General features: G+C 62.8%; 94 protein-coding genes and 1 tRNA gene. 56 read left to right on the forward strand and 39 right to left on the reverse strand.

Annotated features, from left to right (window positions below; translation table 11 throughout):
- Positions 1-210: 210 nt before the first annotated feature.
- Complete coding sequence (locus Mgrana_RS03085) at positions 211-1,422, forward strand: molybdopterin molybdotransferase MoeA (RefSeq protein WP_119356142.1); 1,212 nt, start codon at positions 211-213, stop codon at positions 1,420-1,422.
- A gap of 29 nt (positions 1,423-1,451) precedes the next feature.
- On the opposite strand, the gene Mgrana_RS03090 is transcribed toward Mgrana_RS03085, so the two are convergent.
- Positions 1,452-3,164: a stalk domain-containing protein gene (locus Mgrana_RS03090; RefSeq protein WP_147021186.1), complete on the reverse strand. Its 1,713-nt coding sequence runs from the start codon at positions 3,162-3,164 to the stop codon at positions 1,452-1,454.
- Between the two features lie 231 nt (positions 3,165-3,395).
- On the opposite strand from Mgrana_RS03090, the gene Mgrana_RS03095 reads away from it, so the two are divergent.
- Complete coding sequence (locus Mgrana_RS03095) at positions 3,396-5,051, forward strand: DEAD/DEAH box helicase (RefSeq protein WP_119356144.1); 1,656 nt, start codon at positions 3,396-3,398, stop codon at positions 5,049-5,051.
- A 1-nt stretch (position 5,052) separates the two neighbouring features.
- Here Mgrana_RS03095 and Mgrana_RS03100 read toward each other — a convergent pair whose 3' ends face one another.
- Positions 5,053-5,706: a GntR family transcriptional regulator gene (locus Mgrana_RS03100; RefSeq protein ID WP_119356145.1), complete on the reverse strand. Its 654-nt coding sequence runs from the start codon at positions 5,704-5,706 to the stop codon at positions 5,053-5,055.
- A 174-nt stretch (positions 5,707-5,880) separates the two neighbouring features.
- On the opposite strand from Mgrana_RS03100, the gene Mgrana_RS03105 reads away from it, so the two are divergent.
- The gene (locus Mgrana_RS03105) at positions 5,881-6,600 is read left to right on the forward strand and encodes a pseudouridine synthase (RefSeq protein ID WP_119356146.1); all 720 of its coding nucleotides are present in this window, start codon (positions 5,881-5,883) and stop codon (positions 6,598-6,600) included.
- A gap of 220 nt (positions 6,601-6,820) precedes the next feature.
- The gene (locus Mgrana_RS03110) at positions 6,821-7,441 is read left to right on the forward strand and encodes a nitroreductase family protein (protein WP_119356147.1); all 621 of its coding nucleotides are present in this window, start codon (positions 6,821-6,823) and stop codon (positions 7,439-7,441) included.
- A 115-nt stretch (positions 7,442-7,556) separates the two neighbouring features.
- Here the strand turns inward: Mgrana_RS03110 and Mgrana_RS03115 are convergent, their stop codons facing one another.
- The 3 genes from Mgrana_RS03115 to acuI all read right to left on the reverse strand — a co-directional run bounded on the left by Mgrana_RS03115 (position 7,557) and on the right by acuI (position 9,635).
- Positions 7,557-7,862 carry an HU family DNA-binding protein gene (locus Mgrana_RS03115; RefSeq protein WP_119356148.1) on the reverse strand — a complete coding sequence of 102 codons (306 nt, stop codon included), beginning with the start codon at positions 7,860-7,862 and terminating at the stop codon, positions 7,557-7,559.
- Positions 7,863-7,938: 76 nt separating this feature from the next.
- Positions 7,939-8,604: a lysophospholipid acyltransferase family protein gene (locus Mgrana_RS03120; protein WP_119356149.1), complete on the reverse strand. Its 666-nt coding sequence runs from the start codon at positions 8,602-8,604 to the stop codon at positions 7,939-7,941.
- A gap of 47 nt (positions 8,605-8,651) precedes the next feature.
- Positions 8,652-9,635, reverse strand: a complete 984-nt coding sequence (acuI, locus tag Mgrana_RS03125; protein WP_119356150.1) for an acrylyl-CoA reductase (NADPH) — start codon at positions 9,633-9,635, stop codon at positions 8,652-8,654.
- A gap of 47 nt (positions 9,636-9,682) precedes the next feature.
- On the opposite strand from acuI, the gene Mgrana_RS03130 reads away from it, so the two are divergent.
- Positions 9,683-10,525 (forward strand): sulfurtransferase, encoded by an 843-nt coding sequence (locus tag Mgrana_RS03130; RefSeq protein WP_119356151.1) that lies wholly within the window; start codon positions 9,683-9,685, stop codon positions 10,523-10,525.
- Here Mgrana_RS03130 and Mgrana_RS03135 read toward each other — a convergent pair.
- Genes Mgrana_RS03135 through Mgrana_RS03145 form a run of 3 tightly spaced genes read right to left on the reverse strand, consistent with a single transcriptional unit; the run spans position 10,522 to position 12,871 of the window.
- The gene (locus tag Mgrana_RS03135) at positions 10,522-11,259 is read right to left on the reverse strand and encodes a GGDEF domain-containing protein (protein WP_119356152.1); all 738 of its coding nucleotides are present in this window, start codon (positions 11,257-11,259) and stop codon (positions 10,522-10,524) included. The genes Mgrana_RS03130 and Mgrana_RS03135 overlap by 4 nt on opposite strands.
- A gap of 10 nt (positions 11,260-11,269) precedes the next feature.
- Positions 11,270-11,995: an endonuclease V gene (locus Mgrana_RS03140; protein WP_119356153.1), complete on the reverse strand. Its 726-nt coding sequence runs from the start codon at positions 11,993-11,995 to the stop codon at positions 11,270-11,272.
- Positions 11,996-12,871, reverse strand: a complete 876-nt coding sequence (locus Mgrana_RS03145) for an SIS domain-containing protein (RefSeq protein WP_119356154.1) — start codon at positions 12,869-12,871, stop codon at positions 11,996-11,998. It abuts the gene before it with no gap.
- A 97-nt stretch (positions 12,872-12,968) separates the two neighbouring features.
- On the opposite strand from Mgrana_RS03145, the gene Mgrana_RS03150 reads away from it, so the two are divergent.
- The 3 genes from Mgrana_RS03150 to Mgrana_RS03160 all read left to right on the forward strand — a co-directional run bounded on the left by Mgrana_RS03150 (position 12,969) and on the right by Mgrana_RS03160 (position 16,467).
- Complete coding sequence (locus tag Mgrana_RS03150; RefSeq protein WP_119356155.1) at positions 12,969-13,856, forward strand: histone deacetylase family protein; 888 nt, start codon at positions 12,969-12,971, stop codon at positions 13,854-13,856.
- 85 nt (positions 13,857-13,941) lie between these two features.
- On the forward strand, positions 13,942-15,390 hold the full coding sequence (locus tag Mgrana_RS03155; protein ID WP_119356156.1) for a molybdopterin-dependent oxidoreductase: 1,449 nt from the start codon (positions 13,942-13,944) through the stop codon (positions 15,388-15,390).
- A gap of 45 nt (positions 15,391-15,435) precedes the next feature.
- On the forward strand, positions 15,436-16,467 hold the full coding sequence (locus Mgrana_RS03160; RefSeq protein ID WP_119356157.1) for a M42 family metallopeptidase: 1,032 nt from the start codon (positions 15,436-15,438) through the stop codon (positions 16,465-16,467).
- A 47-nt stretch (positions 16,468-16,514) separates the two neighbouring features.
- Here Mgrana_RS03160 and Mgrana_RS03165 read toward each other — a convergent pair whose 3' ends face one another.
- Positions 16,515-16,958 carry a c-type cytochrome gene (locus Mgrana_RS03165; protein WP_119356158.1) on the reverse strand — a complete coding sequence of 148 codons (444 nt, stop codon included), beginning with the start codon at positions 16,956-16,958 and terminating at the stop codon, positions 16,515-16,517.
- 246 nt (positions 16,959-17,204) lie between these two features.
- Here Mgrana_RS03165 and Mgrana_RS03170 point away from each other — a divergent pair, with 246 nt between their 5' ends.
- The 7 genes from Mgrana_RS03170 to Mgrana_RS03200 all read left to right on the forward strand — a co-directional run bounded on the left by Mgrana_RS03170 (position 17,205) and on the right by Mgrana_RS03200 (position 25,128).
- Positions 17,205-17,729 carry a hypothetical protein gene (locus Mgrana_RS03170; RefSeq protein ID WP_119356159.1) on the forward strand — a complete coding sequence of 175 codons (525 nt, stop codon included), beginning with the start codon at positions 17,205-17,207 and terminating at the stop codon, positions 17,727-17,729.
- Positions 17,730-17,794: 65 nt separating this feature from the next.
- Positions 17,795-18,415 (forward strand): YceH family protein, encoded by a 621-nt coding sequence (locus Mgrana_RS03175; RefSeq protein WP_119356160.1) that lies wholly within the window; start codon positions 17,795-17,797, stop codon positions 18,413-18,415.
- A 54-nt stretch (positions 18,416-18,469) separates the two neighbouring features.
- Positions 18,470-19,648, forward strand: coding sequence for an LCP family protein (locus Mgrana_RS03180; protein WP_240631229.1), 1,179 nt, complete (start codon positions 18,470-18,472; stop codon positions 19,646-19,648).
- Between the two features lie 38 nt (positions 19,649-19,686).
- Entirely contained in the window at positions 19,687-20,751 is a 1,065-nt protein-coding gene (locus tag Mgrana_RS03185; protein ID WP_186813121.1) for a DUF815 domain-containing protein, read from the forward strand.
- A 152-nt stretch (positions 20,752-20,903) separates the two neighbouring features.
- A complete protein-coding gene (locus Mgrana_RS03190; RefSeq protein WP_119356162.1) occupies positions 20,904-22,289 on the forward strand; it encodes an FAD-dependent oxidoreductase in 1,386 nt (461 codons plus the stop codon).
- 126 nt (positions 22,290-22,415) lie between these two features.
- A complete protein-coding gene (locus tag Mgrana_RS03195) occupies positions 22,416-23,864 on the forward strand; it encodes a PQQ-dependent sugar dehydrogenase (protein ID WP_119356163.1) in 1,449 nt (482 codons plus the stop codon).
- A gap of 142 nt (positions 23,865-24,006) precedes the next feature.
- Positions 24,007-25,128, forward strand: a complete 1,122-nt coding sequence (locus Mgrana_RS03200; protein ID WP_119356164.1) for a PQQ-dependent sugar dehydrogenase — start codon at positions 24,007-24,009, stop codon at positions 25,126-25,128.
- A 101-nt stretch (positions 25,129-25,229) separates the two neighbouring features.
- On the opposite strand, the gene Mgrana_RS03205 is transcribed toward Mgrana_RS03200, so the two are convergent.
- Together Mgrana_RS03205 and Mgrana_RS03210 are read right to left on the reverse strand one after the other, a co-directional pair.
- Positions 25,230-28,013, reverse strand: coding sequence for a PD40 domain-containing protein (locus tag Mgrana_RS03205; protein ID WP_119356165.1), 2,784 nt, complete (start codon positions 28,011-28,013; stop codon positions 25,230-25,232).
- A gap of 101 nt (positions 28,014-28,114) precedes the next feature.
- Positions 28,115-29,698: an ABC transporter substrate-binding protein gene (locus tag Mgrana_RS03210; protein ID WP_119356166.1), complete on the reverse strand. Its 1,584-nt coding sequence runs from the start codon at positions 29,696-29,698 to the stop codon at positions 28,115-28,117.
- A gap of 280 nt (positions 29,699-29,978) precedes the next feature.
- Here Mgrana_RS03210 and Mgrana_RS03215 point away from each other — a divergent pair, with 280 nt between their 5' ends.
- The 6 genes from Mgrana_RS03215 (at position 29,979) to rplT (ending at position 36,221) form a co-directional block, all read left to right on the forward strand.
- Positions 29,979-30,950: a COX15/CtaA family protein gene (locus tag Mgrana_RS03215; protein WP_119356167.1), complete on the forward strand. Its 972-nt coding sequence runs from the start codon at positions 29,979-29,981 to the stop codon at positions 30,948-30,950.
- A gap of 69 nt (positions 30,951-31,019) precedes the next feature.
- On the forward strand, positions 31,020-31,904 hold the full coding sequence (locus Mgrana_RS03220) for a heme o synthase (protein WP_119356168.1): 885 nt from the start codon (positions 31,020-31,022) through the stop codon (positions 31,902-31,904).
- Between the two features lie 91 nt (positions 31,905-31,995).
- Positions 31,996-33,057 (forward strand): cytochrome c oxidase subunit II, encoded by a 1,062-nt coding sequence (gene coxB / locus Mgrana_RS03225; protein WP_119356169.1) that lies wholly within the window; start codon positions 31,996-31,998, stop codon positions 33,055-33,057.
- A gap of 53 nt (positions 33,058-33,110) precedes the next feature.
- A complete protein-coding gene (locus Mgrana_RS03230) occupies positions 33,111-35,504 on the forward strand; it encodes a cbb3-type cytochrome c oxidase subunit I (protein ID WP_119356170.1) in 2,394 nt (797 codons plus the stop codon).
- A gap of 154 nt (positions 35,505-35,658) precedes the next feature.
- Positions 35,659-35,859, forward strand: coding sequence for a 50S ribosomal protein L35 (gene rpmI, locus Mgrana_RS03235; protein WP_119356171.1), 201 nt, complete (start codon positions 35,659-35,661; stop codon positions 35,857-35,859).
- Between the two features lie 14 nt (positions 35,860-35,873).
- Complete coding sequence (gene rplT, locus Mgrana_RS03240) at positions 35,874-36,221, forward strand: 50S ribosomal protein L20 (RefSeq protein ID WP_119356172.1); 348 nt, start codon at positions 35,874-35,876, stop codon at positions 36,219-36,221.
- 40 nt (positions 36,222-36,261) lie between these two features.
- Here the strand turns inward: rplT and Mgrana_RS03245 are convergent, their stop codons facing one another.
- The gene (locus Mgrana_RS03245) at positions 36,262-36,699 is read right to left on the reverse strand and encodes an acyl-CoA thioesterase (RefSeq protein WP_119356173.1); all 438 of its coding nucleotides are present in this window, start codon (positions 36,697-36,699) and stop codon (positions 36,262-36,264) included.
- Between the two features lie 112 nt (positions 36,700-36,811).
- On the opposite strand from Mgrana_RS03245, the gene Mgrana_RS03250 reads away from it, so the two are divergent.
- The 10 genes from Mgrana_RS03250 (at position 36,812) to Mgrana_RS03295 (ending at position 47,296) form a co-directional block, all read left to right on the forward strand.
- A complete protein-coding gene (locus tag Mgrana_RS03250; protein ID WP_119356174.1) occupies positions 36,812-38,098 on the forward strand; it encodes a sensor histidine kinase in 1,287 nt (428 codons plus the stop codon).
- A gap of 28 nt (positions 38,099-38,126) precedes the next feature.
- Complete coding sequence (locus Mgrana_RS03255) at positions 38,127-38,762, forward strand: response regulator (protein ID WP_119356175.1); 636 nt, start codon at positions 38,127-38,129, stop codon at positions 38,760-38,762.
- A gap of 142 nt (positions 38,763-38,904) precedes the next feature.
- Positions 38,905-39,660, forward strand: coding sequence for a hypothetical protein (locus Mgrana_RS03260; protein WP_119356176.1), 756 nt, complete (start codon positions 38,905-38,907; stop codon positions 39,658-39,660).
- 84 nt (positions 39,661-39,744) lie between these two features.
- Positions 39,745-41,091, forward strand: coding sequence for a type I glutamate--ammonia ligase (glnA, locus tag Mgrana_RS03265; protein ID WP_119356177.1), 1,347 nt, complete (start codon positions 39,745-39,747; stop codon positions 41,089-41,091).
- A gap of 286 nt (positions 41,092-41,377) precedes the next feature.
- On the forward strand, positions 41,378-42,532 hold the full coding sequence (locus Mgrana_RS03270) for a branched-chain amino acid ABC transporter substrate-binding protein (protein WP_119356178.1): 1,155 nt from the start codon (positions 41,378-41,380) through the stop codon (positions 42,530-42,532).
- Positions 42,533-42,848: 316 nt separating this feature from the next.
- Positions 42,849-43,751, forward strand: a complete 903-nt coding sequence (locus Mgrana_RS03275; protein ID WP_371862079.1) for a branched-chain amino acid ABC transporter permease — start codon at positions 42,849-42,851, stop codon at positions 43,749-43,751.
- Positions 43,748-45,193 (forward strand): branched-chain amino acid ABC transporter permease, encoded by a 1,446-nt coding sequence (locus tag Mgrana_RS03280; RefSeq protein ID WP_119356180.1) that lies wholly within the window; start codon positions 43,748-43,750, stop codon positions 45,191-45,193. The genes Mgrana_RS03275 and Mgrana_RS03280 overlap by 4 nt, the downstream gene beginning before the upstream one ends.
- Positions 45,190-46,002 carry an ABC transporter ATP-binding protein gene (locus Mgrana_RS03285; protein WP_119356181.1) on the forward strand — a complete coding sequence of 271 codons (813 nt, stop codon included), beginning with the start codon at positions 45,190-45,192 and terminating at the stop codon, positions 46,000-46,002. The genes Mgrana_RS03280 and Mgrana_RS03285 overlap by 4 nt, the downstream gene beginning before the upstream one ends.
- Positions 45,999-46,712 (forward strand): ABC transporter ATP-binding protein, encoded by a 714-nt coding sequence (locus tag Mgrana_RS03290; protein WP_119356182.1) that lies wholly within the window; start codon positions 45,999-46,001, stop codon positions 46,710-46,712. The genes Mgrana_RS03285 and Mgrana_RS03290 overlap by 4 nt, the downstream gene beginning before the upstream one ends.
- 44 nt (positions 46,713-46,756) lie before the next feature.
- Entirely contained in the window at positions 46,757-47,296 is a 540-nt protein-coding gene (locus Mgrana_RS03295; RefSeq protein ID WP_119356183.1) for a GNAT family N-acetyltransferase, read from the forward strand.
- A gap of 1 nt (position 47,297) precedes the next feature.
- Here the strand turns inward: Mgrana_RS03295 and Mgrana_RS03300 are convergent, their stop codons facing one another.
- Positions 47,298-47,711 (reverse strand): YkvA family protein, encoded by a 414-nt coding sequence (locus tag Mgrana_RS03300; RefSeq protein ID WP_240631230.1) that lies wholly within the window; start codon positions 47,709-47,711, stop codon positions 47,298-47,300.
- A gap of 88 nt (positions 47,712-47,799) precedes the next feature.
- Between Mgrana_RS03300 and Mgrana_RS03305 the strand changes: the two genes are divergently transcribed.
- Both Mgrana_RS03305 and Mgrana_RS03310 read left to right on the forward strand, forming a co-directional pair.
- Positions 47,800-49,674 (forward strand): phosphoenolpyruvate carboxykinase (GTP), encoded by a 1,875-nt coding sequence (locus Mgrana_RS03305; protein WP_119356184.1) that lies wholly within the window; start codon positions 47,800-47,802, stop codon positions 49,672-49,674.
- 12 nt (positions 49,675-49,686) lie between these two features.
- Complete coding sequence (locus tag Mgrana_RS03310) at positions 49,687-50,127, forward strand: acyl-CoA thioesterase (RefSeq protein ID WP_119356185.1); 441 nt, start codon at positions 49,687-49,689, stop codon at positions 50,125-50,127.
- Here Mgrana_RS03310 and Mgrana_RS03315 read toward each other — a convergent pair.
- From Mgrana_RS03315 to mgsA, 3 genes are all read right to left on the reverse strand, one after another.
- A complete protein-coding gene (locus tag Mgrana_RS03315) occupies positions 50,105-51,442 on the reverse strand; it encodes a glucose-6-phosphate isomerase (protein WP_119356186.1) in 1,338 nt (445 codons plus the stop codon). The genes Mgrana_RS03310 and Mgrana_RS03315 overlap by 23 nt on opposite strands.
- A gap of 95 nt (positions 51,443-51,537) precedes the next feature.
- Positions 51,538-51,762 carry a hypothetical protein gene (locus Mgrana_RS03320; protein WP_119356187.1) on the reverse strand — a complete coding sequence of 75 codons (225 nt, stop codon included), beginning with the start codon at positions 51,760-51,762 and terminating at the stop codon, positions 51,538-51,540.
- Between the two features lie 40 nt (positions 51,763-51,802).
- Positions 51,803-52,216: a methylglyoxal synthase gene (gene mgsA, locus Mgrana_RS03325; RefSeq protein WP_119356188.1), complete on the reverse strand. Its 414-nt coding sequence runs from the start codon at positions 52,214-52,216 to the stop codon at positions 51,803-51,805.
- Positions 52,217-52,306: 90 nt separating this feature from the next.
- Between mgsA and ndk the strand changes: the two genes are divergently transcribed.
- On the forward strand, positions 52,307-52,732 hold the full coding sequence (ndk, locus tag Mgrana_RS03330; protein ID WP_119356189.1) for a nucleoside-diphosphate kinase: 426 nt from the start codon (positions 52,307-52,309) through the stop codon (positions 52,730-52,732).
- A gap of 36 nt (positions 52,733-52,768) precedes the next feature.
- On the opposite strand, the gene Mgrana_RS03335 is transcribed toward ndk, so the two are convergent.
- Positions 52,769-53,707: a diacylglycerol/lipid kinase family protein gene (locus Mgrana_RS03335; protein ID WP_119356190.1), complete on the reverse strand. Its 939-nt coding sequence runs from the start codon at positions 53,705-53,707 to the stop codon at positions 52,769-52,771.
- A gap of 83 nt (positions 53,708-53,790) precedes the next feature.
- On the opposite strand from Mgrana_RS03335, the gene Mgrana_RS03340 reads away from it, so the two are divergent.
- Positions 53,791-54,651: a GNAT family N-acetyltransferase gene (locus Mgrana_RS03340; protein WP_119356191.1), complete on the forward strand. Its 861-nt coding sequence runs from the start codon at positions 53,791-53,793 to the stop codon at positions 54,649-54,651.
- Positions 54,652-54,655: 4 nt separating this feature from the next.
- Here Mgrana_RS03340 and Mgrana_RS03345 read toward each other — a convergent pair whose 3' ends face one another.
- Positions 54,656-55,333 carry an outer membrane lipoprotein carrier protein LolA gene (locus Mgrana_RS03345; RefSeq protein ID WP_186813122.1) on the reverse strand — a complete coding sequence of 226 codons (678 nt, stop codon included), beginning with the start codon at positions 55,331-55,333 and terminating at the stop codon, positions 54,656-54,658.
- 2 nt (positions 55,334-55,335) lie between these two features.
- Positions 55,336-56,250, reverse strand: coding sequence for a hypothetical protein (locus Mgrana_RS03350; RefSeq protein ID WP_119356192.1), 915 nt, complete (start codon positions 56,248-56,250; stop codon positions 55,336-55,338).
- Positions 56,251-56,379: 129 nt separating this feature from the next.
- Between Mgrana_RS03350 and Mgrana_RS03355 the strand changes: the two genes are divergently transcribed.
- From Mgrana_RS03355 to Mgrana_RS03365, 3 genes are all read left to right on the forward strand, one after another.
- Positions 56,380-57,384, forward strand: coding sequence for an ABC transporter permease (locus Mgrana_RS03355; RefSeq protein ID WP_119356233.1), 1,005 nt, complete (start codon positions 56,380-56,382; stop codon positions 57,382-57,384).
- A gap of 53 nt (positions 57,385-57,437) precedes the next feature.
- Positions 57,438-58,325 carry an ABC transporter permease gene (locus Mgrana_RS03360; RefSeq protein WP_119356193.1) on the forward strand — a complete coding sequence of 296 codons (888 nt, stop codon included), beginning with the start codon at positions 57,438-57,440 and terminating at the stop codon, positions 58,323-58,325.
- Positions 58,326-58,434: 109 nt separating this feature from the next.
- Positions 58,435-59,433 carry a protease complex subunit PrcB family protein gene (locus tag Mgrana_RS03365; RefSeq protein ID WP_119356194.1) on the forward strand — a complete coding sequence of 333 codons (999 nt, stop codon included), beginning with the start codon at positions 58,435-58,437 and terminating at the stop codon, positions 59,431-59,433.
- Here Mgrana_RS03365 and Mgrana_RS03370 read toward each other — a convergent pair.
- From Mgrana_RS03370 to Mgrana_RS03385, 4 genes are read right to left on the reverse strand one after another with little or no spacing between them, the layout of a single operon-like run.
- The gene (locus tag Mgrana_RS03370; protein ID WP_119356234.1) at positions 59,419-60,651 is read right to left on the reverse strand and encodes a bifunctional folylpolyglutamate synthase/dihydrofolate synthase; all 1,233 of its coding nucleotides are present in this window, start codon (positions 60,649-60,651) and stop codon (positions 59,419-59,421) included. The genes Mgrana_RS03365 and Mgrana_RS03370 overlap by 15 nt on opposite strands.
- Before the next feature lie 56 nt (positions 60,652-60,707).
- The gene (locus Mgrana_RS03375) at positions 60,708-61,334 is read right to left on the reverse strand and encodes a GNAT family N-acetyltransferase (RefSeq protein WP_119356195.1); all 627 of its coding nucleotides are present in this window, start codon (positions 61,332-61,334) and stop codon (positions 60,708-60,710) included.
- Positions 61,331-61,780, reverse strand: a complete 450-nt coding sequence (locus Mgrana_RS03380) for a GNAT family N-acetyltransferase (RefSeq protein WP_119356196.1) — start codon at positions 61,778-61,780, stop codon at positions 61,331-61,333. The genes Mgrana_RS03375 and Mgrana_RS03380 overlap by 4 nt, the downstream gene beginning before the upstream one ends.
- Entirely contained in the window at positions 61,780-62,388 is a 609-nt protein-coding gene (locus Mgrana_RS03385; protein WP_119356197.1) for an FMN-binding negative transcriptional regulator, read from the reverse strand. Before Mgrana_RS03385 ends, Mgrana_RS03380 begins: the two co-directional genes overlap by 1 nt.
- 97 nt (positions 62,389-62,485) lie before the next feature.
- On the opposite strand from Mgrana_RS03385, the gene Mgrana_RS03390 reads away from it, so the two are divergent.
- The 5 genes from Mgrana_RS03390 (at position 62,486) to Mgrana_RS03410 (ending at position 65,206) form a co-directional block, all read left to right on the forward strand.
- Positions 62,486-62,821 carry an Asp23/Gls24 family envelope stress response protein gene (locus tag Mgrana_RS03390; protein ID WP_119356198.1) on the forward strand — a complete coding sequence of 112 codons (336 nt, stop codon included), beginning with the start codon at positions 62,486-62,488 and terminating at the stop codon, positions 62,819-62,821.
- A complete protein-coding gene (nusB, locus tag Mgrana_RS03395; RefSeq protein ID WP_119356199.1) occupies positions 62,811-63,284 on the forward strand; it encodes a transcription antitermination factor NusB in 474 nt (157 codons plus the stop codon). The genes Mgrana_RS03390 and nusB overlap by 11 nt, the downstream gene beginning before the upstream one ends.
- Positions 63,285-63,292: 8 nt before the next feature.
- Positions 63,293-64,141 carry a bifunctional methylenetetrahydrofolate dehydrogenase/methenyltetrahydrofolate cyclohydrolase FolD gene (folD, locus tag Mgrana_RS03400; RefSeq protein ID WP_119356200.1) on the forward strand — a complete coding sequence of 283 codons (849 nt, stop codon included), beginning with the start codon at positions 63,293-63,295 and terminating at the stop codon, positions 64,139-64,141.
- Between the two features lie 74 nt (positions 64,142-64,215).
- Positions 64,216-64,665 (forward strand): divergent PAP2 family protein, encoded by a 450-nt coding sequence (locus Mgrana_RS03405; RefSeq protein ID WP_119356201.1) that lies wholly within the window; start codon positions 64,216-64,218, stop codon positions 64,663-64,665.
- Positions 64,666-64,693: 28 nt separating this feature from the next.
- Positions 64,694-65,206 carry a CAP domain-containing protein gene (locus Mgrana_RS03410; protein ID WP_240631231.1) on the forward strand — a complete coding sequence of 171 codons (513 nt, stop codon included), beginning with the start codon at positions 64,694-64,696 and terminating at the stop codon, positions 65,204-65,206.
- 132 nt (positions 65,207-65,338) lie between these two features.
- Here Mgrana_RS03410 and Mgrana_RS03415 read toward each other — a convergent pair whose 3' ends face one another.
- Together Mgrana_RS03415 and Mgrana_RS03420 are read right to left on the reverse strand one after the other, a co-directional pair.
- Positions 65,339-65,779 (reverse strand): hypothetical protein, encoded by a 441-nt coding sequence (locus Mgrana_RS03415; protein WP_119356203.1) that lies wholly within the window; start codon positions 65,777-65,779, stop codon positions 65,339-65,341.
- A 116-nt stretch (positions 65,780-65,895) separates the two neighbouring features.
- Complete coding sequence (locus tag Mgrana_RS03420; RefSeq protein WP_119356204.1) at positions 65,896-66,426, reverse strand: inorganic diphosphatase; 531 nt, start codon at positions 66,424-66,426, stop codon at positions 65,896-65,898.
- Positions 66,427-66,568: 142 nt separating this feature from the next.
- Here Mgrana_RS03420 and Mgrana_RS03425 point away from each other — a divergent pair, with 142 nt between their 5' ends.
- The gene (locus Mgrana_RS03425) at positions 66,569-68,743 is read left to right on the forward strand and encodes a bifunctional diguanylate cyclase/phosphodiesterase (RefSeq protein ID WP_119356205.1); all 2,175 of its coding nucleotides are present in this window, start codon (positions 66,569-66,571) and stop codon (positions 68,741-68,743) included.
- Between the two features lie 127 nt (positions 68,744-68,870).
- Here Mgrana_RS03425 and Mgrana_RS03430 read toward each other — a convergent pair whose 3' ends face one another.
- The 3 genes from Mgrana_RS03430 to Mgrana_RS03440 form a co-directional block, all read right to left on the reverse strand.
- Entirely contained in the window at positions 68,871-70,115 is a 1,245-nt protein-coding gene (locus tag Mgrana_RS03430; RefSeq protein WP_119356206.1) for a S1C family serine protease, read from the reverse strand.
- A 146-nt stretch (positions 70,116-70,261) separates the two neighbouring features.
- Positions 70,262-71,122: a formyltetrahydrofolate deformylase gene (gene purU, locus Mgrana_RS03435; RefSeq protein WP_119356207.1), complete on the reverse strand. Its 861-nt coding sequence runs from the start codon at positions 71,120-71,122 to the stop codon at positions 70,262-70,264.
- Positions 71,123-71,124: 2 nt separating this feature from the next.
- Complete coding sequence (locus Mgrana_RS03440; RefSeq protein WP_119356208.1) at positions 71,125-72,009, reverse strand: delta(1)-pyrroline-2-carboxylate reductase family protein; 885 nt, start codon at positions 72,007-72,009, stop codon at positions 71,125-71,127.
- 22 nt (positions 72,010-72,031) lie between these two features.
- Between Mgrana_RS03440 and Mgrana_RS03445 the strand changes: the two genes are divergently transcribed.
- From Mgrana_RS03445 to clpS, 4 genes are all read left to right on the forward strand, one after another.
- A complete protein-coding gene (locus tag Mgrana_RS03445) occupies positions 72,032-72,544 on the forward strand; it encodes a MogA/MoaB family molybdenum cofactor biosynthesis protein (RefSeq protein WP_119356209.1) in 513 nt (170 codons plus the stop codon).
- A gap of 69 nt (positions 72,545-72,613) precedes the next feature.
- A complete protein-coding gene (gene mutS / locus Mgrana_RS03450) occupies positions 72,614-75,136 on the forward strand; it encodes a DNA mismatch repair protein MutS (RefSeq protein ID WP_119356210.1) in 2,523 nt (840 codons plus the stop codon).
- 78 nt (positions 75,137-75,214) lie between these two features.
- Positions 75,215-76,846: a DNA mismatch repair endonuclease MutL gene (gene mutL, locus Mgrana_RS03455; RefSeq protein WP_119356211.1), complete on the forward strand. Its 1,632-nt coding sequence runs from the start codon at positions 75,215-75,217 to the stop codon at positions 76,844-76,846.
- Positions 76,847-76,873: 27 nt separating this feature from the next.
- Entirely contained in the window at positions 76,874-77,176 is a 303-nt protein-coding gene (clpS, locus tag Mgrana_RS03460) for an ATP-dependent Clp protease adapter ClpS (RefSeq protein WP_119356212.1), read from the forward strand.
- A 280-nt stretch (positions 77,177-77,456) separates the two neighbouring features.
- Here clpS and Mgrana_RS03465 read toward each other — a convergent pair.
- Positions 77,457-77,532, reverse strand: a tRNA-Arg gene (locus Mgrana_RS03465).
- A 49-nt stretch (positions 77,533-77,581) separates the two neighbouring features.
- Here Mgrana_RS03465 and Mgrana_RS03470 point away from each other — a divergent pair.
- The 7 genes from Mgrana_RS03470 to Mgrana_RS03500 all read left to right on the forward strand — a co-directional run bounded on the left by Mgrana_RS03470 (position 77,582) and on the right by Mgrana_RS03500 (position 86,649).
- Positions 77,582-79,468, forward strand: coding sequence for a peptidyl-prolyl cis-trans isomerase (locus Mgrana_RS03470; protein WP_119356213.1), 1,887 nt, complete (start codon positions 77,582-77,584; stop codon positions 79,466-79,468).
- Between the two features lie 139 nt (positions 79,469-79,607).
- Positions 79,608-80,759 carry an MFS transporter gene (locus tag Mgrana_RS03475; protein ID WP_119356214.1) on the forward strand — a complete coding sequence of 384 codons (1,152 nt, stop codon included), beginning with the start codon at positions 79,608-79,610 and terminating at the stop codon, positions 80,757-80,759.
- Positions 80,760-80,799: 40 nt separating this feature from the next.
- Complete coding sequence (locus Mgrana_RS03480) at positions 80,800-81,876, forward strand: peptidase C39 family protein (RefSeq protein ID WP_119356215.1); 1,077 nt, start codon at positions 80,800-80,802, stop codon at positions 81,874-81,876.
- Positions 81,877-81,934: 58 nt separating this feature from the next.
- On the forward strand, positions 81,935-82,909 hold the full coding sequence (moaA, locus tag Mgrana_RS03485) for a GTP 3',8-cyclase MoaA (RefSeq protein WP_119356216.1): 975 nt from the start codon (positions 81,935-81,937) through the stop codon (positions 82,907-82,909).
- Between the two features lie 45 nt (positions 82,910-82,954).
- Entirely contained in the window at positions 82,955-84,553 is a 1,599-nt protein-coding gene (locus Mgrana_RS03490; RefSeq protein ID WP_119356217.1) for a DUF4091 domain-containing protein, read from the forward strand.
- A 61-nt stretch (positions 84,554-84,614) separates the two neighbouring features.
- Positions 84,615-86,111: an aminotransferase class I/II-fold pyridoxal phosphate-dependent enzyme gene (locus Mgrana_RS03495; RefSeq protein ID WP_119356218.1), complete on the forward strand. Its 1,497-nt coding sequence runs from the start codon at positions 84,615-84,617 to the stop codon at positions 86,109-86,111.
- Positions 86,112-86,202: 91 nt separating this feature from the next.
- Complete coding sequence (locus Mgrana_RS03500) at positions 86,203-86,649, forward strand: CHRD domain-containing protein (RefSeq protein WP_119356219.1); 447 nt, start codon at positions 86,203-86,205, stop codon at positions 86,647-86,649.
- A gap of 51 nt (positions 86,650-86,700) precedes the next feature.
- Here the strand turns inward: Mgrana_RS03500 and Mgrana_RS03505 are convergent, their stop codons facing one another.
- Positions 86,701-88,362: a CTP synthase gene (locus Mgrana_RS03505; RefSeq protein WP_119356220.1), complete on the reverse strand. Its 1,662-nt coding sequence runs from the start codon at positions 88,360-88,362 to the stop codon at positions 86,701-86,703.
- Between the two features lie 229 nt (positions 88,363-88,591).
- On the opposite strand from Mgrana_RS03505, the gene Mgrana_RS03510 reads away from it, so the two are divergent.
- On the forward strand, positions 88,592-89,566 hold the full coding sequence (locus Mgrana_RS03510; protein ID WP_119356221.1) for an MBL fold metallo-hydrolase: 975 nt from the start codon (positions 88,592-88,594) through the stop codon (positions 89,564-89,566).
- Between the two features lie 25 nt (positions 89,567-89,591).
- Here the strand turns inward: Mgrana_RS03510 and Mgrana_RS03515 are convergent, their stop codons facing one another.
- Genes Mgrana_RS03515 through Mgrana_RS03555 form a run of 9 tightly spaced genes read right to left on the reverse strand, consistent with a single transcriptional unit; the run spans position 89,592 to position 99,578 of the window.
- A complete protein-coding gene (locus Mgrana_RS03515; protein WP_119356222.1) occupies positions 89,592-91,181 on the reverse strand; it encodes a gamma-glutamyltransferase family protein in 1,590 nt (529 codons plus the stop codon).
- On the reverse strand, positions 91,178-92,110 hold the full coding sequence (locus Mgrana_RS03520; protein WP_119356223.1) for an acetamidase/formamidase family protein: 933 nt from the start codon (positions 92,108-92,110) through the stop codon (positions 91,178-91,180). Before Mgrana_RS03520 ends, Mgrana_RS03515 begins: the two co-directional genes overlap by 4 nt.
- A 28-nt stretch (positions 92,111-92,138) precedes the next feature.
- Positions 92,139-93,734 carry an ABC transporter substrate-binding protein gene (locus Mgrana_RS03525; protein WP_119356224.1) on the reverse strand — a complete coding sequence of 532 codons (1,596 nt, stop codon included), beginning with the start codon at positions 93,732-93,734 and terminating at the stop codon, positions 92,139-92,141.
- Between the two features lie 30 nt (positions 93,735-93,764).
- Positions 93,765-94,685, reverse strand: coding sequence for an ABC transporter permease (locus Mgrana_RS03530; protein WP_119356225.1), 921 nt, complete (start codon positions 94,683-94,685; stop codon positions 93,765-93,767).
- Between the two features lie 3 nt (positions 94,686-94,688).
- Positions 94,689-95,534, reverse strand: coding sequence for an ABC transporter permease (locus tag Mgrana_RS03535; RefSeq protein ID WP_119356226.1), 846 nt, complete (start codon positions 95,532-95,534; stop codon positions 94,689-94,691).
- 4 nt (positions 95,535-95,538) lie between these two features.
- Positions 95,539-96,405, reverse strand: coding sequence for an ABC transporter permease (locus Mgrana_RS03540; protein WP_119356227.1), 867 nt, complete (start codon positions 96,403-96,405; stop codon positions 95,539-95,541).
- Positions 96,398-97,342: an ABC transporter permease gene (locus tag Mgrana_RS03545; protein WP_119356228.1), complete on the reverse strand. Its 945-nt coding sequence runs from the start codon at positions 97,340-97,342 to the stop codon at positions 96,398-96,400. The genes Mgrana_RS03540 and Mgrana_RS03545 overlap by 8 nt, the downstream gene beginning before the upstream one ends.
- Positions 97,343-97,398: 56 nt before the next feature.
- Complete coding sequence (locus tag Mgrana_RS03550; RefSeq protein ID WP_119356229.1) at positions 97,399-98,889, reverse strand: ABC transporter substrate-binding protein; 1,491 nt, start codon at positions 98,887-98,889, stop codon at positions 97,399-97,401.
- Positions 98,886-99,578 (reverse strand): FadR/GntR family transcriptional regulator, encoded by a 693-nt coding sequence (locus tag Mgrana_RS03555; RefSeq protein ID WP_240631232.1) that lies wholly within the window; start codon positions 99,576-99,578, stop codon positions 98,886-98,888. Before Mgrana_RS03555 ends, Mgrana_RS03550 begins: the two co-directional genes overlap by 4 nt.
- Positions 99,579-99,919 lie beyond the last annotated feature (341 nt).

A 99,919-nucleotide genomic window follows, 5' to 3' on the forward strand; every position in this document is an offset into this window, starting at 1 on the left:
GGCCCATTCTATCTCTACGTCCCTTGGCCCTATTCAAACCAAAAAACGTAGATCAAAATCTCTCCCTCTACTCCCTACTTGTCATGTTCCTCGCGCTTTCCCTCTCGGGAGCGCAACGAGAAGGATATAAAATCATCTTCAGACTGTCAAGAGCCTTGGCATATATTAGGGTCGTCAGCCCCTCCCAAAGGGAAGTACGATGGATGCACTATGAGGCAGAACATCGGCGTTGAAGATGCATTAAAGACCCTGCTCGAGCACGCCTCTCCCCTCGAGGCCCTCGAGCAAGTCCCGCTGCCCTCCGCCTTTGGGCGCGTTCTGGGCGCTGATCTGCTCTCTAAAGTCAACCATCCCGATGACGACGATTCCTCCCTAGATGGCTACGCCTGCCGGGAGGCGGACGCGCGTTCAGCCGCCGTGGGCAGTCCAGTCAAGCTGCGGGTGGTGGGCTCTTCCCCGGCAGGGAAACCGTTTCAGGGAACGTTGGGAGCGGGGGAAGCCGTGCAGATCTTTACAGGAGCCCCCATTCCTAAAGGTGCGGACTCCATCGTCCGGGTGGAGGACACCCTACGCGAAGGGGAATACGTCTGGCTAATGCGTCCCGCTGGAAACAGCGAGATTCGACACAAAGGCGATGACCTGCGGGCTGGCCAAACCTATCTGCGTCGGGGGGAGGTGCTTACCGCAGGGCGGGTGGGTTTGGCCGCCGCAATGGGTTATCCGGAAGTTCCCGTACTGGTGCGGCCTCGAGTCGGGATCTTGGCTACCGGCGACGAGGTGGTAGAGCCCGGCCAGACCCTACCCTATGGCGGGGTGTACAACTCCAACAGCTATGCCTTGGCCGGGTTGGTACAGGACGCTGGGGGCGAGCCGGTGCTGCTGGGTAAGGTCTCCGACAGCATAGACGGGCTGCGGGGCCAGCTGCTGCGGGCGGGCCAACTCGAGCTGCTGCTCACCGCAGGCGGGGTCTCTATGGGGGAACACGACATCGTGCGGCAAATGCTCGAGCGTGAGGGGGAGATCCTGTTCTGGAAGGTTAAAATCCAACCTGGAGGCCCCTTCCTCTTTGCCCGCTGGGGAGGTATGCCCTTGATGGGACTCCCAGGGAACCCGGTCTCCGCTATGGTGATTTTTTTGCTGTTTGGAAGGCCCTTCCTCTTCAAACTGCTCTCCCGCACCGACCCGCCCCTGAGCACCCGTAAGGCCATCGCCGATACCCCATTTGCCGCCAACCCCACCAAGCAAGCCTACCGCCGGGGAATTCTTAGCTGGAAAAATGGGCACTACCACGTCTCGAGCACCGGAAATCAGTCCAGCGGCGTGCTGCGCTCGATGGTCGAGGGCAACGCCCTGGTGGTGCTCCCCGCCGGGGTTTCGGCCTCCGCTGGTGATGCGGTAGAGGTCGTCCTCCTGCCCAATTAGACCCGCTTTGGGGCGCTCCCCCACGAGGCTCAGCGTTTGGCCACATTCTCTGGACTGAGCCGGTAAAACAGCAAATTGACTGGCAAAAAGGAGCCAGAAGCCGGGATAAACTCCAAATTCACCTGGTCGCTCTCAGAGGCCCGAAACAGCAGCATCGGGCTATCCGGGCGGTACAGCACCCCACTCTCAGGAACTGGGGTCAGGGTTCCGTTCACGCGGATGGCCCCCGAGTACAGCCCCCCCCTCGGCACGAAAGCCCCCGCTACACCGAGCGCATTCTCCAGCGCAATGGTGTAGGTTACCCCATAGTTGCCCTTGAGCACGCTGGGAGCACCGGTCAGCGCATCCACCCCGGTGATAAAGGGATCGGCGTTCCCGTCCCCTAACACCAACCGCCCTACCGGGCCCTCCAAGCGCACCCTTAGGTTGCGCACTGCTCCAGGGAAGGTGCCCCGAACATGGATGCCGTCTGGCTCTAGGTTGGGCAGGTTGGTCAGCAGGGCGCTCAGGCCCTGGGGATTCACACTGGTGCTGGGCGAGAACAACCCCTCCTCGAGCATCGCCAGCGTCCAATTGACCCGTCCGGTGGTCATCAGGTCGGCCATCAGGTTGAGCCCCTGACCGCTGAGCAGCGGGCTCGAGACATAGAGCATCGCAGTCTGGCCGGGCTGGAGGGTGAGCTGCCCCTGGCCGGCGGCATTCCAAAAATCCATCAAGCTAACCTGCCCCAACACCGCCACCACCCGGGTGGCTGAGGTCGCCCCCAACCGGCTCACCGCCACATTGACCGGCACCCCCTCCAGATTGGTGGCCAGGAGCACCAACCGAGCCGGGATTGGCATGACGTTGACGTGGTAAGCCAGTACCCTGGCCGGGCCGCTCACCACATCGGCATAGAGCACCCCCGACTGGCTGACATTCTCGGGGGAGTCCGAAAACAGCAGAGGGGTGGGGGTATCGGTGCGCTCCGGGGTCAGAACGGGGTAGCTCGAGTTGATCGGGTCGAGAAAAGAACGGCCCAGCGGGGCATACTTGAGGGCGTAATCCCGTGGGGTGTTCATCACCTCGGGCAGGACGTTGATCTGCAGGCTATAGGGTTCGCTGGACTTGCCCAGGCGGTTGGTCACCACCAGGGTGATGAGCTTGGGACCAGGGGTGAAGTAGGCCTCTTCGCGTCCGGTAAAGCTCAGGGCGATGGGCTGGCCATCCGGGTCGTAGGAGTACTCGATGATCTGCACCGGCTCCCCGATGCGGTATTCCTTTTTGTCGGTGCTGAAGCGGGCTACCGGACGGGTGGTGTCCTTAGCGTTCACCCCAGGGATATAGGTCAGGATGAGGAGGCGCTGCAGCGGGTCATAAACGGCATTGAGCCCCAGAGCGGTCTCGAGGGTACGGGCGAAGACAAAAAGGGTGTCGTTTTGGATCACCCCGATCTCTGAGAAATCCACCTGAGCCCCATTGAGCCGGGCCAGCTTGAGGTTTGGGTACAGCTCGAGCGTCCCTAGGCGCAACCCGCCGTTGGAGGCCTCGAGGGGCAGCCCCAGCACCCGCGCGGTCTCTCGCAAGGGCAGCAAAGATCGGCCATTTTGCGCCCGTGGGGCGGGATTAAGGCTCACCGGGGCCCCATTGAGATAGCTCACCCCCCCTTCCAAGTCCACGATCAGCTGCTGGGTAGCCAGGGGTTGAGCAAAGCTCAAAAACATCGCGATAAACAGGAAAATTGCGATCGGGCGAGGCTCCATCTCGAGGCTCAGGATAGCAAAACCCGCTCCAAATGCCAGGCCCATCGGTCTCACCCTTGACCTTTACTCCGTTTGCCCTCATACTGCTAAGGTTGTGCGGCGGCTCTTGCCCTAAAGGCCAGGCAGCCCAAATCCCACAGCACTGGTTCCCAACCCTACATCCCCATCGGACAGGTCAGGACGCAACGTTCTTTCTGGGATGAGCGGTTGAACCCAGAAAGGACTGTAAAAATGGAATTTACCGCATTTTCACTGCGGCCCGAGGTGCGTCAGGCCCTCGAGGCCAAAGGCTTTACCACCGCCACGCCCATCCAGGCCGCCGCGATCCCCATCGCCCTCGAGGGGCGCGATGTGTTGGGTCAGGCCCGGACCGGCACCGGCAAGACCCTGGCCTTCGGGCTGCCCATCGCCAATCGCCTAGAGCCCAGCCGGGAGCGGGGCCGGGCCCCCCGGGCCTTTATCCTAACCCCCACCCGCGAGCTGGCCCTACAGGTGGCCAAGGAACTCGGGTGGCTGGCCCCTCACCTGAGCGTCACCCCAATCTATGGCGGTACCGGGTATGGTCGCCAGGCCGAGGCCCTCAAGCGGGGCACCGACATCGTGGTGGCCACGCCGGGGCGGGCCATTGACTATCTCGAGCAGGGCATTCTGCGCCTCGAGTCCATCGAGATCGCGGTGCTCGACGAGGCCGACGAGATGCTCTCGATGGGCTTCGAGGAGGACGTGGAGCAGCTCCTGGAGGCCACCCCTCCCACCCGCCAAACCCTTCTCTTCTCGGCCACGGTACCGGCCTGGGCCAAGCGGCTCTCCGAGCGCTTTCAGCGCAACCACACCCATGTCAATGTGGTCAAGGACGAGGCCATCTCCTATGAGGAACTGGCCCTGCAAGCCCCGCTACAGAGCCGCCTCTCTACCCTTTCCGATCTGCTCTACGCGTATGGCCCTGAGCGCACCATCGTTTTCACCAACACCAAAGCCGAGGCCAACGAGCTGGCCCTGGGCCTCGAGGCCAGGGGCCACAGCGCGGCCCCCATCCACGGCGACTTGGGACAGCTCGACCGCGAGCGGGTGATGGATGGGTTCCGCCGGGGCACGACCAGTGTGCTGGTCGCCACCGATGTGGCGGCCCGGGGAATTGACATCCCTGAGGTGGATCTGGTGGTGCATTACCGCCTTCCCGATCAGAACGAAGCCTATCTACACCGCTCGGGCCGTACGGGGCGGGCCGGACGCTCGGGGCGGGTGGTCTTGCTGTATGGCCCCCGGGAGCGGCGCGATTTAGAAGTCCTCGAGCGCGAAATTCGGCGCTCATTCCGCCGAATCAACCCACCGACCCCTGAGGAGGTGATGGAGGCCCGCTGGAACGGCCTGACCCGTCGTCTGGCCAACCAGCCCACCGCGGATCGCAACCTCTGGCGCGAGTACGCCTCACGGCTGCTGGCCGAGGACGGGGTGGAGGCCATTGCCGGGATGCTGGCCCTGATCCTGGGCGGAGCCCCCACCCCCAAAAGCCTGATCACCGGGGAAGAGGGCTGGGTCACCCTAAAGCTCTCCGGCAGCCGTTTGAGCGTCAACCGGGCGGTGGCCCTGCTCAAAGGGGTAGGGGCGGGCGATCTGGGCCGGATTCGCCTCGAGGGGGACACCGCGGCCTATGTGGACGTACGCCCCCAAGAGCTCGAGCGCCTCTTGGAGGCCCATATTGAGGGCATGCGGCTCTCCCGGGCCAACGACGTTCCCGCCGAGGCCCAAACCCCAGGGAATCCCCGCTCGAACCGGGGCCAACGCCCGCGCGCGCCTCGAGGGGGAGAGCAGCCAGAGCGGGGGGATTGGCATAAGCGGGAATCCTCCCCTGAGACCGGCACACGCCGGCGGGTCGTGTACCGCTAGATCAGGGTTTGGCCAGCAGTACCCGCCCCAGCGACGAGCCTTCCAGGCCCTGTAGCAGCCGCTCCCTCGAGCGCCCTAGGTGCTCTTCAATCAGGCGGGCGGCTTCATCTCCCCGGCCCTGCTGTACCAGTTCCACCAAGCGGGCGTGGTCGCTCTGGGCCTGTTGCACCCCATGCTCGCGGGTGATCTCCAGAAAGCGAGCCCGGTAGATGCGCCCCAGCACATCGGCCAGGGCCGCAACCAAAAAACGGTTCCCCGAGAGTCGGGCCAGGGCCAGATGAAAATCGGTGGCTTTCTCGAGCTCGAGCTCGGGCTCGAGGCGCCGCTCTAGGGCGGAAAGGATCTCGTTCAGCTCGCGGGTGTCGGGCCTGCGGGCAGCCGCCATCTGCACCGCCTGGGTTTCCAGCATGCGGCGAAAGGCAAAGGCTTCCTCCAGCTCAGTCAGGTTCACCGGAGCCACGCTGTAGACCCGTCCGGTGCGGTGAATCAGCCCTTCACGGGCGAGCCGCTGCATGGCCGCCCGAATGGGAGTGCGCGAAACCTGCAAGCGTTCCTCGAGCTTGCGCTCCACCAGGGCCTCTCCGGGGCGCAGCTCGAGCGAGAGGATCAGACGCCGCAAGCGGCGGTAGGCTTCATCGGTCTGTGGAGCCAGCATCGCCGGTCATGGTATACCAGTGCCCCCCTCGATACAAGGGATGAACCCGCAGCCCTGCATGGCCTTGACGCATACCGCATAGTGCGGTATATTGTTTTTATCAGCCCGGGAAGTTCCGGGGTTTTTTATTTAACCCTCGCCGTACACCAAGCCTATACAGAAAGCTGGGGAGGCATGAAAGAGCGTCTGGACAAAGTACTGGCCCACCTGGGGGTGGGCAGCCGCAAGGAGGTGGCTCGCTGGGCTCGAGCCGGGCTCATCACCCTCAACGGCGCAGTGGTGCGGGACGCCGCACATAAGTTTGACCCCAGCCAAACCCGCATCGAGCTCGAGGGCAGGCCTCTGCTCTACCAATCCTTCTTTCACGTCCTGCTCCACAAACCCGCGGGCTATGTGACCTCCACCAAAGACCGCGATGGCCAGCCCGTCACCGCCTTGCTACAGCCTCCCCGCAACGACTGGATGCCGGTGGGCCGGCTGGATAAAGACACCGAGGGGCTTTTGCTGCTCACCACCTACGGCGAACTGACCCATCGCCTCACCCACCCCCGCTGGAAGGTCAGCAAGCGCTACTATGTGGAGCTCGAGCAACCCGCCACCCCCGAGGATGTCGCGGTGTTTACCGAGGGTCTCGAGCTCGAGGGCGAGTTCCTGCGCCCGGCGGAACTCCATCTCCTTCCCAATCCCCAGCAGGTAGAGCTGACCCTGCACGAGGGCCGGTTTCATCAGGTCAAGCGGATGTTTGCTGCTCGCGGCAATCGGGTTACCTACCTGCGGCGGGTCGCCTTCGGGCCGCTCGAGCTACCCCCAGATCTCCCGCCCGGAGCCTCGAGGCCGCTAAGCCTCGAGGAGCTAGAGCAGCTTTATGCGGCAGTGGACTTAGCGGTGCCCTAGTCTATCCATTAGGCAAAGGGCACTGTGAGCACCGACAGGGGGGTGGGCACGGGTCATCGGCTCGGATTAAGACCAGTCCGCCGCTATAGAGCGATCCCCACAAATACCTGGGTGAATGGCCCCCCCCAATCTCAATAATGGTAACTATTCAAGTTATTGTACTATAAAATGTATACTGAGCTACAGCGGAGCAGCTTTGAAGGCCTAGACTGGCTCGAGTATGAATGCTCTTGCCGAACGCATCCTAAACGTCAAAGAAGCCGCTGAGAGCCGTCGCAGCATTCGCCAGTACAAATCCGATCCAATCCCCCGTGAGAAGCTCGAGGAAATCCTTTCGTTGGCCCTTAAAGCCCCCAGCGCCAACAACCTCCAGCCCTGGCGCATCGTGGTGGTGCAGGATCCCGAACTCAAGGAGCGGCTGCGCGAAGCCGCTCACAATCAATCTCAGGTGAGCGCTGCCCCAGCCGTGCTAGTTCTCTACAGCGACATGAAAGACACCCTAGATCATGTTGAGGAGGTCTTCCACCCCAACTTCACCCCTGAGGAGGTCGCGGCTCGAGCCGAGCGCGCCCGTATCTTGTGGGCTTCGCGCAGCAGCCAAGAGCGCGAGGCTTGGGGGGCTGGGCAAGTCTATATTTTGCTGGGATACCTCATGCTGCTGCTCAAGGCCTATGGGTATGACTCCAATCCGATCGGTGGGTTCAATCCGACCAAGGTCAAGGAGCTGCTCGGGCTGCCTGAACACGTTGCCATAGCGGCCCTGCTACCTACAGGCGTTGCCGCCGAGGAAGGATACAGCCATCACCGACATCTCCTCAACCGCGTTGTGCAGTGGCGCTGAGCTCAAGGTTCAAACCCATCCTCATAAAAACTGACAACGGAGGGGCTATGGCCTCCTCCGTTGGAAGGGAATGAACCCTACAACAACGTGGGCCTTGCGGCCCACGGCAGATGTCTTACTTCTTGACGGTTTCCTTCAGGGCCTTGCCCGGCTTGAAGGCGGGGTATTTGGAAGCGGGGATCTTGATCTTGGTGGTGGTGCCGGGCTTCACACCGGTGCGGGCCTTGCGGCTGCGCACCTCGAAGGTGCCGAAGCCGGTGAGCTGCACCTTGCTGCCCCCCTTGAGGGCCTCCTCGACCTTGGTCAGGAAGGCATCTACGGCAGCCTTGGCATCCTTTTTCTTCAGCCCCGCGCTCGAGGCAACGCTGTCAATCAAGTCGGCTTTGGTCTTGGTTTTTTTCGCGCCAGCTTTACCAGCCATTCATTACCTCCTTTATTTTCCCTTCAGCACGGAGTCTAGCACAGCCAAGACCGTAAATGCAAGCCCCTGACCGGGCTTAGCCGCCATTATGCTCTGAACCGAATCCCTTATCTGTGGGCTTTGCGGTGTATTCAGGGGGCAGAAGTGCGATAACTGCGGCTTCAATCCGGGCGGTGAGCTCGTTAAGGGCTTGATGATCGGCTTTTCCCGAAGGCACTGGAATGGGGTCTCCAAATACGACCGTAACCGAACGGAAAAACCTTGGGGAGTGCCCGACCGGCCAGGCTTCCCGGGTGCCAATGGTTGCCACCGGAACGACCGTGGCCCCGGTGCGCAGCGCAATCGCCGCGGCCCCTGTTTTGAAGGGCTCGAGCACCCCGGTCCGGCTACGGCGCCCTTCGGGAAAGATGCCAAAGGCCATACCGTTTTGCAAAGCGCGAATTGCGGCCTTAATTGCCCCCAGGTCGCTGGTTCCACGCTCGACCGGGATGGCGTGCACTCGAGGCAGCAGCCACGACAGCACAGGGTATTTGAACACGTCGGCCCGAGCGATAAAGCTCACCGGGCGAGGACAAGCGGCCCCTACCGCCACCGGGTCTATGAACGAAAGGTGGTTGGAGGCCAACATCACCGGCCCTTGAAGGGGCACCTTCTCCGCCCCCACCACCTTGAAACCGAACAAACCCTTGAGCAGCAGGAAGGCCAGTTTTTTGCAGACGCCATATACCGATACTGCGTTCATCGCCTACAGTTTACGCCGAACGCCCCACGGGGATATGAAGCATCGCCCTAGGCCTGCAAATCCACCACCACCCGTCCGCGCACCTGTCCCTGCAGAATCTGCTGTGCGAGCTGAGGCACGGCCTCGAGCGGCACGGTCTGGGTCATGGAGTCCAGCAGGTTCAGGGGCAGGTCACGGGCCAGCCGCTGCCAGGCCAGGGCCCGGCGGGGCTGAGGGCAAAAGTTGGAGTCAATGCCCAGCAAATTGACCCCGCGCAGAATGAAGGGGAAAACCGTGGTCTCAAACCTGGCCCCCCCCGCGTTTCCGCAAGCCGCCACGCTCCCGCCCCGGGCCATGCGAGGCAGCACCCCGGCTAGGATGGCCCCGCCTACGGTATCCACCGCTCCCCCAAACCGCTCGGACTCGAGCGGCTTAGCTGGGGCCGAAAGCACAGCCCGCTCGAGGATTTCCCCAGCCCCCAGCGAGCGCAAATACTCCGCTTCCTGGGCCCGACCGGTCGAGGCCACCACCCGGTAACCCAGTCGGGCCAGCAGGGCTACTGCCAGGCTTCCGACCCCTCCAGCTGCACCGGTCACCAAGGTCTCGTGTTCCCTCGAGAGCCCGTGCTCTTCCAGGGCCATCACCGATAGCATCGCGGTAAACCCAGCGGTACCGATGGCCATGGCCTGCCATAGGGAAATTCCCTGGGGAAGCGGAACCAACCACTCCGCGCGGACCCGGTTGCGCTGGCTCAGGCCGCCCCAGTGGATTTCGCCGGTGCCCCAGCCCGTGAGCAGCACCGGATCACCGGGGCTGTACTGAGGCGAGGCTGATTCCCGCACGGTTCCCGCCAGGTCAATCCCCGGAGCCAGCGGGAAGCTGCGGATCACCTTACCCGCCCCGGTGATGGCCAGGCCGTCCTTGTAGTTGAGGCTGCTATAGGCCACATCAATCAGCACCTCCCCCTGGGGCAGTTCCTCCTCCTCCACTTGGCGAATCCCTGCTTGGTACGGATCCCCTGACTCCACCACCAGCGCCTTGAAGCTTGCCATACCCAAATCCTATATCCCCCGGCGGCAGTTTGCGCTAGGCTGCTCTCATGAGCCCTTCAACCCCCTTGGTCAGCGTCAGATGGCTGGAGGAGCACCTCCGCGACCCCGAGCTGCGCTTGGTAGATTGCCGCTTCTCGCTGAGCGATCCTCTGGCTGGACGCGCGGCCTACCTGAGCGGGCATCTTCCGGGGGCCGTCTACCTTGATCTCGAGGCCGATCTCTCCGGCCCGGTACGCCCCGATCGCAAAGGGGGCCGCCATCCGCTGCCCGAGCCCGCCGCGCTCGCCCAGACCCTAGCCCAGGCCGGCATCGGGGACGAGACCTTCGTGGTGGCCTATGACGAGCCTCCGGCAGGGGGAATGTTCGCCCCGCGGCTGTGGTGGCTGTTGCGCTGGCTAGGGCACGACAAGGTGGCGGTTCTAGATGGGGGAATTACCGCCTGGAACGAAGCCGGCGGGGCCCTCGAGACCCCTGTCCCCACCCCCCCTAAAGCCCGGTTCACCCCCAGACCGCGCCCGGAGTGGGTGGTGGACGCTGAGGCGGTGGCCCATCGCCCTGCGGGAACCGTTTTGCTCGACTCTCGAGCCCCCGCTCGCTACCGGGGGGAGATCGAGCCGATAGACCCCGTCGCAGGCCATATCCCTGGGGCCCTCAACCGCGACTGGCTCGAGGCCTATCAGCCTTCAGGCCGCTTCAAAAGCCCCGCCGAGCAGCAGGCGCGCTTCGCCGGGTTGGAGGGGGAGGTCATCGCCTACTGCGGCTCGGGGGTTTCGGCCAGCGTCAACGTGTTGGCCCTGGAGCTGGCGGGCCGCCCGGCCAAGCTCTACGCCGGGTCTTGGAGCGACTGGGTTTCCGGCTCGAGGCCGGTCGCTACCGGGGATCAGCCCTAGCCCGCGGTCGAGCGCATCTCGATGCGGTTTTTGCCCTGCGCCTTGGCCCGGTAGAGGGCGTCATCGGCCTGGGAGAGCAGGTCATCGAGATCCCGCATGCTGGGCTGACACACCGCCACCCCGAAGCTCATGGTGATCCGGAATTCCTCGAGCCCCAGGGAGGTTTGGAGCATCCCCTCCTGAAGCCGCTGAGCCACCCTCAGGGCTTCCTCACGGCCCGTTCCCGGCAGCAACGCGATGAACTCCTCTCCTCCCCAGCGGGCCAGCAGGTCACCTTTGCGCAAGCTGCTCCGAGCGGCCTTGACCACCTGCTGAAGCACCCGATCCCCGGCCAGATGACCGTAGGTGTCGTTGACCCTTTTGAAATCGTCGGCGTCAAACAGCACCAGGGCAAACGGCTCGCCCTGGGCCCGAGCCTGGGCAAAAGCCTGGGTGGCCTGGGCTAAAAAGTAGCGGCGGTTATAGGCTCCGGTGAGCTCATCGGTGATGGAAAGCCGGTGCAGCTCCTCTCGAGTCTGCTCCAAACGCTGCAGCAAACGAAGCTGAATTCCTCCGAACAACAGCGATACGCTTCCGGCAACAACCATGGCGATGAGCACCCCAGTCCGGCCCACCTGGCCATCGATCAGCAGGTTAATCCCAGCGGTAATCAGCACCGAAAGCAACACCGAAGCCAGCACCAGCCCCACCAGAGTGGAGCCATACCCATAGCGCTTCAGGAGGCCAAGCAGCATTTCCTGCTTACTATACGGCCTCGTTCAGCCTGCGCCTAAGCTGGCCGGCCTCGAGATGGGCTTGGCGCAAAGGCTCTGGGAGTCGGGTTCTCCCGACCAGGCTGCGGATGAGCTCGAGGCTCTCGAGCATCCCCACCCGGTGCCCCGGCGAGATGTAAAGCGGCCGAACCCCAGCCCGGCTGCGGTAAACCCAACCAATCTGCGCTCCCTTGGCCATCAACCGCACGGCGCGGCCCGCCTCCTCCGCCAGCTCGCCTTCAGGATGGCCATACAGCAGGCGCTTGGCCACCCCAATCGAAGGGAGGTCGAGGTGAACCCCCAGGTGCGAGGCGATGCCTAACCCGCGGGGATGGGCCACCCCTTGCCCATCCACCAGCAGCAGTTGGGGCGGGCTCGAGAGCCGCGCCAGGGCCTCGAGGTAGGCCGGAATCTCGCGAAAGCTGAGAAACCCCGGTACATAGGGAAACAGTCCGGTAGCATCTACCGCCGCAGTAGCCACCTCCACTACCTTAGCGGCTTCGCGGTCCCAAAGCACCGCAGCCGCCACCGAAGCCCCCTGCTGACGAGAAAACCGGGTTGGATGCGAGGCGTCCAGCGCCGCCAGAAAGCGCAGGCCAGCGGGATTACCCTGCAGCACCACCTTATCCCGCAACTGGCGCTGAATTTGGGCGGCCTCGCCTGTACCTCTGGGGAGGATGAATTGGGGAATTTCTCCTGGGGGCAAGGGGCCTCTCATTCAGGTGGCCTGCCGCAGATGCTCCAGCGCCTCCCAGTCCCCCGGTTCTACCCCATACAACAAGGCCAGGTAATAGGCCGTCCAGGCCAAACGGTACCAGTAGGCCAGGGCCTTGGCCAAGGTGCCCTCGGCCTCCGGCTCAGGGAGTTCGATCAGGGTGTCCACTCGGCTTTCCAGGATTTCCTGGGCCACCCGCTTGCGCTCGTCATCGCCCAGCAGCACCGCTGCAATGGGATCGCCCTGCTCGTGCCGGGCCTCGAGCGCGGTCAGGAAAAACTCCAACGCCGAGGGCGGGGGGGTGAAGGAAAGGCTTTTACCGATGCGGGCCAGAACCTGCTGCAAGGCCTCGGCCAGTCCTGGGTAGCGCCTTGGCACCACAAACATGGGGGTGCGCTCGAGGAGCGAATAGGCCAGGAACTTGGCGGGGTTCTTGTCGAGCCCCACCTCCGGGCGAAGCCGATCCCGCTCGGCCAGGAGGGCCCCGTCTATTCGGGCCAGTTGGTCGGACTGTCCGGTAGCCAGCAACAAGAAGCGCAGGTAGCGGTAGCTCGAGAGCGGGCTGGGCAGCAGCTCGACTTCAACGTGCTCCCGCCACCCCAGGCGTACGATCTCGGCGCCGCTGGCCGCGGCATACAACCCACCCTCGCCGAGGTCATAGCCTCCCTCGAGCACAAACTGAGTACCGCTGTGGGTGAACTCCGCGGCCCAGTCTTGGGCTAGCCGCGCAGCCCACCAGCCCTCCCCCAGCCCAACCACGCCGTACGGCCCAGCATACGGCCCTTGAGGGGTCGGACCACTGCCCACCAGATCGCGCAGCTCAAAGGCCACCCCCATCCGATCCACCAGATAGGTTTCCTGAGCGTCTAGGTCGCGCATCTACCCCCCATTACGCCCTCCAGTCTACGCCCAGAAGGGCCGGGGTTCTTGATCTGACCCACACATCGGGAAGGCTTTGTGTGGCAGGGTAAGGGCAATGCGGCGGTTTCAGGCCTACTCCACAGCCCATTGTGAGCTACAGCTCCCCGATTACCACCCCTTTCCCAAATACAAGTACCGCGCGGTCGCTGAGGCCCTCCAGGGGGAGCTCGAGGTGCGCGCGGCCCCGGCCATCGCTTGGGAGGCCCTAACCCTGGCCCATACCCCTGAATACCTGCACAAGCTCCAGAACGAGGGCCTGAACCGCCAGGAGGCCCACAAGGTAGGGCTGCCCTGGACCCAAAGCCTGCTGACCCGGGCCCTTCATGCCGCGGGTGGGACGCTGGCCGCCACCCATGAGGCGCTGCACAATGGGCTGGGCATGAACCTGGCGGGGGGAACCCACCATGCTTACCCCGACCGGGCCGAAGGGTACTGCATCTTCAACGATGTGGCGGTTGCCATCGCCAACCTGCGGGCTGAGGGCTGGAGGGGCCGGGTTCTGATCGTGGATCTGGATGCGCACCAGGGCAATGGAACCGCGGTGTTCTTCCGGGCCGACCCTTTGGTGTTCACCCTTTCCCTGCATGCCGAGCGCAACTATCCCCTCAAAAAAGAGCAGAGCGACCTGGACGTGGGACTGGAGGACCAAACCGGGGATGCCGAGTATCTGCGTGCCCTCGAGGCCGCCCTGGATACAGCCTTTGCCTTTCGGCCCGAGCTGGTGTTTTACAACGCCGGGGTGGATGTTCTGGCTGGGGATCGCTTCGGGCGGCTGGCCCTGAGCCTGGAGGGGTTGGCTGCTCGAGACCAGCAGGTCTTTGCGCGGGTGCAGACCGCCCAGGTTCCGCTGGTCCTGGTGATGGGCGGGGGGTATAACCGCGACCCCAACCTAACCGTGAGCGGCCACGCCCAAACCTACCGGCTGGCCCTACAGATGGGGTGACCGGGGACCCCCTTGGCTGAAGAAAGGATTACCCTAAACCTATCTGAATCCCCGATGGGATGCGTACAGTAAACCAGAGGTGCTCATGCGATGGGGCGATTGGATTTGGGGCGCAGCGGCAGGGGGCATCCTGGGCGCGGTGGGGCTGGCCCTGCGAGGCCTGGGGGTGGGGTGGCCCCTGGAGGGGCTTTTCGCCCAGATAACCTACTGGCTCGGGGTTCCCGCAACGTTCAACCTGATCCACAAGCTCTTCGGGTTTGGCGATCTGGCTAAAAACCTGGCCTTCATCGGAACGGCGTTGCTGTGGTTGTTCATCCATCCCTTTCTAATGGCTGGGCTGAGGCGCTGGTTCTGGGCTGGGCTCACCATGGCCTTCCTCTTCTATGGAGCTTTTGGTGGCTGGCTTCTGGGCTTGAGCTCGGAGGGCTGGTGGGCTGCCGCGATCTATGGGCTGCTGCTGGGGACTTTGGCCTGGGCGGTGCGGTCCAAGGCCAGGAGGCCCGCCCCACCCACCAATTCTGCCCGCCGCGAGAGCCTCAAAACCCTGGCAGTGCTCAGCCTGGGTTGGGGGGTATGGCTGAGCCTTCGGGCTCAGGCACAACAGGCCGTCAGGATCATCTGGAGCAAGATCGCCGGGCTCTCCCCAGAGCAGACCGCGCAGAAAGATCTCTACTACGTCTCCAAGAACGTCGAGTTTCTTGACCCTAGGCTTCAAGGCCCGGCCTACCGCCTCGAGATCGGCGGTCTGGTGGACAAATCCCTAAGCCTGAACCTGGAGGAGATCAAGGCCCTTCCGGCGGTGGAGCGGGTCAGCGTGCTGACCTGCATCTCCAACGAGGTGGGCGGCCCACTGATCGGCAACCCCAAGTGGCGCGGGGTTCCCCTCCAAACTTTGCTCGAGCGGGCCGGGGTCAAGAGCGAGGCCAGGTTCCTGGTTTGGGAAGCGGCGGATCGCTACATCGAGAGCATACCCATCGCCGAGGTCCCCCCAGAGGCCCTGCTGGCCTATGCCATCGAGAATCCGGCCACCGGAAAGCTCGAGGATCTGGAGTCCAAACACGGCTACCCCACCCGGCTGCTGCTGCCCGGACGCTACGGGATGAAGCAGCCCAAATGGCTCACCAAAATCACCCTCTCGGCCAACGAGGTTCCGGGGTACTGGGCCCAGCGGGGCTGGAGCCGGGACGCCATCATCCGCACCATGAGCCGCATTGACACCCCCACCGACCGTGCCCAGCTCAAAGCCGGGGAGGAAACCTGGATCGCCGGGGTCGCCTACGCGGGCGGACGGGCCTTAGAACACGTGGAGGTCTCCACCGATGGCGGCAAAACCTGGCAGAGGGCCACACTCAAGCCCCCTCAGTCCAAGTATGCCTGGCAGCTCTGGGCCCTTCGCTGGAAGCCTGCCGCGGGCAACTACAACCTATGGGTACGGGCGGTGGAGGTGGGCGGGAAGCTGCAAGACCCCACGCCGCGAGACCCCCTCCCGGATGGGGCCACGGGGTATCACCGAATCAGCGTGCGGGTGGTGTAAGGGACAAAACGGCTCCCCTTCGGGGGTTCAGGGTATGCTGGCTGCATGAAGCTCAACCTTGATCTACTCAAGAGGCTTTCCGAGGCACCCGGCATTCCCGGTTGGGAAGACCGGGTACGCGAACTGGTGCAGGCCCAGCTCGAGGGCCTGGTAGACGAGGTGCGCACCGACGCCATGGGCAACCTAATCGCCCATAAGCAGGGGGCGGGCCTGCGGGTGATGGTGGCGGCTCACCTCGACGAGATTGGATTCTACGTGCGCTATGTGGACGAGCGGGGCTTTTTGCGCGTGCACAGCGCGGGAGGATTCGATACCCGCAACCTCTTCGCCCGACAGGTCACCGTGCATGCGGCCTCGGGGGATCTGCCTGGGCTGATGAACCCCTCGGGTAAACCAATCCACATCTCCACCCCCGAGGAACGCAAGAAGGTCCCCGAGATGGCCGAGTTCTTCGTAGATCTGGGGCTGCCCGCCGAGAAGGTGCGCCAGCAGGTGCGGGTGGGCGACCCGGTCACCCTGAAGCAGGAAGCCGTGCGCTTGGGAGATTTCTTCACCGGCAAAGCCATGGATGACCGGGCTGCGGTATTCGTGCTGCTCGAGGCCCTGCGCCGCCTCAAAGGCAAAAAAATTCGCCATGACCTCTATGCGGTGTTCACCACCCAAGAGGAAGTGGGGCTGCGGGGGGCCCTGACCGGAGCCTACGGGGTAGAGCCGGAGATCGGGATCGCCCTTGACACCACCCTGGCCGTGGACATCCCTGAAGTGCCACCCCACCTTGCGGTGACAGAGGCTGGGAAAGGTGTGGGGATCAAGGTGATGGATGCTTCCTCCATCAGCCAGCGCTGGCTGGTACAGGAATTTGTGGCTCTGGCGGAAGAAAAGGGGATTCCCCATCAGATGGAAGTGCTACCCCTGGGAGGCACCGATGCGGGGGCCATCCAACAGGCCAGGGCCGGGGTTCCCAGCCTTACCCTCTCGATCCCCTCCCGCTACGTCCACACCGTCACCGAAGCGGTACACCTGCGCGACCTCGAGGCCACAGTAGCGCTCCTAAGCGCCTACCTCTCCGGTCGCTAAGCCCAATCAAAAAGGCCCCTCGAGGGGCCTTCGGCTAGACCACTGGCTCACTTCAGGTTCAAGGTCTTGCGTAGTTCGTAGACCTGAGCTGCGGTTAGCTTTTTGTCCCGCAGGGCCTTGACTTCCTCGGCGGTAAAGGGTTTGAAACCAGCCGGTAGCAGCTTGTCGTTGCCCCACTGGGTGGCGATGTGGTTGAGCACCTCTGCGATCTGATCGTCCTTGAGCTGACCAAATGCCGGCATCACCCCGTTGTACTTCTGGCCCTTGTAGGTAATTTCCCCCTGAACGCCATACAGCAGGAGCTGGATGATGTAGTCACGCCCCCCCTTGGCCTCCAGGATCTGGGGTACATGACCCACCAGAGGCGGGAAAACCCCCGGCACGCCCATGCCGTTGCTCTGATGGCAGCCCGCACACTGATTGTAGACGGCTGAGGTCTGGGCAAGCGCCAAGCCTAGGGTCAAAACACCCAACACGATCAGCTTCTTCATGATTCCTCCCTCAAAACTGGACCCAGCCCCATTAATATACCGCATACCACCCTGGAGTAAGGTTAGGGCCCTTTGTCCCAGGAAGATAGCGGCATGGCCGCGAGGTTTTCAGGTGTTGAAAAACTCCGTCCCACCCAGGGCAAAGCCCCCTCATGTTCTTGCGCTGAGCTTCATCCAGATCTAAGCGCCCAGGGTAGCTTGAAATTGTGCCCCTGTGGGCACAATCAACCGGTTTAGGAGGTCTATATGTCCAATACCCGTTTGATGTTGGTCATCCCGGCGCTGATCACAGGGCTGGCTTTAGCCCAAACCACCGGCCCAGCTTCCCCCACCCCTTCCACCCCCAACACGCTCAATCTACGCAGTTCCCTGCGCCTACAGGACAACCTTTACCTCGAGGCGGCCCGCTTCTTGGGGGTCACCCCGCAGGAGCTGGTGCTGCTGGGGCAGGGAAGCAAATCCCTGGCTGATGTCGCTAAGGAGCTCGGTGCTGACGGCAGTAAGCTCGAGGCCACCCTGGTGGAAGCCCGCAACCGCGCGATTGATCAAGCCGTACAACGGCGCCGCCTGAGCAGCGAGGAAGCGGCCCGCTATAAAGCTGCCAGCCCTGAGGTGGTACGGGCCCTAATGAATCGTCCGGTAGGGATAGACCCCCTGCTAGAAGCCTTCAGCGTCCCCTCGCTGTGGACCAGCAACCCGCTGCCGCCCCAGTGGCGCTCCTGGCAACCCTTCGGTTGGGAGCGGCAGGACCGGGGCTGGTGGAATTGGTAACAGGGCCAGAAGGGGTGGCCTAGGCCACCCCTTGGGCTTTCCCAAGCCTTGCTACAATCAAGCCCGTGGAACTTCTAAACGAGATCGAAGTCCGGGTACTGGGGACCCTCATCGAGAAGCAGTACGCAACCCCAGAGTATTACCCCATGACCGAGAACGCCCTACGGCTGGGGGCCAACCAAAAGAACAACCGCAATCCCGTAACCGCCCTCACCGAAGCGGAGGTGCGCGAAGCCCTGGATTCCCTTCAGCGCAAGCGGTTGGCGGGGATGTTCCGCGAGCACGGCGCAAGGGTGCCCAAATACCGCCAGTTTCTGGATCGAGAGTTCAAGCTCGAGCCGCCCGCCACTGTGCTTCTGGCCCTGCTGATGCTGCGCGGGCCCCAAACCCTGGGCGAGCTACGGGCTCGAGCCGAGTCCATGAACCAAAAGTTTGCCAGCACCAATCAGGTAGAAACCCTCTTGCAAGCCCTGATGGAGATGGGTCCTCACCCGCTGGTGACCCGCCTCGAGCGCCAGAGCGGGGAGCGCGAAGCCCGCTACGCCCACCTGCTCGCGGGGACCCCCACCCTGGTGGTGCGGCCTGAGGAGAAAAGTGAGCTCGAGACCCGGCTGGAAGCCCTCGAGGCCGAGCTTCACCAGCTGAGGAGCACCGTAGATGAGCTCAAACGCGCGCTAGGCCTCTAGGGTATGGCCAGGGTATCCCCTCGTCCTAGGGTCCGTTCCCGACGTGGCCCCCGGGTGTCCTTGTTGGTGCTGGGGTTGGCTTTGCTGGGCCTGGCCGGGGTTCTGGCCCTCGCCCCCGAGGCCGAAGGGCCGCTACAGGCCATGGGAACCGGCCAACCCCTCCAAGCCCCGGTCCAAGCGCCCGAGCTGAGTTTGGTGGTTGCAGCTCGAGACACCGAGTACTGCGGCTATCACCTGGCCTGTGGTCCGGGAAACCGCACCGATACCATTTTTTATCTGCGGCTGCGCGGCGCGGAAGCCACTTTGGTGGCCATCCCTCGAGACCTGCGCTACACCACAGAAGGCTACAGCGGCAAGATCAACACCATGTACGAGCGCAGAGGAGCGGAGGGGCTGCGTCAGGCTGTGGAGGAGGTGCTGGGGATGCCGGTACAGCACCACTTGATCCTCACCTTCAACGCCGTAATGCGTTTGGTCAACGCGGTAGATGGGGTGGAGGTCACTCTGCCCTACCCCATGAAATACACCGACCGAGCCGCGGGCTTGTACATCGACTTCCCGGCGGGGCGAATTCACCTGGATGGTAAGGACGCGGTGAAATACATGCGCTTTCGCCGCTGGGAGGGCTCGGATCTGGGCCGCTTGGACCGCATCAAGGATGTCCTCGGTCAGGTGGCGCAAAAAGCCCAGAGTCCACGCTACTGGAGCCGGCTGCCAGGGGTGGCCAGCGCCACCTGGAAGGAGTTGGAAACCTCCCTTTCGCTCCCCATGGTGCTGGGGTTGCTGCCGGAATTGCGCGGCCTGAACCTCAGGAGCGCCACCCTTCCCACCCTCGAGCAGGGCAACGATCTGATCGTAGATGAGGCCGCTCGAGCCTCCCTCGTTTCCGGCCTGCTGGGGTATGCCGCCGACCACGAGGTGATGGCCCGGCTGACCCAGGCCAAGGCCCAGGGCCTCAAGGTGCTCCTGCTGGATGGAAGCAGCAACGGCCAGGGGAAACGTTATCGGCAGGGTTTGGCTCAGCTCGGGCTCCCCCTGCCCGACCTGCAGGTGGGAGAGGTGCGCGGGGCCAGTGCGGTGTATGTGCGCAGTGGGGTCTCGGTGGTGGGGCGGGAGTCCCCGGCCTTTGCCCTGGCCCGGGATTATGCCGACCTGTTCCAGCTCCCCCTGCAAAGCCGTATTCGCCTCGAGCCAGCGGGCTATGACGTGATTGTGGCGCTGGGTTCGGGCTAGTGTTCCCCTACAGCCTCGACCCGATACAATACCCCCTGATGCTCTTCCCCGCGGCCCATAACTCCCCCCTACACGAACTATTCCAGGCGGACCTGCCCACCGGAGAACCCTGGGGCTGGGTACTGGCCCAACGCATTCTGAACAGCGCGGCCCTGGCCCGCCGCCTGCTGCATGACCCCTTAGCCCCCGGCCTGGCCACATGGATCGAGGCTGAATTGCGGGCCCTGCAAGGCGAGCTCGAGGCCCTCAAAAACGCCCATCCCTACGGAGATTTCGGCGCTCGAGCCCCCCGCCCTGCGGAGGCCGCCGCGCTGGAGGTCTTGAAGCGGGGCAGCGCCCCCGAGCTCCAACGCCTCTACCAGCACTTCGGTTACGGCATCTACGCCTCCCACAGCGCATTTCGCTACGACGGCAGCATGGCCCCGGTAGCCCACCCCGACCCCTCCCGCTTCGAGGAGCTGGTGGGCTACACCCGGCAGCTCACCGCCCTGCGGACCAATGTACAGCGCTTTTTGGAGGGAAAACCCACCGTTCCCATGCTCCTATACGGTGCTCGGGGAAGCGGCAAATCCACCTCGGTCAAAGCCCTACATACCCACTACAAAGCCCAGGGCCTGCGGCTGGTGGAGGTGTCGAGCGAGGGGCTCGAGCGCTTGCCGGAGCTGCTCGAGCTGCTGGGGCCGCTGCCCTATCGCTTCGTGCTCTACCTCGACGATCTGGCCTTCAACGAAGGGGATGCCCGCTCCCACAAGCTCAAGGTGTTGTTGGAGGGCGCAATCTACGAGCGCCCGGCCAACCTCCTGGTCATCGCCACCTCCAACCGGCGCAACCTGCTCACCCAGAGCTGGAGCGACCGCCCCGAGCCCGGCTCCACCGACCCCACCGCCTGGGACACCCTGCAAGACAAGCTGGCCCTGGCCGACCGCTTCGGCCTGGTGTTGACGTTCCCACCCTTTGACCAAGGGCACTACCTAGAAGCCGTTCGGCACCTGCTGGGGCGCGAGCTAGAGGACGAGTTGCGCCGGGCGGCGCTGCAGTTTGCTCTGGACGGAAGGGGCTTTTCAGGCCGCACAGCCCGGCATTTCGTCAATCAAGTCGTGTGACCGGATGCAAAGCCCGGGCTCGAGCCCAGCCCCAGACGGCGACGGTTATGGTATACCAATTATCCTGGTTCTGAGCTATGATCTTCACCGTGCCTTAGCACGCAGCTAACCCGGCTGCAACTTCCCTGAGCAAAACTGTGGTTGGAGGGAACATGGCGAACGCCTTCAGTCAAACCCGGCCCCTGCGGGTTGCGGTCATCGGTTCCGGTCCTTCGGGAATCTACACCGCCGAAGCCCTGATCAAACAGACCTCGATTCCTGCCCAAGTAGACGTTTTTGACCGCCTGCCCACCCCTTATGGGCTGGTCCGTTATGGGGTAGCCCCAGATCACCAAACCATCAAGTCGGTGACCAAGGTCATGCAAAAGGTGTTGCAAGACCCCCGGGTGCGCTTTTTCGGCAATGTGTGTTTTGGCCAAGACCTCACCCATGCCGATCTTCGCCGTCTGTACGACGCGGTGGTCTACACTGTGGGGGCTTCCGCCGATCGCAACCTGGGCATCCCCGGAGAGGATCTGCCCGGCAGCCTCTCGGCCACAGAGTTTGTGGCCTGGTACAACGGCCACCCCGATCACGCCACCCGAAGCCTGGCCCTGGACATCCAGGGGGTGGCGGTGGTGGGGATGGGGAACGTGGCGGTGGACGTCACCCGCATCCTCAGCAAATCGGCGGAGGAGCTGGGTCGGACCGATATCGCCGACCATGCCCTGAAGGTGTTGGCCCAAAGCCAGGTGAAAGACGTGTACATGCTGGGCCGCCGCGGCCCAGCCCAGGCCAAGTTCACCACCAAGGAACTGCGCGAGTTGGGCGAGCTCAGTGAGGCCGACATCGTGGTGCGGGCGGAAGAGCTCGAGCTCGATGCGCGAAGCGCCGCCTCCATTGCCAACGACCCCCCCATGCTGAAAAACCTCGAGGTGCTGCGGGAGTTCGCAGCCAGGCCGCTTGGGGGCAAGCCCCGCCGGATCCACCTGCGCTTCTTGGTCTCGCCGGTGGAGATCCTGGGTCAGGACCGCGTGCAGGGGATTCGCCTCGAGCGCAACCGCCTGGACGAGAATCTCAACGCGGTAGGCACCGGAGTGTTTGAGCGCTTAGACGTGGGGATGGTGCTGCGCTCGGTGGGGTATCGAGGGGTAGCACTGCCGGATGTCCCCTTCGATTCCAGGCGGGGGGTCATCCCCAACCTAGGGGGGCGGGTGACGCGGGAAGGAAACGTTGTCCAGGGCGAGTACACCGCCGGGTGGATCAAGCGCGGCCCCAGTGGGGTGGTGGGCACCAACAAGGCCGATGCCGCTGAGACGGTAAAGCTGCTGCTCGAGGATGCCCCCAGCCTGCCCCTGGCCGAAGATCCGGCGCCCCAAGCCCTTTTACAGCTTTTGGAAACCCGGGGGGTTGAATTCATCAGCTTTGAGGGGTGGACCATACTGGACCACCACGAGGCCTCCCTGGGCCAGGCGGGGGGACGTCCCAGGGTCAAGGTGACCAACGTTCAGGAGATGCTGCAGCTGATCCGGGAAAAGCAGATGACCCCCTCTAGCTAAAGGCAAAAACACCTGTCAACCCCGCCTTGAACCGCTTCTCAGCCCCCCTTAAGAAACCTCGCATAAGGTCTGCTCAGCAGGTTTTCGGGGCCAGCTTAGCCCTTGCGGTGTGGTTTGGGAGGCAGCATGAAGCGATTGGGATTGGGTGTGTTAGCGGCGCTAATTTTGGCGGCCTGCCAGAATCAGGGGGTTTCACCGGGGGTAGATGCCCCTCCAGCGGCTCCCACTAACCTTAGGGTAAGCCAAGTTACCAGCAGTTCCGTCACCCTGAGCTGGGATGCTGTGAGTACGGCCTCTAACTACGTGGTCGAGCGCAAAAGCGGGGGGAGCGGCTATGCTCCACTGGCCAACCCAACCCAGCCCACCTACACCGACACCAGCCTGAGCGCCGATACCAGCTATACCTACCGGGTAAGCGCCAGCAACGGCAAAGGCCAAAGCGCGGGGGTAGAGCAGACGGTTCGCACCACCTCCGCCACCCCAGTTCAATTCAAAATAGAGACAGTAAAAACCGTTCAGGACACCGTTTGGGCCATGCGATTCGCACCCGATGGGCGGCTTCTGTTCACCCAGCGGGACGATCCTGTGGTCAAGGTGCACGCCCTCAACCTCAACAGCGGCAGCGTTACCGACTACAACGGTGCCTCTGCAGTGCTGAACGCTACGGGGGAGAACGGAGTGCTGGGCTTGGATCTTGACCCAAACTTTGCCACCAACAACAAGGTCTACCTCTGCTACACCTATGGCAGCGTGGGCAATGAGCACAACCGGGTCTCGAGCTTCACCCTCTCCGGGAGCAGCTTGAGCGGTGAAAAGGCGCTGCTCGAGATGCGCGGCGGGGCCCATCACAACGGCTGCCGGGTAGCCTTTGGCCCGGATGGCAAGCTCTATGTTTCCATGGGCGATAGCGCCCCTGCAGGTGATAGCCCCAGCGGGACCGACGCGCAAGACCTGAGCATCCTGGCGGGCAAGATCTTCCGGATCAATCCCGACGGCTCAATCCCCAGCGATAACCCCTTCTATAGCACCCAGAGCGGCGCCTCGAGGGCCATCTGGAGCTTCGGTCACCGCAACCCTCAGGGCCTGGCTTTTCAGCCAGGTACCGGCGCCTTGTGGTCTACCGAGCACGGCCCCATCACCCGCGATGAGCTGAACATCATCAAGCCCGGCAAAAACTACGGCTGGCCGCTGTGCTCGGGGGTGCAGGCCTATGGGGTTTCGCTCTACAGCGCTCCAGACACGGTAACCTACCCCTGCACCGGCCCCAACCTGACCGCTGCCAACTACCAGCCCGCGGTCGCGGAGTTTGCCGGGGGGGACGCCCCCACCATCGCCCCCAGCAACCTGATCTTCTACACCGGTAACGCCTTCCCTGCCTGGAAAAACGACCTGTTTTTTGTGACCCTCAAAACCGGCCGGCTCTACCACCTCAGGCTCAGCGGGGAGAAGGTGGCCAGCCAAGAAATCCTCATCAACAACACCAAGGGCCGGCTGCGCGACGTGGTGCAAGGACCCGATGGGCAGATCTACATCTCTACCGATGAGGGGCTGATCTTCCGTCTCTCGCCGCAGTGAGGCGGGTTGCGCCTCCGCCGAAACGGCTTGACCTCTTTTTCAGAAAGTTCTCAGAGCGGTTCCCTCGAGGGGCTAGACCCGCCAGGATAAGACTGCAGCCCGGGCTCATGGGCCCCCTATCTGAAGTCGCTACACTGACGGTATGAAACCCCTGCAAGCACTCCTGTTGGGATGGGTGGTGGGAATCGGGCTGGCCTCAGCCCAAACCATAGGGCTTCAGACCGTGGCCCAGAACCTCAACAACCCCCTCTTCATGACCTATGCCCCCGATGGTTCGAGCCGCCTGTTCATCGTGGAGCAGGGCGGTAAAATTCGCATCCTCCAGAATGGGAAGATTCTGGCCACCCCCTTTCTTGACCTCTCCAAGGGGATCTCTTGCTGTGGGGAACGCGGGCTGCTGGGGTTGGCCTTTCACCCGGAGTACAAGTCCAATGGCTTCTTCTTCGTGAACTATACCAATCCCCAAGGGAATACCGTGGTGGCACGGTACAGGGTCTCCTCAGACCCCGACCGGGCCGATCCCGCTTCAGGCCAGATTCTCCTCACGGTAGAGCAGCCCTACGCCAACCACAACGGCGGGATGCTGGCCTTTGGTCCAGACGGCTATCTCTACATCGGCCTGGGGGATGGCGGTTCAGGCGGGGATCCCCAAAACAACGCCCAGAACCTGGGCAGCCTGCTGGGGAAAATCCTCCGCATTGACGTCAACCGGCGCGAGGCCGGAAAGGCTTACGGCATCCCAGCCGATAATCCGTTCGTAAACCGTCCGGGAGCCCGCCCAGAGATCTGGTCCTATGGCTGGCGCAACCCTTGGCGCTTCAGCTTTGACCGCACCACCGGCGACCTCTGGGTAGGGGACGTGGGGCAAAACCGCTGGGAGGAGATCAGCTTTCAGCCTGCCGGGCAGGGCGGGGGCAACTATGGCTGGCGGATCATGGAAGGGACCCACTGCTACAACCCCAGCAGCGGCTGCAACAAGGAGGGGCTGATCCTGCCGGTGCTCGAGTACGGCCACGACGTGGGCAACTCGGTTACGGGGGGCTATCGCTACCGGGGCAAAGCCATCCCAGCCCTACAGGGGGCTTACTTATATGCCGATTTCGGCTCTGGGCGCATCTGGGCAGCCACTGAGAGCGGCGGCAAATGGGTGAGCCGGGAGCTGCTCCAGACCAGAATGAACCCCAGTTCCTTCGCCGAAGACCCGGATGGAGAACTCTACGTGATTGACCTGGGAGGGCTGATCTATAAGCTGGTTGCAAAATAGAGCGCTCTTCACAAAAATTGAGCCATCCAAGATTAAGAATTCTTTATCCTGAACAGAACTGTGGCCGCCTGTAAAGAGCGCGATAAACCGCAGCCGCACCATCAGGGCAGGCCCCAGGGGGGATACACCGGAGGCCCGCTGGGCTCGAGCCCCTTCGGGGTGGGGGCAATGCCCACCAACGGCAGGTTCAGCAGCGCGTAGAAGCGCGGTCCTGGCTGGCCCAGCCCCTGGGCCACACCCAGGCTGAAGTACGCGCCCTGCAGGGCATAAAACAGCGTGGTGTCTAAGCGCAACTCGGCCCCCAGGCTATAGCGCAGGTTGCTCAAGCTGAGCGGCGAGCCGGCCGTTCCCGCATCGGCAAACAGCGAAAGGCTGAGGTCGTCGAAGAACAGCGGCCATTCCCCCAAGCCGCGCTCGAGGCTCCAGGGGGGCAGGCGGTACTGCAACGAAAAGGCCACCGCCTGAGACCCTACCAGCTCGCCGGGGGGGTAGCCCCGCAAGCTGAGCGCAGGGAAGGCCGTGGGGCTGAGGGGGAGTACCCCTAGGTCAAAGGCATCCACCGCCAAGGGGGAGGTGGTTAATCCGCCGGCTGCCCGAAGGGTGAAAACATGGCTGCTCTCGATGGGCAGGCGGAAGGCGTACCCCAGGCTGCCCTGTAGCCGGGCTCGCCACTGCCCATCCAGAGGCCGCACAAACGCTGTCCCCACCATGCTGATCTGCGACTGCGCCCGGAATAGATCGGCAGCACTGCTGTTCAACGAGTAGAGCCCCAGGGAAAAAGCATGGGTAACGGTAGGGTGCTGGGGATCCAGGGTGGGCTCCCAAAGGGCGCTGCGGGTGTATTGAGCCTCCAGGCCACCCCCTGGGGCGTAGAACCCTACCCCCAAGGCCTGGACGCTCTGGGGCCCAATCCCCCAAAGCCGCAAGCTCAGGGGTTGGCCCAGGCCACCGTAACGATACCCGAGGTCATAGAGCAAGCCTCCCGCGCTGTCATAACCCGCGGTCACCGTGTAGGCATGGATTCCGATGGGATCGGTACCAAACAAGCTCACCCCCGCATAGCTAGAAAGCCCCAAGGCATCGCTGCTCAGGCCAAAGACCGGTGTCCAGTAGGGAGGCTCGAGGTAGCGCAGCGGGTCGTAAGGCGCTCCTTGGGCAGGTGGAAAGGGGGTGAAGGTCGGAAGCCCCTGGCGCGGCAGCTTCACCGGTCGCCAACTCGAGGGCGCATAGGGGATCTGGTAGAGATTGTATCCGGTGCTGTCGTAGCCGCTAAAAATAAGGTGTTGCCGGTCTTGGGAAACGGTGGGCATGAAGGCCCCCCCCAGGAGGTTGGTGACCTGGAATACCGCGCCATCCTCGAGCCGGTAGGCGTAAAGGTTGTAGACCCGGTCGGGGTCAGAACTGTAAATCACATACCGCCCATCCGGACTGAAGGTGGGGTCGGAGTCCACATTTTGATCCTGGGTCAGGGGGGTCAGCTCGCCGGTGTCGGGAACGTAGCGATAGAGGTCCTGAAAACCTCCCCGGCGCAACAGGGCCAGCACCAGGCTCTTGCCATCCGGGGCCACCGCAAATGACTGGATGAGCCCGTCCTGGTTGGGGAAATCCCGCAGGGGCTGAATTCGCTTCAAGTCCAGGAAGTACCGGGCCAGGATGCTCGAGCCATCCGGGGTATTTTGCGCAATGTAGAGGCTCTTGCCGTCCGGGGCATACCGAGCATAGTAGACCCGCTGGCCTTTGGTCAGGGGCTGCACGTTTCCGCTGCTCAGCTCGAGGCGATACATATCGGAAATGACCCGGTAAGAATCCGGCTGCTGAGCGGAGATAAACACCAAGCTGCGCCCATCCGGAGCCCACTGGGCCATGTCAATGCCCCCGTTAAGGATTTCGCGCTCCTCATCGCCCAGGCGCAGCCGCAACCCAGCGCGCAAGGGACTGTAGTGGCTGTAGATGAGCCCTGCGGCTGCATCGCTGGGAAACTGCGCGTAGAAGCCAAGGTTCGTCAGACGGGTGACCGGCGTGACCCCGGCAGCCCGGATCCGGGCGATCTCATCCTCAAACTGGTGGGGCAACCAGCCTACAAACTCGGCATAGATCTGCTCGAGGCTCAGACCAAAAGCCTTTTGGAAGGGTTCGTTGAAGTCCTTCAGCGGCGAGAGGCCCGCGTTCACCTCGGTAAAACGACGGACCGCGTCCGAGCCAAAGCGCACCTCCAGGTACCGCACCAACCAAGCCCCGTAGTTGTACACCAAAAAACCCACCGTGGGCCAGGTCTTTTTGGAATAGTACTGGCGCACTTCATCCAGGGTAGGAAGCTTCCCCTCCAACACCATCTGACGAATCACCATCCGGGTCTGGGAGTCGTTGAGGCGGGATTCGCCTAAAAACTTGTACTTCATATACACGGCCAAGCCCTCTACCAGCGGGATGGGCTTGAGCGCATTGGGAGAGGGAATTCGGCCAAAGATTCGGGTGCGATCTCGCCAGTCGCCCCGCTTTTGGTTGAGGTCTACCGCATGGACGATCTCATGGAAGATCACGGTTTGCCACCACGAGGGCAGCCGCACGTTAAAGCTGTCAGAAAGGCGAATCTGAGAGGTATAAATCCCCACCGTGTTGGTGATGGGGTCGGCAAAGCCGTTGGTGTAATCGCCCTGGTCGGAGAGCACCAGGTTAATCGTTCCTGGGGCTTCACCAAACTCCGCCACCAGCGTGGCGTAGGCGTCCTCGGCATAGAGGGCCGCTTCCGAGGCCACCCGCTCGAGCCCCTCTGGGTAGTGAAGGTTGAAGTGGGGGGTGGAGATCGTGTACCAGGCCTGCCGGGGATCAAACTGTGCAAACGCAAGGCTCAGAAGCAGCAACCCAAAGGCCAAAAGACGAGGCATTGGAGCCAGTATAGAGCGCTCTGCCTGCGAAGAGAGCGATAAAAATTCTCCGGGAAGAGAAAAACCCCCTCTCCAGGAGAGGGGGTTGGGCTCGAGGCGCCCTACTTCTTGACGATTTCTTCGAAGGACTCGCTGCCCAGCGGGCTGGGTACCCAGCCGCTGAGGTTGGTGCGCTGAGCCACCAGGGGACGGCTGTGCACGATGGGGATGCGCAGGGCCAGGTTGAAGGTCATCTCATCGGCCTGCTGATAGAGCTTGACGCGCTCGGCCTGATTGGTGCTGGTGTCCGCTTTGGTCAGCACCTCGGAAAGGTCCTTGATGTCCAGCGGTTTCCCGTTGGCATCGAAGAGGTCTTGGATCGGCGCGGCGAAGTGCGGGTCATAGAAGTTGGAGGGATCGCCATAGTCGCCGGTCCAGCCCAGCATGTAGGCCTGGAAGCCCGGAGCCTTCTTGCGGTCGTTGAGGTAGGTGGCCCAGTCTTTGGTCTGGAACTTCACCCGGATTCCGATCGCGGACAGATCTGCACCCATGGCCTCGGCAATTTCCTTGGGGGTGGGGAAGTACGGGCGCGAGACCGGCATGTACCACAGCTCGAGGTCAAAGCCGTTGGGGTAACCGGCCTCGGCCAGCATCTGCTTGGCCTTCTGCGGGCTGTATTCGTAGTCGGTCACCTTGGGCGACCAGTAGGTCTTCATAGCGGCCGGGGTGAAGTGTCCGTTGGTCACCCCCAGCTCGCCCCAGAAGGCCTTAACGATGGCCGGTTTATTGATGGCCATGGCAATGGCCAGGCGAACCCGCGGATCAGAGAGGGGCTTATAGATCGGGTTGAGGGCCAGGTAGCCCACGTTGAAGCTGGGGCGGAACAACGGTTTTACCGCACCCTGGAGATCCTCGAGGTTGGCCGGAGGAATATCGGTGGTGAAGTCAATCGAGCCCGCTTTCAGCTCAGCCAGCCGCGCAGCCGGGTCTTTGATGAAGCGGAAGACCACCCCATCCGATTTGGGCAAGCCCTTCTTCCAGTAGTTGGTGCTCTTCTCCAGGGTCAGCCGGTCGCCGGGCTGCCAGCTGACGAACTTGAAGGGACCGGTGCCCACCGCGCCCCCAGCCGGAGTGCCGTACTTGGCCCCTTGGGCCTTGATGGCGGCTGGGGAGGCGATGCCAAAATATCCAGAGCCGATGGCCGCCACAAATGCGGGGAAGGGCGAGTTCAGGACAAAGCGAATGGTGTACTTGTCCACCACCTGGATGTCCTTGAGCAGGCTGTTCGGATCTCCCTTAGGCCCCCCGAACAGATCGCTCCAGATTTCATAGTTGGAGCCGGCGTTAATCCGGGTGGGGTCCTTGGGGTCCCACCAACGGTTGACGTTGAAACGCACCGCCTCAGCGTCGAAATCGGTGCCATCCTGGAACTTAACCCCCTGGCGCAGGCGGAAAGTCCAGGTCTTGCCATCGGGTGAGGCAAACCAGCTAGTGGCCAAGCCCGCCATGGGATCGGTGGTGCCGGGTTTGAAATCCACCAGGGTGTCGTAGATCTGCCGCTGGGCATAGATAGATATGCCGTCGGTGATGTTGCCCGGCTCGAGGGTCACCGGTTCACCGTTAGAGCCAAACACCAGGGGTTTTTGGGCCAGCCCCAGGCTACCCAAAAGCCCTAGAGCCAAAAGCCCGACCAATGTACGCTTCATGCTTACTCCTTTCGCTACAAGCTATGGTAAAACTACGCCCAAGAGTATACAGGCTGACGCGGCTCTGGCAAACCCACCAAACGTTGGAGGAGCTTAGCGGCGCCTGCATATGAATTTTGCCCCCTCGCAGCCCCCACCGGCACCGAACCCCTAACCGCCCAGAGCGGTATTCTTCCTGTTTTGGGAAAAGCCTGCTGGCGATCTTGGGACAAATGTCCTAAAGAGCCTACAGGGCAAAGGTGGCACAATAGAGCCAACACCCCCCAGGGGGATTTTTCTCATGAATACACCTCGATCCTCTGTTTCGGCTGCTCATGCTTTTGCACGGTTCGCCTGGGTGGTATTGGCGGTTACCCTGGCCGTCATCGTCTGGGGGGATGTGGTCCAGGCCACCGGCTCAGGCGACGGGTGCGGAGCCCACTGGCCTACCTGCCAGGGGGCCCTCATTCCCAAGGGTTCAGGGCTGGCCCAGTTCATTGAATTCTTCCACCGGGTTACCAGTGGGGTTTCGCTGCTGTTGGTGTTGGGGCTGCTGCTGTGGTCCAGAAGAGTGTTTCCCAAAGGCCATCTAGCCCGCCTGGGAGCGGTGCTGGCGGTGATCTTCATCTTCACGGAAAGCCTGTTGGGTGCGGGGCTGGTGCTGTTTCGCCTGGTCGCCCAGGACACCAGCGTGGCCCGGGCGGTGATGGCCCCCCTGCACTTCGTTAATACCCTGTTGCTGGTGGCCTCGGTCGCGCTTACGGCCTGGTGGTCAGTGCGGCCCCAAAAACCCAGCTTGCAGGGCCAAGGGGCGGTGGGCTGGGCTTTGGGGGTGGGGGTGGCAGGGATCGTGGCGGTATGCATCTCAGGGGCCATCACCTCTCTGGGGGACACCCTCTTTCCCGTCCACAACACCACCGAAGCGGTGGCTCGAGCCCTCACGCCGGGAGAGCACTTTCTGGTGCGCCTGCGCATCTACCATCCTTTCATCGCTTCGGCGGTCAGCTTATACACCGTGCTGGCCGCCGGGTTCATCGCCGCCCAACGGCCCAGCCCAGATACCCGGCGCCTGGCCCGGCTGGTAGGGGTGGTGTTCGTGGTGCAGTTGCTGATTGGAATGATCAATATTCGCCTGGCTGTGCCCTTGTGGACCCAACTCACCCACCTGCTCTTCTCCGACCTGGCCTGGATCACCTGGTTGCTGCTGGGGGCCTCGGCGCTGGTGGCCCCTCGCCTGGGGCTCCGCGCCGCCCCAGCCCACAAAGCGGGCTAGACCCTCTTCACGTGATATGCTTTTTCACTGGCCTATGATGCACTCCCCCTCGCCCGGAGGCAAAACCCCATGACCTCGAGCCTGACCTCTACCGAAGCAGCCACCTGGCGCGATTACTTTTGGATGACCAAACCGAGGGTCATCAGCCTCCTGCTCTTCACCACCCTCACCACCCTGTTCATCGCAGCCAAAGGCTGGCCGGGTTTAGGGCTGTTCACGGTGACCTTTATCGGCGGGTACATGGCCGCAGCCTCAGCCAATGTCTTCAACATGGTGATTGACCGCGACATTGACGCCCGCATGCGGCGCACCGCCAAGCGCCCCACTGTCACCGCTAAGGTCAGCACCCTAGACGCGCTGCTGTTTGCTGGGGCCTTGATGGTCGGCTCTTTTCTCCTGCTGTGGTTAGGGGCCAACCTCACAGCGGCCCTTTTGGCCATGGCCGGTCTGGGTTGGTATGTGCTGGTCTACACGCTTTTCATGAAGCGCCGCTACTGGAGCAACATCGTCATCGGTGGGGCCGCAGGGGCCTTCCCCCCCTTGGTGGGCTGGGCCGCTGTAACCGGCGACCTGAGCCTCTTCGCCTGGTACTTATTCCTGATCATTTTCTTCTGGACCCCGGTGCACTTTTGGGCCCTGGCCATCATGATCAAGGATGACTACGCCGCCGTAGGCGTGCCAATGCTGCCGGTAGTGCGGGGGGATCAAGAAACCGCCCTACAAATCGGCTCATATGCCATTCTGACCACCGTGATCTCCCTGATCCCAGTGCTGATGGGTGAATTGCGGTTGTTCTACCTGGTCTGTGCGGTGCTGCTGGGGGGGCTTTTGCTGCTGCGAAGCTGGCAGCTCTACCGCACCCAAGAGCGCCGGGTAACCGTCTCGCTCTACAAATACTCCATGCTGTACCTAGCCCTTTTGTTCGTCGCCATGGCCGTAGACCGGGCCACCTAGGGATAAAGGAGTTCTCCAAAATGTAGCACCTCAGGATAGCCAGACCCAAGCAAAGCCGTCATAATACCGAAATCAGTGGAGGATCGAGCGAATGTTGCAACGTATAGGAGTCATCACCGCGCTTGTACTGGGCCTCGCCCTGGCCGCCAGCCCTGGGCAAGTTGGAAACCATGTCCTGGATATCCTCAATCCCAGCACCTCCTACAATCGCGAGGTGGGTTATCTGCTGCGCTGGGTGCTGGCCTTCGCTGCGGTGGTGTTTGTGGTGGTGACTGGGCTTATGACCTACGTAACCCTCAAGTTCCGCCGCACCGGACGGGAGACCGGCGAGCCGGTTCAGTTTCACGGCAACGACCGCATCGAGGTGCTCTCGATCATCATCCCCACCCTGATTGTGTTTATCATCTTCGGGCTCACCGCCCAGAGCATGTTCAAGCTAGACCGCATTCCCCCAGGGGCCATGACCGTAGAGGTCAAGGGTTGGCGCTATTGGTGGGATTACCACTATCCCGAGCAAGGCATACGCAACTCGAGCGAGCTCATCGTTCCGGTAGGTAAGCCTCTGGTGCTCGAGGTGACCGGAGGCGATGTCATCCACTCCTACCGCATCACCAGCTTGGTGGGAACCCAAGACGCCATCCCCGGATTCACCACCCGCATCATCGTGACCCCTGAAAAGGTCGGCGATTATTACGGTCAGTGCGTGGAGCTGTGTGGGGCCAGCCATGCCAACATGCGCTTCCGGGTCAAGGTGGTGCCGCAGGAGACCTTCGACCGATTCGTCCAGGAGGCCAAAGCCTACCAGGCCCCCCCACCCAGCGACCCCACTTTGGCCAAGGGGGAAAGCCTCTTCAAAGCCAATTGCGCGGGGTGTCACGCCCTCAAGGGGGTTAGCCCGGTCAACCCGGCCACCCTGCAAAACCCCGATCTCACCTTCTTCGGCAACCGCACCACATTGGGTTCAGGAATGTGGCCCAACACCCCGCAGTACCTAGAAGCCTGGATCAAGGACGCCCCCGGCCTTAAGCCCGGGATTCGCATGCCGGCCTTCCCCCAGCTCTCGAGCGCGGATGTCAAAGCGATCGCCGATTACCTGCTGAGCCATAAACTCGAGGGCTTAGATTTCAACTTCCCCGAGAGCCAACGCTATTAGTGAAGCCGCACGCGCGGCCCGGCGATGCCGGTACTTAAGGAGGTTCTGAACATATGGCCGTAACCGCACCCAACCAACCCACCCGCCCGGGTTTCGGAGCCTTTCTCTGGGATTTGTTCACCACCAGCGACCACAAAAAGGTGGGCATGATCTATCTGGTCACCTCCTTCGTGGTCTTCGGGGTGGCTGGCCTGATGGCCGTGCTGATCCGTTGGCAGCTCCACGCCCCCGAACAGACCTTTCTGGTCGGTGACACCTATAACCGCATCCTTACCCTGCACGGCGCCAGCATGCTGTTTTACTTCATCATCCCCGCGGGGCTTTCTGGGTTCGGCAACTTCATCCTGCCGCTAATGCTGGGGGAGCGCGACGTAGCCCTACCCCGAATCAATGCCTTTGCCGCCTGGCTCTTTGTGTTCTCCATGCTGATCATTTACGCCTCGCTGTTCTTTGGCGGGGCCCCAGATGTGGGCTGGACCTTCTATTACCCCTTTTCCAAGGTACAAGGCCCCGGCACGGACTTCTTCATGGTGGGGGTATTGCTGGTTGGGCTTTCTTCGCTGCTGGGCTCAGCCAACTTCGCTGCTACCGTCTATAACCTTCGCACCAAGGGAATGGGCCTATGGAAGATGCCCATCTTCGTCTGGAGCATCTTTGCCACCTCAATGCTCTCCCTCTTCGCCCTGGCCGGAATCACCGCGGCCAGCCTCACGGTTTTCCTCAGCCGCAAGCTCGACCTGACCCTCTTCAACTCAGGGATTGGCGGCGACCCGGTACTCTACCAACAGTTCTTCTGGTTCTATTCTCACCCAGCGGTGTACATCATGTTGCTGCCCTATCTGGGGATCGCCGCTGAAATCGCCTCGACCTTTGCCCGCAAGCCGGTGTTCGGTTATCGCTTCATGGTTTTCGCCCTGGTGGGGATTGCGGTGGTAGGGTTCTTGGTCTGGGCCCACCACATGTTCACCGTGGGGGAGAGCCTGCTGTTCCAACTGGTCTTCGTGTTCTTCACCGCCTTAGTCGCTGTACCCACCGGGGTTAAGATCTTCAGCTTGTTGGGCACCCTATGGGGAGGGCAGCTCGACTTCAAAACCCCCCTGCTCTTCGTGATGGGATTCATGTTTAACTTCCTGCTGGGCGGGATTACCGGGGTGATGCTGGCGGTAGTCCCATTCGACTATCAGGTGCAGGATAGTTACTTCGTAGTGGCCCACTTCCACAATGTATTGATGGCTGGGTCAGGGTTCTTGGCCTTTGCTGGGCTCTACTACTGGTGGCCCAAGATCACTGGGCGAATGTATCCCGAGCGTTGGGGGAAGATCCATTTCTGGTTGTTTTTGGTGGGCTACCTGGTGACGTTTATGCCCCAATATGTGCTGGGCTTTTTGGGGATGCCCCGGCGCTACTACACCTACCCGGATGGGCTCTACCTGTGGAATCAGCTCAACTTCGCCTCTACCGTTGGAGCCTTCATCCTGGCTCTGGGAGGGATCGCCTGGCTGATCGCGATGATCCAGAGCTTCCGTCAGAACGTCAAAGCACCGGACAACCCCTGGGGTGGACACACGCTCGAGTGGGCTACTAGCTCTCCCCCACCCTCCTATAACTTTGCCGTCAACTTCCCTACGGTGTTCAAATCCGAACGCCCGCTCTACGATTGGGAAAAAGAAGGCCTCAAACCCACCCCAATCAATCCGGCCACCATTCATCTGCCGGCACCCACGGTCTGGCCCTTTATGACCGCGGTGGGGCTTTTCATCACAGGGATTGGGCTAGCGCTCCCCTGGACCTCAGGAGGATTCATCAACGGCTGGCTGGTGGTGGGCATCCTAACCTTCATCTACAGCCTGTTCCGTTGGGCCCTACGGCCTGAGTACGATGTTCCCGTACATCACCACACCGTAACCGGCAAGTCCAATGCCTGGGTGGGGATGGCCTGGTTCATCGTCTCGGAGATTGCGCTCTTCGGCATCTTGATTGCCGGCTACCTCTACTTGCGCTTGACCGGGCACGCGGTTCCACCCGAAGAGCGGCCTGCCCTGTGGTTGGCCCTGCTCAACACCTTTTTCCTGGTCAGCAGCTCCTTCACCGTCCACTATGCCCACCACGATCTGCGCACCGGTAAGCTTTCGGCTTTCCGGTTAGGGCTCCTCATCAGCATTGTGCTGGGGGCTATCTTCTTCCTGTTCCAGATCTACGAGTTTACTACCTTCCTGCACCACGTAGACTACACACAACAGCTCTGGGCCAATGCTTTCTTGCTGATCGTAGGGCTGCACGGGGCACACGTGGTAATCGGTGGAACCGGCCTGAGTCTGGCCTATGCCCAAGGATTAGCGGGCAAGATCACGCCGCACGAACAGGGCACCTTAGAGGGCTCTTCAATGTACTGGCACTTGGTGGACGCGGTGTGGTTGTTCATCGTGTGTATTTTCTACATCTGGTAGCCATGCTCCAAAGCAAAAGGGCGGGAATTCCCGCCCTTTTGCTTGGACCCTAAGCTTTAGCCTTTGGCTCTCCCTGTGCTATACTTGCAAGGCTGTCGAGTTCACCAAGATCCCGCGCGCCGGGGCACTCCGCAGCAAAGGTGTAGGAGAGATCATGGCAAAGATGAAGACCCACAAGGGCGCCAAAGGCCGTGTCAAGATCACGGCTACAGGCAAGGTTATCGCCAAAAAGCCAGGCAAACGGCATCTCAACTGGCACAAGTCGGGCAGCACTCGCCGCAGCAAGGGCCGCAGCTTTACCTTTTTCAAAGGCGAAGAGCGTCGCGTCCACGAGCTGATGCCTTACGACGTATAAGGGAGGAGTGAGCCATGCCACGCGCCAAAACCGGTGTTGTTCGCCGCCGCAAGCACAAGAAGATTCTGAAGCGGGCCAAGGGCTTCTATGCCTTGCGCTCCAAGAGCGTTCGCAAGGCCCGCGAGACCCTGTTTAGCGGAGCCATGCGCTCCTTCAACGATCGCCGCAAGAAGAAGGGGGACATGCGGCGCATCTGGATCGTGCGCATCAATGCCGCTGCCAGACAGCACGGCTTGAGCTACAGCGTGTTTATGCACGGCCTAAAGAAGGCGGGGATTGAGCTGGATCGCAAGATTCTGGCCGACCTGGCGGTGCGCCAGCCTGAGGCCTTTGCTGAGTTGGTCAACCGGGCTAAGGCCTAGGGCCCAACTTGCTCACAGTAGGGACGCATAGCATGCGTCCCTATGTTTTTGGTGGGGCCTCGAGCCCCATTACCCCGAAAGCCTCCTGAATTGCCAGCGGAACCGCCTTGGGCCGCCCCCGTACCGCATCAATCCAAACCCAGTCGGTATCGCACTCCACCAGCAGCGCGTGATCGGCAACCCGGCGCACCTCGTTATGGCGGCTGGCCCGAAAGCCTTTGAAAGCGGTGATCTGGGTAGAAACCTCCAGCCGATCGCCCAGCACTGCGGGGCGATGGTATCTAATCACATGCTGATACACCACCGGGATGACCCCCAGGGCTTTCAAAACAGGGAAGCCCATGCCCACCCGTGCAGCATGGGCTACCACCACATCTTCGATATAGCGCAAGTACACCGTGTTGTTAACGTGCTCGAGCTCGTCAATATCCTCTGCACGAACGATGATCTGGTGTTGGTGATGGGTGCGCGGATCCATACACCCTAAGGTAACCGATGGGGGAAGAGGGTGCCTGAGGGAGTCCCAGGTCTGAGCCCACGGTTTAGTCCGGCCCTGGGTTTCTCTCACCTGGAGGCGATACAATTACCCCATGCTGGCTCGAGTCCAAGGGTTTTTCCTCGAGCGCCCTGTAGCCCGGGTGGTGGCTTTCTTCACCGCGCTTAATCTGCTCACCGTGTTGGGCTTTACCCTGCTGGTTCCGGCCCGGCCCATCACCCTCTCGGCCCATCTGCCGATCAACGACCCTACCCAGACCGCTGTGCGCGTAGGGGCCGCCCTGGGGCTATATGCCCTGGTGCTGTGGGGGGTGCGGCCTGGGGTGCGCCGGGCCTGGGAACTGCTGGTTCTGGCCCTGGTCGGGGCGCTGGTGCTGGGGACCCTCACCCATTACTATCTGCCCTTTCTGGCCCTGGGGCTGATCCCGGTGGTTGCTCGCTATTGGATGCCACTGTGGGCGGTGCTGCTATTGGTAGCAGGAATTGTCGCCCTTTCGGCCTGGTGGGCCACCCACGAACCCCTGCAAATCACCTTCGAGATCGTCCAGACCGAGAACCCAAGGGGAGGGGGCTGGAGCGTACAGGCCAGACCCACACCCTACCCCAATCTGGGCCTGGCTTTCTTCGTATTCATCGCTTTCCTGTTCGCGGGGTACTCGCTATTCGCCCTCGAGGTTCTGGTGCGTGAAGCTCGAGCCAAAGAAGAGCTCTGGAACACCCGCCGAGAGTTGCTGGAAGCCTCGCGCCAAACCGGAATTTTAGAGGAGCGGCAGCGGCTGGCCCGGGAAATCCACGACACCCTGGCCCAGAACTTCGCCAGCATCGTGGTCCAGCTCGAGGCGGCTGAGGCCGCTGCTGAAAACGAAACCTCTGCCGGACGCCACCTCGAGCAAGCCCGCAACTCTGCCCGCGAAGGGCTCTCCGAGGCTCGGCGGATGGTCTGGGCCATGCGCCCGGAGATTCTCGAGAACGCCTCCCTGCCTGAAGCCTTGAGCCGCTTGTTGCGGCGCTGGCAAGAGGAGAGTCGGGTAGAAGCCACCCTCACCGTGACCGGGGATCCCCGCCCGCTGCATCCCGAGCTCGAGGTGAGCCTGTTGCGCATCGCCCAAGAGGCCTTGGCCAATGTGCGCAAACACTCCCAGGCCAAAACCGCCTCGGTTACCCTGTCCTACTTAGATGACCTGGTGCTAATGGACATCCAGGACGACGGAGTGGGGTTGCAGCCGGCCTTGGTCGGGAGCTTTGGGCTGCGCTCCATGCGTGAACGGGTGGAGCGGCTGGGGGGGGTGTTCACCCTCGAGAGCGAGCGTGGGCTGGGCACCATTCTGGCGGTCAGCCTACCCCTGGAGCCCCCGGTGAGCCCAGCCGAGGTGGTCGCGTGAGGCAACTCCTGCCGGAAAGCCCTATACCATGAACCCCATTCGAATCCTGGTGGCAGACGATCATCCGGTAGTCCGGGCCGGACTGGCTGGGCTGCTCAACTCTCAGCCCGATTTTGAGGTGGTGGGGGAGGCGGCCAATGGCGCAGAGGCCCTCGCCCTTGTGGAAAAGCTGCGCCCACAGGTGGTCTTGATGGACTTGCGGATGCCTCAGATGGATGGGGTGACCGCAATCCGCCAAATTCGCAGCCATCACCCCAAAACCCACGTGTTGGTCCTAACCACTTACGACAGCGACAGCGAGATCGTGCGCGCGGTAGAGGCTGGGGCAACCGGCTACCTGCTCAAGGACGTGCCCCGTGAGGAGCTCTTTCGGGCGGTGCGGCTATGTGCTCGAGGGGAGGCGGTGCTCTCCCCACCCGTAGCCGCACGGCTGTTGGGCCGGATGCGTGGCCCCGCCGAGGAGAATTTATCCACGCGTGAGCTCGAGGTGCTCACCTTAGTGGCCAAAGGCTACTCCAACAAGGAGGTGGCTCGAGCCCTAAAAATCAGCGAGGCCACTGTCAAAACCCACCTGCTGCACACCTTCGGTAAGCTCGGGGTAGATGACCGCACCGCAGCGGTGACCGCGGCCCTGGAGCGGGGAATTCTACGGCTGGAAGGCTGAAACCCACCTTGGCCCTCTTCAGGAAGGGTCGGCCTGGGCCCTATCCGCTTCCCCGTGGAGCGGCTTAGATTAAGAGACATTCGGATGGATCACCGACAAACCAGCCGTGAGCCCGCTACCATTGGGCCGTTTGGAGGCCTGCATGAAGAAAGCCCTGCTGACCGCTCTACTCTCTGCCGCCCTGGGCAGCCTGGCCCTAGCGGATGGTTTCTCGCTCACGGTCAACCTGCCCATTTTGCCGCAGTTCGGAATCTTGGGCGGACAATTCATCTCACCCTACCGCAGCTATCGCGGCACCGCCCTCAACTACACCGTCAGCACCGCCAATAACGTGGTGGTGGGCGGGAGCCTGCGCCCGGGCTTCTCTGCTGGGAATTTCGCCCTGAGCAGCCGGGTGGGCGGGGTGATCGTGACCAAGCTCAACCAAACCGATACCGGCTACGTGGAAGGGGCGGTTCACCTGGGTTCGAACCAGTATTTTGTGCCTGGTCCATTTGGCCTGGATGCCGATTTGGGCGGAGAGGTCTTCATCGCCCAGCGCGCCGCCCAGAACCTGGCCCTGTACGGGGGAGCCGGGCTTACCGGAACGCTCACGCTGGTGCCCTCCCTGCAGCTTGGGGCCATCCTCAACGCCTATGCTGGGCTCAAGCTCGAGCTAACCCAGGATTTGGATGGCTACCTCGAGGGTGGCCTGGTTTATCCCTTCGGGGGCAGCTTGGGCTACGATGTGACCGCTTCCTTGTACTACACGGTGATTCCCGGCGGGCGCATTGGAGTCTACACTGGCTTCCTCAACCAAAGTGGGGTGGGCGGGGCCGGGGCGTTCAAACTGGGGCTGGCCGGGGAGTTTACCGAGAAACCCGAGACCCTGGGCACGCCCGGCAACTACCTACCTTAATTGCCCCGTTGGATCTGGGGCACCAGCGGACGGCCTCTCACCGTCCGCTTTTTGCTTGGCTTTTAAGACCGGTATGCTGGGCGTATGGGCAGAAGCAAAGCCGACTTACTCGGTGAACTCAAAGCCAGAAACGTGCAGTTTCTGCGGCTGCAATTCACCGACATTTTGGGCATCAACAAAGCCGTAGAGCTGCCGGTCGCGCAGTTCGAGAAGGCCCTGGATGGCGAGGTGGTTTTTGATGGCAACTCGATCGAAGGGTTCGGGCGCAACGAGGTCGAGGAATCGGACATGCTGCTGCGGCCCGACTATGACACCCTGCTGGTCTACCCGGAAGGCTTAGAGCCTACCCCTCAGGGCACGGTGGCCCGCCTCATCTGCGATGTGACCGACCCCAATGGGAAGCCCTTCGAAGGGGATCCGCGCCAGGTGCTCAAGCGCCAGCTCGAGCGCCTTTCCCAGCACGGGTTCGACAACTTTTACGTAGGGGCTGAACCGGAGTTCTTTCTCTTTGCCCGCAGCCCCGAGGGCAGCCCTACCACCCAGACCTTCGACCGGGCAGGGTACTTCGACCTGGCCCCCACCGACCGGGGCGAGGAAGCCCGTCGGGATATGGTGAACACCCTGGCGGCCTTGGGGTTTCAGATCGAGGCCGCCCATCATGAGGGGGCTCCTGGGCAGCACGAGATTGATTTCAAGTACGCCGAGGCCCTCAAGACGGCGGATGATCTAACCACCTTTAAGTTCGTGGTCAAGCGGGTAGCCATTCACCATGGTCTCCACGCCACCTTCATGCCCAAGCCCGTAGCTGGGATCAACGGATCGGGGATGCACCTGCACCTCTCGCTGTTCAAGGGGGGCCAGAACGCCTTTTTTGATCCCCAGGGTGAGTACGAGCTGTCCAGCACCGCGCTCTCCTTTATCGCGGGGCTCCTGGAGCACACCGATGGGATGATGGCGGTAACCAACCCGCTGGTCAACTCCTACAAGCGCCTCACCCCAGGCTACGAGGCTCCGACCAGCGTGGCTTGGTCGGTCTCGCACCGCTCGGCGATGATCCGCGTGCCCAAGCGCAGAGGGGTGGGAACCCGGGCTGAATACCGGATCCCCGACCCTTCCTCCAATCCCTACCTGGCCTTGGCGGTGATCCTGGCCGCAGGGCTGGACGGCTTGGAGAACAAGCTCACCCCACCTCCCCCCATTGAGCGCAGCGTCTATGACCTCTCGGTACGCGATCGGCGCAAGTACCGGGTAAGCGAGCTGCCGGGCACTCTGGGGGAGGCCCTCGAGGCCCTGCGCAGGAATCGAATCATCCGCGAGGCCCTGGGCAAGGATGTTTACGATAACTTTGTGGCCGCCAAGGAGCTCGAGTGGGGCTCCTACCGCACCGCGGTTCACCGTTGGGAGTTGGACCAGTACCTGGCCGAGTATTAGAAAAGCCGCGCCTTGCCCTCCATACCATTTGGCTCAGGGGGCTCCACCCATCGGTGGAGGGTCAGCCCCCCCCTGCGGCCTTTGTGCTAGCGCGTCCAGCACAGGCCTCAGCACCCCAAGGCGATTCGGGATGACCTCGAGCTGTACTCATAAACTCATCCAAACGGTGTAGGCTACACTTGGCCGGAAAGCCTAAATCACCCCCCATCGTTGACAAAAATCGGCGCAGGGTAGGTAGAATAGGCCAGCCAAAACCAGGCTAACTAGATACCTCAGGAGGAACGGCATGAAGAAACTGGCAATTCTGGCAACAGGGGTCTTGGCCCTCAGCCTGGCCTCAGCCCAGACCGTTATCAAGATCGCTTCGGTATCCCCCCTTTCTGGACCCCAGTCCGTGCTGGGTGAGAGCATCAAGCTGGGGGCTCAGCTCGCCATCGAGGAGGCCCAGCCCCGGTTTAAGGCCATGGGCTTTGACCTCCAGTTCGCCCCCCAGGATGACCAGGCTACCCCCGATGTCGGCGTGGCGGTGGCGCGGCGCATCGTCAACGACCCGGATCTCTTGGGCGTGGTCGGGCACCTCAATTCCGGCGTGGCCATCCCGGCCTCAGAGGTCTATAAAGACACCAACCTGGTGATGGTCTCCCCGGCCAACACCAACCCCCGGATCACCGATCGCGGTTACTTGAATGTGAACCGGGTCTGCGGCCGTGACGACGTGCAGGGTCCGGTAGGGGCCGAGTACGCGGTCAAGACCCTTAAAAAGACCCGGCTCTTCGTGATCCACGACAAAACCGCCTACGGGCAGGGTTTGGCCGAGGCCTTTGCCAACCGGGCCAAGGAGCTCGGAGCCACCGTGGTGAGCTTTGTGGGCACTGAGGAAGCCTCTAACTTCCAGCCCCTGATCCTCCAGATGCGGGCCCAGAAACCAGACCTGGTCTACTACGGTGGAATCTACGACAAGGGCGGTGTGCTCATCAAGCAGATGCGCGAGCGCGGTCTGGCCATGCCGGTGATGGGTGGCGACGGTCTGGATAGCTCGGAGCTGGTCAAGATCGCGGGCAAGGCGGTCATTGGCACGCTCTACACCACCACCTCTGGCCCGATTGATACCCTGCCCAAGGCGGCGGCCTTCGCCAAAAACTACAAGGCCAAGTTCGGTAAGGACTCCGAGGCCTATGGAGCCTACGCCTACGATGCCACCAATGTGATCCTGGCGGGCCTTGAGGCTGCCATCAAGGCCAACGGGGGCAAAAAGCCCACCCGTGAGGAAGTCGCCAAGGCCGTGCGTCAGGTCAAGCTCGACGGCATTACTGGGCGCATCGAGTTCGACGACAAAGGGGACCGCAAGCTCTCCGATTACTACGTGATCTACATGAAGACCGACAGCTACCCTGGGGTGGTGCAGAAGATCATCCAGTTCGCCCCGCCCAAGAAGGGCTAAAACCCTGTTCGATCAAGCCAGCGGCTCCCTCGGGGGCCGCTTGGTTTTTGGCTCGGATCCCCACCATGCCAACTCCAGGTAAATACCGGTTGTCAGGGGAAGGTCAACCCGGTATACTCTGCCCAGCTTGAAACAAGAATGGGTACGAACAGCGTCTGATGCACGGAGTGGTTCTTTTTGGTATAGTTCCTCCGTCACCTTGTGAAACTTGCCTTGCATCACATTCCAGGAGGAAAACCGCTTGTCCATCGCTGAACTGCTCTCGATCTTGCCCCAAACCCTGCTCGAGGGGCTGCTCTTGGGGTTTGTCTACGCTATGGTGGCCCTCGGCTATACCATGGTCTATGGGGTGTTGGGGCTCATCAATTTCGCCCACTCGGAGATCTTCATGATCGGGGCGGTTACCGGGATTGAGGTCTTCCGCTATCTAGGCAATGGGGGCAACCCCTACCTGATTTTGCTGCTGGCCTTCATCGTAGCCGCAGCGGTCTCGGGAACGGTGGCGGTTTTGGTCGAGCGCCTGGCCTACCGGCCCCTGCGCCGCCGGGGTTCCAAAAACGTGCTGGTTCCGCTCATCACGGCGATCGGGGTTTCCTTCTTGCTGCAAGATCTGGTGCGGGCGATCGAGGCCCTGTGGCATAACGAGTTCAACCTGCAATACCCCAGCTACGACACCTTCAACTACGATGTTCTCTCTAAGCTAGGGAGCCCCCTGGGCCTAACCCTGGCCGTCAAGGGCCTTATCGTGATCCTGGTCTCCATCTTGATGCTGGCCGGGCTCAACTACCTGGTCAACCGCACCAAGCTGGGCAAAGCCATCCGGGCCGTGGCTCAGGATATGAGCACCGCCGGGCTGATGGGCATCAACCCCGATGTGATCATCTCGCGCACCTTTCTGATCGGGGGTTCGCTGGCCGGGGTGGCAGGGGTGCTGTTCGGGTTGGTGTATACCAACGTTACCCCTTATTCCGGCTTCCAACCTGGGATCAAGGCCTTTACTGCGGCGGTCCTGGGGGGGATCGGCAACATCCCCGGAGCGGTGGCCGGTGGGCTGGTGCTGGGGGAGCTCGAGACCCTGGGTGGAACCTACCTGGGCTTTTTGACCGGAGGCAATTTCGGCAGCGAGTACGCCCAGGTGCTGGCCTTTTTGATCCTGATTCTGATTCTGCTCTTCCGGCCCCAGGGCTTGTTTGGCCAGAATGTGAGTGAAAAGGTATGAAGGAAGCCCAAGCCAATCTCGTGGTACCGGTGGTGGCTGCACTGGCCTCGCTATGGGCCCTGCTCTCCCCTGCCAACTCCCTTGCCAACGCGCTGCTGCTGGTGGCCTTGGCCTTGGTGGCCCTGCTCAAACCCCAGCAGTGGGTACGGGCCCTGACCTTAGCCGGGCTTACGGTGGTGTTCACCGTGCTCATCCGCGAGCAAAGCGATGACAAATTTGCCTTCTACGGCCTGATTGGAACCTTGCTTTCGGCAGCCCTGCTCAAGGTCCCCACCTATATCAAAGTGCTCATCGGGGTGGCCATTCTGTTTGTCTCGATCCCTTTGGCCGGGCTCGGCAACTCCCTGTTCCTCGAGCTGGGGGTGCAGGTGGCCATCTTCTCGGCCCTGGCCCTGGGGCTCAACGTGGTGGTAGGGCAGGCTGGCCTCCTGGACTTAGGCTTCGCGGCGTTCTTCGCCATCGGGGCCTACACCTGGGCCATCTTCGGCTCGGGGCAGGCCAACAACTTCATCGCCGGGAACCACTTCCCCCTCAACCCCTGGCTGTTCTTCGTGTTCTTGCCTATCGCGGTGGTGACAGCGGCCATCGTGGGGGTGTTGATTGGACTCCCGGCCCTGCGGCTGCGCGGGGATTATCTGGCCATCGTCACGCTCGGCCTGGGTGAGGTAGTGCGGGTGCTGGCCAACAACCTCGACCATCCCATCAACCTTACCAACGGCCCCCAGGGCATTACCCCGGTGGGCCGCCCGCCGGTGGACTGGCTCATCAATATCCTCAACGGTCTGGGACTGGGCCGGGTCTATGGCCGCCCCATCGATGAGAGCATCACCTACCAGATCTTCTTCTATGTGTTGGCGCTGGTGGTGGTGGCCATTGTGATTGTCGTGAACGTGCGGCTTTCCAACTCGAGGTTTGGCCGGGCTTGGGTGGCGATCCGCGAGGATGAGATCGCTGCCAAGGCCATGGGCATCCCGCTCCTGCCCACCAAGCTCCTGGCTTTTGCCACCGGCGCAGCCTTCTCTGGGGTGATGGGGGCCATCTACGGTGCCAAGCAGACCTTCGTCAACCCGGAATCCTTCACCCTCAACCAGAGCATCTTCATCCTGGCGATGGTAATTCTGGGCGGGATGGGCAATATCGGCGGGGCGGTGGTGGGGGCCACCGCGGTGACGCTGCTCAACATTGACATCCTCAAAAACCTCTCCGATCAGCTCAATACCTGGAGGCAAACCGGGTTCACCCTGCTGGGCTACAACTTCGCCAACCTCCCCACCCAGCTCGAGCCGGCCAAGTACGAGCGCTTCGTGTTTGGTTTGATCTTGATCTTGATGATGATCTTCCGACCTGAGGGGCTGATCCCCGAACAACGCCACCGAGCGGAGATGGAAGAGGCACGGCTCGAGGCCAAGGATGAAGGGAAGCTTCAGGAGGGATCGGCATGAGCCCAACCCCCCAGGTCCCCCCGCTTGCCCTAGACGTGCAAGACGTCACCAAGCGCTTCGGTGGGCTGGTGGCGGTGAACAGCGTGAGCCTGCAGGTCAAGCCCCAGGAAATTTTCTCGATCATCGGGCCCAATGGGGCTGGGAAGACCACCTTTTTCAACCTGTTGACCGGCATCTATAAGCCCGACACCGGCAAGGTGCTGTTTTTTGGCAAAGACCTGACCGGGATGTCCCCCGACAAGGTGGCGCGCCAGGGCGTCGGGCGCACCTTCCAGAACATCCGGCTGTTCAAGGCCATGACGGTGCTGGAAAACGTCCTGGTCGGGCATCACACCCTAATCTCGGCCTCCTATCTGGACTCCCTACTGCATACCGGGCGGTACTTCGCCGCTGAGAAAAAGGCCAAGGAACGGGCCATGGAGCTTCTGACCTACATGAACCTGGACCGCAAGGCCCAGACGGCCGCCTCCTCGCTCTCCTATGGGGAGCAGCGCCGTCTCGAGATTGCCCGGGCTTTGGCCCTAGAGCCCAGGCTGCTGTTTCTGGACGAGCCTGCCGCCGGAATGAACCCTCAGGAAACCGAGGATCTTAAGGTGCGGGTGCGCAAGCTGCGTCAGGATCTAGGCCTGACGGTGGTGCTGATCGAGCACGACATGAGCATGGTGATGAGCATCTCTGACCGGATCGCGGTCCTGGAGTACGGTAGCAAGATCGCCGAGGGATTGCCGGCTGAGATCCGCAACAACCCTCGAGTGGTCGAGGCCTACTTGGGCAAAGGCGCAGCAGGAACGGCTGGAGACAAGGTATGAGCTTGCTCGAGGTCAAAAACATCTACACCTTTTATGGGCAGATCCAGGCCCTCAAAGGGATCTCGCTCGAGGTCAACGAGGGGGAGATCGTCACCCTGATCGGCTCCAACGGGGCCGGTAAAAGCACCACGCTGCGCACCATCAGTGGGATGAACAAGCCCCGCCGGGGTGAGGTGCTCTACCAGGGCAAACCCATCCATAAAATGCCCGCCAACCAAATCGTGGCCCTGGGGATTAGCCACGTCCCCGAGGGGCGGCGTATCTTTCCCCGGCTGACCGTGGAGGAGAACCTCGAGATCGGGGCTTACCTGCTCAACGACAGCAAGTTGGTACAAGAGCGCAAGGAGCGGGCCTTCGGCCTCTTCCCCCGCCTGGCCGAGCGCCGAACCCAGAAGGGCGGGACCCTCTCCGGCGGTGAGCAGCAGATGCTGGCCATTGGCCGGGCCCTGATGCAAGACCCCAAACTGCTCCTGATGGATGAGCCCTCGATGGGGCTGGCTCCGGTGCTGGTGGACTTCATCTTCGAGATCATCCAAAAGCTCAACCAGGAGGGAAAAACCATTCTGTTGGTGGAGCAAAACGCACGCCTGGCCCTAGAGATTGCCCACCGCGGCTACGTGCTGCAGACCGGCAAGCTGACCATGCAGGGCCCAGCCAAAGAGCTCGCGGCCAAACCTGAGGTTCAGGAAGCCTATCTGGGTGGGCATTAGGTTATAGGGCCCCAGGTTCGGGCCGACCCGGTAGACTCAGGCCAATGCACCTAGAAGTGAGCACCTACTACCTCGAGAGCCTCTCGCCCAACGAACTCCGTCCCAAACGGATTCATCTCGAGGGCCTGCACATCGTCAAGGCCGAGATCCCCAGCGCCGAGCTGCAACACTTCCTCTACCGCAGCGTGGGTGGGGACTGGTATTGGTACGAAAAAGCCGACTGGAGCTATGCCCAGTGGCTCGAGTACGCGCAAAACCCCAACCTGCACACCTGGGTGGCCTATCTGAGGGGAACCCCGGCCGGATACTTTCAGCTCGAGGCCCAGGGTGAGGCGGTGGAAATCGTCTATTTTGGGCTGCTTCCCCAGTTCAGCGGGCGGGGGCTGGGCGGGCACCTGCTCACCGAGGCCCTCGAGCAGGCCTGGGCTCTAGGACCAAAGCGGGTTTGGGTGCACACCTGCTCGCTGGATAGCCCAGCGGCACTGGCCAACTACCAGGCCCGGGGGATGCGGCTGTACAAAACCGAAACCGTCCTCGAGGAGCTCCCCGACCACCCCCCCGGCCCCTGGCCCGGCGCCCGGTAGGCTAGCCTACCGCTACCGGTTCCTCCACAAACCATTCCTCGGCCTTACGCTGGGCCCGCTCTTTGACCTCAGGGGTGATGTAGCGGGCTACCGTGCCCACCGCCAGAAGCAACACGCTCAGGTCATCGGTAAACCCCACCCCCACGATTGCGTCGGGGATGAAGTCCAGCGGCAAGATGAAATAAGCCAGGGCCCCAAGGATGATCCGCTTAGCCGAGGGCGGGGTTTCAGGGGCCGCCAGGGTGTAGTACAGCCAAAGGGCTTTCTCGACCACCTCCAGGCCGGCGGCCCGGGCAAAGCGGGAGAGTTTGGCCCAGAACCCCCGGTGGCTGTAGCGGCGCTCGTAGGCTTTGAGCTCGAGCCCCTCCACCAGGCATAGCTCCACCCCGTGCTCTTTATCCTCAGCCCTTTCCACAAGCCCATGGTAGCACCCCTGCCCTACCCAGAGCGTCTACTCGAGGAACCCTTCTGCAAGGAGCAGCGATATGGTTGTAAAGTATCGTATGCCAGCAGTAAATCCTGGGAAAATCCAGTTCCCTCCCTACGTTCGCAGCGAGCAAGTCAAGGCTTGGGTCACCGAGATGGTCGCCCTGTGCAAACCGGATGCCCTGTGGTGGTGCGATGGCTCTGATCAGGAGTACCAAACCCTCTGTGAAGAGCTGGTGGAGAAGGGCACCTTTATCCGTCTCAACCCTGAGCTGCGCCCCAACAGCTTCCTGGCCCGCTCCGACCCTTCGGATGTGGCCCGGGTTGAAGACCGCACCTTCATCTGCTCCATCAACAAAGAGGATGCCGGCCCTACTAACAACTGGGTTAACCCCAAAGAGATGCACGCCACCCTAAACGAGCTCTTCGATGGCTGTATGCAGGGCCGCACCATGTACATCGTGCCCTTTAGCATGGGGCCGCTCGGTTCTCCGATTAGCTATATCGGCATCGAGATTACCGATTCGGCGTACGTGGTGGTCAACATGAAGATCATGACCCGCATGGGCCAGAAGGTCTTCGAGGTGCTGGGCGAAGACGGTGAGTTCGTGCCCTGCATGCACACCGTGGGGATGCCTTTAAAACCCGGCCAGCCCGACATCCCCTGGCCCTGCAACCCCACCCTCAAATACATTGTCCACTTCCCTGAGGAGCGCAGCATCTGGAGCTATGGTTCGGGGTATGGCGGCAATGCCCTCTTGGGTAAGAAGGCCCTGGCCCTCCGCATTGCCAGCGTGATTGGGCGCGACGAGGGCTGGCTGGCCGAGCACATGCTGATCCTGGGGGTCGAGGATCCCAAGGGGCAGAAAACCTATGTGGCTGCCGCCTTTCCCTCAGCCTGCGGCAAGACCAACTTCGCCATGCTGATCCCCCCAAAGCCCTTCCAAGAAGAGGGCTGGAAGGTGACCACGATCGGGGATGACATCGCTTGGATCAAACCCGGTAAGGATGGGCGGCTTTACGCCATCAACCCCGAGGCGGGCTACTTTGGGGTAGCCCCCGGCACCTCGCATAAAACCAACCCCAACGCCATGGCCTCTATGCGGGCCAACACCATCTTTACCAACGTGGCCCTCACCCCGGAAGGGGATGTGTGGTGGGAGGGGATGGATGGGCCACCACCGCCCAAGGCCACCGACTGGCAGGGCCAGGAGTGGACCCCGGACTCCGGGCGCAAGGCCGCTCACCCCAACTCCCGCTTTACCGCTCCGGCTCAGCAAAACCCCGCCATAGACCCGGAGTGGGAAAACCCCAACGGGGTGCCGATCAAAGCCTTTATCTTTGGCGGGCGGCGGGCCACGGTGGTTCCGCTGGTCTACCAAAGCTTCAACTGGACCTTTGGGGTTTACCTGGGAGCCACCATGGGTTCGGAAACCACCGCAGCCGCTTTTGGGGCTATCGGTGAGGTGCGCCGCGATCCTTTTGCCATGCTGCCCTTCATTGGCTACCACATGGCCAGCTACTTTAATCACTGGCTAGATGTGGGGCGACGGGTCGTGAACCCGCCCAGGATTTTCAGCGTGAACTGGTTCCGAAAGGACAAAGAGGGCAACTTTGCCTGGCCCGGCTACGGCGAAAACATGCGGGTATTGAAATGGATCGTGGAGCGAGCCAACGGCAAGGGCCATGCCACCGAGAGCCCGCTGGGGTATGTGCCCCACTACGAGGATCTGGACTGGCGGGGCCTCGAGTTTTCCAAGGAGCAGTTCCAGGAGCTGATGACCATTGACCGCGACCTTTGGCTGCAAGAAATTCTCAGCCACGAAGCCCTCTTCATCAAACTCTACGACCGGATGCCCAAGGAATTCTTAGCCATGCGCGAGCTGTTGATCAGCAATCTCTGGCGCTCTCCGGAGCAGTGGGACCTGGCGACCAACTCAGTGGATTCATAGCCCCCAACCCAGATGCCTAAATCCGATTTCCAGTTCTTGCACCGCCTGCGGGTGCGGTGGAGCGAAGCCGATATGCAGGGCATCGTCTTCAACGGGCACTATCTGACCTACGCGGATGTTGCCCTTACCGAGTACTGGCGGGCCATCGGCTACCCCTACCCTAGCTCGATTGAGCGCTTGGGGGTGGACTGGCTGGTGGTGAAGGCCACCCTCGAGTACCACGCCCCTGCCCGCTATGACGATGAGCTGGAGATCGGGGTGCGGGTGGGACGCGTGGGGAACAGCAGCATCCGGTTTCTGCTCGAGATGTATCGTGGGGAAACCCATCTGATCGACGGGGAGATCATCTACGTGACGGTGGATCCGTCCACCCACGCACCGGTGCGCGTACCCCAGGCCCTCCGCCAAGCCTTTGGTCTCCCCGAAGGACCTACTCTACCCCCTCCGACTTGAGCTCCTGGGCCAACCGCTCGTAGCCCTTTCGGCCCATCAGGGCGTAGGTGTACTCCTTGCCCAGCTCTACCCCCGGCTGGTCAAAGGCATTGATATTCCAAAGCTCGCCCAGGAAAGCGGTTTGCCACATCAAGTGTTGCAGCAGCCAGCCTAGGTTGTACGCATCGAGACGCTCGAGGGTGACCGTGTAGTTGGGCTGTCCGGCCTTGGCCAGGGCGTGGGCCGTGGCTTTGGCCTCAGCCGTGAGCAGCTCAAAGAAGCTCTTCCCAAAGAGGTAGTCCAGGCTCTCCAAGCCCTTCACCGCCGGGATCTCGAGGTCTTCCGTGGGGTGCTCGAGGCGCACCATCGTCACCAGCTTGTCATGGGGCCCTTCCCGGAAGAGCTGAACTTGGGCGTGCTGGTCGGTAGTTCCCACCGCCCGTACCGCAGTGGTCCCCACCCGCACCTCCCGACCCTGTTTGTCCTTCATCTTGCCCAAGGACTCGTCGTGGAGCTGGACAAACCAGTCGGGCAGGTAGCGCAGACGGGTGGAGTAGGGCATAAACACACAGATGTTCATCCCTTTCTTGGCCAACCGCTCGTTGACCAGCGCGGTCTGGGCAGAAAGGTTAGCCCCGATGGGCCCGGTCGCCAGCTCGTTGGCCTTGCGGGCCCCGGCCATCAGCCGGTCCAGGTCTACCTCAGCAAAGGCCAACGGAAGTGTCCCCACCGGACAGGTCACGCTATACCGTCCACCCACCGCCGGGGGAACTTCAAACGCGGCCAGCCCTTCAGCTTGGGCATAAGGGCGCAGAAGGCCTCGCGCGGGGTCGGTGGTGACCACCACATGCCGCTTCCAATCCTCTCCCAAGGAATCCTCGAGCCACTTTCTGAACACCAAAAAGGCCGCCATGGTCTCGGCTGTGCTCCCCGATTTGGAGATCACGTTGACCAAGCTCACCCGGGGGTCAAGGCTGCGCAATAGCTCTTGAATCGGCTCCGGCTCGACATTATCTACAATGTGCAGGCGCACTGGCCCCTGGCCCAAAGCCGCATGCACACACTGTGTCCCCAGGGCGGAGCCCCCTATGCCCAGCACCACGAATTCCCTAACCCAGGGGTTGGCCTGACGATAGCGCAGCACCTCGCGCACCGCCTCGGTGTCCTCCGGGGTGTCCATCCAGCCCAAAAACTCCTCCGGGTTGGATTTCCGGGCCACCAGGGAGTCCCGGGCCGCCTCCAGCTTTCGTGCGTTAGCCGCCAACTCCGCAGCCAGATCCATGCCCTGGGCCCCGACCCGCTCAACCGACAGATTGTGTAGCTCCAAGCGTAGCATGGGGATAGTCTAAACCGTCCGGTTTTTGCGGGTATGACCTTCATTAAAACCAAACCCCCCACCTACTGGGGCAAGGGGTTCGGTTGCCGCGGGGTTCAGGCCTGGATGCGGCTAGGCTGGGGGGCTGGGATTTCCCCAGCTCGAGCCCCCTGCTGAACGCCCATCAAGAAACCCAGCTTCATCAGATCAATCACCTCTTGCACCTGCCCGGACTTGACCAGCTCGTCCACATACTCCGCCATCCCCGGCGGGAAAGGCATCTGACGCAAGGCCTCACGGTTGGCTTGAAGCATCTGCTGAATCCACTCAAGCGGTGTCATACCTATCAATATAGCACTCAAGTTATCTAACAGTGGAGGATTATACACTTTCTGCCGATTCTGCCCCCGGCTGGCTCCGCAGGACCAGGTCTTGCAGCCAGGCCAGTACCGCCTCGGCGGCGGCCAGGTTGGTTGCTAAGGGAACGTTGTGCACATCGCAGACCCGCATCAGGGCTTGCACATCGGGCTCGTGAGGCTGAGCGGCCAGCGGGTCACGCAGAAAGATCACCGCCAACACCCCATCCTGGGCAATGCGGGCCCCAATCTGCTGATCCCCGCCCAGCGGCCCGGAAAGCAGCCGCTCCACGCTCAACCCGGCTTTTTCCATCAGCAGCTTGCCCGTGGTCCCGGTAGCGATCAAGGGGAAGCGCGAAAGGATGGCCCGGTTGGCGATTGCGAAGGCCACCATATCGGTCTTCTTGCCGTCGTGGGCGATCAAGGCCAGGGCTTTCATGCCCCTAGCATACGCGGCCCGAATCCCGTTGAGGCAGGGGGGTGGCTCGAGCCTTCAGCTTTTGCCTCCCAGCCTGTAAACTAACGCGGTATGGCAGATACCGAACGCACCTACATCATGGTCAAGCCCGACGGTGTACGCCGTGGCCTCACCGGCGAAGTGATCGGGCGAATCGAGCGCAAAGGCTTCCGCATTGTGGCGATGAAGAAGATGCTCATTCCGCAAAGCCTGGCCGAAACCCATTACGGTGAGCACAAAGGAAAACCCTTCTTTGAAGGCTTGGTCCGGTTCATCACCTCTGGGCCGGTGGTGGCCATGGTGGTGGAAGGCCCTGGGGTGATCGCCGAGATGCGCCGCCTGATGGGAGCCACCCGGCCCTGGGAAGCCGCTCCCGGGACCATTCGCGCAGACTTTGCCACCACGGTAGACGAGAACATCATCCACGGCTCAGATGGTCCCGAGAGCGCAGCCCGGGAGATCGGGCTCTTCTTCAAGCCCGAGGAAATCCTTAGCTGAGCCTGGGCCGGTTGGGGTTTCCCCTGCGAAACCCCGCTATACCCTGCCCTCCTCCACCGCCGGGGAGGGCAGGGGGTTGTGAAAGCCCTGAGGAGCCACCACCCGCAGCCCGTCTTGGATCAGGCGAACTTGATACAACGACTGGGGCTCGAGCAGCTCCCCATCCGCATGGGCCGCCACCGGGCGGTCAAAGCGCACCGTGAACTCCGCTCCGCTGAACTGCTGTACCCGCGGGTCGAGCACGTGCTTGCCCTGGAGCAGCTTGGGCAAGATACCCAACACCCCGAGGCGGCTAAACTCTCCAGCGATCACCCCCGAAAGCAGGCCATCGGTGTGAACCGCGTTCGGCGCGATGGGAATGCCGCCACCGTAGGTGCGCGAGTTCATCAGGGCCCCCAGTAAGGCTTTGCCTTGGTACAGCACCTTTCCGCCCGATTCCAAGGTCAGGGTCGGCAGGGAAAGCTCTTTGAGTACCGCCAGCATCGAGTAGAGATAGCGAGGCATCCCCCGCAGAAAGGTAGGGGCGGTCAGGGCTTTGCGGGCCACCGCCGCATCAAAGCCCAGCCCCAGGCTGGCCCCGAAGGGGTGATCGTTCACCATACCCAAGTCCACGCTTCCGGTATCCCCCTGGAGGGCCAGTTGCAGGGCGGCCTCGAGGCCGAGTCCAGAGAGCCCCACCATTCGTGCGAAGTCGTTGCCGCTGCCGATGGGAACAACCCCCAGGGCTTTGTCGGAACCGGCCAAACCCCCGATGGTTTCATGGACGGTACCATCCCCGCCCACCGCCACCACCCGGCTCCCGACCGGGGCCTGCCGGGCGATCTCGCTGGCATGCCCTGGAGCAGCGGTGATGCGGATTTCCAGGGGCCGCCCATTGGCCAGGCGCCGGGCGGCCTCGCTGATCTGCCCCACCATTCCACCGACCCGTCCGCGCCCGGCGGCAGGATTTATCACCAAGGTAATGAGGGTGCTCATTGCGCTTCGGAACAGAATACACCAGGGAATAGCCGCATTGGGGTTTTCACCTGTGGCCCCTGCCCCGGTGCTACAATCCGGCTATGACCCGGCCCTTTGCCCAGAGCCACCTTTCGCAGCTCGCTGAGCTGCTGTCTTGGATGGACCAGGAGCCCCAGCGGAAAACCCTGGCCCCAGAGGCACGAACCCCGGAAGGGTTGTGGTGGGAGGTGCTGGCTGGGGAGGGTGAGAAAGCCTGGGTCTGGCTCGAGAACGGTCGGGTCGAAGGCTTTGTGTCCTTGGTGGAGTTCTGGGACGGGGCGGCCCTGGAAGGCCCGCTGGTGCGCGGGGGGGATGGGCAGAGGTTGCTCGAGCATGCCGTCAAAAAGGCCCGGGCGGAGGGCTACCCCACCCTCTACGCCTTCCCCGAGCGCAGCAACCTCGAGGTATGCCGGCTTTTAGAGCGAGCGGGATTTTCTCCGGAGCACATCACCTATTTCTATGCCATGCCTCGCCGTGATCTCTCCTATCCGGTTCCGGAGGGGTTTCGGGTGGGGTTGAGTGAGCCCTGCGACGCCGAGGTGTACCGCGACCTCTATGCCCGCATCGAAGACGGCTGGAGCATCCGGCTGCACTGGACCGATGAGGAGCTGCGTCAGCATTTTATCGGCTCAGATGTGGAGTTGTTTCTGGCGTACTGGGGTGAGGTTCCGGTAGGCCTGGCCGAGCTCGAGCTGATGGACGGCGAAGCCGAGATCGCCTATATCGGGGTGCTCCCCGAATTCCGGGGCAAGGGGCTGGGCCGGGCTTTGTTGGGCGCAGCCGCAGCTCGCGCGTTTGCGGAGCCGCAGGTAGAGTGGCTGCGGGTGCGGGCCCACGACCACGAAAAATCGGCCCAGGAGCTCTACAGGCGCCTGGGCTTTGAGGAACAAGAAGCCATCGTGACCTACGCCCTCGAGCTGTAAGCCCTCAGCGCTTCACCACTTCGGCGTCGGCAGGGTATTTCTTGAGGGCGGCAGCGGTGAGTACCGAACGCTTGAACCCTTGAATGCTCAGATCGGCGAGGGTTTTACCGTTGGCGTCTTTGAGCACAATGGCCACGGGGCGGGGATCGGACTTAAGCACCCAAATTTCCATGCTGGCAAAACCCGCGTTGGCCCCTTTGGGGAGGCCTTGGATTCGCCAGGCCGGGCCATCGGGAGTCTGAACCTCGCCCAGCAGCTTGAGGTTGAGCGTCTCGGTGAGCTGGCTGAAATCGCTGAGACCGGTGAGGTTAACCCCCAGGCCCTCCACCTTGGCCTTGGCCCGGGGTTGGATCACCACCTGATTGGTGAGGAAGAGGTAATTCCAAACCTCTTTGTCCGAGATCAGCACAAAGTTGCCCTCGAGGCTGCTGGGCTTTTTGAAGTCAATCCGCACCAGGGCATTGGCCGGAGTGGGGCTGGGAAGCACCTGCAAGCGGAACTCGGCCTCCTGAGAAGAGCCGTCGGGAAGTTGAATCTTCCCGGAAATGCTGGCTTCCCAGGGGGATTTGGAGAGGTTGTCCTGAACTTGTTTGCTGATCTCAGCGATGCTCTGGGCAAAACCAGGGGCCCAGGCGAGAACCAAGGCCAACAGTAGACCAACCCGCAGTGAAACCGTAGGCATGCTCATTCTCCTCCAAACTCGAGCCGGTAGCGCAACCATGCCGACCAGCCCCCATCAAACGCAGCGTCGGCCTGAATGTTTCCCATCTCGATTCCCAGCTTAGCGGCCCAGGGGTAGGCCACTGTGAAGCGCAGGTTAAGCTTATTTGTATCCTCCAGCGGCAGGGAAAGCAGCGCCTCGAGGCGGTTATACCCCCCCGCCCGCAGGGTCAGGTCGAGGAGATCCCCAGCCTCGTCCAACTCTCCCCGCCAGCCCAGCAGCCCATACAGACCCTCCTGGTAACCCAGCCCCACGGTATAGGTGCTCTGGTCGCGCAGGCCCAGCGTAGCCTCTGCGGCCAGTATCCCGAAGTATTGGGCGCTGAACCCCAGGGTCTGGGTTGCCGTGAGGCGGTAACGCCCGGAAAGGAGACCGCTAAACCCAGCCGCCACAGGCTGAAGGGGGTCCGCATCGCCCACCCATAAGCTGGCCGGGGGGGTACTGGCATACCCCAGCCGGGCCTCGGCAGCCACCGGCCCCGCCCCCCCACGGGCAAAGGCCTGTGCCCCCCAACCTGCCCATCCTAGGCTGGCGCGGCCCCCATAGGCGATGCGCCCCACTGGGCCCAGGTCCAAAGCGCTCTCGGCTGAAACCCCGAAAGCATCGCGCTGTAGGCGTACCCCCCAGGTGATGTCCTGAATGGGATAGGTGAGCTCTAGGGTCGGGGTGAAGTACCCAGGGGAGAGACGGCCATAGAGGCCAAAGGTCAGCGACTGGGCCAGGCTGATGCCCCCCAGCAAATAGGCGATACCCAGGAGCAAAACCTTGCCCCCAGCTCCCAAGGGGAGCGCACGGTTGCTTTGGGGGCCGAGGGCTTGACCGGTGGTTCTCCCCCCCTTGGGGGGCTGGGCACCTGAGGCATGGGGGGCTCGAGGCATCGCCTCCCCAATCTAAACCAGCCACCCATTACCTGAAATGCCATCCCCGCGCGGGGGACAGGGATCAGGCCGGGGGTTATTGGTCAAGCCTTCACAACCGCCCCCTTGGAGGGTATGATTGACCACCGCATGTGGGCCTATGCTGCACGTCGTTTGCTGGGGCTTATCCCAGTACTGATCGGGATCTCTTTGCTGGTCTTCCTATTCCTGCACCTAATCCCCGGCGATCCCGCCCTGGTGCTTTTGGGGGAGCGGGCCAGCGTTGAGCAGGTCGCGGCCCTGCGAGAGAAGCTGGGCCTCAATCAGCCCCTCTACATCCAGTATTTTCTGTTCATCCGCGATCTGCTGCGGGGCGACTTGGGCAACAGCATCTTTAATCTGCTGCCCGTCCGCGATCAGCTGGCCGGGCGCTGGCCGGCCACCTTCGAGCTGGCCTTAACCGCCATGCTCATCGCGATTGTGATAGGCATACCGCTGGGAATCCTGGCGGCGGTGCGCAAGAACAGCCTGGCTGATAACCTTTCCACCATTTTTTCGCTGATTGGGGTTTCGATGCCGGTGTTTTGGCTGGGGCTTTTGCTGATTTACCTGTTTGCCGTGAACCTCCAGTGGCTGCCGCCGAGCGGGCGGATCGGCATAGATGCGGGAGCCAGCTTCAAAACAATCACCAATTTCTATGTCCTGGACGCGATATTGCAGCGACGCGACCTGTGGGATGTGGTGGCCCACCTGCTCCTCCCGGCGATCACCCTGGGAACCATCCCCCTGGCCATCTTGACCCGAATTACCCGAGGGGCCATGCTCGAGGTCTTGAATCAGGACTATGTGCGTACCGCCCGGGCCAAAGGGCTGACGGAGCGCGTGGTGATCTGGCGGCATGCCCTCAAGAACGCCCTGCTGCCGGTGGTGACCATCATCGGCCTGCAGTTTGGCACCCTGCTGGGGGGAGCAATCCTGACCGAGACCATCTTTAGCTGGCCGGGGATCGGTAGTTGGATCTACGAAGGCATCCTGAACCGCGATTATCCGGTGGTGCAGGGCGGGGTCATCTTCGTAGCGCTGGTGTTTGTGGTGGTCAACCTGCTGGTAGACCTCTCGTATGCCCTTCTGGACCCGAGGATTCAGTACCGATGAGGAGCCCGCGTGTTTGACCTTTTTATCTGCCCTTGCAGGGGTTCTGAGGACTTATGGCCAGTGTAGCTTCCACTTCTCTTCGGCGCTCGAGCGAGACCCCTACCCGCCTGGCCATCCGGCGGTTCATGAAGTCCAGCTCGGGCAAAATCGGCTTGGTCTTGGCGGTCTTGTTGATCCTGCTGGCCCTGTTGGCCCCGGTGCTCAAGCCCTATGACCCGGCCACCGACCGCGATTACCTCAACCGGCTCAAGCCCCCCAGCGCCAGCCACATCTTCGGCACCGATAACCTGGGGCGGGATGTGTTTACCCGGGTGATCCACGGCAGTCGGATCTCGCTGCGGGTGGGGTTAATTGCGGTGGCCATCAGCTTGGTGGTGGGCACGTTTCTCGGCCTCGTCGCCGGGTACTTCCGGGGCTGGCTCGAGATCGTCATCGGCTGGTTTACCGATATCCTGCTGGCCTTTCCCAGCACCTTGCTGGCCATCGCCATCGTAGCGGTGGTGGGGCCCAGCCTGACCAACGCCATGATTGCCGTGAGCATCACGCAAATTCCGGTATACATCCGCCTGACCCGCAGCGTGGTGCTTTCCGCTCGAGAGCTGGATTACATCCAAGCTGCCAACGCGCTGGGGGCTCAGAACCGCCGGGTGCTGTTGCGCCATCTGCTGCCCAACGCCCTGCCCCCAATCATCGTGCAGGCCACGCTCTCCATCGGAACCGCCACCCTCGAGACCGCCGCCCTGGGCTTCCTGGGGCTGGGGGCCCAGCCCCCCGCTCCCGAGTGGGGGGCCATGCTCAGCGATGCCTTCCGGGGGGGCTACGCCCTCAACTCCCCCTGGACCATGATCTTCCCTGGCCTCTTCATCATGATCACGGTGCTGGCCTTCAACCTGCTGGGCGATGGCCTACGGGATGCCCTAGACCCCCGGGCGCTGAAATAACCGGGGTCTGCTTTAGGGGGTTCTCACCCAGTTCAACCCTTTGGCTTTGGGCGTTGAGCCTGGCTTTACTCATCCCCCTGGGCCGGGGCCAACCCGATACCATAGGGGTATGAACCGCGCATGGGGTCTTCTGGTTTTCGGTCTGGTTGGATGTGTGCCCACACAGTCCCAACTGCCCTATCAAGTGGACGAGGTTCAGCTCCTGTTCCCTGACTCCACCGAACGCTGGAGCTTTTTCTACGGTACGCCGCAAACCCTCAAGCTGGGAGACACCACCCTAACCCTGGCTCCAGGCCCTGAGGAGGCCCTCCGCGTGAACACCCAAGCCTGGCGGCGCGAGGTGGGTGCGGCCCTGCCCGCTCGAGCCCGCACCACTCGAGACGCCACCGGGCTTCACCTCCAGCTCCAGGCCGGCGCAGGGGTCAAAAGCGCTTGGCTCTACGACCAGGGCTGGTCCAGCCTGAGTGGACTAGGCTCCCCCTCCCCTCAAACCACTCCGGCCCCTCCGCGCTTCGAAGGGCTTTCGCCCAGCGAGGCCGCCTTGGTCCAGCAGGAAATCCTAACCCGAGCCGCCGGGCGGCCCACCGTGCTCTACCAGGTCAGCCCGCCCCTGCCCCCGCTGGCCCTGGACCCGGCTCCGGATCGCTACACCATCACCGCTCTGGCCGTTCAGTATGGCCTAGGAGAGGAGGCTATGAACCCATCCAATGTCCAGGTGCTGGCCCAGGGGAGCAACGCGGCCTACACCAACCCACGCCCGGCTGCGTTTGTGGCGGGCGATGCGGCAGCGCTGGCCGCCTTGTGGCGCCTGGTCGGGGGAAACCAGGTACCGGCCCCGGCGGCCCCGGCGGTGAATTTTGCTCAACGCCGGGTGGTGGCCTTTTTCTGGGGGCAGAAGAGCTCCGGGGGCTATAGCGTGCGGTACCTCAGCAGCCGCCTCTCGGGGAGCACCTTGCAGGTCACCCTGCGCTTGGCCATGCCGGCCCCTGGGAGCCTGACCACCCAAGCCCTCACCAGCCCCTTTGTGGCCCTCGAGGTGCCCGCGGGCTTCAGCCGGGTGGAGTTCGTAGACGAGGCCGGGCAGCTCCTGGCCTCAGCCGGACCATGAGGGGGGATCGGAAACCCCGCTGAGCACCGCACCCACCAGATACAACGAGCCGGTTACCAGTACGGGTCCGCCGTCTTGTTGTGCCTGGGTAATTGCCTGGTGAAGGGCCTCGAGAGGCTCCTCAAAGTAGGGGGCCCAGTATTCCTGCTGCAAAACCTCGGCTTTTAGGGCCCCTTTGCCGGCACGGGCATACCGCAGGCTTCTGGCCTTAGGCTGCAATAAGGCCAGGACCGCGCGGTAGTCCTTGCGCGGAAACCCGCCGAAGACCAGGTGGTATGAGGTGAATTCCTGCGCCAAGGCTCGAGCGGCGGGGGGGTTGTGGGCCCCATCCAACACCACCCGCACCCCCTCTATTCCGAACTCGTGCATCCGCCCCGGATGCAGGGCTGTGGATAACCCTGTGGATATCGCAGCCTCGGGGTAGCCCAACAGCCGCAGAGCCCCTACCGCCAGGCGGGCATTGGCCTGCTGAAACCGGCCTTTCAGGACGGGGAGGGTGGGCAGGTCGAAGAGGGGGTTTTGCTCGGAGAGCACATAGAGCGCAGCACCCCGTTCCTCCGCGATCTCCCGCACCACCTGTAGCCCAATCCCCTCGGCGCCGGTCAGCACCGGCACTCCGGGCCGGATGGCCCCGGCTTTGTCCCGGGCTACCGCCTCCAGCGAGCCGCCCAGGGCCTCGAGGTGATCCTCCCCCACATTGGTGACGATGGTGGCCCATACCCGCTCGAGGGCGCTGGTGGCATCCAAGGCCCCGCCTACCCCCGCTTCCACCGCGGCAATCTCGACCCCGGCCTGGGCGAAGTGCCGAAAGGCCAGCGCGGTGGTAAGGTCGAAGAAGGCCGGGTGTTCGTCCCAATGCTGATTCCGTGCCCACCTGGCGAAACCGGTGACTTCCGCTTTGGAGATTTGTCCGGCGTTTGTGCGGATGCGCTCGCGAAACTCCACCAGGTGCGGGCTGGTGGTGGCCCCATAGCGCACCCCAGCAGCCCGGAAAGCCGCCTCGAGGTAGGCCACCACGCTGCCTTTGCCGTTGGTGCCGATCACCTGCACCGCCGGAAAAGCCTGCTCAGGATGCCCCAAGCGCTCGAGCAGCACCCGAATGCGCCCCAAGCCGCGCGGGGCCCCGGCCCGGGTCTGGCCAAAGAGCCATTCGAGGGCCTCGGCATAAGCCTGAGGGCTTGGCTCCAGCCCCTGCTGCTGCTCGCTATCGGTTTGCATGCTCTGTTCGGGCACGATCACGGCTCTACGTTAGCGCATTTCTGCCCCTACGGGACTTATCGTCTCAGCCTCTCGCGCAAACCTGCGCTCACTGCGGGCCATTCTTCGGCCAGAATGCTGTACATCGCGCTGTTGCGAATCCCTCCGTCCGAAGCGGGCATGTGGGCCCGCAGAATGCCCTCGAATCTGGCCCCCAAGCGCAAAATGGCCTCTCGAGAGCGAAGGTTGCGCTCGTCGGTTTTTAGGGTCAGGCGGCGCACCTGCCAAACCTCAAAGGCCTGGGTCAACATCAGCAGCTTGGCCTCCGTGTTAATCCCGCTGCGCTGGGCATCAGGAGCCAGCCAGGTCCAGCCAATCTCCACCGCGTCAGGGATTCCCGGTCGGGCCAAGGCGCTGCCCACAGGCCAGGTCCAGTATTCAAAGTTGGCGAAGCGCGTGCTGCCCACCACCTTCCCCTGGCGCTGGTCCCGCGTGACGAAGGGCAGGGCTTTGCCTCGAGCCTGCTCGTCCAGGGCAAAGCGGATATAGCCGTACATTTCCTCTTCCGTACGGGGAACGCTGGTAAAGGGATACCCCTCGGCCTGGGCCTGCTCGAGCAGCGCCGGCAGGTGCGAGAGCGTGAGCGGCTCGAGGCGTACCAACCGGCCTTCCAGCACCATCGGCTGGGTAAGCTGAGGGTTCACCGGGCCCTCCACTGCATCTCCGGGCTGGGCTGGAATCCTAGCCCTTCGTACACCGGCCGCCCGGCTTCTGAGGCGTGCAAGCTAACGATAGAGATGCCCCGCTCCTGGCAGGCCTCCAAACCGCCCTGCACCAACCTCCGAGCCAAGCCCTGGCGACGGTGCTCCGGTTCGACGTAGACATTGCAGATGTAGCCGCGTCGGGTGCTGAGATCGGGTGCGGGCAGCCAGTCGTAGAGCAACAATCCAGCCCCCCCTACAACGGTGCTCCCGGTTTGGGCCAGCCAGCCCAAGTAAGCCCCCTGTTCCATCTGGGTGCTCAGCCAGGCCAAGATCACCCTCTCCGGGATGCCGGCCCGCTCGAGCGCCCCCATCTCGGTGAACATCTGACGGCGCTGATGGGCGATGGTCGCAACATCCTGAAGCGTGGCCAGACGAATGGAGTACATCAGCCCTCCCCAAGGGTGGAGCGCATCGCTACCGCAAGCGCCCGGTCGGTGGGATTGGAGCTTTGCTCCAAGGCCGCGATGACCCTTTGCCGGTCCTCCTTGGAGCGGTTTTGCGAGAGCTTAAACTTGCCCTCGAGCCGACCAATCTCTACCTCGAAAGCCACCAGGCCCTTCAGCATCCCCTGTAGGTAGCGCTCGGGCAGTTCCTCCAGGGTCCAGGTTTGTTCGTACTGCACCACCAGGGCCCGAAGCAGGGTTTGTACGGCTTCCGGCTCGTCCACAATGCGGGGCTTGCCGTAGGCGTGAACGGTCAGATAGTTCCAGGTGGGCACGCTGGGGTGCTGGGCATACCAGGTAGGGGAAACGAAGCTGTGATGACCCTGGAAGATCACCAGCACTTCCTCGTTTTGCCCAAAGCTCGTCCATTGCGGGTTGGCTCGGGCAATGTGGCTGCTCAGGAGGTTGCGCTGCTCATCGGCCACAAAGGGCATGTGGGTGGCGAAGGGCCGCCCCTGGTGCACCGAGACCAGCGTGGCAAAACTGAACCGCCGCATCAGATCAAACAGGGCCGCGCGATCGGTAACGCTAAAGTGCTGCGGCAGGTACATTCCCTCTAGCCTAGTCCGGTCAGGTCTAAATGCCAATGGACAGTCTGTCCAGGAGCCCCTCTATGTTCCAGCCCAGGCCCCCAGGTACACTTGGGGCATGGTGGATTACGACCTGTCGGAAAACGCCTTGGTCAGTCTGGTGACGCTGGCCCTCGAGGGACAAACCGGGGTACGGTTGGCTCAGCCCAGCTCGCGCAGCGTAGGCGAGGTGCTCTCTGGGCGCCGTACCCGCCCCGTGCGCCTGGAGCGCGAGGGAGACCACCTGAGCCTAGACCTGAGCGTCTGCGTGGACTACGGCAAAGGGGTGCAGGAGGTCTGCAAAGAGGTGCAGAAGGGTGTGGCTGAGGCGCTCTCAGCCATGACTGGGCTCAAGGTCAAGGCGGTAAATATCACCGTGGTGGCCGTGGAGTACAAGGAGCCCAATGCGGCGTAAGGCCAGGGAACTCGCCTTCAAGGTGCTCTTTGAGAGCGCGGTGGGAGGGGCCCCATTTGAGAGCGCCTGGGAGCACGCCACCCAAGACCTAGAACCTGAAGAGGTCAGCGAGGATGCCCTCGATCCGCAGGGCTTATCCTTCGCCCATACCCTGGTCGAGGGGTTCCAAGCCCACCAAGCCGAGGTAGACAAAGCCCTGGAGACCACCATCGAAGGCTGGAGTTTTGGCCAGATGGCTAAAACCGACCTGGCGGTGCTGCGCCTGGCAGCCTATGAGATGCTCTTTGAGCCGACCCCCGCCCCCCCCCTGATCGAGGTCGCGGTGAAGATCGCCAAGCGCTATGGCGGTGAAGATTCCGGGCGCTTTGTCAATGGGGTTTTGGCCCGCCTGCTGCGGCGTATAGAATCCGGAGAACTACCCTCGGCACCCAAGAGCCACAAGCCGGAAGCCGAGGCCCAGTGAGGTATCCCATGCGTCTACTTGCGGGTCCCCCAGTGGCCGAGGCCCTCTATAGCGAACTGCAGGCCCGGATCGCGGCACTGCTCTACACCCCGCATCTACGGGTGGTCCGGGTGGGGGAAGACCCGGCCTCGGTCTCTTATGTGCGGCTAAAAGACCGCCAGGCCAAGAAAATCGGGCTTTCTAGCCAGGTGGATGTGTTCCCCGAGAGCGTGAGCCAGGCCGAGCTGCTGGAGCACATCGCCGCTCTGGGAGCAGACCCGGAGGTGGATGGCATTTTGGTGCAATCCCCCACCCCTCCACACATCAGCTTCAACACCGTGCTTCAGCACCTCGAGCCGGACAAGGATGTGGATGGCCTGACCCCAGTGAACACCGGACGGCTATGGATGGGGCTGCCTGCGCTCGAGCCCTGCACCCCCGCAGGGGTGATGCGCCTTCTCCAGCACTACGGAATTTCCGTGGCAGGAAAAGAGGTGGTCGTCGTGGGGCGCAGCAATCTGGTGGGCAAACCGCTCGCGGCCATGCTGCTGCGCTCGAATGCCACCGTGACCTTGGCCCACTCGCGCACCCCCGACTTAGGCTCGGTGTGCCGCCGGGCCGAGGTGCTGGTGGCCGCCGTAGGCAAACCGGGGCTGATCACCCCGGAGATGGTGCGTCCGGGGGCGGTGGTGGTGGATGTGGGCATCAACCGGGTGGGCCAGAACGAGAAAGGCCGCGACCTCCTGGTGGGGGACGTGGCCCCGGCGGTGGCCGAGGTGGCCTCGGCGCTGACCCCGGTACCGGGTGGGGTGGGGCCCATGACGGTAGCCATGTTGCTTTCCAATACCGTGCAGGCCGCGATTCGCCGGCGGGGCTAGGGAGACCTCGAGCCCACCCCTGGACGCTGCCCGGCCTGGTCTAATTCCCAAGGTAGAATGAGCCCCGAGCGCCTATGGCCGACCTGTTGTCTAACCAAGTTCTCTGGACGGCGATTCTGGCGAGCGTACTGGCCCAGCTGCTCAAGCTGTTCATCTACTACCTGGTAGAGCACCGCTGGGAGTGGGAGCGGCTGGCCGAGACCGGGGGGATGCCCTCCTCGCACTCGGCTACGGTCTCGGCGCTGGCTACCGGGGTGGGCCTGACCAGCGGGCTGCAGAGCCCCCTGTTTGCCATCTCCATCGTTCTAGCCATCATCGTCATGTATGACGCCACGGGAATCCGCCGGGCCGCCGGGCTTCACGCCGAGCGGCTCAACGAGCTGATCACAGAGTTCCGTAAGCTGGTCGAACAGGGCCCACAACCCGAGCCCTTAAAGGAGCTGCTGGGGCATACCTATTTAGAGGTAGGGGTGGGGGCCGCCCTGGGCATTGCGTTTGCCTTGATCAGCTTTGCCTTGCTCTGATGCCGGCATTCCGTAACCTTAAGGCCAGATGAGAATCGGGCGTGGTAGATTGGAGGCCAAGTATATGCCTCGAGCCTGGACCATTTTGCTGCTGGGGTTAGGGATTGGCCCATTGGGGCTGGCCCAGAGTGTGGCTTCGCTCGAGTCGCAGGTGCTGTCCCTCATCAACACCGCACGGGCTCAGGGAACCGCTTGCCGTGGAGGGGGAGGAGGGGTGGCCCTTCCCCCCTTGCGCTACGATCCCACCCTGGCCCAAGCCGCCAAGCGACACGCCCTCAACATGGGCCGGGTCGGGTTTCTCTCTCACTACTACCAGGGGATGGGCCCCCGGGTGCGGGTGGCCAGGGCCGGGTATGCGTACCTGCGAATGTCCGAGATCATCTACAAAGGAAACTCCATGAGCCCCCAGCAGGCCGTGCGCTGGTGGCTGTGGTCGCCGGTTCACTGCCGGGCCATCATGAATCCCTATTATCAGGAATTTGGAGCGGGGCTTTCGCCGGTAGGCGGCGCTTGGGCGGTAGAGCTAGCCCAGCCCCGATGAATCCTATGCCGTTCTCTTCTACCTCCCTCCTGGCCCTCCTGAACGGCTGGCTACAGGCCCTGCGGGAGAGGCTGGTGTTTGGGACCGCCCTGCTCGAGTGGTCTTGAGGCCCCCAGCACTAGCCCCACAGCCCTATTCGTCAATGATCCCGTAGTTGTACACATCGGAGGGCTTTTGCTTGTTGACGATGGCCCACCAGTGATGCTCGGAGAGCGAGGGCATCTGGAGCAGAAAAATCCAGTACTTGTGGGGGTCCTCGCCGCCCTCTGGCCGGAGGGGGTTATCTGGGGTGATCAGCGAAAGGGTGGAGTCTCCCGCGTTCATGAAGCTGCGCACCGCTTCCTGCAGCTCAGCGGGCTCAGGCTCATCGGAGAGATCGTAGCTCTGGGGATCCGCCTCGATCAGCGCCAGCGGGCTCTGGTCGTCCTCGCCGTCCTCCAGAAAGCTATTGAGCGCCGTTTCCATGGCCTCGAGGAAGGCGTTTTCATCCGGGATTTCCTCGGGTACTTCAACGGCCAGGTCGGGAACCTCGAGGGTTCTGAGCAAGCGTTCGATGTGCTGATGTAGGGCCATAAAACCGCCCACAGTTTATCAGAGAAAAGGCCCCGCAGACTCCTCCATACCCCCTTGCCCACAGCAAAAGCGGGGGTTCAACCCCTCCCCCGCCTCTTCCGAAGGTACAGTGCGGCTTACTTCTGCTTGTAGCGCTCCACACAGGCTTGGATCTCGGCGTGGGCCGCGGCTTTGCCCTCCCAACCCGTCACCTTGACCCATTTCCCCTTATGGGCTTCTAGGGTCTTGTAGTGCTCAAAAAAGTGTTGAATCTCGTTCTTGATGGCCTGTGGCACATCGGAGATGTCCTGCAGGTGGTCAAAGCGGGGGTCCTCCGCCACCACCCCGATAATCTTGGCGTCATCGCCCTTTTCATCCTGCATATCCATCATCCCCAGTACCCGCACCTCCACCATCACCCCAGGGACGAACGGGTATGTAGAGAGGATCAGCCCATCCAGCGGGTCGCCGTCTACGGCCAAGGTGGAGGGAATGAAGCCGTAATCACCGGGATAGAACTGCGGAGCGGGCAGCACCCGGTCGAGCTTGATCACCTCCAGCTCAGGGTGATACTCGTATTTGTTCCCGCTGCCACGCGGGATCTCGATGACCATATTGACCACTTCGGGAACGTTGGGGCCTGCGGGTAGGTGTTTGAGGTTTGCCATACCTCCCTATTTTGACACCCTCTCTGGCCAAAGCGGTATAGCCATACCCTCTCCCCGTAACCTCGGTGGGGTAAATGATGTTTATAAGTCAGAGGGCCTATAGCCATGGGGTGTTAGGGTATGAGGCAGGGGCATATTCATCATGCGGCGCTATCAATATTTCTGGGTTTGGATGGGCGCCTTTGTGTTTTTGCTAGCCGTGACTGCGATTGTGCGGCTGGTCCTCGAGCCCAGCTACCTAACCCTCGAGGCCCGCGAGGTACAAAACACCCTACAGCGGGGACAGGGGCTGCTGCTGCAAAACCTCAAGGCCCTCGAGTCCACCACCCAAGACTATGCCTGGTGGGACGATGCCGATCGCTTCGTGAAAGGGGAAAACCCCAACTTCATCGCCGACAACTTCACCGCGGACAGCCTGCGCAACCTCCATGTGGAAGTGATTGCCTTCTTCAGCCCCACTGGGAAGCTGCTGCATGCCAGCCAGCTATGGCCCCAGGACACCCGGCTTTCCACACCCGGTCCACTGACCCTGCAAACCCTTCAGCTCTACAAGCCTGGCAACGGCCCTCGCAGCACCGCCGGAATGCTCCAGATCGCCGGTCAAGTTTACCTGGCGGTGAGCAGCCCGGTGCTGCCGACCAGCCGCAGCGGGACCCCGGTGGGGTATCTGGTGATGACCCGCCGGATTGATGGGCCCCTGCTCGAGAGCCTGAGCCAGGTACTGGGCTCGAGGATGAGCCTCAGACCCACCGCCGAGCCTGCGCCAGCCCTCCAGATCCTCGGCCCCAATGCCTTGCTGGGCTCGCTGCCCCTCCACGACCTCAACGGACAGACCATCGCTCAGCTCGAGGTGCACCTGCCCCGCCCGGTATACGCCCAGATGCACCAGACCACCAATTCCTTTATGGTCGCGCTGGTGCTGCTGGCACTGCTCACCGCCGGGCTGTTGCACTACCTGCTGATGCGGCTCGAGGCCACCCAGATCAGCTACCTCGAGAATGCCCGTCGCTACATCCGCCAGGTGGAGCAGCTGGCCTTCTATGACCCCCTTACCGGGCTGGCCAACCGCCGCCTGCTGTACCAGCGCGGTCAGGACGAACTCGCCGCAGCCCAGGCCATCGGTAAACCGCTGAGCCTGTTGTACCTCGACTTAGACCGCTTCAAAAGCATCAACGACGCCCTTGGCCACGATGTGGGCGACGAGCTGTTGTGCAAGGTTACCGAGCGCCTAAGCCAGTGCGTTCGCCCAGGAGATACCCTGGCCCGGCTGGGGGGCGATGAGTTTGCCCTGCTGCTGCCCCAAAGCCATGAGGCCGAGGCTAAGGAAGTGGCTCAGCGCCTGATCGAGGCGCTGGGTCAGAGCTTCCGGGTGGGGGAACATCGTCTGAACGTGGGGGTGAGCGTGGGGATTGCCTCCTACCCGGAGCATGGAAATACCCTGGGCGAGTTGCTCCAGGCCGCAGATACCGCGATGTACCGGGCCAAGGCCCTGGGCAGTGGCTTCGCACTCTACCACCCCGATCACAACCCCTACAGCCCCGAGCGGCTCGAGCTGGAGAACGACCTGCATACCGCGGTCCGCAACAACCTCCTGACCCTGCACTACCAGCCGGTACTGGACCTGCGGGTGGGGCAGCTTGAAGGCTACGAGGCCCTGGTACGCTGGGTGCGCAAGGACAGCGAGGTCTCTCCCGGCCTTTTCATCCCCTTGGCCGAAGAGGGCAATCTGATCTACACCCTGGATCAGCGGGTGCTCGAGCACAGCCTGAGCCAGTTGCGGAGCTGGACGACCCAGGGGCTCAACCCCCAGCTTTCGGTCAATCTATCCACCCAGTCGCTCCACCGCGAGGGCCTGACCCAACAGGTCGAGGCCCTGATCACGGAGTTTGGGGTTGATCCGAGCCGGGTGATGCTCGAGATCACCGAAACCGCGCTGGTCGCTGATCTTTCTCGCTCTCAGGCGGTCATACGGGATTTCCAGGCCATGGGGCTGCGAATCGCCATTGATGATTTTGGCAGCGGCTATGCCTCGCTGGGCTACTTGCGCCACCTACCGGTTCATCGGCTCAAAATAGACAAGAGCCTGGTCTGGCAGATTGGCCACAGCCGGCGCGACGAAAAGCTGCTGGCGGCGATCCTCGAGCTCGGCCACAGCCTGGACCTGGAGGTGCTGGCCGAAGGGGTGGAGACCCTCGACCAGTTGGAGTGGCTGCGGACTCAGGGATTCGACTACGCCCAGGGCTTCTTGATCGGCAAGCCCCTTCCCCCCAGCATCGCCCCCACCCACTTGGGCCTGGTGTCTGTGGGGGCCGGTTGATGGGGTCCCGGCAGGCCGCGCAGTACCAAATATCACGCCCTTTACGGGCGGCCCCGGTTCTACACAGGACAAAGCTTTATGCAATCTAAAGCCGGGCCTGGAGCCCGGCCTTAGGCTTATGTTTGCCTTATTTGATGATCTGTGGCACCACCTGCAGGCTCAAGGTCTGGCCGTTGCGCCAAATCTTGAGGCTAAGGGCCTCGCCAGGTTTTTTGCTCAGGATCGCCGAGCGCAGGTCGGTGATGTCGTTGACCGGGTTGCCGTCGGCTTCGATGATCACATCGCCGTTAACCCCCAGCTCTACAGCCTGGCCGCTTTGGGTCATGAGTTGAACGGTCTTGGTAGCGGCCCGCAAACCGGCCTTGTCCGCTGGCCCCCCCTTCTCTACCTGCTGCACCATCAGACCATAATCCGGCAGCTTGTTCTGAGCCCGGATGTTGTCGGGATAGTAGTTGAGCGAGGGGTAGAGCGAGACCCCCAGGCGCGGGCGGCTCTTGGCCAACGTATCGGCGGTGAGCTTCTTACCGGCTTTGAGGTCGGGGAGATACTGTTTGGCAATGTTGATGGGGATGGCGAAACCGATCCCCGCAGACTGCCCTTCCCCACCGAATTGGGCGTTGGTGCTGTAGATGGCGGTGTTAATCCCGATCACCTGCCCTGCGCTGTTGAGCAGGGGCCCGCCGGAGTTGCCAGGGTTGATCGCGGCATCGGTCTGGATTACGCTGGGGATGAACCCGCTCTCATCGCCGATGGCCCCGGGGTTGCGCCGGATGGCCGAGACGATGCCCTCGGTGACGGTGAACTCGAGACCGAAGGGGTTACCCATCGCGATGGCTTTCTGCCCCACCTTGAGGGTATCGGAGTTGCCCAAGACCATGGGCTTGAGCCGCTCCTTGGGGGCCTGCACCTTGATCAAGGCCATATCCAACGGCTGGGCCGTACCCACCACCTTGGCTGGATAGGCTTTGGGGTCGTTATGGAAGCGTACCGTGATCTCGGTGGCCCCCTCCACCACATGGTAGTTGGTCAGAATCAAGCCGTCGCTATCAATCACAAACCCAGATCCCGTACCCTGAACCGGCTGCTGCTGTAGGAAGGGGGCAAAGAAGTCGGGGGCGTTACCGCTCATGGTCGAGCTGGGCATGCTGCGCACCGAGACATACACCACCCCATCCCCGGTACGCTGCACGATGTCCACCGTGTTGCGCTCGTTCTCGAGCAGTCTCCCTTGATCTTGGCTCTGGGCCTGGGCCGCCTGAGCTTGGATGGTGTCAGGAGCCTGGGTCTGGCTGTTGCTAATCCCCCACCAGGCCACTCCCCCCACGATGATGGTCAGGATGCCAAATCCGAGGGCAGTATTTCTCATAGACATCTCAAAAACCTCCTCCTCCAAGTCTAGTAAACCCCGGTTAAGCCATAGTGAAGACAGTTTATGAGAGGTTGGGCAAACCCAGGCCTAAAGCCCGCCGGCGTTCTCATAATCGGAGCCTCCCCGCCAGCCCAGCTCTGGATACCGGGCTAAACAAACACCACGGTCTTGTTGCCGTGAACCAAAATCCGGTCCTCCAGGTGCCAGCGCACCGCCCGGGCCAGCACCGTGCGCTCCAGGTCACGCCCCAGCCGCACCAGCTCCTCTACCCCCTGCCGGTGTGAGACTCGAGCCACATCCTGCTCGATGATCGGGCCCTGATCCAGGGCCTCGGTGACATAGTGGGCGGTGGCTCCAATCAGCTTGACCCCGCGCACATAGGCCTGCTTGTAGGGGTTGGCCCCGATGAAGGCGGGAAGAAAGGAGTGGTGGATGTTGATGATCCGGTAGGGGAACTGGGCCACGAAGGCCGGGCTGAGGATCTGCATATAGCGGGCCAGCACCACCAGGTCGGTGCCCTCCAGATAGGTCAGCATCGCGGCCTCGGCTTCCTCCTTGCGGTCTTTCTCCACCGGGACATGGTGATAGGGCAGGCCGAAGCGCTCCACCTCGGCCCGCAGATCGGGGTGGTTGGAGAGCACCTGGGTAACCCTGCCGGGAAGCTCCCCGCCCTCATGCCGCCAGAGCAGCTCGAGCAGGGCGTGGTCGTATTTGGAGACCAAAATGGCCACTTTTTTGCGGTCGGCGGCGTAGCTGATCCGCCACTCCATGGCAAAGCGCGAGGCCACCGAGGCGGCAAAAGCCTTCTCCAAAACCTCCCGGGGGACATCCAGGTGGGGGGTCTGAAACTCCAACCGCATGAAAAACAGCCCGCCCTCGGGGTCGGTGGAGTGCTGATCCAAAGCGGTGATGTTGGCCCCGTGGTTGAACAAAAAGCCGCTGACCGCAGCCACAATGCCGGGGCGGTCGGGGCAGGTGATGAGCAGGCGGGCGGTGGTGTCGGCGTTCATCCCTAAGAGCCTAGCATTCGCATCGCCAGCCGGGCCGCTGCCAGATCCCACAGCGCATGCCCCACGCTCTTAAACAGCACCGGCCCATCCTGGGGTCTGGGCCCCTCGAGCCCCCGCACCCTCCCCCAGTCCACCCCGGCCTGGATCAGGTCCCCGGCCTCGGCCCGGGCTCCCTCGAGGCTGTCCACGAAGACCCTCGAGCGCCGCACCAACCCGGCAGGAATCTCGGCCATCTCCGGCTGAAAGGCCCCCACCGCAGCGATAAAGGCATCCTCACGCACCCCCTCCGGCAGCACCGGGGTTCGGCTGGTGGTGGCGGTAACGATCAAGGAAACCTCGCCCAGAACCGCCTCGAGACTGGGGGCGGGCTCCCCCTCCAGGCCCAGGCTGCGAGCCTGAGCCACCAAGGCTTGGGCGTGCTCGAGGTTTCGAGAGGCGACATACACCTTTTTCACCCCCAGACCGCTGCGAAAAGCCTCGAGGTGGCCCCTCCCCTGCGTGCCCGCCCCCACGATCAGCATCGGCCCCTCTGGGTTGGGGGCCAGCTTCTGTGCGGCCAGCAGCGAAACCGCCGCGGTGCGCCGGGCCGTCACGGTGGCCCCGTCCAGCCCCAGCCGTCGCTCCCCGGTGCGGGTGTCCAGCACATACACCTCGGCCCGCACGCTGGGCTGCTGGCCGGGGTGCACGGTGACCTGCTTGACTATGGTGATTTCCGCGTCCGCAGCAGGCATCAAGAGCAGGGTGCCCCCACCTGGCAGCGGCATGACCAGCCGCTCAGGGGCCCACACCGTACCCGCCGCCTTATCCCGCAGGACGCGCTCGATGGCCTCGGCCAACTCGGGATAGGGCAACAGAGCCGCGGTCTGGGCCGCCGAAAGGAAATCCATCTCCAGAAGATACAATACCCCTATGTCTGAGAGTACCGATCAACATAGAAAAATTGCCCACTCCAAAGGCCCGGTGGCCCTGGCCATCGTAACCGTCTCCGACACCCGCACCCCCGAAAGCGATACCAACTTCCACTACCTCCGCCCCGAGATCGAGCGGCTGGGCCACAGCGTGGTGGGGTACCGCCTCATCAAGGATGAGCCCGAGCAGGTTGAGGCGGCCCTTGAGGAGATGGTGAACCGCGGGGCTCAGGTCATCCTCTTCAACGGCGGGACCGGGATCGCCCCGCGCGACACCACCTTCGATGTGCTGAGCCGGAAGCTCGAGAAGACCATGCCCGGTTTTGGCGAGCTGTTCCGGATGCTCTCCTACGGTGAGGTCGGCTCGGCAGCCATGCTCAGCCGGGCCACCGCGGGCACCTACCGCCGGCGGGTGGTGATCTCCACCCCAGGCTCGCCCAACGCGGTGCAGGTGGCCTGGACCAAGCTGATCGCGCCGGAGCTCGAGCACCTGGCCTGGGAGGTGGCGCGGTAGCCGTTGGCGTATCCCCAGCGGCCTCACCCAAGCCTTCTCCTTTAGGCCTGCGGCCAGTACCATACCCCCATGAACCTCAAGGGCCAGGGAGCCGGTCCCTTGCCTCCCCTGCTCCAGCAGTATGTGGAGTTGCGCGACGCTTATCCCGACTACCTCCTGTTGTTTCAGGTCGGCGATTTCTACGAGACCTTTGGTGAGGACGCCGAGCGGCTCTCCAAAGCCACCGGGATCTTCCTGACGCACAAGACCAGCAAGGACTTCACCACCCCCATGGCCGGAATCCCGGTGCGCTCGGGGGATACGTACCTCGAGCGCCTGCTCAAGCTGGGCTTCCGGGTGGCTGTGGCCGAACAGATGGAGCTGGCCACCGATACCGAGGGGCTGGTGCGCCGTGAGGTCACTCAGCTCCTGACCCCAGGCACCATCCTGCAAGAAAACCTGCTGCGCCCTGAGGCCAACTACTTGGCCGCGCTGGCCACCGGGGATGGATATGGGCTGGCCCTGCTGGACGTCAGCACTGGGGAGTTTCGCGGAACCCTGCTCTATGGCAAGAACACTGTTTACGACGAACTTTTCCGCTATCGCCCGGCGGAGGTGCTGCTGGCTCCAGAACTCTACGGCCATGAAGCTTTCCTGGCCGAGTTTGGACGGCGCTTCCCGGTGATGATCTCCGAGGGGAGCTTCGACCTCGAGGCCGCCCAATCCGCTCTGGAGGCCCAGTTCGGTAGCCTGCCGCAGGGGCTCGAGGCCCCAGCTTTGCGGCGTGCCGCAGGAGCCCTGGTGCGCTACGCGCTGCGCTCACAAGACGGTTCCCTGCCCCAGGTACGCAACTTTGTGCGCTACGACCCCAGCCTGTTCATGCAGATCGGGGAGAGCACCCTTCGCACCCTGGAAATCTACGAGCCCAGCTCGGTGGGTGAGCGCAGCGAGTCCCGAACCTTGCTGGGGGTGCTGGGTCTAACCCGCACCGCCCCTGGGCGGCGCTTGCTGCGGGCCTGGCTGCGCCATCCGCTCCTCGAGGAAGCCCCTTTGCAGGCCAGGCTGGACGCGGTGGAGGCGTTGGTCCGGGATGGAGTGCTGCGGGCTGAGGTGCGCAAAGTGCTCTACCGGATGCACGACCTCGAGCGCCTCTCGAGCCGGCTTCTGGCCCAGCGGGCCTCGGCCCGCGACCTGAGCGCTCTGGAACGCAGCCTCTCCCTGCTGCCGGAGCTTTCGGCCCTGCTCCAGGGCTTCACCCCTCTGGCAAGCCTCTGTGAGCGCCTGCCCAACCTCTCCGAAGCCGCCGACCGGGTGCGGGCGGCCCTGGTCTCGGATCCTCCCCTCAAGCTCACCGAGGGAGGACTGATCCGCGAGGGCTTTGACCCCGACCTAGACGGGTTGCGCCACCGCGCCGAAGAGGGGCGAGGTTGGATCGCGGGGCTGGAAAACACGGTGCGCGAAACCACCCAGATCCCCACGCTTAAGGTGGGGTACAATGCGGTGTTCGGCTATTACCTGGAGGTCACCCGCCCCTACTACGACTCGGTGCCCAAGGACTGGCGTGCGGTACAAACCCTCAAAGACCGGATGCGCTTCACCACCCCTGAGCTCAAAGAGCAAGAGCGCAAGATTCTACAGGCCGAGAGCGAGGCCATCAAGCGCGAGTACGCGGTGTTTCTCGAGCTGCGCGAGGCTCTAGCTCAGTACGCCGACGAGGTGCGCCAGGCCGCACAGGTCCTGGCCGAGCTTGACGTCTATGCGGCCCTGGCCGAAGCCGCCACTGAGTACGGCTACACCCGGCCCCGGTTTACCCAGGATGGCACCCTAGAAATCCGGGGTGGGCGGCACGCGGTGGTCGAGCGCAGCGTTAGCTTCATCGCCAACGACCTCAGCCTGAGCCCCTCGGCTCGGCTCCTGATCCTGACCGGGCCCAACATGTCGGGAAAGTCAACTTACCTGCGCCAGACCGCACTCATCGCCCTGCTGGCTCAGATCGGCTCGTTTGTACCGGCGGAGTCGGCCACGCTGCCGCTTTTCGACCGTATCTACACCCGCATCGGGGCCTCGGACGACATCGCCGGGGGACGCAGCACCTTCATGGTGGAGATGGAGGAGCTGGCCACAATCTTGCAGCACGCCACCGCACAAAGCCTGGTGTTGCTGGACGAGATCGGGCGCGGTACCAGCACCTACGATGGGCTTTCACTGGCTTGGGCGGCTTGCGAGCACCTGCACAACCTGACCAAAGCCTACACCCTGTTTGCCACCCACTACTTCGAGCTTACCGCGTTGGCCAATCACCTGTCTGGGGCGCGGAACTTTCACGTCGCGGCCAAAGAAGAGGCCGGGGGGCTAGTCTTTTACCATCAGGTATTGCCCGGTCCGGCCAGTCAGAGCTATGGCCTCGAGGTCGCCCGCCTGGCCGGAGTCCCGCACCCAATCCTAGTACGGGCCCAAGCCCTGCTGCAGGCGCTCGAGGCTGGGCGCAGTGACCGGACCCAGGAGGTGCTGGAGGAGCTCTTGAGCACCGACCTGACCCGCTTGAGCCCGCTCGAGGCCCTGCTGCTGTTGGGTCGGTTGCAGGAAAAACTGCAACGCGTCTTGCCCGCCTGAGGCCAGGTTGGGTGTAGATTGAAAGCTCAGCGAAGCGCAGAGGCCAAGAACCTCGCTTTAGCCCTTCGACCCCTTGCCATGAGCATCCGCAAACTCCCCCCCGAGCTGGTGCGCGAGATTGCCGCTGGAGAGGTGATCTCCGGGGTAACCGATGTGGCGCGGGAACTGCTCGAGAACGCCCTGGATGCTGGGGCCACCCGCATTCAGATCGAACTGTGGGGGGGTGGTCAGGACAGGATCGTGGTCACGGATAACGGCTCCGGCATTCCTGTAGAAGAACTGGCCCTGGCCCTAGAGCCCCACGCCACCAGCAAACTTGGCGACCTCAGCCACATCCGGACACTCGGCTTTCGCGGGGAAGGGCTGTGGGCCATCCGCCAAGCCGCCCACATCCGTCTGACCAGCCGACCCGCCCATCAGCTCGGCGGCGCGACGCTAACCGCTTTCGGGGATGAAACCCGGCTCGAGCAGCACCCCGCCCCCGCCGGAACCAAGGTCGAGGTTTCGTCCCTGTTTGCTCATCTACCTGCCCGGAGAAAAGCCCTCGAGGCCCCCAGCCAAGAGGCCCGGCAGGTGCTCTTTCTGGTCTCTCGCTATCTGCTGCACCGCCCTGAGGTGGCCCTGCGGCTGGTGGTGGACGGGGAGGAGAAGCTCAACCACGCCTCGGGAAGCCAGACCGAGGCGGCCAAGCTGATCTGGGGGCCGGTGGTGGCCAATCGCCTCCTGGCCTTGGAAAGCGGCCAGGGAGAGTTTAGGCTCCGTGGGCTGCTCTCGAGGCCCGAGCTCTCGCGGCCTCGCCGTGACCGGCTGCTGCTGGCCCTCAATGGCCGTCCGGTGGAGTGGCCGGAGCCCCTGCTGCAAGCGCTGCTGTCCGCGTATAGGGAGCTGTTGCCCAATGGGCAGTATCCCCTGGGGGTGCTGAATCTGGAGCTGCCTCTAGAGCGCGTTTTGGTCAACACCTCGCCGGACAAGTCTAGGGTTCGGCTGATCGAGCCCGAAGCCATTGCGGAGTTCCTGGGCGGTGCGGTACAGGGCCTGCTCTCGGCGCACCCGCTGGCGAGGGCTCTCCCCGAGCCCACCCCCCTGAGTGGTCCGGTTCCGGCCCGGCCATCCAGCTTTCCCAGGCTGCGTTACCTGGGAAATTTCCGCAACCTGTACCTGCTGGCCGAGGCCGAGGAGGAGCTCTATGTGGTGGATCAACACGCCGCCCATGAGCGGATCGTGTACGAAGAACTCTCGCGGCGCTATCGCCTGGAAGCGCCTCTCGAGCTGCCCCACCCCGAACTCATCAGCCTGAGCCTGAGCGAGGAAGCCTACTACGCCGAGCGGGCCGAGGAGCTGAGCGCAGCCGGGCTGGTGCTCGAGGCCTTTGGGCCTCAGCGATACCGCATCCGCAGCGTTCCGGCCTTTCTGGCGGGGCACCCCTCCCTGATCCCCGAGGTGGTCAGGGGCAGCCTGGGCAGCTCCAGCTTCGAGGCCGCATGGCGAACGGTGCTGGCCCGGCTGGCCTGTTTGCCCGCGATCCGGGCGGGGCACCCCCTCTCGAGCGGCTCAGCCCAGGCCCTGCTCGATGCCCTGCAGGGCTGTGAGCTGCCCTGGACCTGTCCCCACGGGCGCCCCACCGCACTGGTTCTGGGGGAGCTCGAGCTGGCCCGGCGCTTTGGGCGGCGGGGGGTCCGGGCGGTAGAGCGCAGCCGGGTAGGGTTATAAATCCCCCCAAACCGGGTGCTAAACTGCATGGGTGTGAGCGATACCGCTACCCGCACCCAACCCCGAACCCAGACCCGCACCCCACCGCAGTACAAGGTGCTGCTGCTCAATGACGACTACACCCCCATGGACTTTGTGGTGGAGGTGTTGATGCGGTTCTTTGGCAAGAGCGAGCTCGAGGCGGTGCGGGTCATGCTCGAGGTACACCACGCCGGGGTGGGGGTGGCGGGGGTTTACCCCTTCGAGATCGCCGAGACCAAGGTGGCCCAGGTAACGCGGGCCGCCCAGCAGGCCGAGTACCCGCTACAGTGCACCCTAGAACCGGAGTAAACCCAAATGAAGCCAGGGCTGGGCCAGACTGCTGGGTTCGACTTTCACCTTACGGTCAAATTCAGAATTATTTTATTCTCGGGTGAGAGGGGGTATCCCCCGAAGGCAGGCCCCCTCCGAGCAGCCCCACCGGTGCCCAGAAACCCCCGTCCCCGAGCGCACATTTTCCCCGCCCTGGCCCCTGGTCTGACGCGGGGATGCTCTCATAAATCCTGCCAAATACGCAAAGACCGGTATGCTACAATCCCATACCGGTGTGCGTGCAACTTTAGCTTGACGATGGCGCGCCTGACAGGACTCGAACCTGTGGCCTTTCGCTCCGGAGGCGAACGCTCTATCCACTGAGCTACAGGCGCGTGCGAATAAAGCAAAGACGAGGGTAGCACCACCATAGGAGGCAGTCAAGTGTTTGGCATCAATAGAAGAGTCGTCACCATCATCTTCGGGGTTCTGGCCCTGGTTTTTATCGTAGGGTCGGTTCTGCTCTTCACCCCCCGCGGCAGCTCTCAGAGCAAAGGCAAAGTGGAGTTCACCGTCAATGGGCGGCCAGTCTATGAGCTCGATCTCCAGCGGGCCGAGCAAAACGACCCCATTCTGAGCACCAACCCCACCGGGCTTTTGAAGAACCTGGCCATGGTCAACTTTGGCGAGCGCTTTGTGCTGACCACCGCCCTCCTGCAGGACAGCTCGAGGATCCGGGTATCCGGCGCTGAGCTCAACAAGGAGCTCGACAGCATCAAGGAGCGCTTTGGCCTAAAAGACCGCAAGGAGTACGACAAATTCCTGGCCCAGATCGGGTATACCGACAGCCAACTGCGGGATGAGCTGCGCGATCAGATTCGCCTGAACAAGCGAATCCAGGAAATCCAGGACAAAGCCCAGCCCACCGAAGCCGAGATGCGGCTCTACTTCACCCTATACAAGGACCAGTACAAGTCGGAAGACCGGGTGCAGGCCCGACAAATCGTGGTGGATGATCAGAAGTTGGCCACCGACCTCTATAACCAGGCCAAAAACGGAGCGGATTTTGCCGATCTGGCCAAGAAGAACTCCAAGCTAAATGCGGATCAGGGCGGAGCCTTGGGGGCCCAGGCCGGTAAGTCTGACCCCGGCCCGGTTACCCGCATCGTGTTCCCCAACGTCGTAGCCGACGCGGTGTTCAAGCTCAAGGATGGGGGGATCACCCCGCCCATCGAGGCCGGCGGGCGTTACTACATCGTCAAGGTGGAGAAGTTCATACCGGCGGGGGATACCACCTTTGAAGAGGTCAAAGACCGGGTCAAGGCCGATGCCCAGAAGGTGAAGGCCCAAGGGGCGCTCGAGGCCTACATCGACGAGCTGCGTAAGACCACCCAGGTTAAGTGGAGCGAGGGGTCGCCCTACAAGTTCGAGGACCCCGTGGTGGCCAAGGTCGGGGACAGCAACATCCTCCTTTCCGAGGTTACCCAGGCGGTGTTCTCCAACCCACAGGTTCCCCAGCTCTTGCAGCAGGGCTTGGGTGAGCTGGCTGTGCAGTTCTTCATGCCTCAGACCCTCGAGCAGCTGGTGACTCGAGAGGTGGTGGTGCAGGCCGCCCAGAAGCTCGGCCAACCCTTCTTCGGCAGCAAATCGGACATCGCCAATCAAGCCCAGCTCTGGCAAACCAAGGACATCGCCGTCTCCGACAGCGAGGCCAAGGCCTATTACGACAAAAACATCGCCAACTTTACAACCCCTGCTTCAGCCAACGTCCAGGCCGTTAACTTCAAGAAAGACGATAAGGCCAAGGCTGAGGCCTTCCGCGCGGCTGCCCTCAAAGGCGGGAAGCTCGATGACCTCGCCAAGGCCAATGGCGGGACCGTACAGGATTTCGGCACCGTTAATCCCGGCAGCATGCCACCCATCCCCAACCGTTTGGTCTTCCTGACCAAGGGCAGCTTCCCCAAAGGGCCTCTGGGAGAAGTGAGCGACGTGGTGAAGCTGGATGATGGCAGCTACCAGGTGCTGATTGTCAACAACCGAGTGGCCGAGGCGGTCAAGCCCTTTGACAGTGTGAAGGACCAAGCCATGGCACAGGCTTTGGCCCAAAAGCGGAGTGAGGCCGCCCGGAAGTGGGTGGACGACCTGCGCAAAAACGCCAAGGTGGAGAACGACCTTGAAAAGGTGCTCAAGGCCCTTACTCCAGCCAAGCCCGAGGCCAAGCCGAGCGGTGAGCAGAAACCCTCCGCCACGCCCGGCTCCAGTCCGACCACCCCCGCCACCCCAGGGAACAACGCTCCGGCCAGCGGCTCGAGCACCCCTGCCAAACCCTAAAGCTGCCGCTACCCTCGAGACCCCTCCCGCATGGGAGGGGTTTTTGCTGAACCCACAGCAGCCCCCCAGGTTCTTTCCTAAAACCTGGCCGCCAATCTCACCTTTGAGGAAGTGAGTATAGGGGTATGCTCAAACCGATATGCTTCCGTTGCTCCTGTCCCTGCTGCACGCCACCAACGATTTGTTCGGCGCATTTCTAGCCCCCCTGTTGCCCAAGCTGCAGCTGGCGTTCGGGGTGGGGTATGGAGCGGTTTCGCTGCTGGTCGCCCTCCAGTCGCTCACCGGCAGCTTGCTCCAGCCGGTGGCTGGCCTAATTGCCGACCGCTTCGACCGACGGCTGCTGGCTGCGCTAGGACCGGTGCTAATGGCCCTGGGAAGCGGACTGCTGGGGTTTTTCCCCAGCCTGTGGGTAGCGGGAGTCATGCTCGCGCTCAGCGGCCTGGGCTCGGCCCTCTTCCATTCGGCAGGCGCGGCTTTGGTGGGGCAGTATGCCGACCCCGCCCGGCGCGGGTTTTGGATCAGTGTGTTCTCCACCGGGGGCTTCGTAGGGATGACCTTTGCCCCAGCAGTCTCGCTGACCATCGCTAACGGCTCCTCTGGGCTCAAGGGCCTGGCCTGGATGGTTCCTCTGGCCCTGATCCCCGCGGCGTTGTTGATCGCCCTGGCCCCCAAAGCCCTACTGCGCGGCAAACCCTCGAGCTTCGCTGACTTGCGCCGGGTGTTTAAGGGCCAAGTAGCCCGGTTATGGGCGGTCACCACGCTGCGCAGCGTGGTGTTTATGAGCTTCTCCACCACCATCCCCTTCTGGTTTCATTCCAGGGGCATCTCGGACGACTGGACCAAGGTGGTGCTCACCGTCTACAGCCTGGCCGCCACCGCCGGAGCGTTTCTAGGGGGTACCCTCTCCGACCGTTTGGGGCGGCGCAACGTGGTAGTGGGCACCATGCTGGTGGCCATTCCGCTCTACGTAGTGCTCCTCATCATGCCCCCGGAAAACTGGATGTACCTCCCGGTCTTGGCCATTACCGGGGCCTTGATGAACGCTGTGGTTCCGGTGGCAGTGGCGATGGCCCAAGAGCACGAGCCTCAGCAGATGGCGACGGTGTCCGGATTGCTGATGGGTTTCACCTGGGGGTTTGCCGGACTCCTCTATGGGGTGATCGGCCCGCTGATCGAGCGCTTCGGGGTGATTGAAAGCCTGACCGCGCTTGGGCTGTTGCTGATCCCGGCTCTCACCCTTTCGCTAACCGTGCGCGAAACAGGCCAGCTGCGTCTGGCCGCCGAGGATTGAACCTGGGGCTAAAGGGCCATGCGTGATAATGTAGCGGCTGATGATGGCCAATTCATCCGTCGCGCAAGGCCCCGAAGGGGCTCCGGTGCTGTGGTTGGGCTTCGAAGCCCCGGCTTTGGCGGGGGCATCCCTCGAGGGGCTGGCCCCTTCTGCCGGTCCAGGCTTGGGGATCCGGCTCAAGCCCGGCCAAGCCAGGGGCACCCTTGAGACCGCCCCCCTTCCGGCCCCAGGTTTCGACACCGCTATCGTTTCCTGGAACGCCGAAACCCCCGCGGGGAGCTGGCTCGAGCTGTTCCTGCGGGCCCAGCTGGATTCACACTGGACGCCGTATTACCCGCTGGCGGTGTGGTCCAGCGATCCCCAAAAGCGACACTCGTTTGAGGCCTCCGGCGACCCGGAGGGCCAGATCCAAACCGATACCCTGGTGCTGCGCCACCCCGCCAGCGCCCTGCAAATCCGGGTGGTGCTGCACAGCACCGCCGCTGGGGTGAGCCCCAGCCTAACCGGCCTGGCCGCGGTGATGAGCCACTCCAGCACGCACTTCAACCCGAACCCCTCCCCCTCAAACTCCAAGGCCTGGGGCCTCGAGCTGGCGGTTCCCTTGCTCTCGCAGATGCGCTACCAGGGGGGCGGTGAGGTGTGGTGCTCGCCAACCAGCGTGAGCATGCTCCTGGGCTACTGGAGTGCGAAGCTGGGCCAAAAACTCGACGACCCGGTTCCCCTAGCGGCCCAGGCCACCTGGGACAGGGTCTATGGCGGTGCCGGCAACTGGCCCTTTAACACCGCCTATGCCGGGCTCAAGGGTCTGCGGGCGTACGTACACCGCCTCTCGGGATTGGCCGAGGCCGAGGCCTATCTGGAACGGGGAATTCCGCTGGCGCTTTCCATCGCCTGGGGGAAGGGGGAGCTGCCCGGTGCTCCCCTCGAGCAATCCAGCGGACACCTGGTGGTGCTGCGGGGGTTCACTCAGGAGGGCCACCCCATCCTCAACGATCCCGCCGCCCCCGAGGAGGCCGGGGTGCGCACCATCTACCCCAGGCAGGCCCTCGAGCGGGCCTGGATTGCCCATTCCGGTGGGGTAGTCTACGTGCTCGAGCCCCATGGGGCCGCTTTGTAAGCCAGCCCGCCGGAGGGCGCAGCCAGGTTGCTATACTGGGCAGCACGGCGACGTAACGATGAAACTATTCGACCCTTACGGACGGCTCATCAAGGATTTGCGGATCTCGGTCACCCCGCGCTGCAACCTACACTGCTTGTACTGCCATCCCTTGGATTGGGAGCAGAGCGAGCCTCCTGGGACGGTCAGCGTGGAGGAAGTGCGGCACTTCCTGAGCGCCATGCGGATGCTGGGCTTGGAGGCCGTGCGCTTCACCGGGGGGGAGCCGCTGGTGCGCAAGGAGCTGCCGCAGATGGTCGAGGCCGCCCGGGCGGTGGGGATTCCCGATATTGCCCTGACCACCAACGGGATGCTCTTCAAGCGCAAGGCCAAGGATCTGGCCGCCGCCGGGCTCCAGCGCATCAACCTTTCCATGGACGCAGTCACCCCCGAGGTCTTCAAGACCATGACCCGTGGCGGGGAGGTGAAGCGGGTCTGGGAGGCCATTGAGGCCGCTTGGGAGCTGGGGCTCAACCCGGTGAAGATCAATGCGGTGATGATCCAGGGCATGAACGAGGGCGAGGTGGTGCCGCTGGCCCGGCTCTCGCTGGATCAGCCCTTACACGTGCGCTTCCTCGAGTACATGCACCTGGACAACTCCAACCCCACCCTCTACCAGCAACGCTTCATCCCCGGGGCCCAGACCAAAGCCCGGCTCGAGCAGGAGTTTGGGCCGTTGGAGCGGCTCGAGACCGACCCCAGCGCTCCGGCGAGGGTCTACAGGATTCCCGGCAGCGTGGGCACGGTGGGGTTCATCAACCCCGTGACCGAGGCCTTCTGCTCCAACTGCTCGAGGCTGCGCCTGACCTCCGACAAAAAAATTCGGCCCTGTTTGCTCACCGACCTGGAAATAGACATCGGCCCGGCCTTTGCCGCACCCCATCCGGTTGAAGCCTTGGTAGACGCCATTCTGTTGGCAACCGGGCGCAAGCCAGCCTTTGGAAACACCCTCCCCAAGCTGCGCGAGCGGGTGATGGTGGGCATCGGAGGTTGACCGCCAGGCTCCCTCTGGAGGCAACTGGAAGGACGCACTGCATCTATGAGCTGGCTTCGGCGCTCTCGTCTCCTTCTGGTGTTGCTGCCCGCGCTAACCGGCTGCCCGGCCATGTCCCCCCTTGCCGCCATTGATCCCTCCGGCCCCCTTCGGGTGTGGGCGGTGTCCAGCCTCGAGCGGGTCATGCCCGAAACCCCCCCTCAGGAGAACAAGCCCATTGAGCTGTTTGCCGCCCGGGGCGAGTATGAATCGTTTCAGGTGGTGGTTTTCGGCCCCAAAGGCCTGCGCGGGGTCAATTTACAGGTCTCCGATCTCAGCGGACCCGGCGGAGCGGTCATCGCCAAAGACCACCTCAGCCTCTACCGCGAGCACTATCTCCCGGTCTCCACCCCTAGCCCCCATCGAGGCGGGCCTAACCGCCCGCTGGGCAAAGGTTGGTATCCCGACGCCCTAATCCCCTTCGACAGCTCCACCCGCCCTCAGTACACCCCAGATGCGGTGGTCTATGGTTCCGTGCCCATTGACGTGGCTCCAGGCAACACCCAGGCCTTCTGGATTGACCTCTATGTCCCCAGGGAAGCCCCACCAGGGCTTTACACCGGCCAGTACACCGTCAGTGCCGCCAACGGCCAGGCCCAGGGGGAGATCCGGCTTAGGGTATGGAACTTTGAGCTGCCCGTCCGGCCTACCCTGCAGAGCTTTGCCCCGCTGTGGTTTACCCATACCACCGCAGCCAAGCTCGAGCTGCTGCGAAACCGCATCCAGCCGGGGCGGGTGCAGCCCAAGCAGCTCCAGCTCCTCAGCCCCGCGGGGCTCAACTTGGTGGAGTTGGGCATTGGGGCCGGGGCCAACTACCACAACTGCCAGGCCAACCCCGCCCCCCCTCCAGAGGTCTTCCGTAAAGCCAAAGAGGCCTTGAATACCGATCTCCCGGTCTATGACTTCGCCTTCGATGAGGTGGACCACTGCGACCTGAGCCAGGCCCTGCGGGACTGGGGCCGCAGCATGCACCAGGCCGGGGTATTGCAAATTGCCACCGTAAGCCCCACCCCCGAGCTGCTCGACGACGGCAGCGGCAGGCCGGCAGTGGACGTGTTTGTCCTCAATGCTGCCATGTACGAGAAGGCCAAAGCCAATGGGATGCTGGATGCGGCCCGGGCGAAAGGGGCCAGAATCTGGTATTACTCGGCCCTGGTGCTGAGCGAAACCCCAGGGGCTCCCAACTGGCAGCTCGATGTGGCGCCGATGAATTTCCGCATCTCTTCAGGGTTCTTCGCCCAGGCCTTAGGGTTTAGCGGCATCCTGGACTGGGCCGCTGACTACGTGACCAAAGGCCAAGACCCCTGGCAGGATGTGAGCTACCTGGAAAACAAAACCGTCTACCAAGCCGACGGCTTGCTGGTTTATCCCGGGGATAAGGTGGGCCTGCCCGGTACGGTAGTGCCTTCGATGCGGCTCAAATGGCTTAGGGATGGGGTGGAAGACTACGAATACGTCGAGCTGCTGAAGAAAAACCCCAAGCTCTACGCCCAATATGGCTGGAGGGTAGAGCGGTTGGTTCCTGGGCTGGAGAGCTGGAGCCCTAACCCAGCCGAGCTCGAGGCCACCCGGCGGGCAATTGGAGAAGCCCTGAGTCAGCCTTAGCCCTCCAGGCCCTGCCTAGGTGGGGTTAACCCCCCAGGGGAAACCCCCCTAAAATAGACCTGTGAAACACGGCTTTGCCCTTACCGAAGCTCAGCTCGAGCTTCAAGACGACGTGATCGAGTGCTGCACCCCCGGCCACCGCATGGGCCGGGGCTTTGCCCTGTTGGCCCAGGATCTGTGGTTTGACCCTGGGCTGCCCAAGGGGTACCTCCAGATGCTCGACGACTTCGAGAAAATCGGGCGCTACGACCACAGCATGAGCGTGCTCGAGCTGGGCTCGCTCTTCGCGTACGATCCCGAGACCGCCCTGGGCCGCACCCAAGACTTTCTGGCTCGAGTCTATGGGGTGCCCTTCGTGTGGCCCTCGACCAACGGCACCTCAATCCTCAACATCCTGGCCCTGATGAGCGCCACTCAAGCCGGGGATAAGGTGCTCCTGCAGCGGGACAGCCACGTCTCGGTCTACTCCGCCATCGTGCACCAGGGGCTAGAACCGGTCTACCTCAAACCCAACTACGCCAAGGACCTGGGCTTGCCGCTCGGGGTCACCCCGGAAGATCTGGCCGCGGCCCTAGACCAGCACCCAGACCTACGGGCGGTGTTTCTGACCTATCCCAACTACTACGGCATCGCCACCGACCTGACCGCCTGTGCCGAGCTGCTGCGGCGGCGAGGGGTGCCGCTGATCGTGGACTCAGCCCACGGGGCCCATTACCGCTTCCACCCCGACCTTCCCCAGGCGGCGGAAGAAAGCGGAGCGGCCCTGGTCACCCAGTCCCAGCACAAGACCTGCTCCAGCCTCTCGCAGGGTTCGCTGGCCCTGTTCAATGACCGCAGCCTGGTGGAGCCTTTTTACGAGTGGGCCAACCTGGGGGGCTTCGTGAGCACCAGCTTCAGCTTCATCATCCTGCAATCGCTGGTGCTGGGGGTCATGCAGCTCGAGCGGCAAGGACGCGCCCTGCTGCAAAATGCCCTCGAGGCCACCCTTTGGGCCAGGCAGGAGATCCACCGGATCCCTGGGCTCAAAACCTTCGGTTCAGAAGCCGCCCGACCAGGGTTTAAGCAGCTCGACCCGCTGCGGATCACGGTAGATGTCTCCGGGCTGGGGTGGAGTGGTTTCGAGGTCTATGAGCGGCTCAGCTCGGAGTTCAACATCTACCCCGAGCTGGCCACCTTTCAAAACGTGCTGCTGATGTTCACCCTGGTGGATGATCTGCGGGGGGTGCGGCGGGTGGTGCAGGCCCTGCGCCAAATCGCAAGCGAGGCCCCAGGGCCCTTCCAGCAACCCCGGCTCGAGCCCCCACCCCTGCCGCCGCTGCGGGTATTGCCTCGAGCCGCCATGCAGCACCGCCCCCGGCGAAACCTGCCCCTGCGCGAAGCCATCGGTCAGGTTTCCGCGGAGACCATCTCGGCCTACCCTCCGGGCTCGGCCATCCTGGTCGGGGGCGAGGAGATCACCCCGGAGGTGGTGGAGTTCTTGCAGGCCGTGAAGCGCTCGGGCGGGACCCTCAAAGGGGCCAGCAGCCGGAACTTCGAGACCCTCCAGGTGCTGGGATAGGCTTTTCTGCTCCGGCGCTCGAGTAGGCCAGCCCACATCCAGCCCCCAGGGCCGTGCGTATGGTAGGTGGGGGAAACCCCAGGAGGAAACTATGACCAGAGCATGGCTCGCCGTCGGCCTACTGGCGCTGCTCAGCGCTTGCATGCCGATGAACAGTAGCAATTCCAGCGCCTCGAGCACCCCCCCTGCCCCCCTGATGTTCATGGCCACCCTCAGCGGGGCAAGTGAGGTGCCCCCCACCCCCTCGATGGGCAGCGGCAGCGTGATGCTGATGCTGGATGAGGCCAGCAAGAAAGCCACCATCACTGGCAGTTTCAGCGGGGTTCAGGCCACGGCCGCCCATATTCACGGTCCCGCTGCCAAGAACGCCAACGCCCCGGTGATCATCCCCCTCACCATCAACGGCAACACCCTCTCCGGCTCCGCCACCCTCACCGATGCCCAGATTGCCGATCTCAAGGCCGGGCTGTGGTACGCCAACGTACACTCCGCAGCTTTCCCCGGTGGGGAAATTCGCGGGCAACTGGAAAAGCAGTAACCCCGCAGGGTCCAGGGTGGGTTTCGGTTTCATCCCCTGCCCTGGCCCAGCTCACTCCATCAAGGTTTTCTCCGGGTCCAGCACTTGCGGCCCGGAGCCTTTTTTCTTGGCCAGCGCGGCCTCGATAAAGCCACTAAAGGGCGGGGAGACCCGCATCGGGCGGCTCGAGAGTTCCGGATGGGCTTGCAGGCCGATAAAGAAGGGGTGGTTGGGCAGCTCGATGGCCTCTACCAACCCCTCTCCCCGTCCGTGCATCCCCGGGGTGAGGGCCGAGACCGTAAGCCCCCCCTCTACCAACCGCCCGACGTACTCCGGGTTGACCTCGTAGCGGTGGCGGTGGCGCTCCAGAACCAGATCCCGGCCATACAACCGGTGCAGGATGGTCCCAGGGTGGATGCGCATGGGCCAGTTGCCCAGGCGCATGGTCCCACCCAAGCCCTCGGCCTCGAGCTGCTCCGGCATCAGGTCAATCACCGGGTGGGGGGTGTAGGGGTCAAACTCGGTGGAGTTGGCCCCCTCGAGGCCCAGCACGTTGCGGGCGTATTCGATCACCGCGATCTGGAGTCCCAGGCAGATCCCGAAGTAGGGCACCCGGTGCTCCCTTGCATACCGGGCCGCCAGGATCTTTCCCTCAACCCCGCGAATCCCGAACCCCGGCCCCACCAAGATGCCGTCCACATCCCCCAGCAGCTCAGCGGCCTTGGAAGCATCGGTAATCTCCTCAGCGTTGACCCACTTCACCTCCACCCGGGCGTCGTGGGCAATCCCGGCGTGGCGGAACCCCTCGAGAATGCTCAAATAGGCGTCCGGCATCTTGACATACTTCCCCACAAAGGCCACCCGAACCTCGTGGCTGGGGTGCTTGAGCTTCTTCACCGCACCCTGCCAGAAGCTCAAATTGGGTGGGATGGTCTCGAGCCCCAGCTTCTTCTCCACAATTCGGCCCAGGCCCTGCTCTTCCAGCACCAGCGGAACCTCGTAAAGGTGTTGAACGGTAGGGCTACTGAACACCTCGCTGGGACGAACGTTGGTGAAGAGCGCAACCTTCTTGCGCACATCCTCGGGCACCATTTTCTCCGAGCGCAGCACCAACACATCGGGCTGAATGCCCACCCCCCGCAGGGCTGAGACCGAGTGCTGGGTGGGTTTGGTTTTGAACTCCTCGCTGGTGGGCAGGTAGGGCACCAGGGTCAGGTGCAGGTACATCACGTCCCCGTCGTTTTCATCGAACTGGAACTGCCGAATGGCCTCCAAAAAGGGTAGGCTCTCGATGTCCCCTACCGTGCCCCCCACCTCCACCACCACAATCTCAGCCCCCTGCTCCTGAGCGGTGCGGCGAATGCGCTCCTTGATCTCATCGGTGATGTGCGGAATGACCTGTACGGTCTGCGAGAGGTATTCTCCCCGCCGCTCCTTTTGGATCACCGAGAGGTATACCTGTCCGGTGGTGAGGTTGTTGGCCCGGGCTAGGTCTATGTCTAAGAAGCGCTCGTAATGACCGATGTCCAGGTCGGTCTCGGCCCCGTCGCCGGTGACAAAAACCTCGCCGTGCTCATACGGGCGCATGGTTCCGGCGTCCACATTGACATAGGGATCAATTTTGAGGGCGGTAACCCTGTAACCCCTTCCGCGCAAGATAGCCCCCAGACTGCTGGTCAGAATGCCCTTCCCCAAGCTGCTGACCACCCCACCGGTAACGAAGATATATTTCATGCACAAACTCCTGTCCTGCGTTTGAGCCTAGTCAAACGCCGCAAAGCGCTTCTGGTTTTCAACGTCTGGCCAAGCAGCTAGACGGCTAAACTATCACGGGATTCTACCGTACCACGACCAACCCCCACCTTGTCCACCGCCCAACTCACAGTACCGGGGGTTTATTCTCTACCTTGCCGGAAAGGGCACCGAAAACAATTCGGATTTTTGAACTCAGTATACTTCGCTTATGGCCCATGCTGTGAAGCACTCTACTGAAGTGGCCCCCCAGATTCATTTGATTCAGGTGCCCATCCCCTATCCCTTCAAGTACGTTAACTGCTACCTGCTCAAGGGAGAGGGCGCGGTGCTGGTGGACTGTGCTTTGGATACGCCAGAAGCCCGACCGGGCCTCGAGGCCGCCCTGGCCGAGCACGGCCTGAGCTTTGCCGACCTAGACCAGGTGGTGCTCACTCATCACCACCCCGACCACTACGGGCTGTGCGGGCTCATCGAGGCCTACGGGCCGAAGGTGGGCATGCTCGACCTCGAGAAGGAGCGCGGCCACATCTTCTGGACCCAAGACCAGCGGATGATGCGCGAAGGGATGGCCCTGTTTGCCCGCCACGGGGTCACCGGGGAGGTCTTGCAGGGCCTCGAGGAGGAGATGCGGGCCACCCGGCAACGGGTACACCCGGCCCAAAACCCCCAAACCTTTCACGACGGCGAAACCCTACAGCTGGCCGGGATGAGCTTTCGGGTGATCTGGACCCCTGGGCATGCCGATGGGCACGCCATGTTCCTGCGGGAGTCGGATGGGGTATTGCTGGCCGGGGATCAGATCCTAGAACGCATCTCGCCCAACATCGGCATCTGGGCCTATTCCTTTCCCAACCCGCTGGCCCTTTACCTCGAGTCCTTGGAAAAAACCGCTCGGTTGGGGGCCAAGGTCGCGTTCACCGGGCATTATGGCCCCATCCAGGACATCCCTGGGCGCTGCCGCGAGCTGGCCCAACACCACCAAGAACGCCTGGCCCACCTGCGGGGGCTGATGGGGGGCGAAGCCAAGACCGCCTGGGCGCTTTCGCTGGAGCTCTTCCCGGGTAACCTCAACCTGGCCCAGCGGCGCTTTGCCTGGTCGGAGACCCTGGCCCATCTGGAGTATCTGGTGGCCGAAGGGAGCGCGCAGCGCCTGGAAGGGCAACCGGTTCGCTATACCCTGTAATGCTGCCCTGTGCGCCAGGCAGACCTCACCAGGCCAGGGCCATCCCGTCGGTGCGGGGTTCGGTGGCCGCCAGGAAGGCCCCACCCGACCTGAGGATGATCTCCCCTCGCCCAAAAGCAGCCCATTCCGGCTGTAGGCTGACCGCATGCCCACGCCCCAGCAGTTCTTGCACCAGGTGGGCCGGAACCCCGGGCTCGAGCTCGACCTGGGTGCCGGAGAGCCACTGCCAGCGCGGGGCATCCAAGGCCGCTTGGGGATTCAGGCCATAATCCTCCAGCCCCACCACCACCTGCAGGTGGCCCTGGGGCTGCATGTGTCCGCCCATCACCCCAAAGGGGCCCAGGGGTTTGCCATCCCGGGTCAGGAAGCCGGGGATGATGGTGTGGAAGGGCTTCTTGGAAGGGGCGTACTGGTTGGGGTGGCCGGGCTCGAGGCCAAAGCAAGCCCCCCGGTTTTGTAGGGAAATTCCTGTTCCCTCCACCACAACCCCTGAGCCGAACCCCATGTAGTTGGACTGAATAAAGGAGACCTGCAGCTCGCCGTCGGCCGCGCACAAGTACACCGTGCCCCCCTTGGGTGCTCCGGCTTGGACGGGAAGAGCGCTGTCGCTGATCAGCCTGCGCCGCTGGGCCAGGTAGTCCGGGTTCAGCAAATCCGAAGGGGAAACCGTCATGAACCGGGGATCGGCCACGTATCGCTGCACATCCCCAAAAGCCAGCTTGATGGCCTCGATCTGCAGATGGAAGCCCTCCACGGAGTCGCGCGGGTACCGGGCCAGGTCGAAGCCCTCGAGGATCTTGAGCGCGATCAAGGCCGCAATGCCCTGGGTGCTGGGGGGGATCTCGTGGACCTCGAGGCCACGGTAGCGCACCGAGATCGGCTCAACCCACTCGGCCTTATGCCCAGCCAAATCGGCTCGAGTCAAAAACCCTCCCGTGGCCGCAGCGAAATCCGCGATCCGGTCGGCCAGCTTGCCCCGGTAGAAGCTCTCGGCCCCCGTCTGGGCAATCTCCCGCAGGGTCTGGGCGTGCCGGGGGCTGTGCCAGCGTTCCCCCGCCTTGGGGGCCTTTCCAGCGGGCAAAAAAACCCGCTTGAACTCGGCATTCCAGGCCTCTTGCAGCGGAGCATAGGCCGCCTCGGCCCTGGCCCAGTTTCGCGCAGTCTCCGGGGTGACCGCGAAGCCCTCCTGGGCATAGCGGATGGCGGGTTCAAAAAGTTTCTCGAACGGCAACCTGCCAAACTTGTCATGCAGGGCCCGCCAAGCCGAGGGCGCCCCAGGAACCGTAACCGGGAGCCAGCCCCGCGTAGGAACCTTGCCGCCGGCGGCAAAGGTGGCGTAGTCCAGCCCAGCCGGGCTCTCCCCGTGGGCGCTCAGGCCGTGCAGCTTTTGCCCGTCGTGCACCAGGGCAAAGGCATCCGAGCCAATCCCGTTGGAGGTGGGCTCGAGCACCGTGAGGGCAATGGCGACAGCCAGGGCCGCATCCACCGCGTTCCCTCCCGCCAACATCATCTCCATCCCGGCCAGCGCAGCCTGAGGCTGCGAGGTGGCCACCGCACCGCGCTGACCCACCACCACATTGCGGCGGCTGGGGTAAGGGTAGGCATTCAGGTTCATTGGAAAATCCCCTTGGGCAAGTAGGCCGAGACCACCCAGTTGGGCGCATCCACAACCTCGCTGATGTGCAGATCCACGGCCACGCTGCACAGCATGTAGGCTTGCTCGGGGCTCAGTCGGTACTCCCGGCCCAGGTAATCAATCATCGAGCGCACCGCATCCTGGGCGGCGGGAAAGAGATCCGGGCCGATACCGGTGGTGGCGTGGTAGCCCCCAGATTCAAGACCTGGGGTCGGTGAAGCCGGCAGGTCGAACTCCGGGCGCTTGAGCGGGGCCCCTTTCCACAGCTCGAGCTTGAGCCGCAGCCGCATGGGGGTTTCGATGGCGGTCCCACAAACCTCCCCATCGCCCTGGGCGGCATGGGTATCCCCCACCGAGAAGAGGGCCCCCTTGACCTGCACCGGCAGGTAGAGCTTGGCCCCTCGAGTGAGATCGCGAATGTCCAGGTTACCCCCCACCTCTCGCGGGGGAACCACCGAATGGGGACCAGGAGCGGCCAAGGCCAGGCCAATGGTGCCGGGAAAGGGCCGGGTCGGCAAGCGGATGCCCGGCATAAACTCCACAGCTTGTGGGCTGTAGGTGGAGATGTGCAGGGCTGGATTGGGAAAATCCGAAGCCAGCAGGCCAAACCCAGGGATGATGGCCGTCCAGCCCCAGCCGGACTCCTCGAACTCCAAGAGTTCAACCACCACCGCGTCCCCCGGCTCAGCCCCCTCGAGGTAGACCGGCCCGGTGACCGGGTTCACCCGGCCAAAGTCCAGCTTGGCCACCTCCGCCGGGCCCGACTGGGCCGAAAGCTGCCCACCGGAGGCGTCTACAATCTCGAACTCGAGGGTCTCTCCCGGCGCCGCTTGCAGCGCCGGAGTCAGGCCGTTGTCCCAGCCAAAGTGATGGCTGTGAATGGTTTTAAAGCCGTGGTTATGCGCCATATTTTCCCCCACTGTGGTCTCGGCGGGTTTACCGCTTCACATACAAATAGGCGTAGTTCACCGGGGTATGGATGGGGTCTACCAAAATTGCATCCGAGCCCCCTACCTTGGGGCTATGCATCAGGTAGCGTTTCTCGTGGAAGATTGGAATCCAGGGGGCGTCCTTCATCACCTCGGCAAAAATGCCCTGATAGGCCTTGGCCCGGGCGGCTTCCTGCCCCGGTTGCACCATCGCGTCGGCGGCCTCCGCCCGGCGGTCAAGGGTCGGGTTGCAATACCAAGCCCAGTTCCATCCCCCAGGAACCGCTGAGGCGCAGCTCAAAATGGGCCAGTAGAAGTCGTTGGGATCAGGATAATCGTCAATCCAGGCCATCCCCCCCGACCAGATCATGGGGGCTTGGCCTTTGGTTCCTCCCGCTTGGATCACGGTGCTCTGGGCCTGGGTCTTGAGTTCCGCCTTGACCCCTATCTGGGCCAGGTCTTGCTGAATGGCCTGGGCAATGCGTGGATTGGGATCCGTATTGTTGGCGTAGAGCACCGTCGAAAAACCGTTCGGGAACCCCGCCTCCTTCAACAACTGCTTGGCCTTGGCCGGATCGTAGGGGTACCCCTTGTAGCTGGGGTCATAGCCCGGCATTCCGGGGGGGAGCACCTGAACGGCAGGGACAGCCCGGTTGTTGATCAGCCGCACGATGCGCTCCTTATTGATGGCTAGGTTAAGCGCCTGGCGCACCTTGGGGTTGTCCAGCGGCTTGATCTGGGTGTTGAGGGTGACGTAGCCGGTCATGAGCTGGTTACCCACCACCACCTGCTGCTTGAGCTTGGGGTCCTTCATCACATCCACAAACTTGGCCGGTGGAATGCCGTCGCCCAGGATGTCCACCTCACCGCGTTGGAGTTTGAGGAAGGCCACATTGGGGTCCTGGCCCACCAAAAAAACCAGGGTATCCAGGTAGGGCAGGCCCTTTTGGAAGTAGTCGGGGTTTCTCTCCAAAACCACCTGCTGCCCCAACTTCCACTCCTTGAGCTTGAAGGCCCCCGCACCTACCGGGTTATGCCCGAAGTCGGCCCCGGCCTTCTCCACCGCCTCCTTGGGCACGATGAAGCTGAAGTTGAGGGCCATCTTATGCAAGAAGGAGGCATCGGGCTTATCCAGGAGGATACGTACGGTGTAGGGGTCGGGGATTTGGATACCGCTCACCTCTTTCGCCTTTCCCGCAACATAGTCCGCTACCCCGGTAATCCCGGTATAGAAGCCGGCTCCTGGGCTTTGGGTCTTGGGGTTGAGCATCCGCTCGAGCGAGTACTTCACATCCGCAGCCACCATCTCCCGCCCATTTTGAAACTTGATGCCCTTCCTGAGCTTGAAGGTGTAGCTCTTGCCATCCTTCGCAATGCTGTAGCCCTGGGCGAAGTGGGGCACAAGCTTGGTGGTGCCCGGCTCGTAATCCATCAAACCACCGAAGATGGCCTTGATGATGCTCCAGTTCTGCCAGTCATAGCCGATAGCTGGGTCGAGGGTGGAGATGTCATCCTTGAAGGACACCGTGAGGCTGCCACCTGGGCTTTGGGCCTGAGCCAAAAGCGTAAACGAGAGGGCTAGAGCCAAGATCCAACGGTTCATGTGTACCTCCTTCATTGGGGCCATGCGTGTCTAGCGATACTGCACCCTGGGATCCAGCAGGGGATAGACCAGGTCCGCCAACAGATTAGCCAGAACGATGAACAAAGCGGTGAAGGTCACCGCGCCCAGGATCACCGGGATGTCCACGGTCTGGATGGCCTGCCAGGTAAGCTGCCCAATCCCTGGCCAACCAAACACCGATTCCACCACCACCACCCCACCCATGAACGTGCCCAAATCGGTACCGATCATGGCCACGATGGGCAGCAAGGCATTGCGCAAGGCGTGCTTATAGACCACCACCGGCCCAGCCAAGCCCTTAGCCCGCGCGGTGCGCACGTAGTCCTGTGAGAGCACCTCGAGCATCGAGCTGCGCATGATCCGGGCATACCACCCTCCCCCAGCCAAACCCAGGGCCAGCGCGGGCAAAACCAGATGCTCCCAGCCGCCATACCCCCCTAGTGGGAACAGCGCCAGCTTATAGGCCAGCACGTACAGGAGCAGCAACCCCAGCGCAAACTGCGGCGCAGCCACCCCGGCGAACGAGAGCAGCATGATCCCCTGATCGAGCCAGCCTCCCCGGCGCAGGGCGGCCAGAATTCCGGCGGGAATTCCCAGCAGCAGCTCAAAGAGCACCCCTGCCAGGGTGAGCTCGAGGGTGGGGACCAGCCTCGAGGCCAACAGCTCGCTGACTTGGATCTTTTGTAGGTAAGAGCGGCCCAAATCCCCTTGCAGCACCCCTCCCAAGTAGCCCAGGTAACGCTGCAAGATAGGCCGATCCAAGCCCAGCTCGTGCCGCACCCGCTCCACCACCTCCGGAGTGGCGCTGCGCCCTGCCACCAGCCGTGCAGGATCGGCGGGGAGCAGGTACAGCAGAGCAAAGGTGATGACCGTGACCGCCCACAACACCCCCAAAGACTGCAGAACCCGCTGAGCCAGATAGGCCATCATCGCTCACCTCAGGGTAGGGTCGAGGGCTTCGCGCAAAGCGTCGCCCAACAGGTTGAAGGCCAAAGAGGTGACCAAGATGGCCAGGCCCGGAAAGGCCACCAGCCAGGGCGCATCGGTGAAATAGGACTGGCTCTCATTGATAATCCCTCCCCAACTGGGGGTAGGGGGCTGCACCCCCACCCCCAGGAAGGAAAGCGCGGCCTCCAGGAGCACCGTGGTGGAAAGCCCCAGGCTGCCATAAACCACCAAGGTGGGAAACAAATGGGGCAACAGGTGGCGCAGGAGAATTCGCCGGTTACCCGCTCCAAGGGCCCTGGCAGCTTCCACGTACTCCTTTTGGGCCAGGGTCAGGGTCTGGGCATAAATCACCCTTGCCACCTGAACCCAGTTCACCAGAGCGATCACCAGCGCCACAATCCATAGGCTAGGCTTGAGGATCGCAGCTAGGGCAATGGCCAGCAAGAGGGCTGGAAAGGCCATCATCACATCGGTGAAGCGCATCAGCAGGCCCCCGATCCATCCTCCGAAATACCCCGCCGAGGCCCCGACCAGCATCCCGATCAGCACCGCCGCACCGTTGGCCACCAGCCCGACCAGCATCGAGGCTCGAGCCCCCCAGATCAGCCTCGAGAGCAGGTCACGGCCCAAAGTGTCTGTACCCAACAGGAACTGCCCGCCCGGAGGCAGCGGTTTGCCCTCGAGGGTCAGCCCATCAAAGAACTGTTGGCTGGGGTCTTTGGGGGCCAGCCAGGGGGCTAAGAGGGCCATCCCCAGGATCAGCAATACCACCCCTAGGCCGAACAGGCCGGCCCGGTTGCGCAGAAAGCGTTGGCGAAACCGGGGGTTCATCGCATCACCGCTTCAGCCGAGGGTCTAGGGCATCGCGCAAGCCATCCCCAATCAAGTTAAAGGCCAGCACCGCCAGAAAAATGGCCAACCCCGGGAAAATGGCCATCCAGGGGGCATACGCCAGATAACCCCGCGCTGCATTCAGCATGGAGCCCCAAGACGGGGTAGGGGGCTGGATGCCCAGGCCCAAAAAGGAAAGGGTGGCCTCAGCCAACACCGCTGCCGCCGTGCTCAGGCTCACCTGAACGATCAGCGGGCCCAGGATATTGGGCAGAAGATGGCGCAGCAGCATACGCCCATCGCCAACCCCCAGGGCCAGCGCGGCCTGCACATACTCGCGTGGGCGCTCCGCCAGGGTCTGGCCCCGCACCAACCGGGCGAACACCGGGGTGGTAACGATCCCGATGGCCAATAGGGTGTTTTGTAGGCTGGGGCCCAGCACCGCGGCCAAGGCAATCGCCAGCACCAGAAAGGGAAAAGCCAGCATGGCATCGGTTAAACGCATCAGAAGGTTGTCCAGCCAGCCACCATAGAACCCCGCGACCAGCCCGATGATCCCCCCCAACACCAGGGCCAGGCTCACCGAAACCAGGCCAGCCACCAGTGAAACCCGGGCTCCGTAGAGGATCCTCGAGAGGATGTCCCGGCCCAGCTCGTCGGTACCCAGCAGGTGCTGGCTCGAGGGGGGTTGCTGCAAGGCGGTGAAGTTGGTTTGGGTGGGCGAGTAGGGGCTGAGCCAGGGTGCGAACACCGCCCCTAGGGCCAACAGGGCCAGAATCACCCCCCCCACCAGGGCCAGGCGGTTGGAGAACAGTCTCCGCAGGACCGGGTTGCGGACTGGAGCTTTGGAACGGGTGCGGGCCTCAACCATAGCGAATCCGAGGATCAATTGCCGCGTAGAGCAAATCTACCAGTACATTAACCAAAAACACCGCCAGCGCCGAGAACAGCACCACCGCTTGCAGCACCGGGAAATCGCGGTTAAAAACCGAGTCCACCACCAACCGCCCGAAGCCAGGGATCGAAAAGACCTGCTCGGTAATGACCGCACCGCCCAGCAACCCACCCAGTTGCAGCCCGATGACCGTGACCACCGGGATCGCGGCATTGCGCAGGGCGTGCTTATAGACCACCACCGGCCCAGCCAAGCCCTTGGCCCGCGCGGTGCGCACGTAGTCCTGTGAGAGCACCTCGAGCATGCTGTTTCGGGTGAAGCGGGCGATGGCCCCGGCCAGCGCGGTTCCTAGGGTGAAGGCCGGTAATAGCATTAGCAGCAGGTTTTTGCGCAGGTCCACCCAAGGCTCTACGTAACCAGACGGTGGGATCCAGCCCAAGCGGATGCTGAAAAGGTAGACCAGCAGGATCCCCAAAAAGAAGTTGGGGACGCTGATCCCCGATAGCGCTACCACCGTCACCCCGGCATCGGCTGCGCTGCCCCGGCGCAGCGCAGCCACCACCCCAGCCGGAATCCCCAGCAGCAGGGCAATGAGCAGGGCAAAGAAAGAGAGCTCGAGGGTGGTCGGGAGCTTCTGCCACAAAATCGGGCCCACCGGGGCATGATCCCGCAATGAGCGCCCGAAATCCCCATGCAGCAGCGAGGCGGCCCAGCTGGCATACTGCACATAGAGGGGCCGATTCAGCCCCAGTTCATCGCGCAGCTTGGCCACCAGCTCGGGGGTGGCCTCCTCGCCCAGGAGCAGAAGGGCCGGGTCCCCGGGCAGGACTCGAGTCAGGGCAAAGACCAGCAGCGTCACCAACACCAGGGTGGGCAGTCCCCCAATCAGGCGCCGCAGGACAAAGAGGGTCATGGGCTACCCCCTTCCAGGCCTTTACCCGCTCGAGCCATCGGCCAAAACCTCCGGGTTCACTCCCCTAAGCCCGCCGCCCGGAAGCGCAGAATCCCATCGGGAATGGCTGGGATGCCGCTGACCTTCTTGGAAAGCCCGATGGTGGTTTGGGGGTGGTAGACATAGACGTAGGGCAGGTCGTCCAGCAAGATCTTCAGGGCCTGGGTGTACAGGTCTCGCCGGGCATCCAACAGCCGCACCGAGCGGGCCCGGTTTAAGAGGGCATCTACCTTGGGGTTGCAGTACCCAGAGTAGTTCTGGGGCCCCTTGCAGCGGGCGAAATCGTAGATGTTGCCGTCGGGGTCAGGCCGACCGCTCCACCCCACCGCCATGGCCTCAAAATCGCCCTTGGTGCCCCGGTCCAGCAGGGTACCAAACTCAACCTGCTCAATCTTGACCTGAATCCCGGCCTGGGCCGCCATGGCCTGGTAAACCTGGGCGAGCTGGGCCAGCACCGGCCCGGGGGCGATGGTCAAGGTGAAGCTGAAGCCCTGGGGCTTACCGCCTTCGGCCAGTTTGCGCTTGGCCAGCTCGAGGTCGGGCTTGGGCACCGGGATGCTCTTGTCGTAGGCAAAGCTGCTGGGTGGGAAGGGCCCATTGGCCGGCTCCGCAGTGCCCAAGAACACCACCTTGTCCACGGTGTCGCGGTCAATGGTGGCAGCAAAGGCCTGCCGTAGGGCTTTGTTGGCCAGCGGCCCCTTGTTGACATTGAGGAACATGCCCTGATACCCGATTCCCGCGAAGACGTTGGCCGAGAGGTTCGGGTTTTTGCGGATCGCCTCGAGGTCTTTGGGAGCCACTGGGGTGATCACGTTGACTGCACCAGAGAGCAGGTTGGCCGTACGCACGTCGTCGTCGGGGAAGGGACGGTAGATCAGCTCGTCCACCTTGGGGAACCCCTTCATCCAGTAGTTCTCGTTTTTGGCCAGGGTGATGCGGTCCTGACGCCGGCGTTCCACGAACTTGAAGGGCCCGGTACCCACCGGACTGTTGCCGAAATCAGCCCCCAGCTTCTGCACGGCGGTAGGGCTGACCATCATCCCGGAGCGATCCGAGAGTATGGCCAGAAGAGGGGCGAACGGCTCCTTGAGCACCACCCGCACGGTCAGGTTGTCCACCACCTGCACCTCTTTGACTGGGGCCAGCTCCCCTGCCCGGCGGCTGCCCTGCGCGGTGCGGTAACGGTCCAGGTTGAACTTCACCGCCGCTGCGTTAAACTCGGTGCCATCCTGAAACTTGACCCCCGGACGCAGCTTGAAAACATACACCGTGGCGTTCTCCTCCACCGACCAACCCGTAGCCAGCATCGGCACCGGCTTGAGGTTCTCATCCAGGTCTACCAGCTTATCGAAGATCTGGTTTTGCACCTGGCGATCCACCAAAGCCGAGGACAACAGGGGGTCCAGGTTGGGCGGATCGGAGTCGAGCCCTACCGTGAGGGTGGTCTTAGCCAGCGCCCCCCCTAGCATCAATCCAGCCGCCATCATCCATCCCATCCACTTCTTCATCCCGCTACCTCCTTGAGTTGAGCGTTGGCCGAACGCTCCACGGTGGAAAGATGCGCCAACATCGCGGCTCGAGCCCCTTCAGGGTCACGCTCCTGAATGGCCTTGAGAATGCGGCGATGCTCGCGCAAGGTAAGAGCCGGGCGAAAACGCCGGGCCGTAGCCAAGAGCCGGGTCTGGCGCAACTCCACCCCCAGCAGCTGCAACAACTCCGCCAACAAACCGTTTTGGGCAGCCTCTGCCAGGGCGCGGTGAAAGCCCAGGTCGAGCTCGAGAAACTTGTGCAGGTCCTGGCTGGCCGCTTGCTGTTCTTGCAGCAGCCCTTCCAGCTTCTCTAAGCCTGGGCCCTGAACCCGCTGGGCGGCCAGTGCCGCCACCGCGGGCTCGAGAATCCGCCTCAGCTCGAACAGCTCCCCTATAAAAACCGGCTCGTGCAGCCGAGCGCGCAACCGCCCACTAAACCCCTGAGCCTCGGAGGCCACCCGCGTGCCCTCCCCCTGGCGGATTTCCAGCCAGCCGTGCAGCTCCAGGATGCGCAGCGCATCCCGCACCGAGGCCCGGCTAACCCCAAAGCGCAGGGCCAGCTCGCGCTCCGGCGGGAGCTGCGCCCCCGGCTCCCAGACCTTTTCCCGCAAGAGCTTCTCCAGCTCCTGGGCGAGCTGCTCGGGGATACGGGCGCGGCGAACCAACATAGAGGATTTGGTCGAATGGTCAGACCAGTGATTGCAGAAAAATACTCTGCTCGGGATACCAAGCTTTGGATCCTAACGCACAATTGGACCATACCGGATTCAAAAAGACAGTTGGCAAAACCAAAAAACCTAAGAGGCCATCTTTTTGAATCCTAGAGCACTCCCGTTTGGTCGGGTGGGTTCATCACCGGCTGGTGATGAACCCACCGAATCTAGTGGTCTGGTAACCAATATTCCGGCATAATAATTCCATGAAACAAGCCAGTACCAGCAGGGTACACCTGAGCGCCGAAGAACGTGAGCACTTGGAGCAGATGGTCAAGAAGATGGCGTGCGGGGCA

It is taken from the genome of Meiothermus granaticius NBRC 107808, assembly GCF_003574355.1.
GTDB lineage: Bacteria > Deinococcota > Deinococci > Deinococcales > Thermaceae > Meiothermus > Meiothermus granaticius.

Bases quoted from the DNA above. Each gene is read 5' to 3' on its own strand.
- Mgrana_RS03280 (WP_119356180.1), top strand. From the start codon at position 43,748: ATGAAGGAAGCCCAAGCCAATCTCGTGGTACCGGTGGTGGCTGCACTG.
- Mgrana_RS03120 (WP_119356149.1), bottom strand. From the start codon at position 8,604: ATGAACGCAGTATCGGTATATGGCGTCTGCAAAAAACTGGCCTTCCTG.
- Mgrana_RS03500 (WP_119356219.1), top strand. From the start codon at position 86,203: ATGACCAGAGCATGGCTCGCCGTCGGCCTACTGGCGCTGCTCAGCGCT.
- Mgrana_RS03135 (WP_119356152.1), bottom strand. From the start codon at position 11,259: ATGCTGCTTGGCCTCCTGAAGCGCTATGGGTATGGCTCCACTCTGGTG.
- Mgrana_RS03315 (WP_119356186.1), bottom strand. From the start codon at position 51,442: ATGCTACGCTTGGAGCTACACAATCTGTCGGTTGAGCGGGTCGGGGCC.
- Mgrana_RS03210 (WP_119356166.1), bottom strand. From the start codon at position 29,698: ATGAAGCGTACATTGGTCGGGCTTTTGGCTCTAGGGCTTTTGGGTAGC.
- Mgrana_RS03525 (WP_119356224.1), bottom strand. From the start codon at position 93,734: ATGAACCGTTGGATCTTGGCTCTAGCCCTCTCGTTTACGCTTTTGGCT.
- Mgrana_RS03130 (WP_119356151.1), top strand. From the start codon at position 9,683: ATGAGCCCTTCAACCCCCTTGGTCAGCGTCAGATGGCTGGAGGAGCAC.
- Mgrana_RS03415 (WP_119356203.1), bottom strand. From the start codon at position 65,779: ATGGCCCTACATCAGCACATCGAACGCTTGCTCAGAACCCTCGAGGTT.
- folD (WP_119356200.1), top strand. From the start codon at position 63,293: ATGCGTCTACTTGCGGGTCCCCCAGTGGCCGAGGCCCTCTATAGCGAA.
- ndk (WP_119356189.1), top strand. From the start codon at position 52,307: ATGGCAGATACCGAACGCACCTACATCATGGTCAAGCCCGACGGTGTA.
- Mgrana_RS03545 (WP_119356228.1), bottom strand. From the start codon at position 97,342: ATGACCCTCTTTGTCCTGCGGCGCCTGATTGGGGGACTGCCCACCCTG.
- Mgrana_RS03115 (WP_119356148.1), bottom strand. From the start codon at position 7,862: ATGGCTGGTAAAGCTGGCGCGAAAAAAACCAAGACCAAAGCCGACTTG.
- Mgrana_RS03380 (WP_119356196.1), bottom strand. From the start codon at position 61,780: ATGTACTCCATTCGTCTGGCCACGCTTCAGGATGTTGCGACCATCGCC.
- Mgrana_RS03145 (WP_119356154.1), bottom strand. From the start codon at position 12,871: ATGCGCGACCTAGACGCTCAGGAAACCTATCTGGTGGATCGGATGGGG.
- Mgrana_RS03185 (WP_186813121.1), top strand. From the start codon at position 19,687: ATGCTCTTCCCCGCGGCCCATAACTCCCCCCTACACGAACTATTCCAG.
- Mgrana_RS03310 (WP_119356185.1), top strand. From the start codon at position 49,687: ATGCCTAAATCCGATTTCCAGTTCTTGCACCGCCTGCGGGTGCGGTGG.
- Mgrana_RS03340 (WP_119356191.1), top strand. From the start codon at position 53,791: ATGACCCGGCCCTTTGCCCAGAGCCACCTTTCGCAGCTCGCTGAGCTG.
- Mgrana_RS03205 (WP_119356165.1), bottom strand. From the start codon at position 28,013: ATGCCTCGTCTTTTGGCCTTTGGGTTGCTGCTTCTGAGCCTTGCGTTT.
- Mgrana_RS03165 (WP_119356158.1), bottom strand. From the start codon at position 16,958: ATGAAGAAGCTGATCGTGTTGGGTGTTTTGACCCTAGGCTTGGCGCTT.
- Mgrana_RS03490 (WP_119356217.1), top strand. From the start codon at position 82,955: ATGAGCTGGCTTCGGCGCTCTCGTCTCCTTCTGGTGTTGCTGCCCGCG.
- Mgrana_RS03245 (WP_119356173.1), bottom strand. From the start codon at position 36,699: ATGGATCCGCGCACCCATCACCAACACCAGATCATCGTTCGTGCAGAG.
- Mgrana_RS03230 (WP_119356170.1), top strand. From the start codon at position 33,111: ATGGCCGTAACCGCACCCAACCAACCCACCCGCCCGGGTTTCGGAGCC.
- Mgrana_RS03410 (WP_240631231.1), top strand. From the start codon at position 64,694: ATGAGAATCGGGCGTGGTAGATTGGAGGCCAAGTATATGCCTCGAGCC.
- Mgrana_RS03190 (WP_119356162.1), top strand. From the start codon at position 20,904: ATGGCGAACGCCTTCAGTCAAACCCGGCCCCTGCGGGTTGCGGTCATC.
- rpmI (WP_119356171.1), top strand. From the start codon at position 35,659: ATGGCAAAGATGAAGACCCACAAGGGCGCCAAAGGCCGTGTCAAGATC.
- Mgrana_RS03160 (WP_119356157.1), top strand. From the start codon at position 15,436: ATGAAGCTCAACCTTGATCTACTCAAGAGGCTTTCCGAGGCACCCGGC.
- Mgrana_RS03505 (WP_119356220.1), bottom strand. From the start codon at position 88,362: ATGAAATATATCTTCGTTACCGGTGGGGTGGTCAGCAGCTTGGGGAAG.
- Mgrana_RS03255 (WP_119356175.1), top strand. From the start codon at position 38,127: ATGAACCCCATTCGAATCCTGGTGGCAGACGATCATCCGGTAGTCCGG.
- Mgrana_RS03345 (WP_186813122.1), bottom strand. From the start codon at position 55,333: ATGCCTACGGTTTCACTGCGGGTTGGTCTACTGTTGGCCTTGGTTCTC.
- Mgrana_RS03365 (WP_119356194.1), top strand. From the start codon at position 58,435: ATGAACCGCGCATGGGGTCTTCTGGTTTTCGGTCTGGTTGGATGTGTG.
- Mgrana_RS03360 (WP_119356193.1), top strand. From the start codon at position 57,438: ATGGCCAGTGTAGCTTCCACTTCTCTTCGGCGCTCGAGCGAGACCCCT.
- Mgrana_RS03510 (WP_119356221.1), top strand. From the start codon at position 88,592: ATGGCCCATGCTGTGAAGCACTCTACTGAAGTGGCCCCCCAGATTCAT.
- Mgrana_RS03355 (WP_119356233.1), top strand. From the start codon at position 56,380: ATGTGGGCCTATGCTGCACGTCGTTTGCTGGGGCTTATCCCAGTACTG.
- Mgrana_RS03085 (WP_119356142.1), top strand. From the start codon at position 211: ATGAGGCAGAACATCGGCGTTGAAGATGCATTAAAGACCCTGCTCGAG.
- rplT (WP_119356172.1), top strand. From the start codon at position 35,874: ATGCCACGCGCCAAAACCGGTGTTGTTCGCCGCCGCAAGCACAAGAAG.
- Mgrana_RS03140 (WP_119356153.1), bottom strand. From the start codon at position 11,995: ATGAGAGGCCCCTTGCCCCCAGGAGAAATTCCCCAATTCATCCTCCCC.
- Mgrana_RS03260 (WP_119356176.1), top strand. From the start codon at position 38,905: ATGAAGAAAGCCCTGCTGACCGCTCTACTCTCTGCCGCCCTGGGCAGC.
- Mgrana_RS03475 (WP_119356214.1), top strand. From the start codon at position 79,608: ATGCTTCCGTTGCTCCTGTCCCTGCTGCACGCCACCAACGATTTGTTC.
- Mgrana_RS03390 (WP_119356198.1), top strand. From the start codon at position 62,486: ATGGTGGATTACGACCTGTCGGAAAACGCCTTGGTCAGTCTGGTGACG.
- Mgrana_RS03440 (WP_119356208.1), bottom strand. From the start codon at position 72,009: ATGGATTTCCTTTCGGCGGCCCAGACCGCGGCTCTGTTGCCCTATCCC.
- mutL (WP_119356211.1), top strand. From the start codon at position 75,215: ATGAGCATCCGCAAACTCCCCCCCGAGCTGGTGCGCGAGATTGCCGCT.
- Mgrana_RS03550 (WP_119356229.1), bottom strand. From the start codon at position 98,889: ATGAAGAAGTGGATGGGATGGATGATGGCGGCTGGATTGATGCTAGGG.
- Mgrana_RS03095 (WP_119356144.1), top strand. From the start codon at position 3,396: ATGGAATTTACCGCATTTTCACTGCGGCCCGAGGTGCGTCAGGCCCTC.
- Mgrana_RS03405 (WP_119356201.1), top strand. From the start codon at position 64,216: ATGGCCGACCTGTTGTCTAACCAAGTTCTCTGGACGGCGATTCTGGCG.
- Mgrana_RS03105 (WP_119356146.1), top strand. From the start codon at position 5,881: ATGAAAGAGCGTCTGGACAAAGTACTGGCCCACCTGGGGGTGGGCAGC.
- Mgrana_RS03200 (WP_119356164.1), top strand. From the start codon at position 24,007: ATGAAACCCCTGCAAGCACTCCTGTTGGGATGGGTGGTGGGAATCGGG.
- moaA (WP_119356216.1), top strand. From the start codon at position 81,935: ATGAAACTATTCGACCCTTACGGACGGCTCATCAAGGATTTGCGGATC.
- Mgrana_RS03285 (WP_119356181.1), top strand. From the start codon at position 45,190: ATGAGCCCAACCCCCCAGGTCCCCCCGCTTGCCCTAGACGTGCAAGAC.
- Mgrana_RS03290 (WP_119356182.1), top strand. From the start codon at position 45,999: ATGAGCTTGCTCGAGGTCAAAAACATCTACACCTTTTATGGGCAGATC.
- Mgrana_RS03155 (WP_119356156.1), top strand. From the start codon at position 13,942: ATGCGATGGGGCGATTGGATTTGGGGCGCAGCGGCAGGGGGCATCCTG.
- Mgrana_RS03275 (WP_371862079.1), top strand. From the start codon at position 42,849: ATGGTGGCCCTCGGCTATACCATGGTCTATGGGGTGTTGGGGCTCATC.
- Mgrana_RS03110 (WP_119356147.1), top strand. From the start codon at position 6,821: ATGAATGCTCTTGCCGAACGCATCCTAAACGTCAAAGAAGCCGCTGAG.
- Mgrana_RS03530 (WP_119356225.1), bottom strand. From the start codon at position 94,685: ATGATGGCCTATCTGGCTCAGCGGGTTCTGCAGTCTTTGGGGGTGTTG.
- Mgrana_RS03335 (WP_119356190.1), bottom strand. From the start codon at position 53,707: ATGAGCACCCTCATTACCTTGGTGATAAATCCTGCCGCCGGGCGCGGA.
- Mgrana_RS03270 (WP_119356178.1), top strand. From the start codon at position 41,378: ATGAAGAAACTGGCAATTCTGGCAACAGGGGTCTTGGCCCTCAGCCTG.
- Mgrana_RS03540 (WP_119356227.1), bottom strand. From the start codon at position 96,405: ATGGTTGAGGCCCGCACCCGTTCCAAAGCTCCAGTCCGCAACCCGGTC.
- glnA (WP_119356177.1), top strand. From the start codon at position 39,745: ATGGGCAGAAGCAAAGCCGACTTACTCGGTGAACTCAAAGCCAGAAAC.
- Mgrana_RS03090 (WP_147021186.1), bottom strand. From the start codon at position 3,164: ATGGAGCCTCGCCCGATCGCAATTTTCCTGTTTATCGCGATGTTTTTG.
- Mgrana_RS03385 (WP_119356197.1), bottom strand. From the start codon at position 62,388: ATGTACCTGCCGCAGCACTTTAGCGTTACCGATCGCGCGGCCCTGTTT.
- Mgrana_RS03535 (WP_119356226.1), bottom strand. From the start codon at position 95,534: ATGAACCCCCGGTTTCGCCAACGCTTTCTGCGCAACCGGGCCGGCCTG.
- Mgrana_RS03350 (WP_119356192.1), bottom strand. From the start codon at position 56,250: ATGCCTCGAGCCCCCCATGCCTCAGGTGCCCAGCCCCCCAAGGGGGGG.
- Mgrana_RS03250 (WP_119356174.1), top strand. From the start codon at position 36,812: ATGCTGGCTCGAGTCCAAGGGTTTTTCCTCGAGCGCCCTGTAGCCCGG.
- Mgrana_RS03220 (WP_119356168.1), top strand. From the start codon at position 31,020: ATGACCTCGAGCCTGACCTCTACCGAAGCAGCCACCTGGCGCGATTAC.
- purU (WP_119356207.1), bottom strand. From the start codon at position 71,122: ATGAACGCCGACACCACCGCCCGCCTGCTCATCACCTGCCCCGACCGC.
- Mgrana_RS03150 (WP_119356155.1), top strand. From the start codon at position 12,969: ATGCGGCGGTTTCAGGCCTACTCCACAGCCCATTGTGAGCTACAGCTC.
- Mgrana_RS03480 (WP_119356215.1), top strand. From the start codon at position 80,800: ATGATGGCCAATTCATCCGTCGCGCAAGGCCCCGAAGGGGCTCCGGTG.
- Mgrana_RS03520 (WP_119356223.1), bottom strand. From the start codon at position 92,110: ATGGCGCATAACCACGGCTTTAAAACCATTCACAGCCATCACTTTGGC.
- Mgrana_RS03305 (WP_119356184.1), top strand. From the start codon at position 47,800: ATGCCAGCAGTAAATCCTGGGAAAATCCAGTTCCCTCCCTACGTTCGC.
- Mgrana_RS03320 (WP_119356187.1), bottom strand. From the start codon at position 51,762: ATGACACCGCTTGAGTGGATTCAGCAGATGCTTCAAGCCAACCGTGAG.
- coxB (WP_119356169.1), top strand. From the start codon at position 31,996: ATGTTGCAACGTATAGGAGTCATCACCGCGCTTGTACTGGGCCTCGCC.
- Mgrana_RS03430 (WP_119356206.1), bottom strand. From the start codon at position 70,115: ATGTCTATGAGAAATACTGCCCTCGGATTTGGCATCCTGACCATCATC.
- Mgrana_RS03100 (WP_119356145.1), bottom strand. From the start codon at position 5,706: ATGCTGGCTCCACAGACCGATGAAGCCTACCGCCGCTTGCGGCGTCTG.
- acuI (WP_119356150.1), bottom strand. From the start codon at position 9,635: ATGGCAAGCTTCAAGGCGCTGGTGGTGGAGTCAGGGGATCCGTACCAA.
- Mgrana_RS03370 (WP_119356234.1), bottom strand. From the start codon at position 60,651: ATGCAAACCGATAGCGAGCAGCAGCAGGGGCTGGAGCCAAGCCCTCAG.
- Mgrana_RS03295 (WP_119356183.1), top strand. From the start codon at position 46,757: ATGCACCTAGAAGTGAGCACCTACTACCTCGAGAGCCTCTCGCCCAAC.
- Mgrana_RS03445 (WP_119356209.1), top strand. From the start codon at position 72,032: ATGTCTGAGAGTACCGATCAACATAGAAAAATTGCCCACTCCAAAGGC.
- Mgrana_RS03555 (WP_240631232.1), bottom strand. From the start codon at position 99,578: ATGTTGGTTCGCCGCGCCCGTATCCCCGAGCAGCTCGCCCAGGAGCTG.
- Mgrana_RS03170 (WP_119356159.1), top strand. From the start codon at position 17,205: ATGTCCAATACCCGTTTGATGTTGGTCATCCCGGCGCTGATCACAGGG.
- Mgrana_RS03425 (WP_119356205.1), top strand. From the start codon at position 66,569: ATGCGGCGCTATCAATATTTCTGGGTTTGGATGGGCGCCTTTGTGTTT.
- mutS (WP_119356210.1), top strand. From the start codon at position 72,614: ATGAACCTCAAGGGCCAGGGAGCCGGTCCCTTGCCTCCCCTGCTCCAG.
- nusB (WP_119356199.1), top strand. From the start codon at position 62,811: ATGCGGCGTAAGGCCAGGGAACTCGCCTTCAAGGTGCTCTTTGAGAGC.
- Mgrana_RS03195 (WP_119356163.1), top strand. From the start codon at position 22,416: ATGAAGCGATTGGGATTGGGTGTGTTAGCGGCGCTAATTTTGGCGGCC.
- Mgrana_RS03515 (WP_119356222.1), bottom strand. From the start codon at position 91,181: ATGAACCTGAATGCCTACCCTTACCCCAGCCGCCGCAATGTGGTGGTG.
- Mgrana_RS03215 (WP_119356167.1), top strand. From the start codon at position 29,979: ATGAATACACCTCGATCCTCTGTTTCGGCTGCTCATGCTTTTGCACGG.
- mgsA (WP_119356188.1), bottom strand. From the start codon at position 52,216: ATGAAAGCCCTGGCCTTGATCGCCCACGACGGCAAGAAGACCGATATG.
- Mgrana_RS03420 (WP_119356204.1), bottom strand. From the start codon at position 66,426: ATGGCAAACCTCAAACACCTACCCGCAGGCCCCAACGTTCCCGAAGTG.
- clpS (WP_119356212.1), top strand. From the start codon at position 76,874: ATGGGTGTGAGCGATACCGCTACCCGCACCCAACCCCGAACCCAGACC.